General features: G+C 49.7%; 79 protein-coding genes, 4 pseudogenes and 1 riboswitch. Of the genes and pseudogenes, 12 read left to right on the forward strand and 71 right to left on the reverse strand.

What is annotated here, in order from left to right; translation table 11 throughout:
- From HMPREF1548_RS21135 to HMPREF1548_RS21235, 19 genes and pseudogenes are all read right to left on the reverse strand, one after another.
- Positions 1-872 (reverse strand): nicotinate-nucleotide--dimethylbenzimidazole phosphoribosyltransferase (locus HMPREF1548_RS21135; protein ID WP_083493034.1); only part of this gene is annotated, 872 nt, incomplete at its 3' end.
- Between the two features lie 46 nt (positions 873-918).
- Positions 919-2361: a cobyrinic acid a,c-diamide synthase CobB gene (locus tag HMPREF1548_RS21140; protein ID WP_021638611.1), complete on the reverse strand. Its 1443-nt coding sequence runs from the start codon at positions 2359-2361 to the stop codon at positions 919-921.
- Positions 2358-4547 (reverse strand): bifunctional cobalt-precorrin-7 (C(5))-methyltransferase/cobalt-precorrin-6B (C(15))-methyltransferase, encoded by a 2190-nt coding sequence (locus tag HMPREF1548_RS21145; RefSeq protein WP_021638612.1) that lies wholly within the window; start codon positions 4545-4547, stop codon positions 2358-2360. The genes HMPREF1548_RS21140 and HMPREF1548_RS21145 overlap by 4 nt, the downstream gene beginning before the upstream one ends.
- A complete protein-coding gene (cobJ, locus tag HMPREF1548_RS21150; RefSeq protein WP_021638613.1) occupies positions 4544-5305 on the reverse strand; it encodes a precorrin-3B C(17)-methyltransferase in 762 nt (253 codons plus the stop codon). The genes HMPREF1548_RS21145 and cobJ overlap by 4 nt, the downstream gene beginning before the upstream one ends.
- A 15-nt stretch (positions 5306-5320) precedes the next feature.
- A complete protein-coding gene (locus HMPREF1548_RS21155; protein WP_021638614.1) occupies positions 5321-6433 on the reverse strand; it encodes a cobalt-precorrin 5A hydrolase in 1113 nt (370 codons plus the stop codon).
- Positions 6433-7206: a precorrin-4 C(11)-methyltransferase gene (gene cobM, locus HMPREF1548_RS21160; RefSeq protein WP_021638615.1), complete on the reverse strand. Its 774-nt coding sequence runs from the start codon at positions 7204-7206 to the stop codon at positions 6433-6435. Before cobM ends, HMPREF1548_RS21155 begins: the two co-directional genes overlap by 1 nt.
- A 50-nt stretch (positions 7207-7256) precedes the next feature.
- Entirely contained in the window at positions 7257-8405 is a 1149-nt protein-coding gene (cbiD, locus tag HMPREF1548_RS21165; RefSeq protein WP_021638616.1) for a cobalt-precorrin-5B (C(1))-methyltransferase CbiD, read from the reverse strand.
- Between the two features lie 20 nt (positions 8406-8425).
- Positions 8426-9907 carry a precorrin-2 C(20)-methyltransferase gene (gene cobI / locus HMPREF1548_RS21170; RefSeq protein WP_021638617.1) on the reverse strand — a complete coding sequence of 494 codons (1482 nt, stop codon included), beginning with the start codon at positions 9905-9907 and terminating at the stop codon, positions 8426-8428.
- Positions 9908-10108: 201 nt separating this feature from the next.
- Positions 10109-10345, reverse strand: a riboswitch (cobalamin riboswitch).
- A gap of 185 nt (positions 10346-10530) precedes the next feature.
- Positions 10531-11571: a MupG family TIM beta-alpha barrel fold protein gene (locus HMPREF1548_RS21180; RefSeq protein WP_035323324.1), complete on the reverse strand. Its 1041-nt coding sequence runs from the start codon at positions 11569-11571 to the stop codon at positions 10531-10533.
- Between the two features lie 44 nt (positions 11572-11615).
- The gene (locus tag HMPREF1548_RS21185) at positions 11616-13061 is read right to left on the reverse strand and encodes a PTS transporter subunit EIIC (RefSeq protein WP_021638621.1); all 1446 of its coding nucleotides are present in this window, start codon (positions 13059-13061) and stop codon (positions 11616-11618) included.
- Positions 13062-13089: 28 nt separating this feature from the next.
- A complete protein-coding gene (gene murQ / locus HMPREF1548_RS21190) occupies positions 13090-13998 on the reverse strand; it encodes an N-acetylmuramic acid 6-phosphate etherase (protein WP_035323326.1) in 909 nt (302 codons plus the stop codon).
- A gap of 135 nt (positions 13999-14133) precedes the next feature.
- Positions 14134-14373, reverse strand: coding sequence for a hypothetical protein (locus tag HMPREF1548_RS21195; protein ID WP_021638623.1), 240 nt, complete (start codon positions 14371-14373; stop codon positions 14134-14136).
- A 292-nt stretch (positions 14374-14665) separates the two neighbouring features.
- Positions 14666-15586: a tyrosine-type recombinase/integrase gene (locus tag HMPREF1548_RS21200; protein WP_021638624.1), complete on the reverse strand. Its 921-nt coding sequence runs from the start codon at positions 15584-15586 to the stop codon at positions 14666-14668.
- Between the two features lie 246 nt (positions 15587-15832).
- On the reverse strand, positions 15833-16492 hold the full coding sequence (locus tag HMPREF1548_RS21205) for a DUF2461 family protein (RefSeq protein WP_021638626.1): 660 nt from the start codon (positions 16490-16492) through the stop codon (positions 15833-15835).
- Between the two features lie 183 nt (positions 16493-16675).
- Positions 16676-16870: a hypothetical protein gene (locus tag HMPREF1548_RS21210; RefSeq protein WP_021638627.1), complete on the reverse strand. Its 195-nt coding sequence runs from the start codon at positions 16868-16870 to the stop codon at positions 16676-16678.
- Between the two features lie 10 nt (positions 16871-16880).
- Entirely contained in the window at positions 16881-17498 is a 618-nt protein-coding gene (locus HMPREF1548_RS21215; RefSeq protein ID WP_021638628.1) for a helix-turn-helix domain-containing protein, read from the reverse strand.
- A gap of 251 nt (positions 17499-17749) precedes the next feature.
- Positions 17750-19012, reverse strand: coding sequence for an ATP-binding protein (locus HMPREF1548_RS21220; protein ID WP_021638629.1), 1263 nt, complete (start codon positions 19010-19012; stop codon positions 17750-17752).
- A 156-nt stretch (positions 19013-19168) separates the two neighbouring features.
- Positions 19169-19705, reverse strand: a pseudogene (locus HMPREF1548_RS30655) (glycoside hydrolase).
- A 35-nt stretch (positions 19706-19740) separates the two neighbouring features.
- Positions 19741-19992: a hypothetical protein gene (locus HMPREF1548_RS21235; protein ID WP_021638632.1), complete on the reverse strand. Its 252-nt coding sequence runs from the start codon at positions 19990-19992 to the stop codon at positions 19741-19743.
- 48 nt (positions 19993-20040) lie between these two features.
- On the opposite strand from HMPREF1548_RS21235, the pseudogene HMPREF1548_RS30660 reads away from it, so the two are divergent.
- The 3 genes and pseudogenes from HMPREF1548_RS30660 to HMPREF1548_RS21245 all read left to right on the forward strand — a co-directional run.
- Positions 20041-20154: pseudogene (locus tag HMPREF1548_RS30660) on the forward strand (sensor histidine kinase); the annotation flags it as partial.
- A 72-nt stretch (positions 20155-20226) separates the two neighbouring features.
- Complete coding sequence (locus HMPREF1548_RS21240; RefSeq protein WP_021638634.1) at positions 20227-20910, forward strand: ABC transporter ATP-binding protein; 684 nt, start codon at positions 20227-20229, stop codon at positions 20908-20910.
- Positions 20907-23234, forward strand: coding sequence for an ABC transporter permease (locus HMPREF1548_RS21245; protein WP_021638635.1), 2328 nt, complete (start codon positions 20907-20909; stop codon positions 23232-23234). Before HMPREF1548_RS21240 ends, HMPREF1548_RS21245 begins: the two co-directional genes overlap by 4 nt.
- 111 nt (positions 23235-23345) lie before the next feature.
- On the opposite strand, the gene HMPREF1548_RS21250 is transcribed toward HMPREF1548_RS21245, so the two are convergent.
- The 7 genes from HMPREF1548_RS21250 to HMPREF1548_RS21280 all read right to left on the reverse strand — a co-directional run bounded on the left by HMPREF1548_RS21250 (position 23346) and on the right by HMPREF1548_RS21280 (position 31100).
- Entirely contained in the window at positions 23346-23816 is a 471-nt protein-coding gene (locus HMPREF1548_RS21250) for a pyridoxamine 5'-phosphate oxidase family protein (protein ID WP_021638636.1), read from the reverse strand.
- A complete protein-coding gene (locus HMPREF1548_RS21255) occupies positions 23813-24649 on the reverse strand; it encodes an alpha/beta fold hydrolase (RefSeq protein WP_021638637.1) in 837 nt (278 codons plus the stop codon). Before HMPREF1548_RS21255 ends, HMPREF1548_RS21250 begins: the two co-directional genes overlap by 4 nt.
- 78 nt (positions 24650-24727) lie before the next feature.
- Positions 24728-25435, reverse strand: coding sequence for an HAD family hydrolase (locus tag HMPREF1548_RS21260; RefSeq protein ID WP_021638638.1), 708 nt, complete (start codon positions 25433-25435; stop codon positions 24728-24730).
- A gap of 40 nt (positions 25436-25475) precedes the next feature.
- Complete coding sequence (locus tag HMPREF1548_RS21265) at positions 25476-28277, reverse strand: glycoside hydrolase family 3 protein (RefSeq protein ID WP_021638639.1); 2802 nt, start codon at positions 28275-28277, stop codon at positions 25476-25478.
- 57 nt (positions 28278-28334) lie between these two features.
- Complete coding sequence (locus tag HMPREF1548_RS21270) at positions 28335-29174, reverse strand: sugar phosphate isomerase/epimerase family protein (protein WP_035323295.1); 840 nt, start codon at positions 29172-29174, stop codon at positions 28335-28337.
- A 99-nt stretch (positions 29175-29273) separates the two neighbouring features.
- On the reverse strand, positions 29274-29747 hold the full coding sequence (locus HMPREF1548_RS21275; RefSeq protein WP_021638641.1) for a VOC family protein: 474 nt from the start codon (positions 29745-29747) through the stop codon (positions 29274-29276).
- A gap of 222 nt (positions 29748-29969) precedes the next feature.
- Positions 29970-31100, reverse strand: a complete 1131-nt coding sequence (locus HMPREF1548_RS21280) for a Gfo/Idh/MocA family protein (protein ID WP_021638643.1) — start codon at positions 31098-31100, stop codon at positions 29970-29972.
- A gap of 154 nt (positions 31101-31254) precedes the next feature.
- Here HMPREF1548_RS21280 and HMPREF1548_RS21285 point away from each other — a divergent pair, with 154 nt between their 5' ends.
- Positions 31255-32082 carry a helix-turn-helix domain-containing protein gene (locus HMPREF1548_RS21285; protein ID WP_021638644.1) on the forward strand — a complete coding sequence of 276 codons (828 nt, stop codon included), beginning with the start codon at positions 31255-31257 and terminating at the stop codon, positions 32080-32082.
- Here the strand turns inward: HMPREF1548_RS21285 and HMPREF1548_RS21290 are convergent.
- From HMPREF1548_RS21290 to HMPREF1548_RS21315, 6 genes are all read right to left on the reverse strand, one after another.
- On the reverse strand, positions 32060-32950 hold the full coding sequence (locus HMPREF1548_RS21290) for a sensor histidine kinase (protein ID WP_021638645.1): 891 nt from the start codon (positions 32948-32950) through the stop codon (positions 32060-32062). The genes HMPREF1548_RS21285 and HMPREF1548_RS21290 overlap by 23 nt on opposite strands.
- 72 nt (positions 32951-33022) lie before the next feature.
- The gene (locus tag HMPREF1548_RS21295; protein WP_021638646.1) at positions 33023-33829 is read right to left on the reverse strand and encodes an ABC transporter permease; all 807 of its coding nucleotides are present in this window, start codon (positions 33827-33829) and stop codon (positions 33023-33025) included.
- The gene (locus HMPREF1548_RS21300) at positions 33822-34733 is read right to left on the reverse strand and encodes an ATP-binding cassette domain-containing protein (RefSeq protein ID WP_021638647.1); all 912 of its coding nucleotides are present in this window, start codon (positions 34731-34733) and stop codon (positions 33822-33824) included. The genes HMPREF1548_RS21295 and HMPREF1548_RS21300 overlap by 8 nt, the downstream gene beginning before the upstream one ends.
- Positions 34734-34894: 161 nt before the next feature.
- Positions 34895-35566: a response regulator transcription factor gene (locus HMPREF1548_RS21305; RefSeq protein WP_035323300.1), complete on the reverse strand. Its 672-nt coding sequence runs from the start codon at positions 35564-35566 to the stop codon at positions 34895-34897.
- 233 nt (positions 35567-35799) lie between these two features.
- A complete protein-coding gene (locus HMPREF1548_RS21310; RefSeq protein WP_021638649.1) occupies positions 35800-37893 on the reverse strand; it encodes a DUF11 domain-containing protein in 2094 nt (697 codons plus the stop codon).
- Between the two features lies 1 nt (position 37894).
- Positions 37895-38206, reverse strand: coding sequence for an alpha-helical endospore appendage domain-containing protein (locus HMPREF1548_RS21315; protein WP_025489548.1), 312 nt, complete (start codon positions 38204-38206; stop codon positions 37895-37897).
- Between the two features lie 181 nt (positions 38207-38387).
- Here HMPREF1548_RS21315 and HMPREF1548_RS30120 point away from each other — a divergent pair, with 181 nt between their 5' ends.
- From HMPREF1548_RS30120 to HMPREF1548_RS21335, 4 genes are all read left to right on the forward strand, one after another.
- A complete protein-coding gene (locus tag HMPREF1548_RS30120) occupies positions 38388-39599 on the forward strand; it encodes an alpha-helical endospore appendage domain-containing protein (RefSeq protein ID WP_021638652.1) in 1212 nt (403 codons plus the stop codon).
- A gap of 34 nt (positions 39600-39633) precedes the next feature.
- Complete coding sequence (locus HMPREF1548_RS21325) at positions 39634-40458, forward strand: MerR family transcriptional regulator (RefSeq protein ID WP_035323336.1); 825 nt, start codon at positions 39634-39636, stop codon at positions 40456-40458.
- Positions 40459-40568: 110 nt separating this feature from the next.
- Entirely contained in the window at positions 40569-41999 is a 1431-nt protein-coding gene (locus HMPREF1548_RS21330; RefSeq protein WP_083493035.1) for an MATE family efflux transporter, read from the forward strand.
- Positions 42000-42183: 184 nt separating this feature from the next.
- Entirely contained in the window at positions 42184-42996 is an 813-nt protein-coding gene (locus HMPREF1548_RS21335) for a DUF6414 family protein (RefSeq protein WP_021638655.1), read from the forward strand.
- 273 nt (positions 42997-43269) lie between these two features.
- Here HMPREF1548_RS21335 and HMPREF1548_RS21340 read toward each other — a convergent pair whose 3' ends face one another.
- The 4 genes from HMPREF1548_RS21340 to HMPREF1548_RS21355 form a co-directional block, all read right to left on the reverse strand.
- Positions 43270-43470: a helix-turn-helix domain-containing protein gene (locus tag HMPREF1548_RS21340; RefSeq protein WP_021638656.1), complete on the reverse strand. Its 201-nt coding sequence runs from the start codon at positions 43468-43470 to the stop codon at positions 43270-43272.
- The gene (locus HMPREF1548_RS21345; protein WP_021638657.1) at positions 43457-43897 is read right to left on the reverse strand and encodes an RNA polymerase sigma factor; all 441 of its coding nucleotides are present in this window, start codon (positions 43895-43897) and stop codon (positions 43457-43459) included. The genes HMPREF1548_RS21340 and HMPREF1548_RS21345 overlap by 14 nt, the downstream gene beginning before the upstream one ends.
- 545 nt (positions 43898-44442) lie before the next feature.
- A complete protein-coding gene (locus HMPREF1548_RS21350) occupies positions 44443-44859 on the reverse strand; it encodes a GNAT family N-acetyltransferase (RefSeq protein ID WP_021638659.1) in 417 nt (138 codons plus the stop codon).
- Between the two features lie 9 nt (positions 44860-44868).
- Positions 44869-45345 carry an SAM-dependent methyltransferase gene (locus HMPREF1548_RS21355; protein ID WP_021638660.1) on the reverse strand — a complete coding sequence of 159 codons (477 nt, stop codon included), beginning with the start codon at positions 45343-45345 and terminating at the stop codon, positions 44869-44871.
- A 99-nt stretch (positions 45346-45444) separates the two neighbouring features.
- Here HMPREF1548_RS21355 and vanR point away from each other — a divergent pair, with 99 nt between their 5' ends.
- The 3 genes and pseudogenes from vanR (at position 45445) to HMPREF1548_RS21370 (ending at position 48513) form a co-directional block, all read left to right on the forward strand.
- The gene (gene vanR / locus HMPREF1548_RS21360; protein ID WP_021638661.1) at positions 45445-46146 is read left to right on the forward strand and encodes a VanR-ABDEGLN family response regulator transcription factor; all 702 of its coding nucleotides are present in this window, start codon (positions 45445-45447) and stop codon (positions 46144-46146) included.
- 409 nt (positions 46147-46555) lie between these two features.
- Positions 46556-47272 (forward strand): annotated as a pseudogene (locus HMPREF1548_RS31060) (sensor histidine kinase); the annotation flags it as partial.
- Positions 47273-47475: 203 nt separating this feature from the next.
- A complete protein-coding gene (locus HMPREF1548_RS21370; protein WP_035323308.1) occupies positions 47476-48513 on the forward strand; it encodes a D-alanyl-D-alanine carboxypeptidase family protein in 1038 nt (345 codons plus the stop codon).
- A gap of 73 nt (positions 48514-48586) precedes the next feature.
- Here HMPREF1548_RS21370 and HMPREF1548_RS21375 read toward each other — a convergent pair whose 3' ends face one another.
- From HMPREF1548_RS21375 to HMPREF1548_RS21490, 24 genes are all read right to left on the reverse strand, one after another.
- Positions 48587-49153, reverse strand: a complete 567-nt coding sequence (locus HMPREF1548_RS21375; RefSeq protein WP_021638665.1) for a hypothetical protein — start codon at positions 49151-49153, stop codon at positions 48587-48589.
- Positions 49154-49179: 26 nt separating this feature from the next.
- Positions 49180-49959: a creatininase family protein gene (locus tag HMPREF1548_RS21380; protein WP_021638666.1), complete on the reverse strand. Its 780-nt coding sequence runs from the start codon at positions 49957-49959 to the stop codon at positions 49180-49182.
- Between the two features lie 51 nt (positions 49960-50010).
- Positions 50011-50835, reverse strand: a complete 825-nt coding sequence (locus HMPREF1548_RS21385) for an energy-coupling factor transporter transmembrane component T family protein (protein WP_021638667.1) — start codon at positions 50833-50835, stop codon at positions 50011-50013.
- Positions 50836-50885: 50 nt separating this feature from the next.
- Positions 50886-52541 carry an ABC transporter ATP-binding protein gene (locus HMPREF1548_RS21390; RefSeq protein WP_021638668.1) on the reverse strand — a complete coding sequence of 552 codons (1656 nt, stop codon included), beginning with the start codon at positions 52539-52541 and terminating at the stop codon, positions 50886-50888.
- A 136-nt stretch (positions 52542-52677) separates the two neighbouring features.
- Positions 52678-53235 carry a phosphoribosyltransferase family protein gene (locus tag HMPREF1548_RS21395; protein WP_021638669.1) on the reverse strand — a complete coding sequence of 186 codons (558 nt, stop codon included), beginning with the start codon at positions 53233-53235 and terminating at the stop codon, positions 52678-52680.
- A 363-nt stretch (positions 53236-53598) separates the two neighbouring features.
- On the reverse strand, positions 53599-53703 hold the full coding sequence (locus HMPREF1548_RS29650) for a DUF3788 family protein (RefSeq protein WP_146045394.1): 105 nt from the start codon (positions 53701-53703) through the stop codon (positions 53599-53601).
- Between the two features lie 52 nt (positions 53704-53755).
- The gene (locus tag HMPREF1548_RS21400; protein ID WP_035323309.1) at positions 53756-57079 is read right to left on the reverse strand and encodes an ATP-binding domain-containing protein; all 3324 of its coding nucleotides are present in this window, start codon (positions 57077-57079) and stop codon (positions 53756-53758) included.
- A gap of 309 nt (positions 57080-57388) precedes the next feature.
- Positions 57389-57916, reverse strand: coding sequence for a putative immunity protein (locus HMPREF1548_RS21405; protein ID WP_021638673.1), 528 nt, complete (start codon positions 57914-57916; stop codon positions 57389-57391).
- Between the two features lie 117 nt (positions 57917-58033).
- Positions 58034-58555: a hypothetical protein gene (locus tag HMPREF1548_RS21410; protein WP_021638675.1), complete on the reverse strand. Its 522-nt coding sequence runs from the start codon at positions 58553-58555 to the stop codon at positions 58034-58036.
- A complete protein-coding gene (locus HMPREF1548_RS21415; protein WP_021638676.1) occupies positions 58548-59396 on the reverse strand; it encodes a DUF1700 domain-containing protein in 849 nt (282 codons plus the stop codon). Before HMPREF1548_RS21415 ends, HMPREF1548_RS21410 begins: the two co-directional genes overlap by 8 nt.
- Positions 59397-59487: 91 nt before the next feature.
- Positions 59488-59805 carry a PadR family transcriptional regulator gene (locus HMPREF1548_RS21420; RefSeq protein ID WP_025489540.1) on the reverse strand — a complete coding sequence of 106 codons (318 nt, stop codon included), beginning with the start codon at positions 59803-59805 and terminating at the stop codon, positions 59488-59490.
- A 246-nt stretch (positions 59806-60051) separates the two neighbouring features.
- Positions 60052-60396 (reverse strand): hypothetical protein, encoded by a 345-nt coding sequence (locus HMPREF1548_RS21425; protein ID WP_021638679.1) that lies wholly within the window; start codon positions 60394-60396, stop codon positions 60052-60054.
- Positions 60397-60521: 125 nt separating this feature from the next.
- Positions 60522-61085: a nitroreductase family protein gene (locus HMPREF1548_RS21430; protein ID WP_276945972.1), complete on the reverse strand. Its 564-nt coding sequence runs from the start codon at positions 61083-61085 to the stop codon at positions 60522-60524.
- A gap of 16 nt (positions 61086-61101) precedes the next feature.
- A complete protein-coding gene (locus tag HMPREF1548_RS30665; RefSeq protein WP_242991503.1) occupies positions 61102-61275 on the reverse strand; it encodes a putative signal transducing protein in 174 nt (57 codons plus the stop codon).
- Positions 61217-62239 (reverse strand): metallophosphoesterase family protein, encoded by a 1023-nt coding sequence (locus HMPREF1548_RS21440; protein WP_021638681.1) that lies wholly within the window; start codon positions 62237-62239, stop codon positions 61217-61219. The genes HMPREF1548_RS30665 and HMPREF1548_RS21440 overlap by 59 nt, the downstream gene beginning before the upstream one ends.
- Positions 62240-62592: 353 nt before the next feature.
- Complete coding sequence (locus HMPREF1548_RS21445) at positions 62593-64515, reverse strand: DUF5696 domain-containing protein (RefSeq protein WP_035323313.1); 1923 nt, start codon at positions 64513-64515, stop codon at positions 62593-62595.
- A 63-nt stretch (positions 64516-64578) separates the two neighbouring features.
- Complete coding sequence (locus HMPREF1548_RS21450; protein ID WP_021638684.1) at positions 64579-65457, reverse strand: carbohydrate ABC transporter permease; 879 nt, start codon at positions 65455-65457, stop codon at positions 64579-64581.
- 12 nt (positions 65458-65469) lie between these two features.
- The gene (locus HMPREF1548_RS21455; RefSeq protein ID WP_021638685.1) at positions 65470-66390 is read right to left on the reverse strand and encodes an ABC transporter permease; all 921 of its coding nucleotides are present in this window, start codon (positions 66388-66390) and stop codon (positions 65470-65472) included.
- Between the two features lie 104 nt (positions 66391-66494).
- A complete protein-coding gene (locus HMPREF1548_RS21460; RefSeq protein ID WP_021638686.1) occupies positions 66495-68189 on the reverse strand; it encodes an extracellular solute-binding protein in 1695 nt (564 codons plus the stop codon).
- Positions 68190-68410: 221 nt separating this feature from the next.
- Positions 68411-70699: a helix-turn-helix domain-containing protein gene (locus HMPREF1548_RS21465; RefSeq protein ID WP_035323315.1), complete on the reverse strand. Its 2289-nt coding sequence runs from the start codon at positions 70697-70699 to the stop codon at positions 68411-68413.
- 261 nt (positions 70700-70960) lie between these two features.
- Positions 70961-72982 (reverse strand): alginate lyase family protein, encoded by a 2022-nt coding sequence (locus tag HMPREF1548_RS21475; RefSeq protein ID WP_021638689.1) that lies wholly within the window; start codon positions 72980-72982, stop codon positions 70961-70963.
- A 119-nt stretch (positions 72983-73101) separates the two neighbouring features.
- Positions 73102-74280 carry a glycoside hydrolase family 88 protein gene (locus tag HMPREF1548_RS21480; protein WP_021638691.1) on the reverse strand — a complete coding sequence of 393 codons (1179 nt, stop codon included), beginning with the start codon at positions 74278-74280 and terminating at the stop codon, positions 73102-73104.
- Between the two features lie 198 nt (positions 74281-74478).
- Positions 74479-75609: a Gfo/Idh/MocA family protein gene (locus HMPREF1548_RS21485; RefSeq protein WP_021638693.1), complete on the reverse strand. Its 1131-nt coding sequence runs from the start codon at positions 75607-75609 to the stop codon at positions 74479-74481.
- 122 nt (positions 75610-75731) lie between these two features.
- Positions 75732-76952 (reverse strand): GGDEF domain-containing protein, encoded by a 1221-nt coding sequence (locus HMPREF1548_RS21490; protein WP_035323317.1) that lies wholly within the window; start codon positions 76950-76952, stop codon positions 75732-75734.
- Between the two features lie 238 nt (positions 76953-77190).
- On the opposite strand from HMPREF1548_RS21490, the gene HMPREF1548_RS21495 reads away from it, so the two are divergent.
- Positions 77191-77988: a LytR/AlgR family response regulator transcription factor gene (locus tag HMPREF1548_RS21495; protein ID WP_021638695.1), complete on the forward strand. Its 798-nt coding sequence runs from the start codon at positions 77191-77193 to the stop codon at positions 77986-77988.
- A gap of 45 nt (positions 77989-78033) precedes the next feature.
- Here HMPREF1548_RS21495 and HMPREF1548_RS21500 read toward each other — a convergent pair whose 3' ends face one another.
- The 11 genes and pseudogenes from HMPREF1548_RS21500 to HMPREF1548_RS30125 all read right to left on the reverse strand — a co-directional run.
- Positions 78034-79359: a glycoside hydrolase family 140 protein gene (locus tag HMPREF1548_RS21500; protein ID WP_021638696.1), complete on the reverse strand. Its 1326-nt coding sequence runs from the start codon at positions 79357-79359 to the stop codon at positions 78034-78036.
- A 130-nt stretch (positions 79360-79489) separates the two neighbouring features.
- Positions 79490-81082 (reverse strand): ABC transporter substrate-binding protein, encoded by a 1593-nt coding sequence (locus HMPREF1548_RS21505; RefSeq protein WP_021638697.1) that lies wholly within the window; start codon positions 81080-81082, stop codon positions 79490-79492.
- 27 nt (positions 81083-81109) lie between these two features.
- Positions 81110-82021, reverse strand: a complete 912-nt coding sequence (locus HMPREF1548_RS21510; protein WP_021638698.1) for a carbohydrate ABC transporter permease — start codon at positions 82019-82021, stop codon at positions 81110-81112.
- 12 nt (positions 82022-82033) lie between these two features.
- Entirely contained in the window at positions 82034-82969 is a 936-nt protein-coding gene (locus HMPREF1548_RS21515; protein WP_021638699.1) for an ABC transporter permease, read from the reverse strand.
- A gap of 216 nt (positions 82970-83185) precedes the next feature.
- A complete protein-coding gene (locus HMPREF1548_RS21520) occupies positions 83186-84973 on the reverse strand; it encodes a cache domain-containing sensor histidine kinase (protein ID WP_021638701.1) in 1788 nt (595 codons plus the stop codon).
- Between the two features lie 14 nt (positions 84974-84987).
- Positions 84988-85809, reverse strand: coding sequence for a response regulator transcription factor (locus tag HMPREF1548_RS21525; RefSeq protein ID WP_021638702.1), 822 nt, complete (start codon positions 85807-85809; stop codon positions 84988-84990).
- A gap of 340 nt (positions 85810-86149) precedes the next feature.
- On the reverse strand, positions 86150-87844 hold the full coding sequence (locus tag HMPREF1548_RS21530; RefSeq protein WP_021638704.1) for an AAA family ATPase: 1695 nt from the start codon (positions 87842-87844) through the stop codon (positions 86150-86152).
- A gap of 154 nt (positions 87845-87998) precedes the next feature.
- Positions 87999-90029 (reverse strand): beta-galactosidase, encoded by a 2031-nt coding sequence (locus HMPREF1548_RS21535; RefSeq protein WP_021638705.1) that lies wholly within the window; start codon positions 90027-90029, stop codon positions 87999-88001.
- Between the two features lie 71 nt (positions 90030-90100).
- The gene (locus HMPREF1548_RS21540) at positions 90101-92113 is read right to left on the reverse strand and encodes a beta-galactosidase (RefSeq protein WP_021638706.1); all 2013 of its coding nucleotides are present in this window, start codon (positions 92111-92113) and stop codon (positions 90101-90103) included.
- Between the two features lie 178 nt (positions 92114-92291).
- Complete coding sequence (locus HMPREF1548_RS21545) at positions 92292-93326, reverse strand: glycoside hydrolase family protein (RefSeq protein WP_021638708.1); 1035 nt, start codon at positions 93324-93326, stop codon at positions 92292-92294.
- 14 nt (positions 93327-93340) lie between these two features.
- Positions 93341-94293 (reverse strand): annotated as a pseudogene (locus HMPREF1548_RS30125) (hypothetical protein); the annotation flags it as partial.

The raw sequence follows: 94293 nt of genomic DNA on the forward strand, positions 1-94293 counted from the left end.
AGCAGGTAATCCCGTACCTCCGGAACCAGCCTGCAAGCCGCCAGGGCGGCCACCGAGGTAATCAGCCCGTCCAGCACCACCGCAAGCCCATAGACAGCGCCCCCGATACAGACGCCGGCCAGCGCGCACAGGTCAAAGCCTCCTACAGTCTGCAGGGTGCGGAGCGTCTCATCCTTTCGCAGCCCATAAGCGGCGACGGCGGAGGCTATGACCTGTGCCTTATGCCGTACGCCTTCCTGGTCCAGGCCGGCTCCCGGGCCGGTGACCTGCTCCGCCGGGCGTTCCAGAAGCACGGAAGCCACCGCACTGCTTGTGGTGGTGTTCCCGATCCCCATTTCCCCAAGCGCCACAATATGGTATCCCTTCCGGCCAAGCATCTTTGCAGTCTCCACACCCGCGCGGATCGCCGCCAGCATTTCGGCTTCCTCCATGGCAGGCTCCCTGGAAAAATTGCGGGTGCCGTTTCTTGTCTTCCTGTGCAGAAGGTTTCCCGCTTCTATTGTTTCCTTCATTCCCACATCCACAGGGTAAACATCCGCCCCAACGCAGGCGGCCATCCGGTTGACGCTGGCAAGTCCCCTGGCGATATTTCCGGTCACCACCGTCGTCACCTCATGGCCGCTCTGGGATACTCCCTCTTCAATGATGCCGTTATCCGCACACATGACAGCCACCGCCTTCTTTTCCAGGGACACATTTTCCGTTCCCTGGATCCCGGCAATGCGCACCAGCGCATCCTCCAGAAGCCCCAGCCCGTAAAGCGGCTTGGCAATCCCGTTCCAATGCCGCCTGGCGGCTTTCCATGCCCGTTCATCAATCCCCCGTATTCGTTCTTTACAGCTGTTCAGATACTTTTCTGTTTCTGTCTCCATCTTTTTATCTGGTTGCCTCCCTGTTCTCCCCCTAGTCTGCAATGGCTTAAATACCTGCTCTATGGCCATATTCCTTCGCCGCCCTCACAAATGCGTAAGCCGCCTCTTTGTTTCCGTAAAAGTAAAGGTGCGGAAAGCCCGCATACATCCGTTTATCCGCCACGCCTGCCTTCCAGCAGGCCGATCCGCCGGTCTTTTTGGCCGTAAAAGCATCCGGCAAAAGTGTGCTGTCGTAGTAATGGAATTCGTGGGCCTTCAGCGTCCCTCCGGCAGGGCAAAGCAGGTTGTCCTTTTCCGCTTCCATGGTAATATAGCCAAATCTCGCAAGCCCGGAGGTCTTATGGCATTCTCCGTGCAGTACGCCTGCCATCCCGTATTCTTTGCCGTCTTCCCCCTGCAGCCGTTCATGCAGGTACATGAAACCGCCGCATTCTGCAATCACGGGCATGCCGTCCTTTACCGCCCTGGATACCGCCTGCCGCATGGCCGTATTTGCCTCCAGGGCCGCCGCATGCAGCTCCGGATAGCCGCCGTTTAAAATCAGCGCATCCGCCCCTTCCGGAATTTCTTTCTCCCGCAGCGGGCTGAAAAAAAGGATTTCACAGCCAAGGGCCTTTAAAAATTCCAGGTTGTCCCGATAGAGGAAGCAGAAGGCTTCATCCTTTGCCACCGCTATTTTAACGCCCCGGCCGTCAGGGCCGTCCTTTTCCTCCGGAATGCAGGCAAAGCCCGGCGCCTCCTTCGCCAGCGCAAGAATGCTGTCCCAGTCAATGGTTTCCCGCATGGTTTCGTATAAAAGCCCCAGTTTTTTCCGGAAGCCCTGGATTTCATCCGGAGCTACCAGTCCCAGCTTCCTGCTTTCAAAAGCCGCTCCCGGAATGCGGGGCAGATAGCCCAGCGCGCGTACGCCCATGGCCTCGGCCTCCCTGCGGATATCCGGATACAGCTTTGCCGGAAGCTGGTTAAAAATCACACCACGGATGTTCTGCTCTGTCTGGGCTGCCAGAAATCCGCGCAGCACCGCCAGCACGGAGCGGCTCATCCCTCTGGCGTTAACCGTGAGAATCACCGGAGTTTCCGTCAGCGCCGCGATTTCGCTGGCGCTTCCTTTTTCCGTAAAACCACAGCCGTCATAATACCCCATGACGCCCTCAATCACACACAGATCCCCTTTTTCCCGGGCAAGCAGCCTCCGCATGGTTTCCCTGTCCGTAAAAAAACTGTCCAGATTTCCGGTTTCCACTCCCAGCACCCGGCTGTGAAACATGGGGTCAATATAATCGGGGCCGCATTTACAGGCACAGGGATGCAGTCCCCTCTGTAAAAGCCCGTACAGGATACCGCAGGTCAGCGTCGTTTTTCCGCAGCCGCTTCCGGTTCCGGCTATCAGGATACGGGGACAGCCGGAAGCCCCCTCCATTTGCCGTTTAGGGGAACAGGTTCCGTCTGTCTGCGTACGCACGGGCTGATTTTCTTCTCTGTTTTTCATTCCGTCAGATCCCCCCATATGAGAAAAATAGGATTCTGCGCCTTCAGCATATGCAGCCCGCCTATCGGCTGCAGCCCTGTCACGGCAATCTGGCAGGCGCCCGCGTTCTGTAAATGGAAGCTTTCCACGCAGCCAAGCGCCTCCGATACGGTTTCCAGCGTCACGGCGCTCAGGCAAATCCGCATGGGCTTCTTCTTTTGCCGCAGCGCTTCCAGGATACCGGAAAGCCTTCCTTTGGTGCCGCCGATGAAAACAGCGTCCGGCGCGGGCAGCCCTTCCAGAACCTGGGGCGCCATCCCTTCCACTGCAGTCAGATTGCGGCAGCCAAATTTCTCCCCGTTACGGCGTATCAGTTCAATGCCCTCCGGATCGCATTCCACGGCGTATACCCGTCCTTTTCCGGCGGCCAACGCCAGTTCCACGGAAACAGAACCGGTCCCTGCCCCACAATCATAGACGATATCCTCTTCTTTTACCGAAAGCTTACTCAATATGACGGAACGCACCTCGCTTTTGGTCATAGGCACCCTGCCGCGCAGAAAGCTTTCCTCAGGGATTCCCGTGACAGGAAACCGGCCGTACCTGTCATTGATTAAAAAGAGTACGGTAAGCCCGTCCTTCCCTTCACGGCGGTACTCCCTTGCCGGATATTTACGAATTCTTTCGCCGGGGCCTGAAAGATTGGTTCCCTCATACACCAGGGTATCCCCCAGGCCGCCTGCCGTCAGCTCGGCGCAGATTTCCCCGGTCTGCCCTTCCGTCAGGACAAAGGTTTTCCGGTGGCCTGCTACAGCGGCCAGAAGATTCTCTTCTTTCCCATGGCAGCTTAAAATCTTTGCATCCTCCCAGGAGATCTGCAGTTTGGATGCGAAATAGGACAGGGAGGAAATTCCGGGCTCCACATGGATTGTGACCTCCCGCCGGCCTTTCATCTGTTCCCGGTAAGCCTCCAATGCCTGCAGAAGCTTCTTCGTCCCGCTGTAAAAACCGCTGTCGCCCGACATCAGCACAGCCGTCTGTGCTTCCCCGCTCTCCTCGATTGCCCGGCAGATGATGTCCGGCTCCCAGGCACAAAGAACCCGCCTGCCGTCCGCCGTTCCCTCCGTAAGCCCGCAGGCGTTCAGCATTCTTCCGGCGCCCGCCACCAGGCCGGCCCGGGAAAGCAGCTTTTTTACGCCCTCAGTCATGCTGTCTGCAGAGCCCATGCCGATTCCCAGGATGCTGATGTTCTGCCGGAGGCAGGGAACGGTGTTCCCACCATCAATTTGTACAGCCGCCGACGTGTCGCCGGAAAGGAGGGCCTGGCTGTTATCCGGCCTGCCGTCAGAGCCGGTATCCCGGCCGCCGTTTTGGAGCAGCGCCTTCACTTCCTCCACTGAACAGCCCTCTTCCTCCACCGGCCGCTTTACCACAACTACGGCCGCGCCCGCTCTTTTCGCACCGCGCAGTTTTTCCGGGAAGCCTCCTGCGGCCCCGGATTCCTTGGTCAGCAAGATCCGGGCATTCGTTTCACGCAGCATGGCATAATTCATCTCTTCGGAAAAAGGACCCTGCATACAGATAATATGTCTCCCGGAAAGTCCCATTTCCATGCATTTTTGCACCATTTCAGGCTGCGGCAGGATTCTTGCAAAAATACGCTTGGCAAACCCGGGCAGCCCCCGCAGCGCTTCCAGCTCCTTGCTTCCTGTGGTAACAAGAATGTTTCCTTCCATTTTTTCCAGCAGCTTTGCGGCCTCTTCCATGCTGTCCGCTTCCGTCAGCAGGCGGCTTTCTTCCTGGCCGCCGATTTTCTGCGTTATATCGGTTATTTCCGGCCATGCGGTCTCTCCTGCCACCACAGCCATTTCGGACCCGTTTTTTTCTTCCCCGCAGGATTCCCGCACAACACGGATATAAGGAAGGTTTAAAAACCCGCAGGCGGCGCGTATATTTTCCGTGGCCAGCCTGGCGTACGGATGGGTGGCATCTATCACCAGCTGCGGGCCGAAGGAACTTAATTTTTCTTCCATCTGCGCCCGATCCAAAGCGCCGGTGCAGATTTCCATATTTTCCCCGGAAGGAAGCAGCTGCTCTCCATAGGACGTGGTCACGCAGACGCAGGCCTTAATATTTTTTTCTGACAGGAATTCGCACAGCAGCCTTCCTTCCGTGGTTCCTGCAAACAGCATCACCTTCTGTATCATGTTCTCTCCTGCGCGGCCGCCGCTTCTTCTTCCAGACGATATCCTCTGGGCGTTACCATTTTGCCGTGAATATTCCTGGTATGGCTGTTTCCGATAAAAACTGTGGTAAACATATCCACCTGGGTATCCCTCAGCTCTTCCAGGGTGAGCACCGCAGCTTCCTCCCCTTCCCGGCCTATGTTCTTCACATAGCCGCACACGGTATCCGGAGAAAGATATTCCAGCGCTATTTCACAGGCCATGCGCAGATAATCGCCCCTTTTTCTGCTGGATGGATTATAAATACAGATTACGGTGTCACTTTGTGCGGCGCAGCGGATCCTCTTTTTTATCACTTCCAGAGGGGTGAGCAGATCGCTGAGGCTGACCGTGAGAAAATCATGAGACAGCGGCGCACCCAGCAGCGCGCCCCCGCTGGCTGCCGCCGTTACTCCCGGAATCACCCGTATCCGCTTCATCAGTGCTTCGTCCCGGGCCGCCAGTTCATATACCAGGCTTGCCATGCCGTAAATTCCGCTGTCACCGCTGCATACCAGCGCCACCTTTCTGCCGTCCTCTTCCTTTTGTATGGCAAGAAGACACCGCTCCTTTTCCTGCTTCATAGCCGTTGCCAGAAATTCCTTTTCCGGAAACCAGGGACGGATCAGATCCACATAGGTGGTATAGCCCACAATCAGATCGCTGTCCTCCAGCGCCCGGACAGCTTCCACAGTCATGGTTTCATAGCCCCCCGGGCCAAAGCCTACTATATATAACATCGTTTCCTCTCCTTTTCAGTTACCTTTGTCATTTCTGTAAAAACGGATAACCGGCATACGCTGCGCCGCCGCTATGGTAATGCCCCCGGCCGCCTGCCTGGGCACAAGGAGCCTTCCGCCGCCGCTTCCCAGAACCGCCGCCCGTTCACAGACATTATCCACGCCCACCGTTTTCCTGACGAACCCGGACGCTTCAAACTTCCCAGGAACCGCCTCCAGCTCCTGTGCGGTAAACGTAAGGAAGGGCGCCCTTTCCGCAAATGCCAGCTCCAGGATGCCAGCCTCCTTTTCCTTCAGGCTGATGGAGGCGAAACGGGCAATCCGCCTTTTATCCAGATCGAATTTCTGAAATACCGTCTGCAGAAATTCTGAAATTTCCGCCCCGCTCCTTCCCTTTCTGCAGCCGATACCCACTGTCAGATCTTTCGGGATCAGCCGGCAGGTAACCGGGAAGCGGACGGCCTGGGGCTGCGCTGCAATAACAATGCCGCATTCCGGCAGGCCGCTGTCACCTTTTTCCCCTTCTTCTGCCAAACGGGGCCGCAGCAGGCCATCCCCACCCTTTTCACACGGCACAAGCAGCTCCGGAAGCTCGCCCTCCCAGGGCAGTTCACTGTAAACCCCCACCTTTTCCCCATGCAGCAGCCTGCCGGAGACTTCCTTTATCCGCTCCCGTTTTTCAATAAAAAGCCCGTTATCCCTGGCAAAAAGATCCACCGCAAATACGCCGTTTAAATCCGTCGCGGTGGTAATCACCGGCTCTGCGCCTGTGAGCAGGGCAACCTGCCGGCACCAGTCGTTACCGCCTCCCAGATGCCCGGACAGCAGGGAAACCACATGCACCGCATGTTCATCCATCACCAGCACCGCCGGATCCCGATCCTTTTCTTTCAAAAAAGGCGCTATGGCACGCACGGCGATTCCTGCGGCACCGATAAAGATAAGAAGCCCGCAGGAAGAAAACAGGGTTTCCGTCAGGCTGCGCACCTCCCGGAATGCCGTCTGTCCCTCCAGCGCATATTTATAGAAGGAATAGCCTGTACAGGAGAGTTTTTTACGCAGCAGGGCAGCCAGTTCCCTGTTTTTCAGGGCTCCCCTTGCCGTAAAGGAAATAATCGCCGCTTTCATTATGTAGTCCCGTCCTCTCCCCTGCGCGCCTGCCTGAATTCCGTGGAAAAATCAGCGGCATACAGGCGGGAAAGCTCGTAATCAGAACCCAGGACCTCTCCCACAACAATCAACGCCGTTTTCCGGACGCCGGCTGCTTCGGCAAGCTCCGGCAGCTGCTTCAATGTACCGCGCAGGATTTTTTCATCCTCCCAGGTCACCTTGTAGCAGACCGCGCAGGGGGTATCCGGGGAAAGGCCGCCCGCCAGAAGCTCTTCCCTTACCTGCTTTAAAAGTCCTGTGCTCAGGAAAAGGACAAGAGTGCTTCCATGGGCTGCCAGGCTTCTCAGCCGCTCCCTCTCCGGCACCGGGGTACGTCCCTCCATCCGGGTGATGATCACCGTCTGAGAGACGCCGGGAAGCGTATACTCCGCCTGCAGAGAGGCCGCAGCGCCGCAAAAGCTGCTGACGCCGGGACAGACCTCAAAGGCTATGCCGGCTTCCTCCAGCCGATCCATCTGTTCCCGGATGGCTCCATACAGGCTGGGATCCCCGGTGTGCAGGCGGACGATGGTTTTTCCTTCCCGTTCGCCCTGCACCATGACCTCCACCACTTCCTCCAGCGTCATGACGGCGCTGTTGTAAATCAGACAGCACGCAGGCGCCGCCTTCAGTAGCTGCGCATTCACCAGGGAGCCTGCATAAATAATAATATCCGCCCGTTTCAGCAGTTCCTGACCCCGGACTGTAATTAAATCCGGCGCTCCCGGACCTGCTCCCACAAAATATACCATATCCTTCTACCTCTCCATTGGTTTTCGCATCATTTTGTTCCCGGTTCCGTTTACTGCGGTTCCCGTCCGTATTCCTGCTGCAGCCGGGAAAGCAGGCCGTCCGCTCCGGGCGTTTTCCCCAGGATACCGAATTTATTGGAAAAAACCACCGCCTCTGTCTGTATGCTTCCGCCGGTGCGGTGTTCCAAATGGCCCGCTATTTTTTCCAGCAGGATCGCCATGGTTTCTTCAAAAGGGCCTTTTTCCCGAAGGATTTCCAGCGCCTCCTCCGTCGTATTGGAACGCAGCAGCGCCGCTGCCGTCCCTGCTTCGCCCCCGGCCAGAATCGCACAGGAAGCAAGGGTTTCCAGACGGGCATCCGCCCAGCGGGAATGGGTGTTCATTACGCCGGTTCCCAGCTTCACCAGCTTGCCGATATGCCCTACCAGGAGAACGCTATCAAAACCGGTTTCCACTGCCTTATCCAGAGCTTCCCCGATATAATTGCTGCATTTCACGCTTTTTTCCTGTTCCAGATGCAGCGCCTCCTTCAGAAAATCCATTCCGTAGTTTCCCGGGGTGAGAATGATTTTTTTCCATCCCTGCGCCGCCCTCTGCTTCATTTCCACTTCAATGGTGTCAAGCAGCGCCGCCTCGCTCATAGGCTCCACTATCCCCGTGGTTCCCAGGATGGAAAGCCCGCCCTCAATTCCCAGCCTGGGGTTGAAGGTTCTGCCGGCAAGCCTCACGCCCTCCGGTATGGAAATCAGGACACGGATGCCGCCGGTATAGCCGTACTGCGCGCAGATATCCTCCACCGCCCGGGTTATCATCCGCCGCGGCACCGTGTTGATGGCGGCCTCCCCCACCGGCTGATCCAGCCCGGGGAGCGTGACTCTGCCCACGCCTGTGCCGCCTTCCAGCCGGAAACCATTCTCTGCTTTTTCCACGGAAGCAAAAATAAGGATCCCGTTGGTAATATCCGGATCGTCCCCGCTGTCCTTTCGTATGGCGCAGGATACCCGTTCCTTTTCCTGTAAAATTTCTTCCACATCCAGAAGAAGCTTCTGGCCGGACGGCGTCACAAGCTCCACGTTTTCCGTCCTTTGCCCGCCAAGCAGCATTTGCGCCGCCGCCTTTGCGGCCGCTGCCGCGCAGGATCCAGTGGTATAGCCGCATCTTAGCTTCTTTCTGTTTTTATATACATATTGTTCCAGCAATGCCTTTCCCTTCTCCGTGCTCAGTTTGGCTCCGGACGGATAATAATCGTGGTAAAATAGCTGTTCTTTTCCTCCGCCGCTGCGGCAGAGGCCTGTACGAAGCGCTCTCCCGGCAGTCCGCAGTCGCTGGCAATCAGGGCGTCCTTTACCAGCCCGTTCTCGTGCAGGTACTTCCGTATCTTTCCCAGCTTACCGCCGCTTTTCATCAGCACCTTGGTGCCCTGAAGGGGGAGATAGCTTTCCAAATCCCCGCATCCTGCCGGGATTACCATTAACGGCTGGGTGCCGGAAACCAGAGGTTTTCCGGTTTTCGCCGCAATGTCGCAGAAGGAGGGAACCCCTGCGCATACTCTCACCGGGAAGCCCGCCTGCGCCGCTTTCCGGGCCACATAGGAAAAAGTGGAATAGATGGAAATATCCCCGATATTCAGCATTGCCACATTCAGCCCGTCCTTCAGGTACGCGGCAAGCTGTCCGGCAATTTTTTCATAATTATCTTCCAGCACCTGTCTGTCACGGGACATGGGGAAATCCGTATAAACGATCTGTTTTCCTGTTAAATCCGCCGCCTGCCTTGCAATGGAGAGCGCCAGGGTATTTTCCCCTTTGGTGCGGGGAACCGCCAGCACCGGGCATTCCTGTATGAGCCGGACGGCCTTCAGCGTAAGCAGCTCCGGATCCCCCGGCCCTACGCTCACTCCGTAAAGGACGCCCCGGCAGGCTTCCTCCAGCTGCTTCAAATGTCTTACATAAAGGCTCCTGATCTCCGGGTATTCCCCCATCCCTTTTACTATGCAGCGTACCTCAAAGCCTTTCCCCTCCAGGACGCTTTTCCAGCTGCCTTCCTGCGCGCCCGCCATATCCGTATGGGCATGGTCTCCTGCCACAAGCATCAGGGGTGTCAGCACCGCCCTTTTTAAACCGCTCTTTTCCAGCTGACTTGTCACGTCCTCCAGATCGGGCTTCGCTTCCACGGTTCCCAGGAATACATCCCCGCACTCCATCTGTGCCCACAGCTCCTGCAGCCTGGTATAAACCACATTATTTTCATGCTGGGAGCCATGTCCCATCAGAACCAGGGCTTCGCCCTCTTCTCTTGGAAAATGATTGGCATAAAAATCTGCAACTCTGTGCAGATCCTCCTCCGTATGCAATAGCGGCGCGCCGATGTCCATCCGTCGAAAGCTTCCGCGCAGGACCTCCGCCTGGGCGCACAGCTTTTCATACTCTTCTCCCGCCAGTAAATGGGTGGGCTGGATAAGAACCTCCTCAATCCCATCCGCCGCCAGTTCCCGCAGCGCGTCCTGCACATCCGGGATATGTACTCCCCGCTCTTCCCAGATCCGCATGATAACGGAACTGGTAAAGGCCCTTTTCACCGGCATTCCGGGAAAATTCTCCGCAAAATCCTCTTCCAGCGCCCCTATGGTCTGCCTGCAGCTGTCTTCATAGCTTGTGCCGAAGCTGACCGCCAAAATTCCTCTTTTTCTTATTTTCTCCAATGTCCTTCTCCATCCCCGTGAGCGACCGGAAGTTTTTTAAAAGCTGCTGTTAAGCACTTACAGCCGCGCAAAACAGCCATAAAAAAAGTACCGTTTTCTGCCGCCTCCACGCGCGCAAAAACCGGTACTAAAAAGCAGGCCTTTCATCCTTCTCAGATAAAAAAGCACTTCCTTTTGCACCCGGCCATCGCTCGTAACCGATGCATTCTTCATGAAGGGCAGGTCTTCTGGCTTCGGAGTCCTTACCGTATCTTTCCTTCCCGGTTTCCCAGTGGAGTTGCGTAACACCAAAATCCTCATGGATTTATGGATTACGGTTTCTGTAAGATACGGCTCGTCCGTTACAGCGGCGGGACCGCAGGGGAATTACACCCCTTTCCCTATTATCCCCGGAGCACGGCTGCTGCCGTCCGGGGCACCTCTTCATTTTCTCTTATTCCCGCCGGATGCCTGACATACAAAACTTCTGTCAGGCCGCCGCGGGGAAAATACCCGTGCTTCCAGGCATGCCGCATCTGCGGCCGGGTATTTCACTGCATTACTTCGTATTATATACGACTGCCGCCCATGCCGCAATCCTTTCTTTAAACTTTTTTCTTGTACTTTTTGCAACAGGGTACTGCTCAGACAAATTTTATGCCAAGCCCCTGTCTGATACAGGATAGATACCGTAAATGCTCCGGTGCCACCTGTCCGATGATATTCAGCCGCTCATCTGCGGGCAAATCCACACGGGCCGCCTCCAGCTCTCCCATATACCTCCGGTATTTTTCATTGGAAAGGCTGATGCTGCCGGCGGACCGTTCACAGATTCCTTCCGGCGGTATCTGTTGCCTGTACTGCCTGGATTCCTGGGAACGGAACACCAGATCGCTGGAATCCGGCCGGTCGTGGTGAATGATGTTTCGGACAAAAGAATATTCCGGACGTATTTTTGCCCGCAGCCGCACATAATTTTGACTCAGCGCAGCTATATCCTCCCAGTCTTTTTCCCAGACATCCACATCTCCTATGAGAACCGTACCACACATCCCTTCATAGAAAAGCTCCAGCATATTTAAAAGCACCTCGTCCCGCCGCCCCCGATGCTCCTCCACCGTAGGAAGCCCTTCCTGAAGCGGCCCCCGCAGCTCCTTATTCCCGGGCACAAAGCCCATGGTGTCAAAACCGAGACAGCGCAACCGCCGGTTTATTTCCCGTACGCTCTCCAGGGAAAGTGCGGTGAACTGCTTCGGATAAAAGTTATGACAGGCGGTAAAGCGGGTAAAATCCGCCCCGGCCGCCTTCCATGCCCGGATGTCTTCCTCCGTAATGGTGGAAGCGTTAAATACCACATGAAATTTTTCCGCAATGCGGACCGTTTCCTGTGGTGAAAAGCCGTAATCCAGACGGACATGGGTAATCCCGGTATTTTCCAGCTCCTCTATCCTGGAAACGCCGAGCTTTTCCAGCGTTTCCGGCCCCACATCCACAATCAGCTGCAGGCCTCCCTCAAAACAGCACTTCAGCATGCGCCGGATATTCTTTTTGTATTCCACCCCATTTTCCTCCGGGATATGGAGCGAAGTAAAGGCATATTTCACGCCGCAGGCCGACGCCTTACGGATTATTCCCTCATTTTTTGCCGCTCCGGTTGAAAAGTACAGCGAAATTCCTGTATTCATAATATTTCCCTTGCTCCAAATCTGTTCCCTGGCCGGGATTCCCATCAGTCTCCATATACTTCATTGATCCGGTCCTCATCCACGCCGAAAAAATAGGTCAGCAGAAAGCCGCCCGCATAAGCGATCGCGATGGATACCACAAAGCCCATCTGCTGCCCCGGCTGGACAATGAGAAGGCCGAACAGTCCGGATACTCCCTGGGAAATGGCGCCCAGATGGAACAGGGCTGCCGCCGCGCCGCCAAAGCCTGAACCAAGGCAGGCCGTCAGAAACGAACGGCCCAGCGGCAGGGTGACCGCATACATCATCGGCTCCCCGATTCCCAGAATTCCTACCGGGACGGAATCCCGGATGTAGCCCTTAAGCTTCTTGTTCTTCGTCCTTAAATACAGCGCAATGCCGGCGCCCACCTGACCGCCGCCCGCCATCATCAGAATGGGGAGCAGATAGTTGATTCCCTTCGTGGCGCCCTCCGGATCGTTGAGCAGCGCATGGATTGGCGTCAGCGCCTGATGCAGTCCCACGGACACAAGGGGAAGGAAGCCGGCGGAAAGGATATAACCGCCCACCACGCCCAGCTTTTCATATACGAAGGTAAGTACCGTGAAAATCCCGTTCGTCAGCATGGCGCCCACAGGCTGGATGATGAGAAGGACCGCAAGGCCGCCGATTATCAGCACAAGCAGCGGGCTGATAAAGGTATCGATGATATCCGGCATGATCCTGCGTATCTGTTTTTCCAGGAAAGCGAAGAAAACGCCTGCGATAAGCGCGGCTAGGAGTCCGCCCGCCGCCGGATTGAAAACAGCGTTGGTAAAGGGCAGCGTTATCTGTTTATCGTCAAAGGTGGCAAGAAGAGGCATTGCTGTATTGGCAATGGACATCGTGCCCGCAATTGCACCCAGCACGCCGGAGCCGCCGAATTCCTTTGCCGCATTAAAGCCCACCAGTATGGGAAGGTAGGCAAACAGCGCCCAGCCCATGGTCCTGATACATTCATACCACCACAGCCCGGACAGCGCGCCGTCCGTGGAGACATTGATAACATTGCAGATGCCGTTGATCAGGCCGGCGGCTATGATGCCGGGCAGCAGCGCCACAAAGATATTGGCAATCTTCTTTAAAAAACGCTGTACCGGTTTGTCATGCTTTGCCTTCTGTTTTTCTTTGTTTTCCCGGGTCAGATCCGACACGTTTTCCTTTTTTGCAGGCGCCGCGTCCGGATCCTCCGCCACGCCCTTGGCCAGTCCGGTCAGCTGGTAAAATTCTTCCAGCACCTTATTCACCTTCCCCGGCCCGAACACGATCTGCAGGGTATTGCTCTCCACAACTCCAAGAACGCCCTCCACCTTTTTGACGCCTGCCAGATCCACCCTGGACATATCCCGGATGCCCACGCGCAGCCTTGTCATGCACGCGGCATTGGAGGATATATTTTCTTTGCCGCCCAGCTTTTCCAGCAGCTGTATGCTGATTTGTCTGTAATCCATTTGCCAGCCTCCTTTTCTCAGCTTTTACTCATTTTAAGGTACTCGTTTTAAGGGCTTCCCTGATTTTGCCGTGGGCAGCCTCCAGCTTACTGGCGGCTTCCGAAGCGCTGCAGTGAAGGAGAAGCATTGTGATCGCAGTTTTCACATGTCCCTTTGCCTGCTTCAGCGCTTCCTCCGCTTCTTCCCTTGTGCATCCTGTGGCCGTCATTGTGATGTTTTGCGCGCGCACCACCAGCTTTTCATTGCTCTGCTTCACATCCACCATCAGGTTTTCATAGGCTTTTCCCACGCCGACCATACTTCCGGTGGAAATCATATTCAGCACCATCTTCTGGCAGGTCCCCGCCTTCAGACGGGTGGAGCCGGTCAGGACCTCCGGGCCGGGCTGGGGCTCTATGGCAAGCCGGGCCTGTCTGCCCACCTCCGAACCTTTATTACAGGCGATACCTACGGTTTTGCAGCCGACGGATGCTGCATATTTCAAGCCGTAGATCACATAGGGCGTCCTTCCGGAAGCTGCCAGCCCGATCACGATATCCTTGCTGGTAAGGCCCAGTTTTTTCAAATCCTCTTCACACAGCGTCCGGCTGTCCTCCGCACCTTCCACCGCTTTTATGAAAGCGCCTTCTCCGCCGGCTATCAGCCCCACCACCCGGGAGGGATCCACGCCGAAGGTGGGCGGGCATTCCACCGCATCCAACACGCCCAGCCTTCCGCTGGTTCCGGCTCCCAGGTAGATAATCCTGCCGCCGGCCTCCAGGCTTTCCGTCGCCCATTGGATCGCCGTGGCTATTTCGGGCAGCACCTCTTTCACCGCCTTCACCACTTTTTCGTCTTCCTGGTTCATCGTGCGGGCTATTTCCAGCGGAGTCGTTTCATCCAGCGCCATAGTATCCGGATTCCGGGACTCTGTTGTTAATTTTGACAGGTCAAGCATAAGCTTTACCTCCTTCTTTTTCATATCTTTATTAATATGCGTCCGACAAAACCGTTTCATACAAAATTTATAATTTCTGTTTAAGGTCTTTTCCATAAAAAAAAGAGCCTGGATTCAGACTCTTTTTTTATGGCTTCAGTACAGCTTCAAACATTGCAGGATACAACGATAGACAGACTCCGCGGAATCGAACGGCCCGACCCCTTTTCCCAGGATATACTCTGCCGCCTCTTCCCACTCTTCCAGGGTGTAATCCTCTGCCTCCATTTCCTTCAGTGTATCGTAGATATCAGGCCAATAGGGTTTATAGTGCAGGTCTGATAAAAAAGTCAGCCCGGCTCTTTTTGACAAACTTTCCAGTAATGTTTTTCTCAATGTATGTCTCTCCCTCCGTTTATCTCTGATATCTGCGGCAGAGGAATCTGTCTCACTGCCCGTTGAACACTACATAATGATGATTATGTGGTAACAAACATAACTTAAAATAAAATACATATTAATTTTAGCATGTATAAATGAGAAATACAACTAAATGTAACGGCTGCGGTGAATAAATAAAAAGGAAGTCGTTATGGTAATTGACATTACAAAAAGGCCGGGAAAAGATTTTTTTATCCGGCCTGGTTTACGTATCCATTTAGAGGGGAATATCCGCGCGGAATGTGCGTCAGTTTCTCCGTTTCCTGTTATTTACCACATAATCATCATTATGTGGTTTTTGTTTGCCCGCAAAAACAAGCCCCATCCGTTCGAGCTGCCGAACATGCTTCACACCGCTTTCCATGGTATAGATGCGCGTGGTGGCTACATTGGCATGTCCCAGCAGGTCCGCCAGTTTTGACAGGTCTTTTTCCATTTCATAATATACCTTCGCAAACAGGTGACGCAGGTTATGGGGAAATACCTTGTCCGGCTCCACCTTTGCCCTTTCGCAGAGGTTCTTCATCTCTTTCCATATATTCGACCGATCCAGCGGCTTCCCGTTTTTTGTACAGAAAATCATTCCCTTCCCAATCCCCTGACTGCTGCAATAACGGCCAAGGACACGGACCAGCTCTGAAGGCAGCAGGACAATACGGGTTTTGCCCTTGCAGTCCACTGCCGCACGGCCCGTCTTCACTGCTTCCGCAGTAATATATTTCAATTCGGATACCCGGATTCCTGTTGAACAGATGGTCTGCAGAAGGAGCGCCAGCCGGTGCCTGTGTTCTTTTTCCGCGGTTTCCACCAGCCGTAAATATTCGGTCCGTGTCAGTTCCTTCTCCGGCTTTGAAAAAATTTCCCTTTGTATTTTCAAAGGTTTTACCTTTAATTCAGGAAGCTGAAGCCAGTCAAAAAAGCCATTTACTGCAGCCAACATGGAATTTATGCTGGCCGGGCTGTGGGTGGCCTGCAGTTTTTCCTTCCATGCCAGAATATTTTCTTTTCTGACCTGCCCGCCGTCCATAAAAGCTGAAAACGCCCGGATATCGCGGATATACTTGCTGACGGTATTCCTGCTCTTTTCTTCCTTATATAAGTATGATTTGTACTCAGCTATCAGTTCCTCTGTAATTACGGCCGTCTCTTCCACATAATTTCTCTGCATCCATTGAACCTCCTTTTTCTATACATTTATTGTACCGAAATTTGAAAAATTCATGCAGAAAGATTACTGCGGCCATCTATACTGCTCTGACGGAAGATATTGCAAAGGATTTTTCAGAAAAGGATTTTGGAATCCCGAATTGCACCTGATAGAAATATGTGCCGCCTGTAGCACGTAAAAAGGAGAACGCTTCCAGGTTTCGTACCCGAAAACGTTCTCCAATATAGGCCTTTTCCTATGATTAAATTACAGTGCTTCCTTTAGCATAAAATACACATCCTGCACACTATCAAATGCAGCTAACATACATTCAAGCATATCTCTCCCAAAAAACACATCGCTTAATTCATCTTCATGCACAAAAGAAATTCTCCTGCGCTCCAACCACTCCCGTAATATCACATCTTCTTCAGGATAACATGCTCTTTTATATTTTTCTCCCTGCACTCCCAGCAAACCAGACTCATTAAACTTTTCAATTACTCCTTTTGCAAAATTCCTGTTATCCAATATATACTCCCTTATTTTTTCCATACCTTTTGAATCTGAATTATAGATATTCAACCCAAACTTATACCCTGTCAAAGATGCATCGAAAAAAAAGCCAGGTGCATTCTTTTTATTCACCTTGTCCAGCTTAAATCGTATGTAAAAATACTCCTTAACCGGAGCATCCCTGCAAAATCGTGCATCGTTATATGCAGAAGAGATACATTGTCTCTTATTACCCAGCAAATCCCCGTCTGCTTTACTGAAATATCGATACAGTTCAGAATACAATTCTTCCAGCGGATATTTCACGCCATCAAAGTATAGCATTTTATTTTCTTTATGCGTATTTTTACAATTATCTTTTCTGATTGCCTGATAATACCCTATTGTAGACTCATTAAATCCTTCAAACATTGTTCGTCTTCCTATTCGCCGATTATCTCTAATTCATCTGGTAATGCCCGCACAACAAGTGCACAGGTATTTGTTAATCTCACATTGTCCTTTAAGGGATATGCTAACTTACCTCTCGTCTCTCCTTCTTGACAATGTACATCTAATTTTGTATTTATTAACCCCAAGTTACCAGCTAAATTATTAGAGAAAAGAAGGCTCCCTGCACTCACACCGATTACCATTCCATTTCGGCAACACTTCTATTGCTCCTGCATCTGTGGCGGCTGTCGGAATAAATAATGCCTTTACGTTTGCCATCTTTTTTCCTGTCATTTTCACAAAACACTCTTTAATCTCTTCTGTTTCCAACCCCGCTGATGTTAATATTACTCTCATGCCGGCTCTCCTATTCTGACCAATTCATTTCTCCATCGGAAATACCCATTTTGCGACATTCAGCACATACATTTTCTTTCTCAGATTGGTTACCGATCCGGTATTTTAATATTTTATCTTTGAATACGATATATTTCTCATTTCCGGCTTTGAAATCAACGAACCAATTTTGACCACCTTCCGTATCCGAAACCATAACTTTGGCCATTTGTTCCGGCAAATCCTGCTTATCACTGGTAAAAAAAAGAGCTGTCCAGTATTTCGGTTTTCCGCCTGTATTCCATAATTCAATCTTGTGGATATTCAAAAAATCAATAATATTCTCGTCGTTTACGCTTTCCTTTATCAATACGCCCTCATATATTTCCTTCTTTTTCCCTTGAACAGCATTGGTTCCGCAGCTATGCACCTCTTTAACCTCTCCTAATGTCAGCTCATCCTTTAATAACACATCCATAGAAACATGAAATATATTACCCAATAACAGTATTTTTTCAGTTTCCGGCAATGCTATATCCGCCTCCCATTTAGAAATAGACTGCCTACTCACATTACAGATGGAAGCAAGTTCCTCCTGCGTCATAGCGTTTGCTTTTCTTAATTCCATAATCTTCTCTGCCAACTTCATCAGCAAACCTCCCTTTTTTAGTAATTATTTCCGCTGTCCTGAACTGTTACTGATTATTATACACAGAAGGTGTTTTACTTACCATCATTTTGAAAGTTCTTTTTCGCAACCATAAGTTGCCTGAATATAAAAGGGAGCCTGCATCCAGGCTCCCTGATTATGCCCGCGCATTTTTCCACAGGCAGTTTTATAAATTTTTTATTGCAGGCGGAATCCGCCTGTACAAAATGTGCCCCATCTTCCAGCTCCGTCTAAATAATCCATGCCGGCACATACCAGTTTTTCCGATCAACAGGAATTAAATCAGGCGGCATACATACTACCGCGCCGGTGCCGACTTTTGTTTTCAGATGCGCTGTCCCTGAAAATACATCCTCCGAAGCAGCCTCCTCTTCTATCGGATTCAGAACAGAAAAATTCTTAACAGCATCCTTAGGTGCCGAGCCTTTCTTTATTTCCACCGGACTTACAATTCCATCCTGATAAATAATCAAATCAATTTCTTTCTTATTGCTGTCCCTGTAAAAATAGAGCGGCGGATTCTTTCCGGCATTTATATAACTTTTGTATATTTCAGACACCACCCAGGTTTCAAAAAACTGCCCGTCCATGGCACCGCGCTCCATAACCTCCGCACTGCTCCATCTTGTCAGATGGGAACATAATCCGGTATCCAGAAAATACATTCTCGGGGCCTTGATGACACGCTTCAGAGCATTATTGGAAAATGCAGGGATTAATGCAACAAGGCCGGAAGAAACCAATATGGACATCCACTGCTTCACTGTGGGCGCTGAAACTCCAACCTCGCCCGCCAAAGCTTCATAATTAACATTTGTTGCGGTACGCGCTGCGACAACTGTCATAAAATTAAGGAAACTCAATTCATCCGCAACCTGAGTCAGGTCTTTGATATCGCGGCTGATATATGTCTCCAGATAAGATTCATAATATTGTTCTTTATCAACATTTTCATTTTCATATAAGCGTGGCATAGCGCCTTTATAAATACGGGAAAATATCTGTGTGATATTCATAGGCTCCGTATCACTCATACGATTCATCAGTTCCGGAATGTCAACCTGAAACGGTGCAAAATGTTTCCCGCGTATTTCACTGTTGCTAAGTCCCTGCATTTTTACAATCCCTGCCCTGCCGGCCAGAGACTCCGTCACTTTTTTCATCATATGAAAGGTCTGTGAACCGGTCAGCCAAAAATCTCCGCATGTTTTCTTCCTGTCCACATATCCCTTAATATAGTCCAATAATTCAGGCGCATACTGTACCTCATCTATTAATACGGGAGGGGCATACCTTTGCAGGAACATTTCAGGATCGCTCCTGGCAAATGCACGTATAGTCGGATTATCCAGGGAAACAATTTTTCTATTTGGATCCGCCAGCCGGGTTAACAGTGTCGTTTTTCCTACCTGCCTTGGCCCTGTTACTATTAATACGGGAAATGTTTCACTTATTTTTTTGATGGTTGGCTCTATGGTCCTTTCTATATACATAGCAGTCCTCCTACTTGTTTTGCGGAGCAAAATACGGTTTCTTTGCGTTCAGCGGATTTTCCTTCCCTAATTAGCATGTAAAAAAAATATTATATTATGCAAATACAAAATCTTATTTTATATTTACATAAATATCGCATAAAGTCAACCACTGTATCAATACATCAGGAAGTAAATATATTCCGCCTGCTCCCATTCATTTTTCCCGTCTCCGCACTCGCTTTCCGTCTGCATAATATGCATTTCCGGGAAACTCGCCCCGATCTGCTCCAGCTGATGCTTTCCGCCCCACTGCACGCCTACTCCCGTCAGATATTTTCTGGCCTCCTTATCGCTTAAGATCGTATTTGCAAACTGATCATAAAATTCTTCATAGGGCGCGCCGTAGCCCGGCCAGCGGAAATCCACAAAGGGACCGTTTATCGTCCCCAGCCAGATCTAGGTTCCCAGGCCGCTTTTTTCAAAGGCCGGCCCCAGATATCCTTTGATAAAATCGCTCATATCGCTGCCATGCCACAGGCAGGAGGGAAACTTCTGATCCGCCATGGGCTCATTCTGTACATGAACCATGGACACCGGGATACCCAGCTCCTTATAGGCCTCTACAAATTTCACAAAATATCTTGCATAGGCGTCCAGCACCCTCTCTTCCATGCGGATCCGTCCGTAATTATAGACCTTCTTCGTCTTCATCCAGGTGGGAGGACTCCAGGGAGAGGCAAAAAGCTCTAATTCGGGACATTATTTCTGCGCTTCCCTGATATAGCGTAAAGCTCCCTGATAAAATTCTCCCGTACCGAAGGCTCCGTTTTCAGCAGCGCATCCCAGCCCAGCTCATTAAAACAGCCGCCGAAACCCAGGATTTCCTGTTTCTTTCCCCCTGTCAGCTCCAGTGTGTCTTCGCCTGCAGGGATATTTCCTACTTTTCTGTTTTTCCAGTAATCCTTGTCCTTACTGACAATATGAAGTATACCGTCCATTTAAAATCCCCTTTTCCTTATTTTTATACTTTATTTTACTCTTTTTTGCTTCCTTTGACAAAAACTATTATTAAGGCGCATAATGGAACAATCAAAAGAAACAGCTTATCAGGTGTTGGAACTACATTTACCATCAATTTTCTGATTCCTACAAAATTGTAGGCTGTGCGTCATCTCGCAGTAGGGTTCGTATGCTACTCTTTTTATATCAAAACAGAAAGAGGTGTTAATAGAATGGATTTATTAGAAGTTAAAAATATTTCAAAAACTTATGGAAATGGCGAAGTTGCCGTACACGCATTAAAACAAGCGACGTTTTCTGTCCCCAAAGGAGAATTTGTTGCCGTCGTTGGGGAGTCCGGCTCCGGAAAAAGTACGCTTCTGAACATGGTGGGGGCTCTGGATACGCCCACCTCCGGCAAGGTGTTTATTGACGGCAAGGACATCTTCTCTATGAAAGAACGTAATCTGACCGTTTTCCGGCGCAGGAATATTGGCTTTATTTTTCAGAGTTTTAACCTGATACCGGAATTAACCGTGGAGCAGAACATTGTTTTTCCCGTATTGCTTGACTATCAGAAGCCGGACATGAAATATCTGGAAGAGCTGCTTACTGTCCTTAACCTAAAAGAACGCCGCCGCCATCTTCCCAGTCAGCTTTCCGGCGGCCAGCAGCAGCGTGTGGCAATCGGACGCGCTTTAATGACACGTCCGGCGCTGATACTTGCCGACGAACCGACCGGAAATCTTGATACACAAAATACAAGTGAAGTCATTGCATTACTGAAAGAGGCGTCCAGAAAATATGAGCAGACCATTGTAATGATTACCCATAGCAGAAGTATCGCACAGACAGCCGACAGGATTTTGCAGGTATCCGACGGGCAGCTGACCGATTTTGGGAGGTGCCGCGAATGAAAAGCTACCTTAGCCTTGTGCCTATTTCTGCACGCGTCCATAAACGCCAAAGCCGTATGACCCGCATTTGTATTATTCTTGCGGTATTTCTGGTAACGTCTATTTTTTCCATGGCAGAGATGTGGACAAAGGCAGAAACCACTACAATGCGCCACAATCAAGGGGACTGGCACATTGCCCTCCAAAATGTACCGGAGAATGAAGCGAAACAGATTATGGAAACCTCTGATGTTGCTTTTTCTTCATGGTACAACGAAATGAACACCAGTGCAGATCAAGGTTATTACACAGGCGGTAAAAATGCTGCTTTGTATGGTGTTGAGGAAACATACACAACAAATATTATGAATTACCCGTTGGAGGGTTCTTATCCGCAAAGTGAAAAGGAAGCTGCCCTTAGTGCTGACGCAAAAGATTTATTCGGAATTACGGTTGGCGACAGGATTACCTTAAATACACCTGCGGGGGATTTTGAATATACCATTTCCGGCTTCTATGAGGATGATACTGAATTTAACAATATTATTGACGGAACCTGTGTGTATATGAACCGGGCGGCATTTGATGAAATTTCTGCCATGAACGGTACGGAGCCCGCCTCTCAATTCTACATTCGCTTTAAAAAAGAAAGCGGCCTGAAAAAAGCGATTGCAGACTTGAAGCAGCAATACAATCTTACCGCCGCAAATGTAAAAGAAAATATGGGTCTTTTGGGAATATTGGGAGCCAGCAGCAATAAAAGTGTAAGCCAGCTCTATCCTCTGGCAGCCGTCTGTTTCATTATCATTTTAGTTTCAGGCGTTTTTATGATTTCAAGCTGTATGAACAGCAATGTGACACAACGTACAGCATTTTTTGGGATGATGCGTTGTATTGGTGCCAGTAAACAGCAAATCATACGTTTTGTACGGCTTGAGGCATTGAACTGGTGTAAAACAGCAATTCCGATCGGTTGTGCCTTGGGAACCATAACCTGCTGGATATTATGCGCGGTTTTAAAAATTTTGGTAAAAGGCGAGTGGGTGGATATGCCGCTTTTTGCAGTAAGCATAAGCGGTATTCTCAGCGGCGCTGCCGTTGGTGTTGTCACTGTATTCATTGCCGCCCATTCCCCTGCGAAGCAGGCAGCACGGGTTTCGCCAGTAGCAGCAGTATCCGGCAATGCAAATGTATCGAAAAAGGTTAGCCGCATCACAAAAATAAGGTTTTTCAAAGTGGAAACTTCTTTGGGTATTCATCATGCAACCGGCGCAAAGAAAAATCTTCTGCTTATTACAGGTTCCTCTGCCCTTATGATCGTCCTGTTTCTTGCATTTTCCGCCTGCCTTGATCTTGTGCATAAGCTGCTCCCGTCTATAAGCGACTTTACACCAGACATTACAATCAGCAGTGAAAATGATGCAAATTCTGTAACCAGGGATCTGGTAGAAGAAATTTCAGAAATACCCGGTGTGAAAACTGTTTTTGGTACTATGCTTAATGCTGCATACCCTGTTGAAATTAATGGAAGGGCAGAAACGGTTGATCTTTTCTCTTATAATAAGTTCATGATTGACAATTTCAAGAACTCTGTTATGAGCGGCGATTTATCAAAGGTCTATGGAAATTCCGGCTATGCGTTGGCAATCTATAATCAGGATAAACGGCTAAGCGTTGGCGATAAGATTAAAATCGGAGGTGAAGAAATTGAAATTGCATGTATCGTTTCCGAGGGAGTGGGAAGCGTCAGCGGTTCGGCTACAATGGTCTGCTCGGAAGAAACCTATACACGCCTACTGGGTGAACAAAACTATATGATGGTTAGTGTGATGCTGGAAAAAGATGTTTCTGAGGCAGACGTAAATAGAATTTGTGATCTGGCTGGTGATTATCTGTTTTTGGATAATAGGGAAGAAAATAGAGATGTCAACGGCTCCTACTGGGTGTTCCGTCTTGCAGCATACGGTTTTCTGGCGATTATTTCCCTTATCACCGTGCTGAATATTATGAACAGTATTTCCATAGGCGTATCTGCAAGGATTAAGCAATATGGCGCAATGCGCGCTGTTGGCATGGAAAGCCGGCAAGTAACGAAAATGATAGCTGCCGAAGCCGTTACATACGCTGCCAGCGGTACGATTGTTGGAATTGTACTCGGCCTGCTGCTTCACTATCTTATTTATGTGAAGATTATTTTAAGCCATTTTGGCGGCGTATGGAAAATTCCTGTCACTCCAATAGCAATTATTATTTTATTGATTTCATTTTCGTGTATTGCTGCGGTTCACACACCAGCAAAGCGTATTCGTAATATGGCGGTTACAGACACTATTAACGAGTTGTGATTGCCTGAATACAAGATCTATGTAAAAAAACGCATCGTTGATTTATCTGCTGCCGACGGCAAAAGGCAAAAAGCCGCCGTGCAGCAGCTCCGGCCTGCCTGGCAAAAGCTTCTACGGATGCTCCTTGCAGGACAGCTCCGTCACGTCCAGCCTGAGGATGCGCACCGCTTCTGCCATCGCATCCGAAAACTCCCAGTCGTCCCTGCCGGTATTATGGCGCATGATGCTTTGCAGCGCCGCCTTTCTTTCCTCCGCTGCATCCACAAAGCTGACGCGGCCCGTACCGATTACGCTCTGAAAACGCGCGGAATGATTACATGCCAGATCCCCTTCCACAAGCTCATAATTCGTATCCAGTTCAAACCCCACAGAAGGCGCTGCCGAAATCAAATCGATTTTCCTGCCTTCCCTTGCGCTGTGGAAATAGAAAAATCTCCTGCCCTCCTCTTCTTCATAACCGAAGCTCAGAGGGACAATGTAAACCTCTTTTCCGTCAAAAAAACCCAGCCTGCAGCAATGGCTGGCTTCAATAATCTCCCGTATTTTGGCCGGTTCCGTAATTTCTCTGTCTTTTCTTCTCATACGTTTTCCTCCAAAGCTGTCTCATTCAGGAAATCCATGACCTGGCGGTTGAAATCCTCAGTTTCATCATAAGCGCCATGTCCCAGTCCTTCATAAATTTTCATTTTACACTGCTTGATTTTTTCTGCCATTTCCGGCGCGGCATCTGTCCCCACAATTTTATCGTCGCCTCCTCCCAGGATAAGGACGGGGCAGCTTATCCCGGAAAGCTCTTCATAGGCATTATGGGTGAGGCAGGACTCCGCCTGGATGAGGAACCGGCTGAAATCCTCCGGCTTTCCCACCCTGCACAGCAGCGGATAAAGAGGCCTGTATTTTTTCAGTGTTTTCAGGGAATATGTCTTCTCGCTTGTATCTGTCATCAGCGATCTGTAATCGCCCTTTGCCGCCATCTCCATCCACCCGGTAACAGCATTTTTCAGGATTTTGTTCTGCCTGGACGCAGTCACCCCCAGAACAAGTTTTTCCACAATATCCGGATGGGCTATGGTAAAATGCTGGGCAATCATACCGCCCTGGGATATCCCCATGAGGTAAATTTTTTCCGTATTCCATGGACGCAGCTGTTCCAGCGCCAGCCACAGATCCTCTGCCATATCCTTCGTCGTACAACCCTCTTCCAGCTTATTTTTTCTGCTGAAAATATACACCCGGTAATAGGGGGCAATCTTCCTGTAGTAAAAAGCAAGATTGACGGCCTGACCGTGAACGGTTCTCAACCCGTCGCCCAGTCCGGGCAAAATTATGAGCGGCCTGCTGCCATAGCCGAATTCCACATAATCCATGGCAGTATCCTTTATAATTACCTTATGTTCCGCAGCCTTGTAAAACAACAGCGCCTCCCGTCTGCCGCCTCCATGCGTCAGCCCTTTTTCGATAACAGCTCAGCAGGCTGAACCGTTACTGCTTTTCTATTTATCCTGTCCACCCGTTTTTTCATCCGTTTTCCCTTCGACCAGCTGCAGAATATCTGAGATCTGTTTCACCTCATAATCTGCCAGCGACCTGTCAAAGCCAAACCTGTCATCCACCACCGCGGCGACCCTCATCCCGGCCAGGTGGGCCGCCGTAATGCCTGCGGTGGAATCCTCCGCCACCAGACAGCGCTGCGGCTCCACTCCCAGGCAGGAAGCCGTGTGCAGATAAATTTCCGGATCCGGCTTACTGCGCCGGAAGCTCTCTCCGCTGACCACCACCTCGAAATAAGGGCGTATGCCGTTATCCGTAAGGATTTTTTCCACAATGGAAAGACCGTTGGAGGAGGCCAATGCCAGCCGGATTCCCCGCTGCTTCAGACTCTCCAGCACCCCCGGTATTTCCCTGCGGAACACACTTGCAAAATCAATCGAGGCATAGGTGCATACCACGGTTTTCCGGTATTCCGCCAGAAGCTCCTGCCAGGTCATTCCGTTATGCACCGCCTCCGCCACAAGGGACCAGCTGCCTTCCGAGGAGCGGCCCACCGTGGGATACAGCTCTTCCAGCGTCACTTCCGGATTTTTCTCCCTGGCAAACTGCCAGCGTAAGTTCAGATACAGCATTTCACTGTCCACTATCACGCCGTCCATATCAAATATCACCGCATCCGTGACCTGGCAGCCGCATTTATGGTTCATCATAAAACATTCTCTTCCTTCCGGTATTCTTACGTCCAAACCGTTACTGCAGTTCTTCCTTTAAAATCATTCTCACTTCTCCCAGCTCCAGGCCTGACTGGCCGAAATAAAACTTCAGATACTGGTGCGGGAAACGGAATTCTCCCAAATCTGAGGAGCGTACCACCCATTCCCCCTGGGTGCCGTTGATGGTAAAGGTGATTACCACTCCATGGTTCATAAAGATAGACATGGGCACCTGGGCCAGCTCGCCCGCATCACATCTGGCTTTGATCTGAATGGCGTAAATTCCCTGATGGAGAAGCTTCACTCCCAGCACGGAGGAAGCCCCCTTCTCCGTGGAAATCCCTGAAATATCCAGCGGCGTATCCCGATCCACCTCCTGATATTTCAAATCCAGGAACTGTGCATCCTCTCCCGCGCTTTCCCTCTGTTCCTTCAGTTCTTCCTCTGAAATCCGGTTGAGGAACCGATCCATAACAGGCAGACGCATCAGTACGCTGCAGATATTCCGGGCGCTGCGCAGCAGCTCACCTCTGGTAATCCTGCCGTCGGCCAGGCCTTCCAGGGTATTGTCCTGGGCGCTGTTTGACGCAGCGTCTGATACCACCATGTATACATCGTTCTGCCCGCGCACCATGGCCGCCGTGTTGCGGGTATCTCCATCCTGCCCCTCATCGTTCATCTTCGCCCACCAGTCCGTCATCACCAGGCCGTCAAAGCCCCATTCCTTCCGCAGGATCGTGGTCAGCAGGTCATAGCTTCCGGCGGTCCACAGGCCGTTCACCGGGCCGTAGGTGCTCATAATGGAGATCGCCCCGCCTTCCTTCACCGCAATCTCAAAGCCCCTCAGATAAATTTCACGCAGCGCTCTTTCTGAAATCACCGAATCCGCCAGATTCCTTGAAAATTCCTGGTTATTTCCGGCGAAATGCTTGATCGTTCCGCTGGTGCCCGCTTTTCCCATGCCCTTCAGCTGGACTGCCGCCATTTTCCCAGTCAGATAGGGATCCTCTGAAAAATATTCGAAATTCCTTCCGTTCAGCGGATTCCTGTGGATATTCATTCCCGGCCCCAGAAGAAGATCCACCCGGTTTCTTCTCAGCTCCAGCCCTTCCATTTCAAAGAGGGCTTCCACTAACGCTTCATTAAAGGTACAGGCCAGGCAGGTCCCGTTGGGCAGGCTGAAGGCATGGGTGCCGCAGTCCATACGTATGCCGGAAGGGCCGTCGGCACAGCAGCCCACCGGGATGCCGAAGTCCTTCAGCCTGTCCGTCACGCCGCCGAAGGCGCCTGCCGTTCCCGGAGTCACCTTAGGGGAACACATTCCTTCCCCGCGCACGATACAGGCAAGATCCTCATCGGTCAGCTGGGAAAGGAATTCGTCCAGTTCCGCCTTTTTATCATATACATCTCCCAGGGTAATGCCCTTATCGCCGCTGCAGGCCGCAGCTTCGGGCCTGTTTTCCCGAATCCGGTCCACAAGGCTTATGGTGCGCAGGGGCACAGCCTCCTTTTCCATTTCCAGTTCCAGGGAATCATCAGCCTCTTCCGCAGTCTTTTTATCGCAGACAGCCTCCGGCTTCAAGCGGAAAAACGGAGTCACAGGCGCCAGCGCTTCCTCAAGCTGCTGTGTCACCTTCAGCTCCGGCTGCGTAAAGGAGCCGCATAAAGCGGCGCTTCTCACATCCTCTCCCGCAAAAAAGCGGTAAGCGCCTTCCTCTAAGACATAACAGGATTTATGTCCCGTCGCGCCGCTGTCATCATAGGAAGCCAATTCCTTTTTCCATATAGTAAACGGAAGCTCCTCTTTTTCTCCCGGCATAAGCACCCTGGTCTTGGCAAACGAGGCCAGGCTGCGCAGCGGCTTCCCCAGAACTCCCTGGGGCGGGTTAACATAGACCTGCACTACCTGGCGGCCGGGAAATTCTCCTTCATTCGCAACTGCTATTTTTAAGGATACGGAATCGCTGTCCTCTGCAAATTCCAGTGTTTTCATGGAAAAATGTGTATAGGACAATCCAAATCCGAACGGGTAAAGCACTTTGTCTTTGGCTGTTGTTTCAAAATAACGGTATCCCACGTAGATGTCTTCCGTATAAAAATTCCTGTACTGATCGCCAAAGCAGGAGGAGGACGGGTAATCTTCTATGGAACGGGCGATAGTATCGCTCAGACGGCCGCAGGGGTTTACCCTGCCGGTCAGCACGTCGGCAACGCCGCTGCCGCCCTCCATTCCGCCCTGCCATACATAAAGAACAGCGGAGGGCTTACAGGTCTCCACCCATTTCATATCAATGATATTTCCCACATTCAAAAGTACCGCCGTCCTGGTAAAATGTCTGCTTACCGTACGGATCATGGCCTCCTCTTCTTCCGTAAGCAGGTAGCTTCCCGGTTCAGCCTTGGTATCCTGATCCTCTCCGGCGGTCCTTCCGATGATAACCAGAGCCACGTCGCTTATCTGAGCGGCTCTTTTTGCCACATTGTCCGGCAAAGGCATTTCTTCCTGGGACCATGGCTCCTGTCCCCATCCCTTTCCCTTATCAAAAGGGTGCCCTTCGCACCATTTTTCGTAGACTGCCGCCAGCTCTTCGTTGACGTGTATCTCCTTTTCCTGGCGCAGCGCATCCAGGATTCCTGTCACATAGCGGGTATTTACTAGCCCGCCTGAGCCGGTGCCGCTTTTATAATAATTCAGCTGTATTCTGCCGAATACGGAAACAGTTTCCCCTTTCTTTACCGGCAGCGTGTTGTTCTCGTTTTTCAACAGAACGCAGCCCTCCGCCACAGCCTGGCGGGCCAGCTGTTTATATTTTTCCATGTCCAGATAGTACTTTCCCATTGGTGATGTCCTCCCTTTATATCAGCAGTTCAATATGATAACGGTTCCGCAGAGCGCTTAATTGCACATACGGATTCCGGCTTTTTCCAATCTTGCCTTCAGATAGGCGATGCTTTCCAGATATTCATCGTCCGAATGGAGATGCTCAATGATCATGGGCATCTGCGGGTTTACTCTGTCCGCCAGCCGGGCATATTTTTCCAGATTCAGAATTCCTTCCCCGCAGGCTGTCTCCTTCAGCTGGAAGGTAAACTCCGCCTGAAGGCATACGTCCTTAATGTGGCAGCTTTTGATATGGCTCCCCAGCTTATCGAAGCATTTTTCCATAAAGTCTTCATTATTAAAATATTTTTCCGGACTGGTAATCCAGTTTGCCAGATCCATGTGCACTGCAAACCGTTCTCTGTCCACAGCCGCAATCAGGCGTTCATATTCCTCCGGATCCTTTGGCACCATCCAGGGCATAGGTTCAATCGTATAGTATGTATTCACCGGCGCAGCGGCATCGATGATCTCCTGGATGGATTTCACCGTCTTTTCCCAATGCTCTTCAGAGAAATTCTCCTTATAGGCGCCGTCCCATCTGCTCCCTGTGCTTCCGGCGATATTTACACAGCAGTTGGCGCCTATTTTGTCCGCCAGCTTCAGCTGTCCGATGCAGCGCTCCATGGCCGCCCTGCGCTCTGTTTCTGCCGGCGCCACCGGATTGCACCAGGCGCCCACCTCCGCAATGACAAGGCCGGCCTTTTTTGCCGCCCCTGCATAAGCCTCAATCAGTTCCTCCGGCGCCGTATAATCCACCGGGAACACTACTGCCCCACAGCCCAGCCCTTTCATTTTCTCCGCCCATTGTGACGGGGTATCATGCTTTAATGATGAAGATAATCCAATTCGCATATGATTTGCCCTCCTCTTTTTTGTTTTCCCTTTCCTTAACAATGGGAATACGGACATGCGTTGCCCGCTTTGTTCTTTTTGACGGCCGCTGTGGGTATTTTACTTGTGATCACTCTCCAGAAGCTCAATCAATACCTTAAGATCCTTCTCAGCCGACAGATAAGCATACCTGCCGTCTCCGCTGCCGTATTCCCCCTTCTGTTCCAGCGTCATTCCAAAATCCTGACAGTTTACCACCGCCTGCTGCATATTCATACCATTTACGTTAAAGGCCAGGTGATGTACGCCTTCGCCGTGCTTGTCCAGGAATTCTCTCCAGGTGGAAGGCTCTTCGTTGGGCTGGATCAATTCCAGCTGCAGTCCCGGCCCTACATCAAAGAATGCCAGAAGACTCTGTGCGCCGGGCGCAGGCTGTCCCTTGTATTCGGTCTGGGTCACCGCATAGTCCCCCGCCTCCACTGCCGGTGGTTCCTCTACGCCGAGAAACTGCGCCCATTTCTTTTTTGTTTCATAAATGTCTCTTACAATAAATCCTACCTGTGTCACTGTGCTGCTTCCTACGACTCCGCTCATGATTTTCTCCTTTACATTTTTCCCAAATTTGTTTTATGGTCGCATTGCTGCCATAGATAATCATCTTACTAATCAGCTACCTTCTATCCTAAAACCTGATAATCACACACAGTATACCCTTTTTCTCCTAAAGCAGCAATATGGTGCCGTAAAAAAATTACGGCACCATACGTCAAATTATTGTTATTTGCAACTGCTATTTTACCATATAAAACTCCGGCTTTAAAACTCCGGCACCACAACCTCCGCCCCATCCTTCATGGCAGAAATATGCGCGCAGATTCCCGCCGCGGTAATATTGCCTCCCAGCACCTCATCCACAGCAGGCTTCCTGTCTTCCAGAATGCTTTTGAGGAATTCATTCACCAGATGGGGATGCGACCCGTGATGGCCGCCCGCCGCGCCGCTGATAAGGGAATCCTGGGGATTGAGCGGATCATAATTGCCACCGACCGTATGCTTCTGGATTTCCCTGGGCAGCATCTCATAAAAGTTGGGCATCACCCGCGCCTCCACCGACGTGGTTCCGCCTCTCCTTCCGTCCTCCGCCCTCTGTGCGGTTGTAATCACCGGATCATCATCGTCTGCAAAGCCCCATTCAAAGCTCGCTTCACTGCCATAAATAAACATACCCTCCTGATAAACCCTGGCCGTTTCAAACAGCGTCCTCGTAGCCTCCCCCTTCAGCCCGTTTTCAAAGGAGAAGATTGCCGTTTCCACAGGATACGGGTTCTGGTACTGTCTGGTAAGCCATTCCTCCATGTTGCCGGAGCCGAAGCAATGCACCTTCTGTATCCTCGATCCTGCCATAACCCGCATGGGCGCGATGGCATGGGTCCCGTACCACATCGGGGGAAGCCCCATCCAGTAGGAAGGCCAGTTCGCCATATCCTGGTAATGGGAGCCGCGCAGGAACTGAATTTTACCGAATTCCCCGTTTTCCAGCATCTGCCTGGCATAGAAAAACTGCCTGGTATAAAGCGTGGTTTCCATCATCATATATTTTTTCCCGCTTCTTCTCACCGCGGCGGTAATCCGCTCCAGATCCTCCAGGGATGTCGCCATCGGCACGGTGCAGGCACAATGCTTTCCGGAATCCAGTACGGCCACCGTCTGTTCTGCATGCAGCGGAATCGGCGTTACCAGATGAACCGCATCCACTTCCTTATCCCGCAGTATTTCATCAAAGCTGTGATACTGCCTTTGAATGCCGTGCGTCCGGGCGAATTCCTCCATCCGCCCGGTATCCGTATCAAAAATCCCAATGTTCCCTACGGCGGGATGATCCTTATAAATCGGGACAAACGCCCCTCCAAAGCCCAGACCCACAAGCACTACATTTAATTTTTTCATCCTTCATTCTTCCTTTCCCATTCCTTACGGCGCAGACCTGTCTGTCCTGCCGCGGTTTTCTATAGTATAAAAAATCCTCCCGCCAACGTCCATTGACAAAGAGGAATAAAAATGTATATTATGGACTCATACTAAAAAAAGAAGGTGATTGCGGATGCCCTTTTACAGCTTCGGATCCCCCAGGAAAATCAGCGCGGCAAGCTATATTTACTATGCCCAGGGCTGTCTCCATCCGGACCGTGTCATGCAGGAGCACGATTTTGTATATATGCTAAATGGACAATGGGAAATCTTCCAGGGCAGGGAAGCCTTTTTCATGGAAAACGACGATGTGCTCATACTGCACGCCGGACAGCATCACTTCGGCGTCAGGGACTGCCTCCCCGGGACGCAGACCATATACTTCCATATCGGCGCCGGACATAAGGATACCTTCCAGTGCGGCAAGGAAACACCCTCCGAAGGCGCGCTTCTTCCCCCTCTGATTCACTGTGGCGGCCGGCCGCGGGTAAAACTGCTGTTTCAGGAGCTTGTCTCCATCTGGCATGAGCCTGCGCCCCGGCGGGACCGGAAACTGGACACGCTGTTTGAACTGCTGCTTCTGGAGCTGGAGGAATGCTGCGGACAGGAAGCGCATTTTCATGATGAAATACTGCTGCGGTCCGTTTCCCTGCTGGCCCAAAATCCACAGAAGTTCTTTACCGCGGGGGAGCTTTCGGATCTGCTTGGCATCTGCGCCAGGACGCTGAACCGGCGTTTTCAGCTCCAATATGGAAAAACCTTCTATCAATACCAGATGGAAGAAAAAATGCATATGGTCCAGCAGTTCCTCCTGGATTATCCTGAGGCAAAGCTGCAGACGGTGGCTGTCAATTTCGGCTTCTATGACGAATTCCACTTAAACAGGGCCTTCCGCAAATATACAGGAATGCCTCCCGGGCAGTACCGGAAGGCAAATATCACAAATTTCCCGGGGCTTTGAATTCCAGGATAATTGTCAGCTGCCCGGCTTCCACCGCCGCGGCAGCGCTTCCTCCCATTTTCTCCATCAGCCCTTTCACACTGGCCAGCCCCAGTCCGGCGCCGCCGGTATGCCTTGCCGCATCCGAACGGTAAAAACGGTCAAACAGCCGGTCCGCATCCAGTGTTTCCGGCTGTTTTACGGGATTGGTAAACATGATCCGGTTTCCCTGTCTTTTAATTTCCAGCCGCCCGCTTCCGTAACGCAGCGCATTCTGCAGCAGGTTGGAAAAAATCCGGCGCAGCGCTTCCTCCGATCCCCAGACGCCTCTTTCCTCTTCCACAAATTCCACTGCCGGCTCCACACCCGCGGCCGTAAGCCTGTAATAGAAGCCTGCCAGCACATCGCAGAGCACGGGGAACGGCGCTGTTTCCGAGCATTCGATGCTGTATTCTTCATTGGACAGCTTGGAAAATAAGAACAGTTCCTCCAGCAGTCCCTCCAAATCCTCCATCCTCCGGCGGATAATGGAGATGTATTCCTTCTGCCTGGCAGCATCCGGAGTGTTTTCCAGAAGCTGCAGGTAGCCCATCGCTCCTGTCAGCGGAGTGCAGATATCGTGAGAGACGCAGGATACGGTATATTTCAGTTCCCTGCTCATATTTTCCAGGCGTATCCGCGCCTGCTGCCCGTTTTCCAGCCGATGGTTCATTGCCCTGCAGCAGCGCAGGAAAGCGCGGCTGCGCACACTTGTGCCCAACCGCAGGTTACTGTTTTCATCCGTTTCCTCCAGCTGCTCCGCCCAGTCCTTCAGCTGCCTTTCACAACGCCATAGCCGGAGGAGCGACAGCAGCAAAGCCGCGCCCAGTCCCATGATTATCCAGTTCATGCGCCCTCCTTATAGGGAACAATTCTTTTCCTGTAATAGTTCCGGCAGTTGGACTATTACGATTTTTTCTTACTAAATATCCTTTTTATACAGCGGCCAGAGACTGGCTGCCGACCAGATTACCAGCCACACGCCTGCCACTACAGCGCCTTTCATAAAGGAATCCCCCTGTACAAGATATCCTGTCATATTCTGCACACAGCCATATAACGTCATATCATTAATGGAAAGCCCCCAGTTTCCAAGCATTGATTCCACCATAACTATCAGAATCCCGCCCGGCACGACGATTGCCGCCGCAATCCCGGCGCCCTCGCTTCTGAACATCACGCTGAGGAAGAGGCCCTGCGCCATATAAGCCGCCCCGATTAACAGATATCCCAGGAAAAAAGCCGCATAGACGCCCGGTTCATCCGGCGCAAAGTACATACCGCAAATCCTGCATATTACCCGGAAAACCAACATGGATCCGGCTATCCAGACAGCGCAGACCACCGACATGCAGATCATTTTGCCGGCGAAATAACTCCATCGTCCTCCATTATAGGAAAAAATGTTTTTGGCAAAGCCGCTGCTGAAATCAGAACAGAGAAACAGAACCGCAACAACATAAAGCGCAACAAAGAAAAATCCGCCGCTGTAAATAGTGGAACAGAGCGCCTCTGTTTCCGACATCTGCCTGATTTCATCGAAATCCGAATCATTCGTGGTGGTGAATTTCATTCCCGCGTCAATCGCCTGCTCACGAAGCTCCGGATCCGTTATTGTGTGAAGCATAATGATCATTATCAGGATTCCTGCAGTCAGGCAGAGGAAAGCGATATAGAACATTCTGGAACGAAACATACGGCGAAGATCCATTCTCAGCATATTAAGCATTCTCTCCGCCTCCCATCATTTCCAGGAAATATTCTTCTGTATCCCTCCGGTGACGGTACAGCTCCTGTATCACAATCCCCTCCTGCGTGAGCGCATTGCTCACCTCTCCGCCGTCACAGCTGCCGTAAATCTGCAGCCGCCCCTCCGGACGCACCTCATACTGGGTCAGGCCCAGCTTCTTTTCCAGGCACACCGCCGCTTCCTTCGGCCGGTTTACCCTTACATGCAGATAGTCCCTGCAGTTTTCTTCCAGCTGCTGCGCTGTGATCTCCTGCACCATCCTGCCATCCCGAATCACCCCGTAGCGGGTCGCCAGCTTTCCCAGCTCACCCAGGATATGCGAGCTGATCAGGATTGTGATGCCCCTCTCCTGGTTCAGTGTCTGAAGCAGCGCGCGTACCTTTACTATCCCCTCCGGATCCAGACCGTTTACCGGCTCGTCCAGAATCAGCAGATCGGGACTGCCCAGCAGGGCCATGGCGATTCCCAGTCTCTGCTTCATGCCCATGGAAAACTGTTTCGTTTTCTTTTTCCCGGTATCGGAAAGGCCTACCAGGGAAAGCAGCTCCCGCACCTTCTTTTTTCCATCCACCAACCCCAGGCAGACCGCCTTCTGCATCATATTATCTTCCGCGCCCAGTCCGGGGTAAATGCCGGGACTTTCAATCAGGATCCCTGTCCTTTTTCTGGACACGCTGTCCGTAACCGGCCTTCCAAATATGGCAATCTCTCCCGACGTGGGAGCCGCCAGCGAACACAGCATCTTCAGCGCCGTTGATTTTCCGGCTCCATTTTTTCCTATAAATCCGTAAATGTCACCCTCATGGACCGTCATCGACAATTCATCCACCGCTCTTTTTTTCCCATAAACTTTAGAAAGCGCCCTTGTCTGTACCACTTCCATTGCCGCTGCCTCCTTCTTTGATATCCCGTAACCTTCGGGCGCCTTCTCAGCTGATGTGAAAATTTATCTATAACTGCCAGTCTGCCGTCAATTACGATACCTCTACTATCGCAGAAACAGGTAGAGAAATCGCAAAGAAAAGATAAAGAAAGTATTAAATGTTATTCTGTCAGCTTAAATCCGATTCCCCACACAGTGGAAATATAGTCCCCGGCGCCTGCCGAGCGCAGCTTTGCCCGGATGTTGCTCACATGCACATTGATCGTCTTATCCTCAATAAAAGCATCCTGCTGCCACACAGCCTCATAAATCTCCTGCCTGGTAAAAACCTTTTTCGGATGCCGCATCAGAAGCTCCACAATTCCCAGCTCATGGGCTGTCAGCTCCACCGCTTTTCCTCCGGCCGTCAGTATCCTGGCCTGCGGATCAATCGTCCAGTCTTTGAAGGTAAGCTCCTTTTCCCCGCCCGCATTCCCACGGTGTCGCAGCTGCACCAGGATACGCACCCAAAGCTCCTCCAGTTCAAAGGGCTTGGTCAGATAATCATCTGCGCCGCCGCCCAGAAGCTCCACCTTGTCGTCCAGGGAATTTTTAGCAGTTAGCACGATAACCGGGATCCGGCTGGCTGCCCGTATCTGCCTGAGCAGCTCCCCGCCCGGCAGGCCGGGAAGCATCAGGTCCAAAAGCAGCAGGTCAAACTCCTTCATCTGCCACAGAAGCCTTCCTTCCGTTCCTGAAAACGCCTGCTCCGCTAGGCAGCCCTTTTCCCGCAGGAATTCCGCTGTCATATTATTGATATCCGTATCATCCTCTATAATTAAAATCCTTTTCATCCTGTTCTCCTGCCCCTCCGTCTGCGGCCCATAAGTCAAAACCCAACCGTTTCCGCCGGCTTTACGTCTCATCTTATCACAAAAGCGCAGACGATACAAACCGCAGCCCCAAAGACAGCCTTCGTAGACGCAAAAAACCCGGTGCGCAGTCCGCGTCAATGCACGGTGCACACCAGGTTTTCTGTGCAAATGTCATATTAATATCGTTTTAAGGAAGGAACCGGTTCTGCCTGTTATATCTCCTCAGTCAGTGCACAGTCCTCCATCTGTGTGGAAACATTCTGCAGCTTGGCTTGCAGAATGCTTTCATATCTGGTAATGGTTCCCACCAGGTTTGCCACCGACCTGTTAAGCCGGAACAGCTCCTCCGTCGTTACCCCTTCTATCCCAATAAACGCCTGCATCTTTTCTCCTTCCGCATTTAAAATCCGGGCCAGCGCCGCTTCCTGCAAAGCCACGGAGCCTACCAAATCCACAAGCGCCTGGCATCTGGGAGTCAGGATTCCTGAAACAACGGTTGATACATTGTTTTCAGGCCGGGGATCCGGTGTGGAAGAGACCACACGCGCCGTATTGACGATTCTTCCCGCAGCTTCCGCCATGACGGTCCCGCGGATGAGAATGGTCCGGGAGCTTCCCGCGGCCAATACGCCCAGGTTCAGGCTTCCGGTCCAGGGATTGAATACAGTCCCGCCGTCCGAAGAAAATTCCACACCCGTAAGGCTTCCGGGAACCGGATCCGTCAGCACCACATTTTCAGCCTCGGAAGGGCCCGCATTGGATACCGTAACCGTATAGGTCAGCGCTTCTCCCGGCCTGGCAGAACCAGAGGCCGTTTTAACTACGGAAACATCCGCCAGCATACCTTCTACCAGCACCGGGACTTCATTGGACGTCACTTCAAATTCTCCGGGAATTCCCCCTTCCACCGGTGTATAAGAGTAAGAAATACCGGCGTTGTTCACCGTCGGGTTCTGTGCCGGGATCGATTCTGCCAATACGGAAAATCTGACCGTAGCCATCCCGCCTCCCGGAATATCCGGCAGCGTGAAGCCCGTATTGGGATTGGCTGTCTGTACCTGATTTCCATTGACAAGGACGCTGCCCGGGACAAACACCAGCCCTGCCGGAACCGCATCCCTGAAAAATACGTCTGTCAGTGGATTGGAACAGGTGTTTGTAAGAGTCACCGTATAATCGATAACCTCACCTACGCTTGCGGTTGATGTACTGGCAGTTTTTACTGGAATAAATTCCCTCACAAGTATCTCGTTGAAGGAAACGTCATCAATCGCATAATCATTTCCTATAACCTCCGGCCCTTCACTGAGGAATTCAACGGTCAGGCTCGTGTTATTCCTTGAATTAAGCGCCGTGCCTATCTGCTTCCATTCCGGCGCATTCGTATTGACCGGAATCAAGGCTCCCAGGGTGGCGCTGTATAACACATCTCCCTCCGGATTCAGGATGCGTACCCCAAGCTCCGGATTCGGGTATCCTGTCACTTTAAAAAGATTCAGGATCCATGCGGTAAAAAGATAATTTGTATTCGCCTGCACCGTCACAGTGTCCCGGAAGAAAACTGCGCCGGGATCCGAACCGTTTACCACCATCATTCTTCCTGTTTCATTGCCCGCCGTATGATCCGCAATTCTCCACCAGGCGCCTATTGCCTCGCTTAACGCGTTATTCATGATATTCTGCACCGTATACTCTCCGCCAATCGGCGTATAGTTTTCCGGATCAGGCAGAACATATGTGAAATCCGGGGTGACGCCTGGATATGGCTCTGTGGGCGCACCCGTATTTGCCGGCGTGCCCGGCGGGAAAGTGCCAAAGGTACCGCCGTCGGCGGCGTCAATCAGATTTTCCCCGGAAATAACGGCGCATTCGTCCAAAATTGCTTCAATGGGCGTATAGATCACCGGACCGTTGAAAAAATTCTGATTTCCGATATCCGCGCCGGCAACCGTTACAAACAGCGTATCCGGAGTAAGGGAATCCAGGTTCGTGCTCCCTGCAGGCGGATTCGTTACGGCGCCAATCGGCGGATTTGTTCCCACAGGTATGCTGCCCGCCTGTGCATCCGCAAAATTCCCCGGTGAGGCCACTCCGCCCGGCGTGCCGTAGGCTTCCACAATTCTGTAGTTACCGTTTGGTACATTAATAAAAGAATAGTTTCCATTGGCATCCGTAAGCACCGTAAGCCGTACTCCCGTCACGGTATTCTGCAGAACAACAGGTATGCCGGCAATGCCTGAATCCCCGGTGGATACAGTCAGGCTTCTGTCTCTGTCAAATATAACTCTTCCTGATATGGTAGCCATACTATAACCCACCTCCCTCTTCCTCTGTCAGGATATCTTCCGGAAGGCTGCACAGCTGACCGGCCAGTTCCACCTTGGCCTGTAATATCATTTCCAGTCTGGCGGCCGCATTTACCATCTGGTCCACCGAGCGGTTCATGGACAACAGCTGTCCGGCGGTGACATCCTCCATGGAAATAATCGCCTGCATTTTCTCACCTTCCGCATTTAAAATATGCGACAATGCGTTTTCCTGCATTGCAACTGATTCAATTAAATTGGTTACCGCCTGTTCACAGGTACTGTTCCCCGGCGTTATAATGGGCATCCCCATATTCGTTTCCTCCGTTTTTATCATTATTGAGAATTCATCAGTATCCGGTTGTTTCTTCTTCTCTGCTATAGTTTATGTAAAAAAAAGTGCGTTGTTACCTGGCCCCAAAGGCGGTGTGGTCTTCCTCCCATGGAATGCATATGATAAAATACAATGCTGAATCTTAACCAGGAGAAACTTAATGAATACTACGCTGATACCGGATGTCACACTCACTTTTTCACCGGAATGCTGTAAAGAATACACAGGAATGGCCTTCGATGGAAATTATTTTTTCCTGACTGTGCCCTCAGAACTTAAAATCTGTAAATTCAGCCTGGATTTTATACTCTGCTGCCTCATTGATACCTGCAGGCCCTATACTTCCATCAGCTATGATAATAAGGAGAATTGTTTCTGGGCATGGAACGAAGACTCCGCAAAGACACTATTTAAACTTGACCGGGAAATGAAAGAAATAAGCAGGGTCGGGCTCTGTCCGCAGGACGGCAGCTGTCCACGCATAACTGCCGTCTCCTATCACCGTCAGACCAATACCTTCCTCGCCGCTTTCACCAATACGGTTGCCGAATTTAAAAAGAACGGCCAGTTTATCCGTACGCTTCAAGAGGCTGACAACATCCAGTTCTCATCGGTCCTGTCGGTTTTATCCTGCTATGCCACAGTCTGTGCCAGCGGCGGAAACCAGGTTATCCAGTTTTTCACATTCCAGGGCCGGCTGGTAACATCCGCCAGCCTTCCCGCCGCCTGCCGGGTAATAGATATTGCCTTCCATACCTGCCCGGAGCCTGACAGAAAAGCAATTATCCTGTCTATCCTGGCCGCCAAGCCTGACCATACCATATGCGTGCCAAGATGCAAAATTGAGGTCTGCGATATCACTCCCTGCAAATGCCCCCCAAAGAGTGAACATAAATGCAGCCATAAATGTGAGTGCAAACATGAATGCAAGCCTAAATGTGATTGCCGTTGTAAGAGCCCCTGCTGCAATCACAGCTGCCGATGCAAAGGCAGCTGTAAATGTAAGGACGGCTGCACCCCTGTCTGTAATTGCGGCGGAAAATGTAACTGCAGACACTGCTGCGAATGCCAAAACTGCTGCTCCTCCCTCTGCAGTTTGCTGGAATCCATTGCGCTCAACGAGGCCGCCCTGTCCCATATTCTCAACGCCGAAGGTGAAAAGCTTCAGAAGGCGGTCCAAATCGCTGACAGCATACACGATTTACTCGAAATTGACTGTTCCGTCATTCAAACGCTTACCAGAGTCACATTCCTTGAACAAACCCTCTATGCCAAGCTGGAAGCTGTGAAGGAGCTTCGGGACGGAAATTGCAGTGAAAAAGACGGCGAAAAGGAATCCGATGATTGTATGCCGGAACTTTCTGCGTTATGATAATGAAAAGAAAGAAAGGCAAAGGAGTTTCTCTGTGAAAGAAGGATATTATCTCATCGGCGAGGTCAGCAAAATCACCGGCATTCCCAAGGATACGCTGCATTTTTACAGCAAAACGGGACTTCTTGTCCCCGACTATGTGGATGAACAGAATCAGTACCGTTACTACTCCCGTTTTAATCTGTGGCAGCTTGATATCATCACCACCTGCAGAAAATTAAGCATTCCCCTGGAAAAGGTAAAACAGATCCTGGAGCTTCATGATAACGCCAAAATAACCCAGCTGCTTCTGGACTACCGCAGCGAAGCCCTGCGGTTGAGCAGATACTACCAGCAGGTCGCCAGGGACATTTCCTGGTATAAGCAGGAAAACATCCGGATTTCGGCCGGAACCCTTTCGGACCGTGTTGAGAAAAAATGGCTGGAGGAAGAAAAATTCATAACCGGCGCAAGAAAAAAGGATCCCGATTATCATGCCAACCTTCAGAAGGCAGCAAAGGACGAACTCCGGTATGCAGAAACCATTCAGCGCAAATACGGATATTTCCTTGATTTGGAGCAGATGAAGAACGGAATTTTTTTCAAAGACAGAGAATATCTGAAAATTGCGGACTGCAGCTACACCCATGTCAAACCTGAAAGCCTGTACACCTTACCCGCCGGGGAATACGCGGTCTGCTTCGTACATATCAGGGACGGCGCCGCGGATTTCGGCCCGCTGCTTCGCTGGATTGAAGAAAACGGCTGGGAAACAGACGCGGTCTATGCGGAAGAGCTGGGGCTCCAGCTGTTTGATTACATTGATGATTTCTACTGTGAAGTCAAAGCACACCTGACACGAAAGCCAGATCTGCCATAAAAAAGGCAGCAGGCCTGTTTCCTGAAATAATGAAAAAATATTCCAAAAAAGTTCTTGACCGTGTAGTAACTCCATCCTTTATCCTTTGCAAAGAGAAAGGATGTGTCGTTATGAAACAGACTCCCATATGGAAATTATTATTAAAATTATGCCCTCCCGTCATGCTGGCCCTGCTGATCCAGTCCGTCTACAATATTGTGGACAGCTACTTTGTGGCCCAATACTCCTTTGACGGGCTGACGGCCCTGTCCCTTATTTTTCCCCTGCAGCTGCTGATGACCGCCATTGCCACCGGTACCGGCACCGGAATCAATATCCTGGTATCCCGGATGGACGGCAGAGGGGAAAAGGAAGCGCAGAATGACACGATAAGAAGCGGCTTCTGTCTCGGTATCTTCAATTTTCTTCTTTTTGCCGCCGCAGGCATACTGTTTCTGGAAAGCTACTGCCGCTTCTCCTCCGGCCAGCCCTCTGTCCGGCTTTATGCAACGCAGTATGCCCGGATTATCTTCCTCTTTTCCCTGGGGATGTTCCTGGAGGCAAACTGTACCAAGGTTTTGCAGGCAAAAGGAAATATGCTTCTTCCCATGTGCGCTCAAATCATCGGCGCTCTCATCAATGTTGTGCTGGATCCCCTCCTCATTTTCGGAAAGCTGGGGCTGCCCGCCATGGGCATCCAGGGTGCGGCGGCCGCTACGGTAATCGGTCAATGGGCCGCCATGCTGATCGTTCTTTTTCCTGTGCTGCGCATGTGCTCTGGGGAAAAAAGCGCCGGTATTCCCGGAGAACATACAGCTGCCCCAGACGTTGCTGCCCATCGGGCAAAAGGGGGCCTGCGCCCGGATCCTTACGTGTGTCTTGCCATTTACCGGGAAGGAATGCCATCCATCATCATGCAGTCCTTATACACCCTGTATATAATCGGCCTGAATCTGATACTGAAACAATTTACGGAGGACGCCGTCACGGTTCTTGGCATCTATTATAAGCTGCAGACCTTTTTCTTCATCCCGCTGTTGGGACTGCAGCAGGTAATTCTGCCAATAATCAGCTTCAATTTCGGAGCGAAAAACTATAACCGGGCCAGGCAGACGCTCCGTTGTTCCATCCTGTTTTCCCTTACGGTCATGATCTTAGGCTGTGCTGTTTTTATGGCTGTGCCAGGGCAGCTGCTGTCTATCTTCTCCACGAAAAAAGAGATTCTGGATATCGGGAGCACCGCCCTGCGCATTATTTCCGTCAGCTTTCTTCCCGCGGCCTTTGTCATTATGTTCACCGTATACTTTCAGGGAATCAACCGGGGAATTTCCAGCATCAGCATTACGCTGCTGCGCCAGGTGGCCCTTCTGGTGCCCCTGGCCTGGCTTTTCCATTACAAAGGGCTTGCCTTCGTCTGGCTCACCTTCCCTGTGACGGAATTTATCGCGCTGTTCTTCTCCTTATGGCTCTACCGGAGAAAAGCACTCGCTCCGGCCGCGCAAAAAAACGCCGCCCCAAAGGTAGCCACGCATAAAACAGTATCGACCAACAAACTGAAATAGGGTAGCTGCCATACAGGGTGCAGGGCAAACGGGCGTATCGTCAAATAAGATGATACACCCGTTTTGTTTGTGGCAAGCCGGATAGTTCCTTTGACATATACAAAAAATAAAACTTTTTGTATAGTTACGTCGATTTATCTATGCTATAATTAAAAAAGGCTAAGAAAGGACGGTAAATATCGGTATGAAATTGCGTAACTTCCACTATATTAACAAGAAGCTGCTTGATGATTATATTGCAGCGATTGATGGGTATGTATACGAAGAAGAAACCCAAAAGCTTAATGAAACAAATCAAAAGACTGCCGGTGCGAAAGCAGGTGCTTTTGGCGTAAGTGGGGATGGAAAATACGAAAAACAGTCATCAGAAGAATTTGAAAGAAAAGTACATATCAGCGATGCAGCAAAATTTGATAAATTATTCAACTATTTGTCGGCAGATGAATATACCCCATTGAAGTATTATGAAGCACTAAATGATGAAGAATTTACTAATTTGAATAGAGATGATTTTATTGAGGTGTTAGTAACTCCACGATTTTCAAAAATGAAAGAGTTATCTGATACTGTGAAGAAAATCAGTTCACTTGCAGAAATGTTTGAAACAATTACTCAGCAGAGTATACTTGACGCAAAATCTGAAGAAGCAATAAATGGATTTTCTGCGTTAGGTAAATTGAAATCTGAAAATGGAGTTTCGTGTGTTTTTTCCTTTGAGGATAATATGTTTCCTCTTGTTGGACGTTTAGATGAAAACTATTTTAAATGTGAACTATCTCAATTTGTCGGTCAATTCTATATGCTTTGTAAGGTACAGAAAAAAATAGCTAAAGGACAAAGTATAAAGTTGGACGAAATTTTTGAGGATATAAAAAAATTGCCTCTAAATCGGGAACAACGTAGGAACATGCCTAAGAACTTGGATAATCCCGATATAATTCGCGATGTTGTTAAAGGACCAGCACTCCAAGTAATTCCCGTTGCAATTTACCAATAACTATTTGTTACGCAGTAGAACGCCATTTTGAGGGGTACAAGTATAAAACCATTACCCATGCCCTTATCGTGTCCGCAAAGCCGCATAAATCAAGGGGAAATTAACCTCTACTGCGTAACAGAAAATCCCATAATTTAGAGAGGGCGCAAGCAGTCTATCCGTTTGCGCCCTCTTGATTACCCCTTAGCAAGGACATGGAAAACCGTCAAGGGCGGCGTAGCCGTTCATCTTGACCCTTGACGGTTTTTCATGGCTTTGCTACTTACGCGGCGGCTAATGCTCCATTCGGAACGTCAAAACCGCCATGAGCAGCTTTGCATTTAATCGTTCTTTCATATCGGCGTTCCCTTCGCTTAGTCTGCCTCTGTAGGCTTTGTGCCGTTCCTGCACTGCAAGGAGCGCGACGGTATCGCCTGTAATTGCTCTTTCAATCACTTCATAGGGAACAAGGTTGTATTTGCTATTCCTCATCATTCATCTTCTCCATTTCTATCCGCAACTGTTTCAAGGCTGTATTTTTCTGATAGTTGACCGTTGTGCGCGGCTTTCCCAATAACGCCGCAATCTGCTTATTTCTTAATTGCAAATAATAGCGCATAAGGATAATTTCCCACCGCCATTCCGACAGGCGCAACAAGGCTCTTGCTAACTTTTCACTATCAACGGTCACGATTTGCCCGTTAGCTGTAAAATCTGTCGGCTTATCCTGTAATACAAAATATTCATCTGTGCTGTGCGGCGCAAAAGGCGTGTTCTCTTGCAAGTATTCAAAGGATATTTCATGCTGTATTTTTTGTTTCCTTTCCCTGTAATAATTACAGACTTCATTGTGCAAAACGGCTTTGCAAAATGCGTGAAAGCGGCGTTCAATGCGCTCTCTGTATTCTCTGGATAACATCATTTTCACCCCCTTTCCGTTTGGAATGAGGGCTATAACAAAAACTGCCTGTGCAGCGTAAAACTGAACAGGCGGTTATGCTGCATGATGTAATAAGGCATATATGATGATATATCTGTTCCTCTTGATAGTCGCAATACTCCGTAGGTAGGAACGGGCTTTTTTTGATAAGTAGCTATTTTGTGGCGCAAAGCAAATATAAAAGAACATGGCGATACCTCCTAAGATACCGCCGTATTCTAAAAAAGGCCAACTTAACACACATACCATATTCCTATTTTCATAAAGAAAACGGCGGTTTTGATTGTTATTTCAAAACCGCCGCTTGGGGCTACTCTATTTTGTTTGGGCACACACTTATCCAGCCGCCGAAACAACGTCTTTTTTATTTACCGTTGGGCAGTAGCTTTTTATCAGTTATGGCAATAAAATCTGTTTTTGTCATACCATATAAATAGTAATCGCAATAGGTATTTACCATTTTTCCGTCCCGAATATGTCCCTCTCGCTTAAACCCTGTTTTTCCAGCGTTTTATATGGCGCGATATTTAGAACATTAACATCAGACCATAGCCGTTGTAATTCCGTTTTTTCAAAACAGAAATCACTACTTCTGTTAGGGCTTCTGCCATAAGACCATTTCCTTGATAGATTGGAGAAAGCCGGAAAGCCACTTTTGCCATACGGTCATTTTCAATGAGATATACCCACATCTCACCAATTACTTTCTTGTCCTTTTTATGAACAATTCCCCAATGGAAACTCTTTGTAGGTTGTTCCTTTTTTTGAAATAGCAATTCGGGGGTTAAGTCACTTTTTCCGGGACGCTTTCCCCAATATTGATATAATAACTTGTCGTCCAACCATTCTTTCAAATCGGCAACATCATAATATTGCAAAGGACGTAATAAAAGCCTATCTGTTTCAAGTATCGGATTATTGAAAACATAATCTTGTAGTTTCATAAATCTCCTTTAGAAATTGAATACCTGTTCCCAATTAAAGCAGCCAGACGCTTCTGTACTTCTCGGCCATTCGCTGCACCAAACGGGAACACCGGGTGCTTCTACTCTGTCAAAACTCGGTGTATAAGGCTTAATATCCAGTATGGGGGTATTATCATTCGCGTCAATAAAAGTAACCCGGATAATGCCCTTACTAAAATCAATGCTGATAATTTCTGATGTTGTCAAAGCAATAGGATTCGGACGGGTGGGCGATCTTGTGGCGAAAACACCCATTACCGCCGGTGCATTTTTATAGGGCTGTTCGGTTTGTAATATGTTTCTATCGGACTGATTATCACAATCACTAAACCACCACATTACATTGATATGACTAAATCCTCCCAATGCTTGCAGTCCGTGAATATATTCCGGCTCTAATTCGATAAATGCTCCACTGTCATCATTCTTTACCTTTCCAATAGGCTTTAATTGATAATAATTCATATCGTACCTCCTGTGTTCTTCTATGATTTCAGTATAAAATAATCATTTTCAACACCGTTTTTTCTGATAATATTAAGACTGAGACGGGAGGGCATTTACATGAGTGAAAAAATATTGATAGTGGACGATGAACAGGAGATCGCGGATCTTGTGGCCCTGTATCTTAGCAGTGAAAATTATGAGGTCCGCAAATTCTATTCGGCAGCGCAGGCGCTGGAATACATCCGCTCGGAGGCGCTGGATCTGGCAATCCTGGATGTAATGATGCCGGAAATGAACGGCTTTCAGCTGTGCCGTGAAATCAGGGAACAGTATACCTATCCGGTGATAATGCTCACGGCTAAAGGGGAAGAAATTGATAAAATAAACGGCCTGACCCTCGGGGCCGATGATTATATTACCAAGCCCTTCCGCCCGCTGGAGCTCATTGCCCGGGTAAAAGCGCAGCTGCGGCGTTATAAACTCTACAATACCGGAGCCGGGCCGGAGGAACCCCAGGATCTGATCACACATTCCGGACTTGTTTTAAATGCCAAAACCCATGAATGTACGCTGAATGAAAAACCGCATTCCCTGACGCCCACGGAATTTTCCATTCTCTGCATCCTGTGCCGCCAGAAAGGAAATGTGGTGAGCGCGGAGGATTTATTCCGCCAAATCTGGAAGGACGAATATTACAGCAAATGCAACAATACCATCACTGTCCATATCCGCCATCTGCGGGAAAAGATGGGGGATTCTTTTGAAGATCCCAAATATATCAAAACAGTCTGGGGGTGCGGATATAAAATTGAATCGTAAATTTTCTGCCGGCCTGAAATTCGTCTATGCCGTCATCGCCGGCCTTTTGTTCTGTTATCTTTTATATTTTCTGGTGGACAGGGTATACAACGGCAGCTTTCTTGACTGGTTCAGTCGGAATTATATGTTCACAAGAAGCACCTATTTAAACGAAGCGGGTCAGGAAGGCATCGTCCGGGAGCCAGACTGGTATTCGCTTAAAATCCTTTTGCTGCGGGTGTTTTGCGCCCTGGTAATCCTCTGGATCGGTTCTGTTTTTCTCATTTCCCGGCTCTACGCCGCCAAAAAGATCAGCGCCACCCTGCAGGAAACAGGCGCTATGATCCGCAGCTATATGGCGCAGGAAAAGTATGTAAACGATATCTTCCCCCCGGAATATGCAGGCATTTCAACGCAGCTTGTACAGACAAAAACCACCATGCTGCGCCATGAACAGCTCATGAAGGAGGAGGCAGCCAGAAAAAATGATCTGATCACCTATCTTGCCCATGATCTGAACCCCCCCCTCACCTCTGTCATAGGCTACCTGAGCCTTCTGGACGAAGCCCCCGATATGCCTGAAAAACAAAAAGCCCGCTATATCCATATTGCTCTGGACAAAGCCAACCGTCTGGAAAAACTTATCAATGAATTTTTTGAAATCACCCGTTATTATCTGCAGCAGATCATCCTTGAGAAGGAAACCTTTGATCTTTATTACCTGCTCGTCCAGCTCACCGATGAATTCTATCCGGTGCTTACCGCCCATGGCAATACCATCCGCCTGCTGGCGGACGAAAACAGCAGGCTGTACGGCGACCCGGGGAAGCTGGCCAGAGTCTTTAACAATATTCTAAAAAATGCGGTATATTACAGCTATCCCGATACGCCCATCGAAATCATGACGGAATATCTGCCAGACCAGGTCGCCATATTGTTCCGAAATCGGGGGAAAACCATCCCGCCGCAAAAGCTTCAATCCATTTTTGAAAAATTCTTCCGTCTGGATGACGCCCGTGCCACCAACACCGGCGGCGCAGGCCCGGGACTTTCCATCGCGCGGGAAATCATCACACTGCATGGCGGGACGGTTACGGCAGACAGTGCGCAGGAGCTGACCACCTTCCGGGTCACCCTGCCCCGCTGATAAGAAAATCTTAATATTTTCTCAGGAAAGCTTAGGAAAAAAGCAATGGAAAGTTAAAGCACGAAAGGCATCTGCTCATTACAATAAACATAGTAACCGTTCCGTCCCATCGAGGTTACAAATAATGCGCAGATGCCTGTAAGCGTCCAGTTATCAGAATCCTTACACTTTTCTGTAATCCATGAAGAAAGGCAGCCATACTTATGAGAGAGGTCAATTACAACCACAGGGATACATCCCGCAGACGCAGGAGGCGGAGAAAAAAATCGCACAGGGTGAGCCTGGCACATAAGGTCACAGCACTTGTCAGCCTTATTTTTATCCTTCTTTTTGCCGCGGCGGTTAAATTCTGCCTGCTTCCGGCCCTTACCGGCTCCGGCATGGAAAGCTACAACGCTCCTCCCTCCTCCCTTATTTCCACAGAAGAGACGAAGGCTGCTTCTCCGGCCGTAACTATGGACACGCTGTACAGCCCCTGTGCCATCCTGAAGGAACTGGATTCCGGAGACATACTTGCATCCCGCAATGCATCGGAACGCATTTACCCCGCATCCCTGACAAAAATAATGACAGCACTGCTGGCCATTGAAAACACACCGGATCTGGATCAGCCGATAGGGCTTCCCGAGGAGCTTTTTTCTGAATTATATTTCAGACACGCCTCCGTAGCGGGCTTCCAGCCCGGCGAGTCCGTAAAGGGCAGGGATCTGCTTTACGGCATACTTCTTCCCTCCGGCGCAGAATGCTGCCTGGCCTTTGCCAACGCCATATCCGGCTCTGAGGAAGCCTTCACAATCCTGATGAACCGCAAGGCAGAAGAACTTGGCATGAAAAATACACGCTTTGCCAATTCCACCGGGCTGCATGAAGAGGGGCTGTACTCCACTGCTGAGGATCTTTCCATTCTTCTTACATACGCCCTGGGCAATGAGGAATTCCGTAAGGTATTCACCACAAGCCGCTATACCACCTCCCCAAGCGACATCCACCCGGACGGCATCACCTTTGTCAGCTCCATGTTCCAGTCCCTGGACAGCGCATCCATCCCCGGCGGTGAAATCCTGGGCGGAAAAACCGGCTACACCAGCGAAGCCGGCCTGTGCCTGGCCAGCCTCGCCCTTATCAACGGCAGGGAATATATCCTTGTCACCGCAGGCGCTGCCGGAGATCACCAGACTGACCCCTACCATATTCTGGACGCCCAGAATATTTATGGACAGCTCGGCAGGCAGGCTGAGTAAGCAAAGAAACCGCCTCTGACAACAATGTCAGAGACGGCCATGTTTTACGCGTATTTTTCCTTAACCCGGATTTTTAGATATAAGGTACAATATTTCTTATATTTTTCATTCTCTTTGCCAGCAGCAGGACAACGAAAGGTGTCAGCGCGATCGGCACTACGTCTGCGATACCAATCCAGATGATGCAGTAGGTGTATTCCAGACCGGTAAAATAAGAAAGGGAAATACTTGTGGTCAGAATCATCAGCACGCCGAACAGGATGCTCCAGAACAGGCTGACGCCGATGAATTTTCCCTTATTCTCAATAAGCTTCAGCAGATCCTTCTTTCCATTGTGCGTATGGATGAGGGCCGGAAGCGCTGCGGAAAGGCCAACTGTGATGCCGTCCGCCAGAGGGGAATGCAGCGGAATAAAGTTTCCGGAAAGCAGTGCCCATACAATGGTTCCGATATATCCTGCAAAGAAGCCGGTTACGGGTCCGAACAGATAGCCGATGACCACGATGATGAATGCGAATGTTCTGAAATGAACAGCGCCCGGAATCAGCGGGATCGGGCACAGGTAAGCCCACAGCACACCTGTAAGAACACCAAATACTACAAAGAAAATGATGTTGACAAATGAAAATTTTTTAGTCACTTCTTTCTCCTCCTCATAGGTAAAAATTAGTAGTTTATGTCTGCAATTTCATTTAATATATCAAGAAGCTTTTTGCACGCGTAATCAAAAAGCTTATGACCTTTTTCCGCAGTGGCATAGGTAGGTGCGCCAATTACGCCGCTGTTGGTAACATCCTTTGTCTTCCAGCCCGCATTGATGGGACCGAAAACAGTTACATACTTCTCTCCCTTAAAGCAGTCCGCAGGCTCCTCGTCCACAGCCAGTTCCATATGTACGGTTTCCGGCCTTGCCGCCAGCATCAGGGAAGTTTCCAGTTCACAGGCATGGAAAACACCGTACTTTCCGGACTGCTGAAGCCCCTGCAGGCCCTCGTTCCAGAATGGCGTGAACCACCAGTCAAATACGAATACATCCAGCCCCAGATCAATACGCAAATCACGGCTGATCATATTCAGCATATCCGTATTGCCGCCATGGCTGTTGAAAAGCACCAGCTTCTTAAAACCGCTTGCGCAAATTGCTGTGGCAATATCATGGAGCAGGGAATAATAGGTCTGGGTCCCGAAAGTAATCGTTCCTGCAAAGCCCATGTGTTCATTGCTCTTTCCCACATTCAGCTGCGGTGCAAAAATCAGGTTTCCTGCCTCAAATTCGCATTCATTTACCATCTTGTCCACCAGCGTGGAAAGAATAATGGCATCCGTGCCTACCGGCAGATGCGCTCCGTGCTGCTCTGTCGCGGAAGTGGGCAGAAGGACAATGGACTTATCCTTGTCCAGGGCTGCGATTTCATCTCTTGTCATGTTCTCCCATTTTTTAATCATACGTCCTCCATTCTGCTGCCTGGGGCAGCATGCTTTATTAACCTCCTGTTTTTAAACAGGAATATAAAACTGCATCCGAAGTACAATCGTAATCGCTATAGCCACCGCATTGGCCGCTACAAATAATGCGTCATATTTGGTCGCCTTAATCCCCTTATAGGTAGATCTGCGGACGGCGAAATTCAGCTGATAATAATGCATTGCCAGGGAAATCGCCTGTCCCTTGCTGATAACACGGAATAAAAGGGGCAGGGAAAATGTCACATAATTCTTCACCTTGGTCACCCAGCCGCAGTCCTCAATCTCAAGCCCTCTGGAGCTCTGTGCTTCCATAATGGCATTCAGTTCGGTAATGATCATGGGAATGATCTGGAAAATCAAACCGATGCCGAAGGCCAGCGCATAAGATATTCTCCATTTCTGAAGTCCCAGAATGATTTCACTGAAGTTGGTGGTCAGAAGCACCGTATAAAAGGATGAAATCATAAGGAAAATACGCAGGGAATACACTGCGCCCTTATACAAATCATACCAGTCAAAACAGAAATGAATACTCTGCCCGTTCACAAAAGGAATCATTGTTTCAAAAAATATGGGACCGCCCTGAACCGCCGGAGTCTCAAACAGCCCCAGAATCAGCCACAAAAGAAAAATAAAGGCGAGCAGCACCTTCAGCTTCCCCGCCAGCACCAGAATATACTTCTGAATCCTGCAGGTACACCACATCGCTATGAAAAAAGCAAACAGGAAAAGCAGCGCCACTCCCGACTTGATTACGCTGGTCAAAACCGCCATGACCAGAAAGAATACAAATTTTGTTCTGGGATCCAGCCTGTGCAGCAGGGAGTCCGCATCTACATACTGTAAATAATCCATTCCAACACTCCTTACGCCCGCAAAACGGGCATCTATTTCTTTTCAAAGTCCTATTTTAAGCGGCTTCTTTCCACAACCCCGGCTGCGAAATCCTCTACATTATAGCAGATTTCATCCAGCCCCAGTTCCTTGGAAAGCTGTACCACCGGCGGCAGCTGGATATTGATATTTTCAAAAATATCATCTCTGCGGGCCAGCGCGTCCTTGGATCCTTCAAAAATTTTCTCCCCCTGATTCAAAATGATGGCCTCATCCACCGTTTTAAACACAAGCGGTATCTCGTGGCTGATCATGATTACAGTCTTTCCTTCCCCGGAAAGTCTTTTGATCATATCCGCAAGCTCTTTTATCAGGAAACCATCCATACCCAGGGTAGGCTCATCAAGAACAATGACATCCGCGCTTGAAAAAAGGACGGAAAGTATAGTCAGCATGTGCTTTTTCCCCATGGAAAGATTCAGCGGGAAGGTCTCCCGTTCCTCCTCCAGGTGATATGCTTTCAGCACCTCCGTAATCTGCTCTTCGGAAAAATCCACCTGCTGCATACGCGCGCAGAAGGTAAGCTCTCTTTCCACCGTTTCCTCAAAAAGCATATGCTCCGGATGCTGGAATACCAGAATTATATTTTTGGAAATTTTAGCCACGGTCTTATGAATGATGGATTCTCCCCTGTAGCGCACATCTCCTTCCGTAGGCTTGTACAGGCCGTTCAGATGCTTTACAAAGGTGGTTTTGCCCGAACCGTTCTGTCCCAGGATGGCAACCACCTTTCCTTTGGCTACATTTGCATTCACATCGATCAGTGCATGGAAGCCGTCGCTGAAGGTCTTGCCCAGATTGTGCACTGTGATAATTGGCTCCTTTTCCTCCTCGCTGACTTCCGTATTGGTAAACTCTTTGCTGCAGATCAGTTTTTCAATCTGCTTCCTTCCCTCTTCCACCGTGTAGAACAGGTCCAGGCCGGGAAAATGGCGGGATAATTCCCGGTATATTTCCACTTCCTGAGGGATGATGACTCCCAGACGCTCCTGCAGTTCGAAATCCCTGAAAAAATCATCCCTGCTGCCGTCAAATACCACTTCTCCGTCCAGCAGGCCGATCACATGATCCACAATTCCCGCGGACCAAACCAGGTTATTGTCTACGAGAACCGTTGTATTTCCATTAATGCTCAGCTGGCCCAGAATACTCTGCACCATCTTTTTGCCGTTGGGATCAAGGGAGCTTACCGGTTCATCCATAATCAGGATATCCGGCTCCATCGCCAGTACGGAGGCAATGCATACCGCCTGCCGCTGGCCGCCTGAGAGATTTGCCACGCTTCGGTTTCTCAGATACTGGAGATTCAGAAGATCCAGGACATATTCCATACGTTCCATAATTTCTTCCTGAGGCAGTCCCAGGTTCTCCATACCGAATGCAATGGCATCCTCCACGCCGTAACCGAAAAGCTGGTTCTCCGGAGACTGGCTGACCACGCTGACAAAGGTCCCTTCCGGCACATCAAAGGTTCCCTGCAGCTCGCCGTTGCCGATCAGCTTGGGAATGACCTTGCTGAAAATCTGGACCAGCGTGGACTTTCCGCAGCCGCTGGGTCCCACAATTGCGGTAACCTTTCCTTTTTCTATCGTAAAGCTTACCTTCTTAAGAACCTCTTTCCCATCGGGCGTATATTTATAACTGATATCATTTACTACGTAATCCACTTATTTTCTCCTCAATTTTTCAGTGCCCCATACACCGGTTTGCAAAACCATTACAGGGCACTTTTTATGCGCAGGAAATTATGCAGGCTGTGCAGACCGGACGGCAAATATAAGAAACACCCTCCGATGCACCTTTTTATCTGGATGCTGTCACCGGAAATACCGGGAAGGACTCCAGATAAATGATGTCCTTACGCTTTGCAGCGTCACCCTCCGCCAGAATCGCCGCCTTACCGGCAACGATACCGCCGGCCTTTTCTACCAGGGATTCCATGGCCTTCAGGGATTCGCCTGTACTGATAACATCATCCACGATGAGGATTCTCTTGCCGCGGATCATATTGCTCTCCTCTCTGTCCAGACAGAGAATCTGCTTTTTCTGCGTGGTAATGGAATAAACCTCCGTTACAAACGGATCTATCATATAGGGCTTTACGCTCTTTCTCGCCACAAAATAACGTTTCATTTCAAGAATACGTGCCATTTCCTGAACGAGCGGGATTCCCTTCGCCTCAGCAGTAATCAGGTAATCCACCTCGGGCACTCTTTTCACCAGCTCGGCAGATGCCTTTACCACAAGCTCCGCATCTCCCAGAAGAACAAAGCTTGCAATCTCCATATTGTCCGTGATACGGATACGGGGCAGCCTCCTGATACAGCCGGCGATATTCATTTCATAGTACTTATTCTCCATAATGAACCCTCCATTTATTCAAATTCAGCCTGCCTGGCGCTGTTTTCCTTTTCTGTCTGTGCTTAAATACCACGCAGCGGCTGCTCTGTCTTATATGGTGAAAAAATATTTCACCATACAATGACAAACAAATTATGCACTAATTTTAAATGCTTGTCACTAAAAAATTAATAAATTTTTAAGAATTGTTTATTTACCTATAATAATTTAGTTTTACTGCATTTTTGTTGTTCAATTTTATTTTTTGCATGTTAATTTATTTATTAGCCCTAAAAGTCCTTACGTTAATGTTGCCTAATTTCTGTGAACTACACAGTATAAAACAACAAACAGGCAGGCGCAAATGAACCGCCTGCCATGATATTATTTTCTTCCCATCCGGACATCAATCAGTTTTTTCACATCCTCCAGGATACTGCCGTCTGTTACTTCAATCATCAACCAGCGTCCGCCATTTTGCGGCGGGATTTCCTGGCGGCTTCATTTATTTGTCCAGTTTCATGCTTTGCAGCCAAAGCCCTTACAGCCTGCCGCACAGATAAGCATAGGCATTCATTATTGTCACCTGTTTCTTTCCGCCAATAAAATAGTAATCCAGCTGCTGTTCGTCCTCCGCACACAAATAGGAACCATAGACTGAAATATCGCAACAGATAACCGGTTTATTCGTGGCAACCAGGATGCCGTAGCCATTATCCGACAGAAGCAGCGGCAGTTCGTTTCCGCCATCATGGGATATATATCTTGCAGTGCCGCGCAGCTTGATGCCTGGTTTATCTCCCGCGCCAAGCCCATACAGCGCTTCCCCCTTCGGCCAGTCCAGGAAAAGCCATGCCCGGTTCACAGGGCCGGATCCGCTTTCTATCTGTCTGCTTTCTTTACTCCGTTCCGACAGAAGCAGATTTTTATCCCGGGTCAGATAACGTATCGCTCCCGTTGCTTTATCTACCTGAAGGCAAAGCTCATCGGTTGTCATTTCCACGATATTTCCCATTTCTTTGTATTTCCAGGACTTTTCGATTCTCCTTACCGCGATATTCGGGTTGGTTTCCTCCGCAAGCTGCATGCCTTTGGTAAAGGTGACACGCACAATGGCGCTTCCCACCGGGCTCAGGCGGAGCACGCCATACCGGCTCTGCAGATAAAGCCCGTCCGGCCGCTTGTTCACCCACCTGACTGCCAGATCAATCCTGGAATGTCCGGCAGGCCGCAGTTTTTCAGTAGCTGGCATATCCCCGAAATCAATTCTTCCTGTATTCTTACTGGCAGCAGGCCGGGCCGGAGCCTTGGGAATGCTGTAGGGAGGGCGCAGGCTTCCGTTTGTGCTTCCATTGTTCTGTATGCCTGCGGACGCTTTTCTTCCTGTATCCGGCAGGCTCCTTACTGAAGCATTGCTGATGCTTCCACTTTCCCGTTTTTCCGGAAATGAAGCCGAAGGCCGGGCCGGATTTCGCTGCTGCCCTTCTGCCAATCCCGTATTTGCCTGCTGTTTTTCTTCCAGGCCCGTATTTCTTACAATGGATATCCGCTTTCTGGGGACTGTCCCTGCAGATGCGGGTTTTCTCAGCTTATCTTTCGGCTGCACGCCAGGCGCCTGCCCTGCTTGTTCAGGCAGGTTCCTTCCGCCGTTTTTCCTGGCGGCGTCAGCCGGCAGAGGATCCGCTATCAGGCCTGTCAGATTCCCCTGGTGCAGCACGCACAGCTCATGGAGCGCACGGGTCGCCGCCACATACAGAAGCTTTGCATGTCCGTCATCCACAGGATATTCCTCCCTGGTGGGATCCAGGATGAGCACTGCGTCAAATTCCAGTCCCTTCGTATATTCCACAGGAAGGACCATGATTCCGCTGCTGAATTCAGCCTTCTCCAAATCGCTTTCCACGATGGGGATGTATTTTTCCAATTCTCTGGCCGCAGCAGCAGCCTTTTCCCGGTTCCTGCATACCACTGCAATGGTGTCAAAGCCTTTCGCCTGCCAGTCTTTGCAGACCTTGGCCGCATTTTTCATCAGCAGGGCGGTATCCGTGACTTCGGACACCTTCACCGGATCCCCATGACGGATAATCGGTTCCACCGGATAGCTGGAAAAACGTCCATGATGCAGGATATTCGTTGCGAACTCCGATATTTCCACTGTGTTCCGGTAGCTTTTTTTCAATACGCCGAAGCTGTCCTGGGGATCCGGAAGAAGCAGCTCCTTCAGTTCTTCCCAGTCATTCAGGCCGTAGCCGAAATGGATATTCTGGGACACGTCCCCCATAATAGTATAAGTGCATTCCCTGATACAGTATTTCAGGACACAGTATGCCATCATTCCGAAATCCTGCGCCTCGTCGATTACCACGTGGTGCGCCTCGCTGATTACCTCCGTTTCTTTTATCCTTTTATAGATATAAGCCAGGGCCGCCAGGTCGTATACATCAAATTCCTTTTCCGGGATCTCCACCTCATATCCCTTCGCCGCCTGCTTCGTGAGGAAATCCCGGTATATATCATAAATGGAACGCTTCCACACCCTGGCGCCGTATCTGGAGCGGTACGCGCGGGTTATGGCCTTTCGTTCGCTTTCCGTATATTTCACGCCTTTTCCAAGGAACTCCTCTTTCACCTTATTGAGCAGACGTTCGTTCAGCATGTCGATTTTGCTCTGGACGGATATCGTCGGGTTCTGCCTGATGTAGCGCTCCACCGCGTCCCTGGACATCAGCTCCACCAGGTCTTTGGGATTGGCCGGTTTGCCCTCCGTCTCATCGTATACGCCTGCTTTTCCGTCACGCAGGCCTTCCACAAACTGCCTGGGATTAAGGTAAATGGTTTCTCTCGGTATTACCTCCCATTCCAGTCTCCTGCAATAGTCCGCCAGCTCGCCATACCACTGTGAGGTACCACGGACACAGCCGGTTTTCCCCAGCTTATCCGTTTCCCGGATGCGGTATTTCTTCTCATCCCAGTCTTCGTACAGAAGCCTTACAAAAAGCTGTTCCATCGTCATCTGGCGGATTCCGTATACATCCAGATCCGGCAGCACGCCGGTGATATAATTTAACAGAATCCGGTTGCTTCCCACGATATAGAAGTCATCCGGCCGGAACCGTTCCTGGTAGTTATAGAGGATATAGGAAATCCGGTGCATGGCTACCGTTGTTTTCCCGGAACCGGCCACGCCCTGTACGATCACATTGTGGTGGGGCGTTTTACGGATAATGTCGTTCTGCTCCTTCTGGATGGTCGCTATGATTTCTCCCAGTACCGCCTGCTTGTTCTTTGCCAGGTATTTAGTCAGGAGCTCGTCATTGGTAACCACCTCGGAATCGTAATAATCCAGAAGCTTTCCGTCTTCAATTTCATAGGTACGCTTCATCTTCAGGTCGATTTTTATGCGCTTCAGTGCATTATGCCCGCTGTCCGGCGCCGGATAACTGCACTTTCCCAGCCCGTTTTCATAGTAGGCATTCGCCACCGGCGCCCTCCAGTCCACTACCATCCAGTGGGTGGTATCCTTCGATATCCCGCCGCGGCCGATGTAGAGGGATTCGGTCTTGTTAAGCGCCTCGTCACGAAAAACGATTCTGCCGAAATATGGTTTCTTCATGGCCTTTTCATTTCTTGCCAACGCCCGCTTCATGTGATCATGCAGTGTAATCGTATTATTCAGGATCGTGTAAACCTCTGCATCATTATCGTGGTAATGCTCCAGCATTTCATCGATGTTGGCCTGCATGCGTGCCACTTCCCTGCCGTAGTTTTCCACATTGTCGTGAACCACTGCCAGCGTTCTGGCAAGATACGCTTCCTCTTCCCGCTTTGAAGTTTTCAGGGCCGTACTCTTCACTTCCGGATCCATGTTCCGCTCCTTTCCTGTGCCGTTATCTGTGTCAGAAAAAAATCTGCCATTCTCTGGCAACAGCCCGGACGGTGCCGGACTGTTACCAGCCATAAGAATATTTTACTCAAAACAGGAAATAATACTAGACTTTATTTTTCTCATGTGCTAAAATATATAATAGAGTGTGCCAAGGAACAGATTTTAACACAGTAAAGTATAGAGGATGCTTTTCCAATCGGGAAAACATCCTCTTTTTATGCTTCAGATATTGGAAAAATACTGCCTGCCGTACAAATTCCTTCTGTACCCTAATGCAGGCTGTCTTTTTTAGCAGTACCATTTTATTTTGGCGGGATTCTTTTCATTCTCCACCATACAAGCACGCAGCGCTTCTTCCATCTTTGCGCATTCCTGTGCGGCGATCCGATCGTATACCTCCGGTTTTTCTTCCAGGCCGACGCGGTCGTATGCGATGGCTGCCGCCCCGTAAAAAGCCAGGCCCAGAGAATGGGTGGGCGTGTACACCGCGCCGATGGCCTGTCCGATGGTCCTGGCCGCCGCCTGGGCCGCGGGGTTCTTCTCCGCTTCCTTAGCCGCCTGTACCGTCAGCGCCGCCGCTTTCTTCAGCTCCGGCAGCTTCAGTTCCCCTTTACGGTAACTGCGGTATGCCTCCACTGCCAGCCGCAGACGGTCATCCTCCGGAAAGGCCTTTTCATAAATATTGAGGATATATTTTTCAGCATAGTCCACGCACCAGTCCCCTATCGTCGTTTTGCTCTGCGTTTCGATCAGGCTCATCAGCGACAGGATGTACGGTGAATCGGCTGCTCCTAACATTTTGCGTAATTTTGCCATTGCAATTCTCCTTTTATGGGAATATCAGTCTGCCGGCAGCCGTTTATTTTCTCAATACCCTGTCAGCAGCACCTTTTTTCTTTTTCCCGTAAAAAGATTATACGGTACACAGGCCCGTCAGTCAATCTGAACCAGTTCTCTGGAGGCAGGGTTGACCATGATTCTGATCTCTTCAATTCCGGTCACATGGTAAGAGGCAATTTCCCGGTTCCTGATCCCTTCCAGCAAATCATCCTTACAGGTCATAAAGCTCTTAAATTCATCATTTATATAGTTCCAGTCCACCCTCACGTATTCTCCGGAATCATCATCCATTTCATATGAATTTAAATATGGCTGCACCACATTTGCATTATAGGTAACGAGGAAACGCACCGTGTTCTCTGGAACCGCTTCACTTTCAATCACCTCATTGTTATTGGCATATCTCCCATAGTTCCTGCCAATCGTAAGGGGTTCCTCCGCAGCCGCCTCAAAAGCATAATCCAGGGTAAGGGTTTTCCTGTCCATTTCTCCCGCTTCCTTTTCCCCGGCATAGGTGAAGGTGGAAAATTCCAGGAACGCCATTCCTGTTCCGGCTCCGGCCAGGACAATCCCCAGGCAGAAAATACCAATTAAAATCTTTTGACTGTTACGCATTGCGCACCTCCTCAAGTCTTTCTTCTTCCTGAACCATTCTGTCTTTCTTTTTCTTTAATATAAGGAAGGTGGTGCACAGGAGGGTAAAAGCGCCTGTGCAAAGCACACCGCCGAAGCACGCCAGCGTAACTCCCGCCAGGGGATATCCCTGAACCAGCCACACAAGCAGCATTGCAAACAGAAACAACAGCATCATGCAGCAAAGCCCTCCAAAAAAAGCCGTCATAATCATAATGCAGTTCCAACCCCATCTGACGCACCAGAGGAAGCAATACCACAACGCGGAAAAAATCCGTCCCAGGAAGCTTCCAAAGGAGTGAAGCACTCCTTTCGGACCTCTCTTTTTATATCCGCTCTCACTTACCGCAATCCGTCCGTCTTCTGCCATAAAATCCTCCTTCGTATGCTTCTCATGTCCCTTCAGCCGTTTCCCAAGCCAGATAAAAGGCACTCCTAAAATATGTACCACCCACAGGGCTGCCGCTTTCGTCTTTTTCCAGCAGGTCCTTCCCAGATCCCCCGCCGCTTTTGCAGCCCCTTTGAAAAAATGACTGACCGTACCCCACAGCCGTTTTCCCTCCTGAGTGACCCCGGTCATATCCGGCAGCTTCTTTTCCGTTTTCACAGTCTGATATTCCGGCTTTACATGATAAGCCTCCAGGATCTGGGCCGCCAGCTCCTCCACGCTGCCGAAGTCCCGTATCGCTTCCTCCTCGCTCAGGCCGGTGCTTAACTTCATGTCAATATGCTGGGCATATTCCTCCAGGATATCTTCCTGTTCCCTGTCTTCCAGTATAGTAAGATACTTCTTTAAATCATTTAAAAATTCTGACTTATTCATTTCTAATCCTCCTGTCCTCTGACGAGCAGAGGATTTACCTCCTGCGCATCACCGGTTTGCCTGTGTATCACCATCGGTCCATGGTACTGCATCAATCGGCATGCTCCCTCAAAAAAGTGCATACACGTTCCTGAAACTCGTTCCAATCCTTCTCCAGGCTGTCACGGTACAGTACTCCTGCCGCCGTGAGATGATAATATTTTCTCGGCGGACCCTCTGTGGATTCCCGCAGGTATGTCTCAAAATACCGCTCGTTGGTCATCCGCTTCAGCAGAGGATATATGGTGCCTTCATTTACGTCTATCACCTTGGAGACCTCCTCCACCAGCTCATAGCCGTACATATCCCTCTTCCTCACCGATTCCAGGACCACCAGCTCCAGCACGCCCTTTTTAAATTGTGGATTCATGGGAAATCCTCCTTTGATTACTATATTATGCATACTACTATGCATTGTCAAGTACTAAGAAAAATAAAATACTTAAACTTTTCTTAAAAGTGGATGTCAATGTCTTTCAGCAGCGGATCCGTTCCCAAGTAACAGGAAATCCGGCAGGTACACAACCTGCCCTTCCAAATATAAAAATACCGGCAGGCAACGCAAATTCGCCGCCCGCCGGTATTTAGCATTTGTATCAGCTGCCATACCTCACACTCACCTGTCATCTGTGCGCCGCACAAATTCCAGGAAAGCAAATATTATAGAAATGACTGTAAGTACAGACACGATTAGCTGCGACATATTCGTGGCATACTCCGCCTGCTCCGGTACTGCGCAGCCCAGGATCAGAAAATAAACACACCACAGCAGCCCAAGGATAAGGGTGAGGATCGTCAGGTATTTTACCACTCCTGTAATTTTAGCCAGCAGAAGCTTTGATGCCCTGACCTGCTTTTCCGTATATTCTTTTCTGCCTGCCATGAGCTTAAATCCGCCCAGGAAAAATCCAATGAGCAGCCCCCAGGAGAGCGCCCTGCAGATAACATAATAAATCTCCATTTTTCACCTTCTCCGCCCTAAGCCATTACAGCTGCCTGCTTTTTGTCTATACACTTTTTGTCTGTAAGCCTTTTGCCTGTAAGCTTTCTCCTGACGATACCCGGACGCGCGCCTGACGCATTTGGCTACATATAGGTTACAACGTCCTCCAGCTGCCGTTTGGGCACGACATAGTCCCGGTTTTCATCCAGATAATACCTGATATCCCCGTCCTTTATCTCTTCAATGCGGCTCTTATGGGAGGGGTAACCGAAGGCCACTACCGTATGCAGCTTCTGCTCCTCAGTCAGGCCGAACATTTCTGACAGCCGCGGCTTATTGCAGGCGCCGATAATACAGCTTCCCACGCCCCGGTTCCAGGCGGCAAGAGTCATATTTGCTATGGCCAGCCCTGCGTCCGTATCACAGTCAGGATTGATATTCAGGTTCTCCACCACAGCGATGAACAGCACCGGCTTCTCATCCTCCCCGGGCTGTCCGTCCTCCGGTTTAAGGTAGCCCGCCCATCTGGTGCAGTCAAAAACCTGATTTACCTTATCCGCACTTCTGATTACCACATAGCTTAAAGGCTGTTTATTGGCGGCGCTTGAAGAAAGCCTTGCCGCACGGAGAATCTCCCCTATAATTTCTTCACTGATTTCTTTCTGGTAAAAACGCCTGTAGGTACGTCTTCCTTCCAGCAGTTCCATAAGCTCCATCCTGCAATCACTCCAATCCCATTTCCTGTAATATCTGCGTTACCCTTTCCGCATCCGTCTCCGCCACATAGATCTCTTCCCCGCACATGGAATTGCCTCCGTAAATATTCATAAATCCACTTTCATCGGCATCCTTCTTGTAGGCCGGTATCCCGTTCTGCTTCAGGGTATCCAGAATCATTTCCGCCTGCAGATTGTCCTGGGACGTAAAAATCTTTACCACCTTTACTTCTTCCATCCTTTTGCCTCCTTTTTCCTTCATTTCCCAATTTCAGTTCCGCTATTACTTTTTCCCAATATTTTTCCGGGATATCCGGCCAGCTGCAGCTGCCGGTATCCTGTGTGCAAAGCTCCATCACCCTTGCCAGCACGGTTCCATGGGACAGCTCCCCGCCCCGCAGAATGTTCTCCGTAACCACACACCAATAGGGCGCGTGACGATACAGGCCGGATTCATGAAGCTCCCGGATAACCCTGTCCGTATCATAGGGAAGGCTGACCGGCTCCTCCTCCCAGCCGCCGTTCCTTCCGTGAAGCAGCAGATACTGCGCCTTCCCGCCGCTTCGATATGAAATTCCCGCAGAGCCGGGATTGATGGCAAGCCTGTCCTTCCCTGCAATCCGTGTCCGCACATGTGTATGCCCGAACAGGATGAGCGGTGTCTGCGTCCGTTCCATTATCTGCAGGGTATTCTCATCCTCCGGCAGCATTTTTTCATTTACCCGGAAAGGGGAACCGTGGCAGGCCGTAATTCCGGGGAATCCCTCCAGCAGCAGCTTCCGGGAAGCCGGCATTTGGGAAAAGAAGTCAAAATCACGGGAAGTGAGCGACCTGTATGCATACAGTAAAGCGCCGCTGGTGGAGTTCCCATACTCCCAGCCTGTCTCCCCCCTGTCTCTAAATTGGAACCAGTAGTCCTCCTTATTACCCCGGATGAACATACAGGGATATTTCTGCGCTGTCTCATACAGAAGCCGCATGGTCCTTTCCGGATAGGCAAGCTCACTCACATAATCTCCCAGAAAAAGATACGCATTCGCCTGATTGGAAGCTGCATGGTCCAGGCATCGTTCCAGCGCCACATAGTTGCCGTGTATGTCTGAAATTACGGCAATATGGGGGTCCTTCAGATTTTGTATATCCATTTTTAGTGTTTCCTTACTTTTATGCACAGATATAATGCCGTCTACGCCGACATTATATCATATCCGCTCCGCGGATATGAGCCTCCGGCGGAATTCAGCGCCTGGTTTTCTGCGGCAGGCGCAGAAACCAGTATGCGCAGATATAATGTCGTCTACGCCGACATTATATCATAAATAAACACCAAACGGGATATTTTCTTTGCTGGGTGTTTTCTTTGCGTCAATACCATACAAAACAGCCGCCTACCTGTCTGGCATATCAATTCTGCCAGGGCAAGGTCTGCGGCCATTGTTTTCATAATTTAAAATAAATGCGTAAACCGCTCCATCAGAGCGAAGGCGGCTTCACTGTCTCATTGCGCCGTTGAAATTTCATATTCCCCGGTCTCCAGATCCACGCTCACACACGTTCCGTCTGAAAATACGGTGCGCTGCTTCTTTCCTGTATCATCCAGCAGCTCATGTCTGGTCATCTCACAGAAAGCCAGCTTTTCATGAAGTTCCTGCACCACCTTACAGCGGGCAATCATCTCTTCAATCCCCATGCCTGAGCTGTCCGTAAAGGATCCGTCCGTATTTTCATAAGCGCCGTCCCGGATCAGATAAGGCATGCCCGCGTTCAGAAGCGCATAGCCCATCATATCCTCGCTGCCATCGGGCTTATCCATCATCCATGGCTCCAGCACGCAGTCGTGATATACCAGGTTAAAGAGCGGCACGGGAATCCCTTCCCTGGGTGTTCCCGGAGCCTTCAGCATGAACGCATAAGGCGCATAATGGCAGAATATCAGGCTCTGCATGCTCCAGTCGGAAACCTCTTCCGAGCTGGTAAGAATCCCGCGGGCCAGCAGCCAGTCGAAGCATTTTTTCCTGTATTCATAGCATTCCCGCCTGGTCATCCGGTGCCTGGGATTGTCGCATTCATCCCCTTCATTGCAGGTGAATACATCCAGATAGGTTCCGTCCAGCTTAATTCCATGACGGAACAGATCCTGGAAATTACGTTTTACATAATAAGGCGCCTGGGTGCCGCACAGATAAGTCTGCGGCCCGCCGGCCCACCGCTTATGCGCCGGTATGGTCCCGTCCGGCAGCCTGGTGGCATATTCTTCGTCATAAGTCTTAGCGTCAAAATAATAGTCTCTGTACTGATCATGGATTCCGAATAAAAATCCGCAGCGGTGAACCGTATCCACCAGGCTCTTCATGCCCTCCCAGCCTCCGGCCTCCGCACAGGCATTCCTGTAGTCAGGATGCTGGTTGTCGTAGCCGGGCTGCGCCCAGCCGTCCAGATGCAGAAACAGCTTTTCCACACCCATGCCCTTCAGGCTTTCCATCTGTTTTTCCCTGACGGAAAACAGGGTGACATGGTTGTTTTTCTCCGGATCCTCTTTATCAAAGAAATCCGATTCCGGATTGACGTTGGTCTTGATGCCGCAGTGCATGATGCTGCAGCCTACCAGATCTTTTACGGAAGGGACTCTGGCGGCCTTTTCCGCAAGGGAAACAAACAGCCCGGTATCCTTCACATAGCTTCTGTAAATCTTGCACAGGTCATTATAATCGCAGTCCTGGGCAAATATGTATTCCATGCAGCGCCTGTAATCCATTTTCCCAAGGCTCGGCTCCCACCATGTCCCGATATGGGTATACGGGCCGCCCGCCGGATGCTCCAGCCACGCGCCCGCATTCCAGGGTGTGGCGGCAATCGCGATATAACCTGCCCGATCCTTCACCTGGCCGTACCAGGGCATATAGCCCCCAGCCGTAAGAAATCTTCCGTTAAAGGAAAGAGCGCCTGCCTCATTTTCCCAGGTGTTGGGGATCAGAAGCCCCTGCCCTTCATTTACAAGCGTCTGCCAGGCCTGGGACGGGCTGTCAAATTCCATGCATCCCGGCCATCTCACCTCTTTGACGGAAAGCCCTTTTTCACAAATGGGTATCCATTCAAAATGTACCCGGCCAAACAGCTTCGCCGAACTTCCGGGACAGTCCTCTTCCATCTCCTCCACCCAGACGGAAGTCTCGAAAGCATAAGAATCCTCCGCCCCGTCCAGCTTCCGGTAAGAGGAACGGATTCCCTTTCCCACGCCGCTTTCAAACGTTTCATGTACAATCTCCTGCCAGCGCGAAAAATCAATGACCTCCTCCTGCGTCACAATGACAGGGCGGAAGTTCTCCGCCCATTTCCATTCCGATACGCCTGCCTTAATTTCCACATGCAGCGTATCCTGATTCAAATTCAGTGTGATTCCGGATGCTTCTGTCCGTATCATCCCAGTATTCCTCCCTGTTTTTTCGGCATTCTGCGGGAGTTCCTGCCTCCTCACAGCACACCGTTATTCTTTCACTGCCCCGATCATAACACCGGAAGTAAAGTACTTCTGCAGGAACGGATAAACAAAAAGAATCGGCACGGTAGCCACCATAATCGTAGCATATTTAATACTCTGCGCAATCGCTTCGGCGTCTCCGCCAGCGCCTCCGTTCATCGCCTGTATATCATTTGATATCAATATTTCCCTCAGGATTACCTGCAGAGGATACAGCTCCCTGTCCCTTAAAATCGTGGATGCCCAGAACCATCCGTTCCATATGGATACGCCGTAATAAAGCACCATAACTGCCATAATCGCCTTGGACAGCGGCAGAATAATGCGGAACAGAATGGTCATATGGCCTGCGCCGTCAATTTTGGCCGCCTCCGTCAGACTGTCAGGGATGGATTCAAAGCTTGTTCTCAGAATGATCATATTGTAAGTGCTGATCATAAAAGGAACAATCAGTCCCCATCTGCTGTTGATCATATGCATATCCTTCAGGGTAAGGTAAAAAGGAATCATACCGCCTGAAAAGAACATGGTAAACAGAATCAGCAGCATAAGAGGCTTTTTAAACATCACGCCCTTTCTGGAAAAGAAATAGGCGGCAAGCGCTGTCATGATCAAGTCAAGTATAACACCTACAATAAGGATAAACAATGTATTGGCATAGCCTTTCAGAATCATTGGATTCTGGAACACTTTTAAGTAAGCCTGCATATTAAATCCCATCGGTTTCAACAAAAAACCGGAATGGGCCATCAGCTGTGTACTGTTGCTGAAGGAGGCCATGGCCACATGCCACATAGGGTAAAGGCAGACCAGAACGATAATCGACAGGACAAAATAATTTACTACCTGAAATATTTTCTCTCCGCGAGACATTTTAATCTTCATTTTATTCCCTCCTTACCACAGGCTGCTCTCTGTTGTCCGTTTGGAAATCTGGTTTGTCACAAACAACAGAATACAGTTAATCACAGAGTTAAACAGACCGATTGCCGTAGAATAGCTCCAGTCCTGTTCAATCAGACCTGCCCGGTATACATAGGAGGAAATGATATCTGCGGTTTCATAGGTAGACGGATTGTACAGCAGGATCGTCTTTTCATAGCCCATGCTCATCAGGGAGCCCATTCTCAGAATTAACATGATGATGATGGTCGGCGCGATGCCGGGAAGGGTTACGTGCAGCAGCTGCTTCCATTTGCCCGCTCCGTCGATGGAGGCGGCTTCATACAGCTGGCTGTCCACGCCCGACAATGCGGAAAGATAGATGATGGAGCCCCAGCCCACCTCCTGCCATATGCTGGACACCGTGTAAATGGTACGGAAATAGGCCGGATCCTGCAACAGGGGAACCCTCGTTCCGCCGAACAATGCGATGATATCATTAAAAAGTCCCGTGGTCAGACAGAAATCCTTGATCATACCGCAGGCAACTACCAGTGATATAAAGTGGGGAAGGTAGGTAATCGTCTGGGAGACCTTTTTGAACTTTTTCCCTTTCACCTCATTCAGCAGAAGCGCCAGGATAATAGGCGCAGGGAAACCGAAAATAATACTGTAAATACTCAAAAGCAGGGTATTTCTCAGAAGCCTTCCGAAATAAGGGCTGCTGAAAAACCTGGTAAAGTTTTCCATTCCCACCCATTCGCTTCCGAACACGCCCTTGGCCGGCGTATAGTCCTTAAAAGCAATAATTGCGCCGTACATAGGCTTGTACATAAAAATTGCATAGAAAATAATTACAGGTAAAACCAGCAGATACAACGACCAGTTTCGCTGAAAGTCTTTTTTGATTCTATAACCCAACGAATTCCCCTTCATTTTTTTCAATCCTTTCTGGTGATTTGAAAACAGCCGGGGACTGTTTGCACAACCGCCCCCGGCCGTATATGTTCCGGAATCAACCGGCGTTTTCTTGCTTCAGATTATCTTGCATTGTAGCGTTCCAGAGCCGCATTTTCGATTTCAAGCGCTCTGTCGAGCTTCATGCCGTTCAATGTTTCAATGTAGTTATCCCAGTTGTCGAAGCTTTCCGTACCGAAGATGAACTTTAAGGACATTTCAGCAACATAGGTTCCCAGTTCGTTGGTAATGGTAGCCAGCTCCTTGGATTCATCCTGTGTGGGAGTGATGTTGGGAACGGTGTGCTTTCTTGCATCCGGAACAGCCCATACGCTGGGGCATTCCTTTACGGTAGGAAGCTGCAGGTACTGCTCAAGGTAATTCAGATCCTGAATGAAAGGTCCGTTGTAGTTGGCGCGGATGTATTTTGCCAGGGACTGTGCAAGCGGCCAGCCGTCCGGGTTGTTGGTAACAACGTCCGTATATTCTGCCTTGCCGTCCTTCATTTCATAGGAAACGCCTTCGATACCGAAGTTGAACAGGTTATGGCCTGCTTCGGAATAACCGTAATCCAGGAATTTTGCAGCCAGTTCCACGTTCTTGCAGCTGGAGGTAATTGCAGCGGCAACATCAGGGAACTGATTTTCCACATAGCCATATTCCGGTGTTGCTCCCTTTTCCGTGGTAGGGGTGGGGGTTGCAACCAGGGTGTATTCAGGATTGGTCTGCTGTGCGCTGGTCATGAACAGCTGCATACGGCTTGCTGCCCAGCCTACGGATGCGCCGGCCTTGTCACTTGTCATCTTCGCAGTTACCTGATCACCGTTCAGGGTTGCGATATCCCTGTCGATCAGGCCTTCTTCATACCACTGGTTCAGTGTCATCAGATATTCCTTGTAGCCCTCCTGAGCGGGAGCAAAGGCAACCTTGCCTTCATCGTCCAGAATGAACTGTGTGCCGTTTGCGGTACCAACCTTAAATGCAAATGCAATGGGGTTGGAATCCTTGAAGTTTGTCCAGTCAAAGCAAAGAGGAGCTTCCGCACCTTTTTTCTCTTTGAATGCGGTCAGGACTTCATGCCACTCGTCAACGGTGGTGGGAACCTCCAGGCCAAGCTCATCCAGCCAATCCTGACGGATAAAGCCGCCTACAGTATAGCAGAGCTTATCCTCGCCGCGGATGAAAGGGAATGCAAAGTAATTTCCGTCATCCGTCTTGATCATCTTGTCAACCTCAGGATTTTCTGCCAGATACTTTTTAATGTTCGGGCAGTACTGGTCAAAGATATCGTTCAAAGGAATAATTACGCCGTCCTTGATTGCCTTTTCCGGTCCGCCAGGATACTGCTTCACCCACTGCCATTCCATAATATCAGGAAGGCTTCCGTCTGCAACAATCAGGTTGAACTGTTCTTTTTCCTGTCCGGACGCTGGATGCTGGAATTCTACCGTAACACCGGTCTGCTCCTGCCATGCCTTGCCCAGTTCTGTTTCTCCTAAATTAGTAAAGTTAGCGGATACGTTAGGATTGAGCTGAAGCCAGTAGGTAAGGGTTCCTCCCTCAGCAAGGGGATATGTAACCTCTGCAGGCGCAGCCGCCTCTTCTGCATCCGAACCTCCTGCTGTTGTTTCCGCAGCTTCATTTGCATTAGAGGTTTCTTTCACCTGTGCTCCTGCATCGGTGCTCTCCCCTGCGGAGCTGCCGCAGCCTGCCAGCAGGGATGCCGCCGTCAGTGCCGCTGTCAGTAATGCTACCGGCTTTTTCAGATTTCTTCTCATAAAACTTCCTCCTTCATAATGTTTTTAAGATATTTGCTATCTTAATTTTCGAAAGAACATGGCCTTTATGCTATTTATGCATCTTGCATGTCTTTTTGTTCATTTTACATATGTCTCTATACATTTTATATAGACAAAACATAAAAAAGGTTGACAAAATCGAATGATCTTATCAACCTTTATTGATGATTTATCAAATCTATCTGCTTTTTCAGAAAAAACTACCTGCCGCTTTTCAGCTGTCCGGGCGTGGCGCCTGTAAATTTCTTGAAAGTCCTGATAAAAGTGGAGCTGTCGCGGAAACCAACCCGCTCCGCCGCCTCCACAACGCTGATTCCTTCCGCCAGAAGCCTCTCCGCTTCATCAATACGGGTCTGATTGATAAACTTCAAAAGGCTGTCCCCTGTGCATTTTTTGTAAATTGAAGACAAATAGGCGGGCGTCATATGGAAATACAGCCCTGTCTGGGATATATTCAGGTCGGGATTGCTGAAATTTTCCTGGATATATTCCTGTATTTTCTGGCACAGCTGCTGGTTCTGGCTGTATCCGCTGCCCTGTATTTCAGGGGTACGGCATAATTCTTCCACTGCTGCGGAAAATTTGTCCTTGATTTTATCCAGCGGAAGCTTGATGGATATTTCATTCAGGCCAAGCTCCTTATCGGAAGGCTCTCCTACCTCCTGGGCGGCCTTCATCAGAGTACCGATTAAATCATATAAAAGGTATTTGAACATTTCAGGGGATGCTTTGATTTCCAGGAAATTCACATCCAGTATTTTATTTATATAGGATACGGCAAGCTGGCTGTTGTGGTTTTTCACCGCCGAGATGATGCGTTCCTCCTGCTCGGTGGGATAATCGTACTTTTTATGGGAGCTATTGCGGATTTCCCGGTAGCTGATGAAGTCTGGATCCAGCACGGACACGAATTCCTCCGCTTCCTTTGCCTCCAGCCAGGACAGATGCACCCCTTCCAGCCCATTGTGGGGTTCTCCCGCCAGGACGGCCACGCGGAAATTAAAATTGTCATAAATAAACTTCTGCATGGCATCTACAATTTCCGCCAGGCGCTCCTCATAGGCCGTATCTTCTTTCCCCAGGCTTAAAATCATGGCTACCATATCTCCCAGCTCCACCTTTTCCAGCCGGAAGCTTTCCGACAGCCCTTCCCCGAAAACATTGCCTATGATAAATTTACGCAGGCTGTTTTTCTGTATGTATTCCTCCTGGCTGTCTCCCCGGTTCGGCGCATCCTTTACCAGGAACAGCAGGACCAGGTTCCTTCCCTCCCTGAATTGCCTGCAGATAAGCTCGCGGTCCGGCGTGTCCCCGCTTTCATCATAGGCATTGATCAGCAGATCCGTCAGGTAATACTGCTTCACCACCTCCTGGCTCCTGCTCACCAGCTGTTTGAAATCTGAGCGTTCCTCCAGAAGCAGCATCGCTTTTTCCTTCAGATACAGATATTCATTATCAACATATGCGCCTTCCTCCTCATCATGCTTCCTGAATACCTCAAGAAGCACCTTCAGAGGGTTATAATTGATTTTCATCATACGGGATGCCGCCCAGAAGCCGGTAAGCAGGCAGACAAAAATACCCACGACAAAAATATTTTTCATTTTGCTCGCCGAACCGCTGATCAGCTTCTCCGGCATCAGAAGGACATATTTCCAGTCAAATACATCGGAAAAAACAGTTCTTATGATATAAGTCTCGCCCTTCCATTCCGTTTTCTGGTCCCCACCCTGTTCCAGATTATCATAGCTGATCGCAATATCGCTGTATTCCTCCGGCCTGTTCATAATCTGGCCTTCCCGGTTGATGATCATCCAGTCCAGCCCGGACTCCCAGGCCGCCAGCTCAATGCTGCTGTTGAGAGCTTCCATATCCAGCCACATTCCTATCATGGCGGAGGATTCCCCAAAGTCTCCCTTCAGGTTCGTCATAGTCAGAAGCAGGGCAGGCCTTCCCCCTGTCCATTTACTGTCCATCCGGATGGAATCACGGAAATGGTACTCGGACAGGTGGGTTTTCAGCCTGTCCCGGGCCGCAGTCTCTCCCTCATCAAAACAGTACAGCTCACAGTACATGGAAAAATCCATATTGCCGAAGGAAGAAACCACCTTATCGCTGTTCTTAAAGTAAACCATGATATCCTTGCAGAAGCTTCCGTTTTTATTGATTGAGACCTGCAGATCCGAAAGCTCGTTCTGCAGCTGGTAGAGCTGGTAGGAATTATCAGAACGGAACTCCCCGCGCACGGCGGACAGCTGCTGCACATTTTTATTCAGGGCCAGCTGGATCAACGCATTTTCATAATAGCCCAGCTCCCTGTCACAGGTATTCTTTACTGTCTGGATAAGGCTTCGGTTAGAGGCATCCGCCTGATCCTTTGCTACACGATATGCATAAAAATAGAACAGGATCCCCATAGTAATCGGAATTAAAAAGATGAATGCATATGATAAATAAAGCTGCCGGTAAGCTTTTCCGTTCTTTTTCATTTCGCTTACTTCCTTCCACACGCCTTGGATTTTTTTACCGCAATGGCATTCTGATGATATATAATTGATTTTATCACAAAACTCTTACTGAAAACAGTAAAAATGTAATTATTTTCCATACCGTTGTCCAGGCCGGATAACAGCCCGGACGGGGCTGAACTGCTGCGGACATCCGGCCATGTAAGTCGTTTTTTATTCCCGCCCATAAAAAAGAGGCTTATGCAAGCCCCTTTTTTATCTTCCATGCCCCATGTCTCATTTTCAGACATGAAGTACTTCTCCTCCGTAAACCCGTTCTCCCTCTTTTACGCCGGTTACATCGAACACACACACATTTCCGGCGCCAAAGCAGTTATCTGCAATGACGGCATCCGAACCATGGAAAACCTCATTATGACACAGAATCACCACATAACTTCTGTCTCCCGCCGTAATTTTTACCGCCTGCGCTTCATCATCCGCAAGCTTCACCTGGCGGGTATGGCTGCGGACCTCCAGAAGCTCTGCCCTGGCAGGTTCCGTCAGGGCGTCTCCGCCGTTTATGACCGTAATCATGCTGGCAAAGCCTTCTTTTTTCAGTCTGGCCGTCAGGCAGCTGTTTTCTTCCCATTGGTTATAGTGCCGGGAGGTAATGCCCGTCCCCTGTTCCAACACAGTCCCTTCCGTAAGGAAACGGAAATATGCTGCGTTCTTTTTCCCACGGAAGGCCGCCATGCTGCCGTCTGTCTGAAGCCTTCCTTCCGGCGCAAAATGGAAAAACTGCCTGTATTCATGCTCTCCCGCTGCGTAAAACTGATCGTTAATCAGGTATATGTCCGGTTTTATCCAGATAACGCGGCGGTTTACGAAAATTCCCTCCGATATGTAGCCCAGGTGGCCGCCCTGCACAAAATCAGCTGTTTTTCCGAAACGAAAGCTTCTGTTCACAGGAAGAGACAGCTTCTCCGTCTCCCAGGAATCCGCAAAAGTCGTGAAGGATTTTCCATCCACCGTTGTTGTATTGTGCCCCGGATTGTCCTTCAGGGTGAAACGGATGGGCACATTCATATAGGTAGATCTGCCGCCGTCCACCAGGACATCCTCGCCGTTTATCACCAGATCCACATGCAGCTTGTCCCCATGGCAGTGGCCCGTACTCATGGCCCCGCAGGTAAAATGAAGCAGATTGGCATCCTTTTCCCAGCTTTCACGAAGATAATAATTCCCGCTGTCCTTAAGGGCCGCCGAAGTAAAATCAGGCGGCAGGCAGGCAAGGGTGTCATAGCCGGCGACGGCTCCGTACCCGAAATCCCATGCGCTTTCATAATCCAGCCGCGGGAAGCCTGAATATTTCAAAACCGGGTCCTTGAAAAGCCATGCGCCCATGGTGATCTTGTCCCTCAAATCCGTATCGTCGGAATCTCCCTGGGTAAACTGGCAGCCATCCGGCTTTTTCCATATGACATTGGCCAGCGCCATGCGGTGCACCGCATCCTCCATGGCCGGATCCAGCCGTATGCCGTTGGCTTTTGCCAGGTAAATCACGCAGCAAAGGCAGTGATATACTTCGTTGTGGTACATGGGCGACTGCTCCCACTGGCTGCCGTCTTCATAAACCTGCACCTTAACTGACTCCCGGATACGCTTAAGCGCCAGAGCCGCCCAGCGTCCGGTTTCCTCCGTTTGAGGCAGCCCCATGGCAATTTCAAACAGGCCGCTGTTCTCCAGGACACACCAGTTGCTCTGCAGTCTGGCATCCCCGCCCTTTTCCACAAGCCTTTGTGCATGGAGGCGCAGGCAGGCTGCAAAACGTTCCAGAAAATCCTCCGTTATCAGGCTGCTGTCCTTAAAATAGCGGATGGCCTTCGTCCACGTCTCTCCCCGCAGCCCGGTTTCCAGCATGCGCCAGGGTCCGGTTCCGGTCTTTTCATTCAGGGGCACCCGGTCCATCCAGTCATTTATCAGCCGCAGAAAGCCCTTTACGTATTTTTCATCCCCGGTCAGCCTCCAGGCCTGTCCCAGACAGATGAAATATCTGTGGCGGTTAAACTGCCAGACAAATTCCGGATCTCCCGAAGGTGTGAAGCTCCAGTCGATATCCTCCGGAAAGGTCACAGGCTCATAGGTCCGCTCCATATCCCAGCTTAAGTCAAAGAGGAAGGTGTTTTCACATACCTCGTCCGCAATGCGCAGGATATGGTTTACATCCTCTTCCCAGTTTTCCCGGCAGTAAGCCGCCAGTTTTCCCGGATCCGGCACAAAATAGCAGGAATCCGGTCTGTCAAAATATTGATCCAATATCATTTTTTCCGCTCCTATCCGCCCGTTTGCGCGGGCAGGCAGCTAATGGCTGCCGTCCGATTCGGGAGGCCGAAAGCGCGCCGCCTTCAGCCCGTTGTCCTTTCTGTCCCCGCAGTACGCAATCAATACCAGTAAGGTTCCCAGTCGCGGGAAAGCCTGGTAAGCGCTTCCATGTAAAAATAGTCGCCCCAGATCACACATTCATCCACGCCGTTGTTGGGGCAGGTGTTGTAGGGAGAGCTTTTTGCATAGGTTCCGTGAAACAGCAGCCCGTTGGACTGTGCAGGATCGGTAACCGCACAGTCCATTACCAGCGCATATAGAAGCCGTCTGGCCATTCCCGTATAGTAAGCCGCCTTTTCTTCCGGCAGGTATTTGCTCATTTCCAGCATGCCGCAGGCCGCAATCGCCGCCGCAGAGGAATCCCTGGGCTCCTCGCTGCCGTCGCAGAAGTCAAAATCCCAATAAGGGACCATGTCCTTGGGCAGATGCTCCAGGAAATAATCTGTTACCTTGCAGAAAATATCGGCATATTCATCATCCCGCAGGAATTTGTAGGCAAGCGCGGAACCGTAGATGCCCCAGGCCTGTCCTCTGGCCCAGGCGGAGCCGTCGCGGTAGCCCTGATGGGTAACTCCCTTTTTCGGTTCACCCGTATTCACATCAAAGAAAAAGGTATGATATGTGGAATGATCCTCTCTGATGATATTCTTCATTGCAGTCTTGATATGTGCTTCCGCTTTTTTTGCATATTCTCCGTTTCCGGTCACCTCTCCGGCCCAGAACAGAAGCGGCATGTTCAGCAGGCAGTCAATGATCAGACGGTAATTGTTCTCGTCTCCCAGCGTCCCCCATGCCTGGAAGAACTGGCCTTTTTCGTGAAAGCGGGTCATAAGATTGTCGGCAGCCATGATCGCCGCTTCCTTTCCAGTCTCATTTCCGGTAAGCTTGTAAGCAGCCACACAGGAGGGACAGTATAAAAAGCCCATATCGTGATGGTTTACGCCGTCCTTTTCCTTTATTCTCCTGTAAAAATCCTGCACCTCAATCTCTGCGGTTTTCTTCAAAGCTTCATCGCCTGTCTTTTCATAAGCCAGCCACACCTCGCCGGTCCAGAAGCCCGGCGTCCACTCATAATTGCTTCCCGGCTGGTAAAAATGATTTACGCTGGCGGACGGCGGAAATTTTTCCGTGAACTCGGCTGTGGCCGTTTTGATCAGCTCCGCCGCTTTGTCATACGCGGCCTTCAGCATCCCCTCATCAATCTCTTTGTGCTGCAGTAATTCTTCCCTTGTCTGCATAATACCTCTCCTCCTTTTTCCATATCCGTCCCGGCAGCCTGAGCCGGGCGGGACAGTCCATACATTTATTATAGTAATTATGCGGCAAAAAGTATATCGACAAAACTTCAGATTCGGTTTGCATAATTTCGATTCCGGGCAGAACTTAGCCCGAAGCTGCCGGGAGGCTTACCGGCTATATGTCTTTTGGGACAAGGTTTAATCCAGGCTGAAGACGCCGTTTAAGGCTTCCGGTTTTAACGGCCTTGGGCGTTCACAGGAGGAATGAATTTCACAGAAGGAGCCTGTTTCGCTGCTCTTCATGATTGCCGTAATGATTTCAAGCACATGATAAGCCATTTCCTTCCCCGCGCGGCAGGGCCTTCCTGCCCGGATGGCATGGGCCATTTCTGCAGGGCCGATTCCTCTGGAATTATCCGAAAAGCCGAATATGTCAGGAAGGCTCTGCGGTTTGGGAGGATTTGCAAAATCAAAGGAGGCCGGGAGATATAAAACCTCGCCGCCGAACTGGTTCGGATCGGGAAGCCTGAGAATTCCCCTGGTTCCGTAGATGGTAATTCCCGCCTGGTCAAAAATAATGCTGTCCCCGTTCAACTGGAAGGTGCCGGTAAAGCCGTCCGCAAAATCCAGCACTGCGGATACCTGGCTTTCATTTTTATGAATCATTTCTTTCCCGAAATCAGGACTGGACGGATTGCAGTTTGTACGCAGCGGATAGGGATTGCGGACAATGCCGCAGGCCCGCCTGACGCTTCCCAGTATGCTCACCAGCGCGGTCAGGTAATATACGCCGTAATCGTAACAGATTCCGCCGCCAGGCATGAGAAGGAAGGAACTGATGCTGCACAGGAAATTCAGATCCCGGTTAGCCGCCACGGTGCAGGAGGTGATTTCCCCGATTAGGCCGTCATCAATCGCCTTCCTGGCGGTCTGGAAGGACGAACCAAGAAAGGTATCCGGCGCAGAACCAAGGTACAGGCCTTTTTCCTCCGAAAGCCTGACCAGCTCCGCGGCCTCCTCCAGGCTGACGGTCATGCTCTTTTCCGTGTATACATGTTTTCCTGCCTCAAGAGCCTTTTTGATAATTTCATAGTGCGCCGGGGCCGGGGTAAGATTAACAATCAGTTCAATGGACTCGTCCGCCAGGATTTCCTCATAGGTGGAGGCCTTTATTCCGTACTGCTGCGCTTTCCGGGCGGCATGCTCCGGATTTCTCGCACAGCAGGCCGCAACCTCCAGAATATCAAAGCGGTTTATCATATTGGTGAGATAGATATCGCTGATCGCTCCGCAGCCTACCACGGCGGTTTTCATGGGTTTTTCATTCATAGGTGTATTTCCTTTCTTTATTGCAGCTGTTTTGTTTCTTCGCAGCTTCTGTTCTTATTATGGAAAAGTATAACACACCTCTCTGCGCTCCGCCATGAATTTTCCCGTCCTTTCCCCATTCCTTAATCAGCCTTTTTTCGGTGTTTTTTCATTTCATACATCTTTTCATCCGCCGCATGGAGAAGGTCGGAAACGGAACAGAATGGCAGCTTCTGCGCATCGGCAATACCGTAGCTGACAATGGGACAGATTTTTTTATCCGGCCACAGGAAAAACTGAGCCAGCCTTTTATTAACCTCCTGCATCAACAATTCAGCTTCCTCTTCGTTTCTGTCCGGAAGCAGGACAAGAAATTCATCTCCTCCCAGCCTGCTCACATTTTTTCTTTCAAACAGTTCCAGCAGCACTCTTGCTACCGCCGTGAGATAGCGGTCTCCTTCCTGATGCCCCAAAGTATCATTTACATATTTCAGCCCATCCAGATCGATCATGCATACACAAAGCTTTTTCTTTTCCTTCAGCGCCCTCTGGAGCGCCAGCAATCCGTACCTGCGGCTTGACGTATTGGTCAGCACATCCGTATAGGCTTCGCTTTTCAGCTCGCCAATGTCCCGATTGGTCTGTTCCAGCAGCTGTTCCAGTTCTCTGGACTTTGTCTCATACACCTCCAGAATGCTCATTTTAACCGCATGGATGAAGGAAGTATAAAATGCGCCGAATAAAAGGACCGAAGTGACCACGAAAAAAAGAAGCATCAGCCCGGTGTACGGGTTTCCATCGAAAGCAATGCTTAAAATAAACAGATATGCATCAATAAGCAGCTGGGATGTGGTAGTAAAATAGAGCTGGTTCCTGTTGCTGATTAATTTCTGTATGGCATCCTGGGAAATGGTCCTTCGGAAAACCTCCAGGGATATGGTGGACGCCAGGGCTACCAGCAATATCAGCGCAGGATACAAATAGCTGCCACGGAAGCTTTCCATGGACCGTATCCTGCAGATCATTGAAAAAACCCCGAACAGCAGCATATATAAATCTGCCGTATGGAACAGATAAATACTGCTGGCAAACAGCGCAACCGAAAGGCTGTTCTGAAAAGCCAGCAGAAAATAAAGCAAAAGCAGACTGTACAGGAATATATAAACAACAATCATGGGAATGCCGGAAAATACCACCATCCAAAGCACCGCCAACGCGGCCGCGGGAACCATGATACCGCGGCCCCTGGTAAAAACAGGCATGCCAAGAATTTCCCGGGAATATCTGCATGCCTTAAAGCCATATATGATAAACGCAGCGTAGGAAGCCAGGATGAAACCCCAGTATTTACATAACTGTACCAAGCTCTTCCCCTCCTGTTCATAACCATTTACCCTATCTTATTCGAAAGTGCATAATAAGTGAATGAACGGGAAATCTTTGCCGGATAACGGTTGTTTAAGCGCAATTGGAAATTATTATTCGAAATCGGATTTTCATTGAACGGATAAGCATAAAAATCAAATTTCGCATTTACATAATATGGAATAGCGCATTATAATAACATTGACCGTTATATGGAAATAAGGAAGGAATTATTGTATGAGGTACCAGAGATTTAAAGAGCAGGATATCATAGATAAAACACAGGATATGATACGTCTGCTGGTAAGCAGACAGTCTGATTCCTTTATGAAGCAGCTGGACGGAAGCTTTGTCCAGATTGGGGATTATGATCCCTTACTTATACAGAATGGCCCAGGGCCTGTAAGCCCGGGGCCGCTCAGCCCGGACCCGATCAGCCCGGAGCCGGAAGTTAGCGAGGCAATATCCCAGGAAGAATACGCCGTTGTTTCCCATGAACGCTGTCTGTGGGTAATCTGCGGCTGTTTTTCCATTACGGCTTACATGGACGGCCGGTTGCTGTCCGCCTCGAAAATAGTGTTTACCTTTGTCTGGAGGCAGGCCGGGGAAAGGCTTCTTCTGGTTCATGCTAACATGTCCCACAGCAGGCCCCAGGCAAGGAATAACGGCGGTCTGGCAGATGCCGGAAAAAGCATTGTAAACGTACCGGCGCAGCCTCTGTCCGCTGAACCCGAAACCAAAATGTCCCTCAGGGATTTGAACGGGAAAATACATTATATCTTTCCTGCAGAAATCCTCTATATTAAATCGGACAACAAAATCTGCCACATCTTCACGGCGGAATCCGCATTTCCGGTCCGCATAACGCTGCACAGGCTGTACCGCCCTCCCTTTCTGCTGATTCACCGAAGCTATCTGGTGAACAGAAATTATGTCCGTGAAATCTGCCGTTACCAGGCAACCCTTCTGAACGGGATCCAGATTCCCATAGGGAAGGAAAAGTATATGGAGATAAAAAAGGCTCTCAGCTGCTGAGTAAGGCGTTGGGGAACTGTGGAGGAGCAGACTGCCCCTCCCTTTTTATGTCCTGATAACCAGTACGGCGTCCGTGCCGTCCTCTCTTTCGGGCGGCCGGAATTCCATCTGCATTCTTCCTGTCACATCGCAGATAAAGGTCTGCAGCCCGGTTACGGGATCCAGCCAGTAGGCACCCAGCTTTTTCCCCTGGTAATGTTCCAGGGACAGACTTATTGTCCTGCCGGTATAGGTATAGGCAAAAAGAAAATCTTCTCCGGCAAATACGCTGATATAATCGTATTTTCCCCCCTGTTCTTCCAACAGATAATCCTCTGCCGGCCTGCCGTGGGTAAAGTCCACGGACTGCATCAGCCGCTTCAGATGTATCATCTGCGCGCCGCCGGGATGATGTACGGCATCCGACCACAGATACCTGGCGCCGAAAGCCCCTTCCTCCGACAGATTATCATAAAACTGCATGATGGAATTATGGCCGTAGGTATGGCCCGCTGCGCCGGCGAACACGTTCCAGTAAGCGTACCGGCGCACATCCGCAGCCTTCCAGTAGGGCTGTTTTTTATCATGCAGCCCCTGCACCACCCATTCATAGGAGGGTTCTCCGTCCAGTACCGGCTTTGCCGGTTTTTTCCCATAGTCACGTTCCACATACCGCCAGCAGTCCTCCCCGAAGCAGCCCTCCGCTGCAGCATTGTCATCCCATGCGCCAAGCTCCGTCTGATCATACCGGCGGTGCCCCGACTGGAACAGGTTGAAATCCAGCCATTTTGCTTCATGAAACCAAAGGGAGGAGCTGGTCCTGCCAAAGGGATGGTATCCTACCAGGCGTCCGGGATTATCCTGCTTCATTCTCTGTCCCATTCTTTCAAACAGGCCGGGATTCACATCCCCTCTCACATCGCCGCCCACAATCCATACGATATTGGACGCATCGTGATACCTGTCCAGGATAAAATCCATATAGGTATCCAGATTCTCTTCATTCAGGCTGCCCCCGGCGACGATGTTGCTTCCCCAGACAGGCAGGATCCCCATATAAAGTCCCAGTTCCTCCGCTATTCGTATGACTGAATCCACATGCTTCCAAAAACCGCCGTCCCTGTTAATCCTGTTGAAATCACCGTTTACCAGCGCTGCATCCCCGGCGCAATTTTTCTGTTCCGGGCTGTGAAGGAAATCCGCAAGGATTATATTGTACCCAAGCTCTTTTCGGTTTCTAAGATAATTCCGGGTTTCTTCCTCCGTCAGCCGGTGAAACAGCAGCCAGGCGGTATCTCCCATCCAGAAAAAGGGGGTATCCCCGCAGCTGAAATATCTGCCGTTTTCCGTTACCTTCAGTGCTCCCTGTTCCCAGGGCTTTGTGTAGGTCATGATATATATTCTCCTTCTTTTTTATAATCCTTTTCCCCGGTAAGCAGCCTCATAGATAAGCAATATAGGGATGTAAACCGGCGTAGTCTCCCGCCGGCCAACATCCCACATGCCTGTTTTTTCAGACTGCTTATTTTAAATTTTCCAGATACGCTGCCACCTGTGTTTTTGCTTCGTCCATTATCTTCTGAAGTCCGGCGGCTTCCGCCTGTTTATTGAACTCATCCAATGTCTTCTCAACATCATCTACCAATCCCAAATCCAGCAGCGGCACATACTGGGTATAAACGCTCTGAAGATTTGCAAGCTCATTCTTTACATTGCTGTCATCAAAGGAAAATGCTGCGGTAGGGCCTTCCAACGCTTTCTCCTTCCATATTTCACCGATTTCGTACTGATCCTTAAAGGTATCTTCCCTTGTCATATCATACATAGAATTTTTAAAGCCCCAGGAAAAGCCGTTGCCATAAGGATTACTGCTCATTTCTGCGCCGGGTTTCCAAAATCCCTCAGAAGCCACCTCATAATGCTTTCCTTCGATTCCGTGACGCACCAGATAATACAAATCTTTATCAAACTTCAGCAGATCCAGCGCCATAAAAGCACGGGCCTGATTTCTTGAATTTGCCAGGACAGCCACGCCATCACCCGTATAAGCTGCCAGGAACCGATGTGCATCAGGCGTCAGATCACATACCTCAGGCTTCCATTCCGGATGGTTCTGCTCCACCTCGGATGCCGTTGCACCCACGGTTCCAAGGTTCTGTGAGAAAGATGCACTTGTTCCGTTAATAAAGGCTTCCTTGACATCCGTTGCGTTTGCAATTGCGCTCTTGGACCAGAATCCTTTGTCCGCCCATTCTTTCATCTGTTTTGCAAAATCAAGATACTCCTGTGTCCCATACATCCATAACAGATCATCTGCTGTAAAATCTTCTGAATATTTATAGGAAATATAGTTTACAAGGGCACCTTCCAGCCTTACCCAGTCATTTTTAGCCTGAAGGAAAATAGCTTTATTTCTGTCATTGTTCTGCGATGCATCATAAGCAAATGATACACCGGAATCCGGATCATTAGCTACCGCTGTATAATACTCTTCCAGATCACTCAGGTTTTCCAACCGATCCATGCCGTATTTTTCTCTCAGATCCCCACGGATCAGGATGGCATCCGCACTTACATTCGCCATATTACAGGGCACAAAATATACCTTGCCTCCTATTTTGGCCTGTCCCCAGGAAGCCTCAGCCTGATTTTCCAGATGCAAAGGCATGTAATCATTGAGCACCTGATCCGTTACTTCCGCAAACGCCCCCTTATTTGCCTCTGACTGATAGAATGCCCATGTAGAGGTATAAATCAGGTCAATGCTCTCTCCCCCTGCAATAGTCAGCGCATATTTGGTGGAATAATCACTGAGAGACATATTTTTTAAAACAAGAGTTGCATTAATCTTCTCTTTCAGAATTTTGTTAATTTCTTCAAGCACCAGTCCCTCATCTTCCGTTTTGTCACCGATATAATACATTACCAGCTCCACAGGCTCAGATACATCCTGTCCGTTGTAGGTCATTGCGCCCTCTGCGGCTCCTTCCTGCTGTGTCCCGCCCTCGGTGGCAGCAACCTGTCCTTCCGTTTTCTGTGTTCCGCAGCCTGCCAGCGATGTCAATACACACGCACCTGCCAAAAGCAGGGCCAGGAATTTTTTTGCTTTTTTCATTTCAAATCCTCCACTTTATTTATTTTTTTATCCCTTCACTGCGCCCAGTGTAAGTCCCTTGATAAAATATCTCTGTACAAAAGGATAAAGCAGGATAATCGGCCCGGTTACCACGACGGTCAATGCCATTTTCATAGATTCAATGGGTACCGTATCTACCACCATGCCTGACTCAGCCGCAATTTTCCGCAGTTCCTTTGCATCATTAATCAGCTTATACAGCTGGTACTGAAGACTGTAGAGATGATCATTATTGATAAACAGCATTGAATTATACCAGTCATTCCAATAGGTCAGCGCCGTAAACAGCCCAATGGTGGCAACCACCGGTTTTGACAAGGGCCATATCAGCTTCATAAAAATAGAAAAGTCTCCCGCGCCGTCAATTTTTGCGGCTTCTGTCATTTCAAAAGGAATGCCTGCCATAAAGCCTTTCACCAGCAGGATATTCCATACCGAGACAATCCCCGGCAGGATCATGGCCCAGATGCTGTCCTTCAGCCCCAGATATTTAACACATAAAATGTACCATGGCATAAGCCCGCCGCTGAACAATGTTGTGAAAAAGTAAAAAAAGGAAAGACGGTTTCTCCATTCAAAATCTTTTCTCTGCAGTACGTAACCTGCCATTGTATTCAGAAATACGCTCAGTGCCGTACCAACCAGGGTGACAAATATGGTAACGCCATAGGCCCTGAGTATTGCCATGGGGCTTTGGAAAATCGTTTTGTAGCTTTCCAGTGACAGTTCCTTTGGAATAATACTATAGCCGTTTCGTATAATATAGTTCTCCGAGGTCAGTGAGGAGCCAATTACAATCAGAAACGGTATCAGACATACCAGGGCAAACAGGAATATCAAGGGATAGCCCACTACCTTGAAGGTAAAAACATCCCTGGAGATATGTCTCCTTACGGAGGGCTTCACAGTTTTGCTCATAATTGTTTCCTCCTAGAATAATGAATAATTTTCATCCTTTTTCTTTACTATCCAGTTGGCGATAATAATTGTAATAAAACACAGTACCGACTGGTAGAAACCGATGGCCACTGTCTGCCCCACATCTGTGGCAGCTATGGTCATTCGGAAAACATAGGTATCAATAACGTCTGTCTTGTCAAACAATGTACCATTCTGTCCCACCAGCTGATAAAACAGATCCAGGTTTCCCCGGAAAATCTTGCCCAGGGCAAGTAATGTCAGGGTAATGACCGTTGGTGTAATGCTGGGAATGGTTATGTAACGGATTCGCTGGAAAATATTTGCTCCATCAATTGCCGCCGCCTCATGCAGGGAACCGTCCACGCCGAGAATTGAGGCCAGGTATACCACTACGCCATAGCCAACTCCCTTCCAGGCAGAAAATGCCACAATAATCAATGGCCACCAGCCTGCTTCCCCGTAAAAGTTTATCGGATCCACACCCATTGCCCTGAGTATGCCGTTTAGCGTCCCTGTCTCGTATGACAGAAGGCTGTAGGCAATGGAACCCACAATAACCCAGGAGATAAAGTAGGGAAGGAAAATTATTGACTGTGTTATTTTTTTCAGCCATTTCCCGGCCATTTCGCTTAAGATAATGGCAAAGGCTATTTCCAGAACCGTATTAATCAGAATGAATGCCAAATTGTAAAGCGCTGTATTTCTGGTAACGGTGAACGCTTTTCCTGATTCAAAGAAGAAGCGGAAATTATCTAACCCCACCCAGGGACTTCCGAAAATTCCATCTGCATAATTGAACCGTTTAAAAGCCATTACCAGTCCGCCGATTGGCAGGTAAGAAAAAATTATCACCAGCGCTGCAGAAGGCAATAACATGAAAAGCAGAGTTTTATACCGGATGAGCTTTTGCATAAAACTCTGCTTTTTTATCGTCGTCGCTTTCACTCCATACCTCCTATTTGTTTACTTTTGTCTTTTTTTGAATACCGGTATCTGTTTCATGTACTTATTGTATCAACAGTTCCTCTTAAAACAAATCCGAATGTATTCATATCAAACAGGAAAATATGAAGATAATTTATTTTTCTGCGCAATCTGCCGGAGCGTACATCAAAACCCTCTCACGGGATTCTCTGTTTACAGCGGATTACCTCTGCGCTGTTATTTAGGAAAACGAACCGTAACGCAGGTCCCTTCCCCTTTTTGGCTTTCAAAGGAAAGCCCGTAAACCTCTCCAAACATAAGCTGCAGCCGGGCATGAACATTTTTTACCCCATAACTGCTCCCGGAGCTTGCAATCGTACCATCCATCACATGGGAAAGCGTCTGTGCATCCATGCCTACGCCGTCATCCGACACCTGAACATAAACCGTGCCGTTTTCTTCGTAACCCCGGATACATATAACACCTTTTTTATCTTTCTTTTCCCATATTCCATGCTGTATGGCATTTTCAACCAGCGGCTGCAGTATGATTTTAGGCACGATACTGGCTAAAATACCTTCCTCCACCTCTTTCTTATAAGTGATTTTACCCGGAAAACGGATATCCTGAATCTTAATATAATAACCTACATGAGCAAGCTCCTCTGAAAGCGTCAGCGTATCCCTGCCCTTGTTTAAAATCAGCCGGTAATATTTTGACAATGAAATTACAGCCGTATGAATGTCCTCCGCGCGTCCTCCATACGCCAGCCAATTTACCATCTCCAGAGTATTGTACAGGAAATGGGGATTGATCTGGGATTGCAGGGCCTTCAGCTCGGCGCTCTTTAAATGAATGCCCATATGGTATTTTTCATCCATAAGCTGATTGGTATGAGCCATCATTTCATTATAGTTATCATACAGAACACCTATTTCATCCTTCGTATCATTCGGCAGATAAACTTTCGTATCTCCGGCTTTTACCTGATTGAAGCTGTCATTCAGCAGAGAAATACGTTTCACGATCCATGAAATAATCATGGTTCCTCCCGCGATGGTCAGAAGCCAGAACAGAATCATGAGTCCGGCCACAATGGTCTGAAGGCGCACAATTCCACTGAGCATGTCTGTCTTTGGTATGACCGTTATCATTTCCCAGTCTGTATTGCGTATTTTATTGCGTATACAATAAACATTTTCCTGATTCAGCTTCATTTGCGCCAGTTCGCTTTCGTCTACATATCTGTTGTAACAAAAATCCGGAGGAAGACTGCCGGATAGCCCCAGGGCCTCCAGCTTTTGCCGATCCGATACCGCCACTACAATATTCTCCCGGTTCACAAGATAAGTAACCGCCTGCTCTGTGGGCGTGGCATTTTGCAGAATGTTTCCCAGTTCCTCTATTCCGATATCCATACGCAGCACACAGCTGCGCTCTCTGTAATTATTTTCCTTTGGGATATCGCGTACCAGGGCAACATATTTGTCCTGTTTTTCTTTTTCCAGGTAGATTCCCGGCGCAAAATATACCTTCTGCATTCCTTTTTTCTGATACCAGAGCGCCTCGTCCGCTTCTGACAGCGGAAAGATATAGTCACCGTCAAATAGCATCTGCAGTTTGTCGGAAATATAAATTTTAATCCTTATGCTTTGTGTGCTGCTTTCCACACTCTGCAGGTAGCTTCGGATTGATTCCTTCTGTGCAAGCTGTCTGTGAAGATCGGATAAAAGCTCACTGTCTTCTATCTGTTTCCGCAGGCTGTTGTTTGTCACCACCACGTCCGTCCGCTGTATCATCTCCAGGATTTTATATTCCAGATAGGATTTGGCCTGTTCATAGCCCTGTGTGGCGGAGAATTGTATTTTCTCCGTCATGCTCTGTGATACTTCCACATATATGATAATGCTGATTAAAAGAAGCGGAAGAAGGAAAAGGGCCGTATAAAACAACAGAAGCTTTTTTTTCAGGCTGAGGTTCTTAAAACGCTGCTTGCATGCATTGTATTTTTCTCTTATTTTCATAGATAGCTCCGCCCTTATTCCCGTTCCTGACTGTTTTCATTGCATTCCCGCAGGTAATCGGCCGGCGTCATCTGTTCATACTTTTTATATATTTTTATGAAATAGCTGCTGTCCGCAAAGCCTGCCTTTGCCGCCACATTCTTGATCTTCACAAAGGGATTCCTGCGCATATATTCTTTGGCCCATTTAAGCCTTGTACGGATGATGCACTGGTTGATCGTCTCGTTTTTTTCCTTTTTAAACAGCCAGCACATATACTGCTTTGTCAGGTCAAAATAGTCCGCCAGCTGTGTCAGTGACAGGTTGATATCCTGGAAATTATCCTGGATATAATGTTCTATTTTATCCGCCATATGCATGGAGGACTGCCAGGAAACGGGCACCAGATCCTCCTCCGGTATTTCCTCCAGCACGCCGCTGAAATGGGTGCGGTACTCTTCTTCCATCGCCTGCCTGCGTTTTTCCTCCTCCAGCTGGAGAATGGATTTTTTCAGCGCATCGACGACCTCTGACGGCTCAATGGGTTTTTCAATATAGTTGACCGCAGAAAGCTGGATAGCTGACTTCAGGTATTCCTTATCACAATAACCGCTGATGAAAATAAAACGGCATTGTCTTAATGTTTTCCTGATTTCAAATGCCATGGTAATCCCATCCATTCTCGGCATGCGCACATCGGCCAGGATGATATCCGGCTTCAGTTCCAGCGCCATACGAAGTCCTTCCTCTCCGTCCTCTGCCATGAATATCTGTGAAATCCCCAGACTCTCCCAGGGTATGCTCATGCGCAGCCCTTCTCTTGTCAGTTCTTCGTCATCCACCATTAAAACCTTCATGTGAATCCCCCTCCTCGTTTTCTCTCTGTCCCGGATATGTATCTGTCCTGCACTGATTGCACAATCTTTTCCGCTTGTATTTTCTTATATTATACATTTTAGCAAATGTGCTTTTTTATAAGTATAGCATTTTATTATGATTTCGCAGTAAAATTTTCAGATCTGGAATAATATGCCGGATGATTTATGGTAAAAGTGATAGGGAGTGAATGCCGGAGCGTATTTGAAAATGCCAAAGCATATCCGCTGCATAAAATTAACGCCGTTTTGCATAGAAAAAGTGCCGCTGTCATAGCAATCACATCTTTGCTAATACAGCAGCACTCACTTCATTGCCACATTATCCAATCAAAACGGTTTTTCCTTCAAAAGCAAAGCCATACTTTCGGATATGCTCTGCAGGAATTCCCTTTTCCAGCAGCAGCCTGGCATAATTTTTATCCTCTATCTGAACAAGGGCCGACTGAACGGTGTCCTCCAGGCTTTCTTCCTTTCTGGGATTTCGCACCTTAAACTCCAGGATTATGGCATCCTCTCCCGTCTTTTTTGGCTCCAGCATAATATCATATCTTCCAAAGCCACTTTCCCGGTTGGAGGATACCGTATAACGATCAGCCAAATCCACCATAAGCCCAAGCACAAAGCCATGATAAAAACGTTCCGGCTGCGTGTGACCGCCAGGCTTATTTCCCGTATCAAAATAGCTGAAGGTGGAAAGCGCCACCCGGTTCATATATTCATTCATGGCATCCAAATCATCCTGCAGCAATGCTTTTACGAATTCATTATAATCGGAACCTGAGCCTGCAAACCAGCTGCGTACCATATTGTAAAACATAAGCCTTACTTCCAGGTTCGTAAGGGCCAGCTCATACTCCTGCTGCCAGTCGTCCTTTTCAGGATTTGCCGCCTTGTAGCTCACCACTTTAAGATACCCGCTGGCAAGAAGCAGGCTCCAGATGGCATTCTCATCCTGGTTTAACTGGTTAAATACGATCTGCTCATCTATACTTGTCCGTATTGTTTTTCCCTGTAAAAGCTGTTCAAAAGAAAGCTTGATATCTCTGCTTCCTTCCCTGATCAGCTTTCCAACCAGGCTGTTGGCGCTCGTATTTGCCCAATATGTCCCAACTTTACCGGACTTCAGGAAATTGATGATCGACCATGGATTGTATATATCCTTTTTGTTTCCAAAAGTGAAGCCATCGTACCATTCTTTCACTACATCCTTTTGCTCAGGCCACTGATATTCATTTAATGCATCATCAACTTCTTTTTGCGTAAAACCAAAATACTCAGCATAAAGCTCCGAGGTTGTTGTTATCACCACAAGATTATTCAAATCTGAAAAAATGGATTCCTTACTGACTCTGGTTATCCCCGTCATCAATGCTCTGTCAAGCCATGGATTCGTCTTGAACGCGGAATTAAAGAAATTTCGTTCAAAGGAAACCAGCTCTTCCCAATATCCATTGACAAAGGCTTCCTGCATCGGCGTATCATATTCATCCAAAAGAATAATAACCTTTTTTCCATAATAGCGGTACAGGAACTCCGACATTTTATGGACAGCCAGCGTTGCCACTACCTGAGGCATATCCATTTTCACACTGCGGAAAAATACCTTTTCTTCCCCGGTCAGAAGTTCTCCTTCCAGAAGAAATGAATTACGGCTGTAAAGATCGGTCAGCAGCTGGCAGATTCTCTGTACCGCTGATTCAAACCGGGTTTCTTTCACATTCGCAAAAGAGAGGCTGATAACGGGAAAGGTTCCCTGAAGGCTGCGGTATTTTTCGTCCTGCCACACAGACAGGCCTTCGAACAGTTCACTTCTGTCTGCATATTCCACAGAAAAAAACTGCTCCACCATGCTCATGGTCAGAGTCTTCCCGAAACGCCTTGGCCTGGCTATCAGAGTAACACTGTCTCCATTTTCCCACCATTCCCGGATAAATCCGGTTTTATCAATATAAAAGTAATCATTTTCACGTAATGTTGAAAAATTCTGATGTCCGATGCTTACCGTCCTTGCCATCCGCTTCCATCCTTTCCGCCTGCCGGGAATGCTGCCGTGATAATAACCTGCAGTCAAAACTTTGTATTTGCAGTTTACCCACACAGCTATGAGTATTCATAAAATGCACAAATCTAATACTCAGTATAGCGGATATTTTCTTAAATATCAAACCTTACTTGCGTACCACCGCCGCGCCATAGCCTTCCAGCGTAAGCGTTCCGGAAACCTCCGATCCGGTCAGCATATCCTGTCCGTATACCTCCTGTACGCAGGCCGGAGCGGTGCCATAATTCAGATAGAACTCGTACGCACCCTCATCTCCGGTTCTCACATGGTATTCCACTCCCTCCGGAAGCTGCTTTACAGGGATGACTGCCTGTGTCAGCATTTGTTCAAACAGAGGGCGCATCTGCCCAGGGCAGCATCTGGCTGCCGAATAATAGGCGTTTCCCTTTCCGTACCGTTTCCGGGTAAGCGCTGCGCCGCCCTGGTAAAAATCATCGGTATACCGCCCCAGAATCTCGGCACCTGTTAACCGGAGTATCTCGGCGTAATCCCTAACCTCCCAGTCTTCCCAGCCGTTCCCGAAACGGATGTGGTTTCGGTCGGAGGGATACAGGGTGTCGATCTCTTCACTGATGATGCCAAACAGCTCCGATAAACCGTTTCCCGGAAAGCCGCCCATGAAGCAAAGCGCATTATCATCCACATATCCGGTAAAATAGGTTGCCAGCAGCTGGCCGCCTCTTTCAACAAACTGTTTCAGACAGGAAGCGGTCCCAGGCTGCAGCAGGTAAAGCATGGGAGCCACAATGACATCATAACCGGAAAAATCATCGTCCGATGGAACCACGTCCATTTCCACTCCCATTTTCAGGAATTCCTTCCAAATGGAAATACAGGTTTTTTCATAGCATTTTGTAGTTTCCGCCAGGGCCTTCACATCCTGGATCGCCCAGCGGTTATCCCAGTCAAAAAGCAGGGCCGCCCTGGCCCTCACACAGGTTCCGGCAGCAGGCGCTATTTTTTTCAGAAGCTCTCCCACCTGGGCTGTTTCCCGGAAAATCCGGGTGTCATCAGTGCCCAGATGATCCACGATGGCACCATGATACTGTTCAAAGGAACCTCTTCCCTTTCTCCATTGGAAATACTGCACGGTATCGGACCCGCAGGCCGCCGTCTGCAGGCAGAACAGCTTATGGACGCCGGGACGCTTCACCTTGTTGAAGGGATGCCAGTTCACCAGGCCGGGAGCGCTTTCCATGAGCATAAAGGGCTTTTCCTTTTTCATGGAACGCATGACGGTGTGATGGAAGGCATTTTCCGCCATGGTTTCGAATAAAGTCTCTTCATCATTATGGAACCGGGGATAGCTGTCCCAGGAAATCACATCCAGCTCCCTGGCCATTTTACGGTAATCCAGACCATTATAGAGCATCATAAAATTGGTGGTCACCGGCACGGACGGGGTAATTTCCCGAAGCGCCCTGATTTCTTCCTTCAAAAAATCGGTCATATTCCAGGTGGTAAAGCGTTTCCATTCCAGATTCAGCCCCATAATGCTGCCTTCTCCGTTGGCAAAGGGCGGCTCAACCTGGGAAAAGCTGCTGTAGCGGTGGCTCCAGAAGGTGGTCCACCAGGCCTGGTTGAGCTTTTCTATATCATGGTCAAATTTCTCCGAAAGGTAGGACTGGAAACGGGCGGTGCACAACGGACAGAAGCACTCGCCTCCCAGCTCGTTGGAGATGTGGTACATCAACAGGCCGGGATGGGAACCAAAGCGTTCCGCCAGCCTGCGATCCATATCCGCCGTCTTTTTACGGTACTCCGGTGAGCTCATGCAATGGTTATGCCGTACGCCGTGGTGATTGCGCATCCCCTGCCGGCTGACGCGCATGGCCTCAGGATACGCCTCGTCCAGCCAGGCTGGACGGGCGCCGGAGGGTGTGGCCAGAATGGTAAAGATGCCGTTTTCGTACAGATGATCCATGATTTTTTCCAGCCATCCGAAATGAAACTCCCCTTCTGCAGGTTCATAAACGGACCAGGAAAAAACGCCCAGCGTGACGCAGTTTACCCCTGCTTTTTTCATCATACGGACATCTTCTTTAAGGATATCCGGCCGATCCAGCCATTGCTCCGGATTATAATCGCCTCCATGAAGGAAGCCTCCCGCCTGTGGGAATAATATCTTTTTTTCCATTTTTCACCTCCTGTATACCGCCGGCAAGCCTGCGATACCACATTGATCGTTTGAAATGCACTGCCAAACGCTTATCCTCTCCTTGCCACAATTACATCCCCGGGTGCGATAATCATCCGTCCTGTAAGCTTCGTCTGATCCAAAAGCCCGGTCAGCGTATCCGTACCGAAATCTATATAGCCCTCTGTTTTTCCATGGTTGATGATAAACATCACCTCCGCTTTTTCGGAAACGCGCAGCGTCACCTCCACGTCCTCCGATGTCTGGCAGATGGGCTTCAGGCCGCAGCCGCCGCATACCATTTCCATAAAATCATCCAAAAATGCCTGCTCAGGCTGCGTGCCGATATAATAGGCTTTTCCTTTTCCATAAGAATTCTCAGTGACACAGGGGCATCCCGCATAAAAATCCTCCCCATATGCCGCCAGCACCTGCGCGCCGCCCTCGGTATGAATGATATCGCACAGGAAGCCGCAGTCATACTCCGCCTTCGCAAGTGCCAGCTTATCGGAAAGCTTCATGCGGTTTTTCTCATAGGGACGCAGAGCGTCGGTTTCCTCCACCCAGATTCCAAGCAGGTCCTTCAGCTTTCCCGGATAAGCGCCGAAAATACAACGGTCGTTTTCATCTGCCAGGCCGGACATTACGGTGGTTACCAGTGTGCCGCCGTCCCGCACGAAATCCTTAAGGCGCTCCGCCACTCCTTCCTTTGTCATATAGAGCATGGGCGCCACTATCAAATCATAGCCGGACACCTCTGCGTCGTAAGGAAGAATATCCACCGGGATATTCTGACGGTACAGGGTTTCATAATACAGAGAAACTGTCTTCAGATAATCCATATCCTTGCTGGGGCCGCTTGCCAGCTCCAACGCCCACCAGTTATTCCAGTCAAACAGGATTCCCGCCTTCGCAGGCGTGCGCCCCTCCAGGAAGCTGTCTCCCAGGCTCTGAAGCTCTTTCCCAAGCTGTGTGCATTCCCGGAACACCCGGGTATCCTCCCGGCCGGAGTGGCTGATAACGGCCCCATGGAATTTTTCCTGTCCGGCAATGGACTGGCGCATCTGGAAAAACAGGCAGGTATCCGCGCCATGAGCCATGGCCTGGTAGGACAGTCTACGCACCTCGCCGGGGCGTTTGAGCAGGTTATAGGGCTGCCAGTTCTGCTGGTTCGGTGACTGCTCCGTCAGGATAAAGGAACGTCCGCCCTTCAGCCCCCGCATGATATCATGCTTCATTGCCACAAAATACGGCGGATCGTCAGGCCACGGGTAATTATCCCAGCCCACGATGTCCAGATTTTTGGTCAATGTAAACTGATCCAGTTTTTTGATATAGCCGGACATGTTGGTCTGAATGGGGATTTCGGGATTGTATTTTTTCAGCACCTGGTACTCATTCATAAAACACTCTGCGGTGGAGTCGGTGACAAAGCGCATATAATCCAGCTGGATAGCAGGATTGAAACGATAATCATCATTTAACTCCGTAGGCAGCGTCACTTCCTCAAAGCTGGTAAGAACCCTGCCCCAGAAAGAAGTATGCCATCTGCGGTTCAGCTCCTCCAGCGTGCCGTAACGCCTGCGCAGCCAGAGCCGGAATTTGGCCTGGCAGGTGGGGCAATAGCAGTAGGTTCCGTATTCATTGGACACATGCCACATGGCAAGCGCAGGATGATGCGCGTACCTTTTTGCCATCTCCTCCGCGATCGCCGCCGCGCGTTCCCGGTATTTCAGGCTATTGACACAGAAGAAAACACGCATGCCGTGGGTACGCTTCCTGCCCGCAATATCTACCGGCAGCACCTCCGGGTATCTGGTGGACAGCCAGGCCGGCTGCGCGGTTGTGGGCGTGGCCAGGCATACGTAAATGCCGTTCTCCCATATCTTATCGATAATCCTGTCCAGCCATTCAAAGCAATAAACGCCTTCGTCAGGCTCCAGCCTGGCCCAGGAAAAAACAGGGAGGGTCAGGAGGTTGATCCCCGCCTTTTTGAAAAGCCGCATATCCTCTTCAATCGTTTTATCATCCCACTGGTCGGGGTTGTAATCCCCTCCGTAATAAATTCTGTCTGCTTTTTTCATTGCTGCTCCTATCTGCGCCCTTTAGCGCATATGGCAGAAACCAGAGCATATGTGCGGATTGCTCCGGTTCCCGCTCTATTCGTTTCCTTATAGGCTGCAATTTCCCCCGGAAACATTCCCAGGATCCACAGCCGGATTCCCCGCTTTTCGGTCTCAGGCATCAGACGCCTGCTGTAAATTACCACACCTTTTCCTGGCTCGCCAGGCATATCGTTCTGTATTCCCCATAAGCCTGCGCGGCGTCACCCTCCTGTGCAGGCCGTGTCCCACAGTAAAAATGATAAAGTATGCCGTTATAAAACAGCACGGAGGCTTTATGGGCGTGACCGCTGTCGATTGCGCCCGGCTTTCCATAGGTAAGGATAGGTTCCTTTACTTTTTCCCATGTAAACAGATCCCTGGAAAGCGCCAGTCCCTCCTGGGCATGGGTATGGCCGTCTTCGTACATCCTGCCATAGCCGAAATAGAAGTTTACCCAGACATCGCCGTCCTTTACAATGCAGGGGTCGGATACAAATCTTTCATCCCAGGAATCCGGATTTACCCGGAGCACCGGATTTTCCCGGCAGCGGGTCCAATGCTCCAGATCCGGGGACCAAGCCATGCCCGTCTGTTCCGTCCATCGTTCCTTCTTATCCTTGGCATTATAAAACATGTACCAGAGTCCGTCATTTTGAATAATACAGGCCTTATAAAGTCCCCCTGCCTCCCATGCCTCCCCATCTCTCCAGGAGAAAACCGGTTTGTCCGGGAAATGCCAGTCCAGCAGCTCCTCATCCTGTGTCCAGGCAAGGCCGATTTCCGCCGGACCGCTCTCGTAGCCGGTGCCGGGGTAGGAGTGGTAGACCATCCAGTATTTGCCGTCCACCTTCTTCAGCCGGGGAACCTCCCAGAGGCTGTCGTTTTCCTTAATCATCCAGGTAGCAGCCCCGCCGATGCGGTCCCAGCGGTCGCTTTCCATATGCCGCTTCAGAATCACGGCCTTATGCTTCCAGTGGAGCAAATCATCGCTCACCGCCAGCGCGGACTGGTAGCCCTTGCCGTCAAAGCCGGTATAAAGCATGTAAAAACAGTCCTGATGCCGGAATACAAACGGAATGTCAACCGCCATGCTGTCAAAAGCGCCCTCCATACCGGAACCGTGAAGGACCGATTTGGGATAACGGTATGGCGTCATATATTTTTGTATCCGTGTATCGCTTAACTCAATCATTTTTCTTCTCCTTTTCAGTCAGGCCTTCCTTCCAGGATTTCCACCCGGGACAGGATGCCCGCAGGCCTTACACACCAGGCCTCGCTCCATTCGCTTCCCCTGGTTCTGTAAGAATCCGGCCCGTACCATTTATATTCCTCATTGCAGTTATGCAGCGTGCCGAAGGTATTGAACCGGTTCCCAAAGGCGCAGATTTCCAATAGATGTCTGCCCGCGGAAAGCTTCCCTGCCCGCAGCGTATGAGGTGCAAGGGCTATCAGCCCCACGCTCCTGCCATCCACCCTTGCCTCAAGCACAGGCGCTGCAAAATGCGGCACCCGCAGGATTGTTTCCTGTTCCCGCTCCAAGGTAAAGTGCATGGCATAGGTGATATTTCCTCCGTAGAACGCAAGCCCCTGCCTGGTGATATCCCCGAAGTAAAGCTTCTTTTCTTTTTCTGTCACCACAGCCCTCGTTCCCTGCAGCCTGACGCCGAAATCCCCAAGAAGATACATGTTTTCCAGGTTGGTTTTCCTGCCAAACGGAATACTAAGAAGCAGTTCATTTTTTCCTTTCACAAGTCCGGGAACAGGCACAGTATGGATAAAGGAATCCACATACCAGCCATCCGTTTTTGCATCACAGAACGTTCCGTTCCACCGGATTACCGCTTTCTCCGGCCTCTCCATAGCCAGCTTCAATTCTCCGGTATCCATTTCCGACCAGATTTCCACCCGCAGGCTCACCTGGTTCTTCTCAGGCGATTCCCGGATTCTCCAGGGCTGGGTATAGGCATCCTGCCGGTGCGGATAGCCCAGTATGGAACGGATGCTGTTATCCAGGCGCAGGATATCCTCCTCCGGCTGCCAGGCGCCCTCGTCCAGCCTCCAGGCGGCGCGGTCCAGCAGCAGCACATTCGGTTCCGCCGGCGTCACGGTTTCCGGCTCCCTGATGACTGCCGTTATTGTTTCCTGTTTTCCCGATGCGG

It is taken from the genome of Clostridium sp. KLE 1755 (genome assembly GCF_000466465.2).
GTDB lineage: Bacteria > Bacillota > Clostridia > Lachnospirales > Lachnospiraceae > Eisenbergiella > Eisenbergiella porci.

Excerpts from the sequence above, each read along its gene's own strand:
- HMPREF1548_RS21140 (WP_021638611.1), bottom strand. The coding sequence starts at position 2,361 with ATGAAAAACAGAGAAGAAAATCAGCCCGTGCGTACGCAGACAGACGGA.
- HMPREF1548_RS21145 (WP_021638612.1), bottom strand. The coding sequence starts at position 4,547 with ATGATACAGAAGGTGATGCTGTTTGCAGGAACCACGGAAGGAAGGCTG.
- cobJ (WP_021638613.1), bottom strand. The coding sequence starts at position 5,305 with ATGTTATATATAGTAGGCTTTGGCCCGGGGGGCTATGAAACCATGACT.
- HMPREF1548_RS21155 (WP_021638614.1), bottom strand. The coding sequence starts at position 6,433 with ATGAAAGCGGCGATTATTTCCTTTACGGCAAGGGGAGCCCTGAAAAAC.
- cobM (WP_021638615.1), bottom strand. The coding sequence starts at position 7,206 with ATGGTATATTTTGTGGGAGCAGGTCCGGGAGCGCCGGATTTAATTACA.
- HMPREF1548_RS21180 (WP_035323324.1), bottom strand. The coding sequence starts at position 11,571 with ATGAATACAGGAATTTCGCTGTACTTTTCAACCGGAGCGGCAAAAAAT.
- HMPREF1548_RS21185 (WP_021638621.1), bottom strand. The coding sequence starts at position 13,061 with ATGGATTACAGACAAATCAGCATACAGCTGCTGGAAAAGCTGGGCGGC.
- murQ (WP_035323326.1), bottom strand. The coding sequence starts at position 13,998 with ATGCTTGACCTGTCAAAATTAACAACAGAGTCCCGGAATCCGGATACT.
- HMPREF1548_RS21200 (WP_021638624.1), bottom strand. The coding sequence starts at position 15,586 with ATGCAGAGAAATTATGTGGAAGAGACGGCCGTAATTACAGAGGAACTG.
- HMPREF1548_RS21205 (WP_021638626.1), bottom strand. The coding sequence starts at position 16,492 with ATGTTTGAAGGATTTAATGAGTCTACAATAGGGTATTATCAGGCAATC.
- HMPREF1548_RS21210 (WP_021638627.1), bottom strand. The coding sequence starts at position 16,870 with ATGAGAGTAATATTAACATCAGCGGGGTTGGAAACAGAAGAGATTAAA.
- HMPREF1548_RS21215 (WP_021638628.1), bottom strand. The coding sequence starts at position 17,498 with ATGAAGTTGGCAGAGAAGATTATGGAATTAAGAAAAGCAAACGCTATG.
- HMPREF1548_RS21220 (WP_021638629.1), bottom strand. The coding sequence starts at position 19,012 with ATGTATATAGAAAGGACCATAGAGCCAACCATCAAAAAAATAAGTGAA.
- HMPREF1548_RS21235 (WP_021638632.1), bottom strand. The coding sequence starts at position 19,992 with ATGGACGGTATACTTCATATTGTCAGTAAGGACAAGGATTACTGGAAA.
- HMPREF1548_RS21240 (WP_021638634.1), top strand. The coding sequence starts at position 20,227 with ATGGATTTATTAGAAGTTAAAAATATTTCAAAAACTTATGGAAATGGC.
- HMPREF1548_RS21245 (WP_021638635.1), top strand. The coding sequence starts at position 20,907 with ATGAAAAGCTACCTTAGCCTTGTGCCTATTTCTGCACGCGTCCATAAA.
- HMPREF1548_RS21250 (WP_021638636.1), bottom strand. The coding sequence starts at position 23,816 with ATGAGAAGAAAAGACAGAGAAATTACGGAACCGGCCAAAATACGGGAG.
- HMPREF1548_RS21260 (WP_021638638.1), bottom strand. The coding sequence starts at position 25,435 with ATGATGAACCATAAATGCGGCTGCCAGGTCACGGATGCGGTGATATTT.
- HMPREF1548_RS21265 (WP_021638639.1), bottom strand. The coding sequence starts at position 28,277 with ATGGGAAAGTACTATCTGGACATGGAAAAATATAAACAGCTGGCCCGC.
- HMPREF1548_RS21270 (WP_035323295.1), bottom strand. The coding sequence starts at position 29,174 with ATGCGAATTGGATTATCTTCATCATTAAAGCATGATACCCCGTCACAA.
- HMPREF1548_RS21275 (WP_021638641.1), bottom strand. The coding sequence starts at position 29,747 with ATGAGCGGAGTCGTAGGAAGCAGCACAGTGACACAGGTAGGATTTATT.
- HMPREF1548_RS21280 (WP_021638643.1), bottom strand. The coding sequence starts at position 31,100 with ATGAAAAAATTAAATGTAGTGCTTGTGGGTCTGGGCTTTGGAGGGGCG.
- HMPREF1548_RS21285 (WP_021638644.1), top strand. The coding sequence starts at position 31,255 with ATGCCCTTTTACAGCTTCGGATCCCCCAGGAAAATCAGCGCGGCAAGC.
- HMPREF1548_RS21290 (WP_021638645.1), bottom strand. The coding sequence starts at position 32,950 with ATGAACTGGATAATCATGGGACTGGGCGCGGCTTTGCTGCTGTCGCTC.
- HMPREF1548_RS21295 (WP_021638646.1), bottom strand. The coding sequence starts at position 33,829 with ATGCTTAATATGCTGAGAATGGATCTTCGCCGTATGTTTCGTTCCAGA.
- HMPREF1548_RS21300 (WP_021638647.1), bottom strand. The coding sequence starts at position 34,733 with ATGGAAGTGGTACAGACAAGGGCGCTTTCTAAAGTTTATGGGAAAAAA.
- HMPREF1548_RS21305 (WP_035323300.1), bottom strand. The coding sequence starts at position 35,566 with ATGAAAAGGATTTTAATTATAGAGGATGATACGGATATCAATAATATG.
- HMPREF1548_RS21310 (WP_021638649.1), bottom strand. The coding sequence starts at position 37,893 with ATGGCTACCATATCAGGAAGAGTTATATTTGACAGAGACAGAAGCCTG.
- HMPREF1548_RS21315 (WP_025489548.1), bottom strand. The coding sequence starts at position 38,206 with ATGGGGATGCCCATTATAACGCCGGGGAACAGTACCTGTGAACAGGCG.
- HMPREF1548_RS30120 (WP_021638652.1), top strand. The coding sequence starts at position 38,388 with ATGAATACTACGCTGATACCGGATGTCACACTCACTTTTTCACCGGAA.
- HMPREF1548_RS21330 (WP_083493035.1), top strand. The coding sequence starts at position 40,569 with ATGAAACAGACTCCCATATGGAAATTATTATTAAAATTATGCCCTCCC.
- HMPREF1548_RS21335 (WP_021638655.1), top strand. The coding sequence starts at position 42,184 with ATGAAATTGCGTAACTTCCACTATATTAACAAGAAGCTGCTTGATGAT.
- HMPREF1548_RS21340 (WP_021638656.1), bottom strand. The coding sequence starts at position 43,470 with ATGATGAGGAATAGCAAATACAACCTTGTTCCCTATGAAGTGATTGAA.
- HMPREF1548_RS21345 (WP_021638657.1), bottom strand. The coding sequence starts at position 43,897 with ATGATGTTATCCAGAGAATACAGAGAGCGCATTGAACGCCGCTTTCAC.
- HMPREF1548_RS21350 (WP_021638659.1), bottom strand. The coding sequence starts at position 44,859 with ATGAAACTACAAGATTATGTTTTCAATAATCCGATACTTGAAACAGAT.
- HMPREF1548_RS21355 (WP_021638660.1), bottom strand. The coding sequence starts at position 45,345 with ATGAATTATTATCAATTAAAGCCTATTGGAAAGGTAAAGAATGATGAC.
- vanR (WP_021638661.1), top strand. The coding sequence starts at position 45,445 with ATGAGTGAAAAAATATTGATAGTGGACGATGAACAGGAGATCGCGGAT.
- HMPREF1548_RS21370 (WP_035323308.1), top strand. The coding sequence starts at position 47,476 with ATGAGAGAGGTCAATTACAACCACAGGGATACATCCCGCAGACGCAGG.
- HMPREF1548_RS21380 (WP_021638666.1), bottom strand. The coding sequence starts at position 49,959 with ATGATTAAAAAATGGGAGAACATGACAAGAGATGAAATCGCAGCCCTG.
- HMPREF1548_RS21385 (WP_021638667.1), bottom strand. The coding sequence starts at position 50,835 with ATGGATTATTTACAGTATGTAGATGCGGACTCCCTGCTGCACAGGCTG.
- HMPREF1548_RS21395 (WP_021638669.1), bottom strand. The coding sequence starts at position 53,235 with ATGGAGAATAAGTACTATGAAATGAATATCGCCGGCTGTATCAGGAGG.
- HMPREF1548_RS21400 (WP_035323309.1), bottom strand. The coding sequence starts at position 57,079 with ATGGATCCGGAAGTGAAGAGTACGGCCCTGAAAACTTCAAAGCGGGAA.
- HMPREF1548_RS21405 (WP_021638673.1), bottom strand. The coding sequence starts at position 57,916 with ATGGCAAAATTACGCAAAATGTTAGGAGCAGCCGATTCACCGTACATC.
- HMPREF1548_RS21410 (WP_021638675.1), bottom strand. The coding sequence starts at position 58,555 with ATGCGTAACAGTCAAAAGATTTTAATTGGTATTTTCTGCCTGGGGATT.
- HMPREF1548_RS21415 (WP_021638676.1), bottom strand. The coding sequence starts at position 59,396 with ATGAATAAGTCAGAATTTTTAAATGATTTAAAGAAGTATCTTACTATA.
- HMPREF1548_RS21420 (WP_025489540.1), bottom strand. The coding sequence starts at position 59,805 with ATGAATCCACAATTTAAAAAGGGCGTGCTGGAGCTGGTGGTCCTGGAA.
- HMPREF1548_RS21425 (WP_021638679.1), bottom strand. The coding sequence starts at position 60,396 with ATGGAGATTTATTATGTTATCTGCAGGGCGCTCTCCTGGGGGCTGCTC.
- HMPREF1548_RS21430 (WP_276945972.1), bottom strand. The coding sequence starts at position 61,085 with ATGGAACTGCTGGAAGGAAGACGTACCTACAGGCGTTTTTACCAGAAA.
- HMPREF1548_RS30665 (WP_242991503.1), bottom strand. The coding sequence starts at position 61,275 with ATGATTCTGGATACCCTGAAGCAGAACGGGATACCGGCCTACAAGAAG.
- HMPREF1548_RS21440 (WP_021638681.1), bottom strand. The coding sequence starts at position 62,239 with ATGGATATACAAAATCTGAAGGACCCCCATATTGCCGTAATTTCAGAC.
- HMPREF1548_RS21445 (WP_035323313.1), bottom strand. The coding sequence starts at position 64,515 with ATGATACGGACAGAAGCATCCGGAATCACACTGAATTTGAATCAGGAT.
- HMPREF1548_RS21450 (WP_021638684.1), bottom strand. The coding sequence starts at position 65,457 with ATGAAGATTAAAATGTCTCGCGGAGAGAAAATATTTCAGGTAGTAAAT.
- HMPREF1548_RS21455 (WP_021638685.1), bottom strand. The coding sequence starts at position 66,390 with ATGAAGGGGAATTCGTTGGGTTATAGAATCAAAAAAGACTTTCAGCGA.
- HMPREF1548_RS21460 (WP_021638686.1), bottom strand. The coding sequence starts at position 68,189 with ATGAGAAGAAATCTGAAAAAGCCGGTAGCATTACTGACAGCGGCACTG.
- HMPREF1548_RS21465 (WP_035323315.1), bottom strand. The coding sequence starts at position 70,699 with ATGAAAAAGAACGGAAAAGCTTACCGGCAGCTTTATTTATCATATGCA.
- HMPREF1548_RS21475 (WP_021638689.1), bottom strand. The coding sequence starts at position 72,982 with ATGATATTGGATCAATATTTTGACAGACCGGATTCCTGCTATTTTGTG.
- HMPREF1548_RS21480 (WP_021638691.1), bottom strand. The coding sequence starts at position 74,280 with ATGCAGACAAGGGAAGAATTACTGCAGCACAAAGAGATTGATGAGGGG.
- HMPREF1548_RS21485 (WP_021638693.1), bottom strand. The coding sequence starts at position 75,609 with ATGAATGAAAAACCCATGAAAACCGCCGTGGTAGGCTGCGGAGCGATC.
- HMPREF1548_RS21495 (WP_021638695.1), top strand. The coding sequence starts at position 77,191 with ATGAGGTACCAGAGATTTAAAGAGCAGGATATCATAGATAAAACACAG.
- HMPREF1548_RS21500 (WP_021638696.1), bottom strand. The coding sequence starts at position 79,359 with ATGACCTACACAAAGCCCTGGGAACAGGGAGCACTGAAGGTAACGGAA.
- HMPREF1548_RS21505 (WP_021638697.1), bottom strand. The coding sequence starts at position 81,082 with ATGAAAAAAGCAAAAAAATTCCTGGCCCTGCTTTTGGCAGGTGCGTGT.
- HMPREF1548_RS21510 (WP_021638698.1), bottom strand. The coding sequence starts at position 82,021 with ATGAGCAAAACTGTGAAGCCCTCCGTAAGGAGACATATCTCCAGGGAT.
- HMPREF1548_RS21520 (WP_021638701.1), bottom strand. The coding sequence starts at position 84,973 with ATGAAAATAAGAGAAAAATACAATGCATGCAAGCAGCGTTTTAAGAAC.
- HMPREF1548_RS21525 (WP_021638702.1), bottom strand. The coding sequence starts at position 85,809 with ATGAAGGTTTTAATGGTGGATGACGAAGAACTGACAAGAGAAGGGCTG.
- HMPREF1548_RS21530 (WP_021638704.1), bottom strand. The coding sequence starts at position 87,844 with ATGGCAAGGACGGTAAGCATCGGACATCAGAATTTTTCAACATTACGT.
- HMPREF1548_RS21535 (WP_021638705.1), bottom strand. The coding sequence starts at position 90,029 with ATGGAAAAAAAGATATTATTCCCACAGGCGGGAGGCTTCCTTCATGGA.
- HMPREF1548_RS21540 (WP_021638706.1), bottom strand. The coding sequence starts at position 92,113 with ATGAAAAAAGCAGACAGAATTTATTACGGAGGGGATTACAACCCCGAC.
- HMPREF1548_RS21545 (WP_021638708.1), bottom strand. The coding sequence starts at position 93,326 with ATGATTGAGTTAAGCGATACACGGATACAAAAATATATGACGCCATAC.